Source organism: Sphingobium sp. WR1 (assembly GCF_059693745.1).
On the sequence record NZ_JCATID010000011.1, the window covers coordinates 4,586 to 116,257 of the forward strand.

Consider the following 111,672-nt stretch of genomic DNA (forward strand, 5'->3'; position numbering starts at 1 on the left):
CCACCACCGCCCGCGTCCGTGTCGCGCGGCGGGCGGGATCGACCCGCCCGCCGCGCTGACGAAAGGGGGCTGGGGCGCCCCCTCTCGCCGCTCTCCCCATGAGGGGGCAGGGCCAGGCCCCGCCCCCTCAAACTCCCCCACCCATGAGGAAAGGGGGACGGTTCCCTCCACCCCTTTCCCCAAACCCCTATCCCCCCTCCCTTCGGGAAGGATGGCGCGTTGATCGGCAATCCACCGCGCGGGCGCGGCGGGAAGCTTGGGGCTCCGCCCCCGGCGCCCTTCGGAGCGGCTTCCGCCCAGCTTCCTCCACGCGCGAGCGCGTTCCGTGCAGCCGGTTCCCCGCGAAGCCGCCCGCTCCGGTTGCACCCCCGGTCTCGCCGACGGGCAGGGTTTCAGCGCGGCGCTTCCCGCTGCGCGGAAACCCAAGCCCAAGGAAGGAAAGACCTATGAGCATCCATCACCTTGCCACCCGGTTCGGCCGCAACAGCCATCAGATCGGCGGCTATGAGGCGCTCGACAACGAGGCGCTGTATCGCAACGTCCCGTCCATTTTCGCCCGCGAGGCGCACGACAGCCGTTCCGAGCGCTATGTCTATGTCCCCACCATCGACATCGTGGAGGGGCTGCGCCGGGAAGGATGGTTCCCGTTCTTCGCGGTGCAGTCCGTCCCCCGCGACGGCAGCCGCCACGGCCACGCCAAGCACATGCTGCGCCTGCGCCGGGATGACGGTATCGGCAAGCCGGAGGCCGCCGAGGTCATCATCGTCAACAGCCATGACGGGACCAGCGCCTATCAGATGTTCGCCGGGATGCTGCGTTTCGTCTGCACCAACAGCATGATTGCGGGCGAGCGGTTCGAGGAGGTCCGCGTGCCGCACAAGGGCAATATCCAGCATGACATCATCGAGGGCGTTTACACCGTGGCCGAGGACTTCCCCCGGCTGATCGACGCCAGCGAGACGATGAAGGAGGTTCGGCTTTCCGAGGATGAGCAGCGGTTGCTAGGCGAGGTCAGCCTTGTCGCCCGCTACGGCGACGACGAAAGCCCGCTCACCCCCGAGCAGATCATCGAGCCGCGCCGCTACGAGGATCGGGGCGATAGCCTGTGGACCACGTTCAACGTGATACAGGAGAACGTCATTCGGGGCGGATTGCATGGCCGCAAGCACAACGCCGAGGGCCGTATCCGCCGCAGCCGTTCGCGTCCGATCAACGGCATCGACCAGAACGTGACGCTCAATCGCGCGCTCTGGACGCTGGCCGAAGGGATGCAGCGCCTCAAGACGGGTTGAACCCCATTGCCGCAGGGCCGGACCGTCCGGCCCTTCGGTTTCCCTTCCCATCGCTCGTATGACGCCGCCGATCCGTCCCCCCGGATCGGCGGCGGCCGCGCGTCCCGATGGTCCGCGCGGCCGCAGGGCGGGCTCGCCGGGCATTCGCCCGGCTCGCCGTTAGCCTATTCCCATTCTCGCAAGACGACTATAATAGTCGTTTTCGTAGCGAATGACCCGAAGGTTGTGGAGGTGATCTTGCATGATCACTTCCCGCCAGGTGCGGGCCGCTCGCGCACTTCTCGGCTGGACACAGGAGATGCTTGCCGACGAAGCCCTTATTGCTCTGACCGCGCTCAAGCGGCTGGAATCGGAGAGTTATAAGGCCGTGAACGACAATACTCGGCATCAGGTGATGAAGGCGCTTGAGGGAGCAGGGATCGTCTTCCTCGATTCGGATCGAGGTCGAGGCGTGCTGCTCGTGACCAATTCAAGTCCCGAACAGCGCAAGTAACCAGCGGCGGCGTGCGGCCGACTGTCCGCGCGTCGTCAGACGGCCATAGCAAAGACGGTGCGATTACTTCGCTCCATTATGGTGTATATTCGGTGAATCAGCAGGCGCAGGGGGCTATGGCTGAAAGCGGAACGAGGCGATGGCGATAGCCGCTTTCGAGGATCGCGCCCCGGACGCGCCCCATGTCACCGACTATGATGAGCGCCATCATCGGACCTATTGGCGGCTGCTCGACGCGGCCGACGAAAATGCCGATTGGCGCGAAGCCGTCCGCATCATCTTCGGCATCGACCCCGCCGCCGAACCGGAACGCGCCCGCTGCATATATGACTCGCATCTCGCCCGCGCGCGCTGGATGACCGAGACCGGCTATCGGCACTATCTGCGCCCGCCGCCAAACTGAGAGCGGCCCCGGAACACGCGCGGCGGCGCCGATAATCCCTTCAAAACGCTGACTTGAATCCGCTATGCGGCCGCCCTCTCGGCAGGTCTTCTCCGGGGCGGCGGGCTGGCGAACATCTTCCAACGCGCTCCGCAGAGGGCCATGCTTGGGAGGGTTTCGATGCCGCCTGAGAAGGACTGGCGCGCGCCCCCGGACGAGGCCGGGGACGACGCGCTGCAATATTCGGACATCGCCATCGGCTATCTCGGCCGCAACGCTCGTTATCGCGCCGACTACCGCCGCGCGCTCGGCCGCGTGAAGCGCGGCGCGATCTCCGCCGACGAGGCGACCGCCAGCCTCGTGCGGCGCTGGGGCATCAGCTACCACGCCGCGCCTGGCTCGGCGTTCGACCGCAAACTGGCGGTCGCGCGCCCCGACCTCTCGCCGGCCAGCATCGTCCTCGCACCCGCGGTCGTCGGCATCGGCGCCGGTCCCTTCGACATGGAGGCGCTGGGCGATATTCGCGCACGGATCAGGATGGGCGACTTCCTGCATGTCATCCTCGCCGATCCCGATGGCGACGAGCATCTGTGCGTCTGCGGTTCGTGCCAGCGCCCGATGGCCGTGATGCTGCCGATCGAACCCGATCCCCTCGCGCGCCTCGCGTCCGCCGAGCGCCTGTGCCGCCGCCTCAGCGGCATGGCGGCTGGCCCGCCGGCGCTGCGCCCGCCGCCGTTCCGGCGCGAGCATCTCCTGACCCTGCTGCAAGTGCTCGACGGCAACCAGGCGGGCGCGAGCCAGCGCGAGCTTGCCGCCTCGCTGATCCACCCCAAGGTCCGCCGCTACACCAACGCCGAATGGATCGAGAGCAAGGAGCGCAAACGCATCAGGCGTTGGCTCAAGGAAGCCGTCGAGCTGCGCGACGGCGGCTATCTCCGCCTGCTACGCGGCGGCTGACGGGGGACATCGCCGTCCCCCTCGGCGCTGTCCCTTCTCCGCGCCGGGGTCGTTTCGCCACGATCGCCTCCTGTCCGCCGGTCCCCGCTTTCCGGGGCCGGCCATCATCAGGAGGATCATCATGGCCGAGCCTGTCGCCGCCACAACGCCACGCTATCTCAAGACGCCCGACGCGGCGATCCACCTCGGTCTCTCGGCTCGCACGCTGGAAAAGCACCGCTGCTACGGCACCGGCCCGGTGTTCCGCAGGCTCGGCGGCCGGATTGTCTATGCGATCGACGATCTCGACTCCTGGGCGGCGCTCGGCACCCGCCGCTCGACATCCGATCCCGGCACCGGCGTCGTCCATCCCGCCAAGCGCCTGCCCACCGATTGCGTGCGTCGCTGAGCGCCGATGCCCTCTGCACGCTCCCTTTCCGGCCGATCGAGCGCCGAGCGCACGCAGCTTGAGCTGTTCCGCTCGGTCCCCGGCGACCTGGCGGCCCGCGATGCGCAGGACTTGATGGCCTGGCCGTTCTTCTCACTCGCCAAGGCCCGTCGCACCGCGCCCATCGACTTCCGCCTGGGCGCAACATGGATCTCGGTCGAGGCCGTGCCCGAGCATGGCATGGCGACTATTTGGGACGCCGACGTGCTGATCTGGGCGGCGAGCCAGCTCATCGACGCGCGCGATGCCGGACGGCCGACCTCGCGCCTGATGGTGACGACGCCGCACGAGATACTGGCGTTCACGCGGCGGGGCACCGGCAAGGCGAGCTACGAGCGGCTGAAGGCCGCGCTCGACCGCCTGCAATCCACCACCGTCGCCACCTCGATCCGGCAGCAGCACCAGCGCCGCCGCCATCGCTTCTCGTGGATCAACGAATGGCGCGAGCTGGCGGACGGCAACGGCCGTGCGCTCGGCATCGAGCTGATCCTGCCCGATTGGTTTTATGCCGGCGTGCTCGACCGCGCGCTCGTGCTGACTATCGACCGCGCCTATTTCGACCTGACCGGCGGGCTCGAACGCTGGCTCTACCGCATCGTGCGCAAGCATGGCGGACGGCAGAGCGGCGGCTGGAGCTTCGACGTTCCGCACCTCTACCTGAAATCCGGCGTGCTCTCGCCGCTGCGCCGGTTCGCGTTCGAGCTGCGCGCCATCGTCGCGCGCCAACCGCTCCCCGGCTACGTCCTCACGCTCGAACATGCGCTTGGCCGCGACCGGCTGAATTTCGTTCCCGTCCCCGTCGATCCGTTCGACGCCGCCATGCGCCGCGTCGGCCTCAAGCCTGTGGAGAACTGGCCATGAGGTTCGGACTATCGGGAACGGCGCGATTCGGACGATCGGGAACGCCGGGCACGGACTATCGGGAACGCGCGGGCTTCGCAAAGCCGCAGAAATCCTCGCGGAATCGCACCCCTACTAACGGTGCTAATAGAAAAGAATCCTTCGGATTCTTGCTAACGGCGCGCGCGGCTGTGGACAGCGCGGCCTTGCTCGCGGGCTCGGCGCTCGCTCGGCGGCCAGGTCGCCGCCCTCGCACCGCTCCTGTCGCGCGCCCCATCCCCGGAGACCTCCCATGATCGACGACCGGCCTCCCGCCGTGCGCGGCGGCGGCGCGTTCAGCGCGCTGGCCCGCGACGACCTCACCCATGTCGAGCTGACCTGGATCGAGAAGAAGCTCGAGCACTGGATACGCTTCGGCCGGATCGCCCAGGACCGCATCCTGACCCGCCGCACCCGCGTCGTCGGCTTCCGACCGGGCGCCGTCTTCGCGTTCGTGCGCTGGGCGTCGAACGACTTCGGCACGATCGTCTCGCGCATCGACGTGGTGCGCGCGGTCGCGGCGAACGAAGCCTATACGACATTGCCGTTCGTGCGGCCGGGCGGCGACATCCTGCTCAAGATCGAGGGCTGGCCCAAGGTCCAGCAGGTGCTCGCCGCAATCGACGCGGTGGAGGCGGCCGGCGTCGATCCCTGCGACGCGGCGGCCGACCATTGGCGGCACGTCCACAACCGCATCGCCGCCGGCCATCAGCCGCGCCTCTACACGATCGAGCGCCATCACGCCTGGCTCAAGCGCTGGGAGATCGAGGGATGACGCGCCGCCGCTACGTCATGGCGACGGCCATCGCCGCATCCACCTTCGCCGCGGCCTTCGTCGCCATCGCCGTCGCCGATCCGCTCCCGCGCGTCATCTGGAACGCCAGCGCCAGCGCACCCATCGGCCTCTACCGCATCCATCCCGAGAGCGATCCGCCCACCGGCGCGCTGGTCGCCATCGCGCCGCCGGAACAGCTTTCCCGCTGGCTTTCGGCGCGCGGCTATCTGCCCGAGGGCGTGCCGCTCCTGAAGCATGTCGCGGCGAGGGCCGGACAGCGCGTGTGCCGTGTCGGCGCCGTGGTGAGCGTCGATGCCCAGCGCGTCGCCATCGCCCGCGCGCGTGATGGCCGGGGCCGTCCGCTGCCGGTCTGGCAGGGGTGCCGCACGCTGCGATCGGGTGAGCTGCTGCTGCTCAATCCCGCCCATCCCGACAGTCTGGACGGCCGCTATTTCGGCCCGCTGCCGGCCTCGTCCGTCATCGGACGCGCGACGCCGCTCTATCTGCGCGCGCCGTCCCCAACGCCTTCCACCCCCGAAGCCAAGGAGATCGGCCATGCAAACGAATATCTTTGAACCCATCAGCGACGGCTTTGCCGGGCGCGTCCGGCTGTTCGGCATCAACGAAGCGATCGTGCTTGTCGCGCTCGATCCGAGCGACGCCGAAAACGCGCCCGACTACCGCGTCCACCTCGACGACGAGGACGGCCCCGAGGTCGGCGGCGCGTGGAAGCGGGTCGGCGAACGCGCCGGCAACTACATCGCGCTGGAGATCGACAGCCCGCTTTTCAGCTCGCCGTTCCGGCCGGTGCTGTTCCGCGCCGATGACGACGGGCGGACCTTCAGGCTGTCGTGGAAACGCCCCCGGCCCCGCGACGATCGGAGCTGATCGGTGCCTTCCCCGATCATCCCTCTGTTCGCGGAAAGACCGTCTCATCCCTCCGTCCCGCTCGGTCGCAGGCCGGCCGGCGCGCGCAGCGAAGGTCAAGGGCGGCCCCCGGCCGGCGCATCGCGCGCACCCTTTACCGGAGCGAGCACGCTGGCAGGCTGGCGGCGGAGCGGGGGTGGACCGGCCGCCATGCTCGCGGTCCTGCTGCTGCTCGCACCGGGCGCTGCGCCCGTCGCCGCGCTGGCGCAGGACGCGGCGGCCGAGGGCTCGGCCGCGCGCCATCCCTATGCCGTTCACGTCGCGGACGCGGCCCGGCGCTTCGGCGTCCCCGAGCGCTGGATATGGGCCGTCATGCGTGTCGAGAGCAACGGCGATGCTCGCGCGGTCTCGACGGCCGGAGCGATGGGCCTGATGCAGATCATGCCCGGCACCTGGGCGGGCCTGCGCGCACGCCATCGCCTCGGTTCCGACCCGTTCGACGTGCGCGACAACATCATGGCGGGCGCGGCCTATCTGCGGGCGATGCACGACCGCTACGGCAACGCGACGGCGATGCTGGCGGCCTACAATGCGGGGCCGGGCCGCTACGACGAATATTTGTCGCGCGGCCGTCCGCTGCCCGCAGAGACACGCGCCTATCTCGCAAAGCTGGCGTCGATCACAGGCGGTTCGGACGACACTCGGCTTGCCGCCGCACCGCCGTCCGATCCCTTCGCCTGGCGTCGCGCCGCGCTGTTCGCGGTGCGGCCGGGCGCGGTGTCGCCTGCGCCGCAATCGGCCGATCGCTCGGCATCCGAAGTGCAGCCGGAACGACCGGCCGACGACCGCGCCGAGCTTGTCTTGGCCGACGCGCCGCCGACCTCGAACGGCCTGTTCGTCCGTCTTTCCGGGCGGCCTCCGCCGTGAGCGGCTCCCGCGCTCTCTGGCGGGTTTCGGCGCAGGCTTTCGCAGCGCCGGAAGGGAGCAGGGCTGTCTTTCTGAAGGGGGAAGGCCGAGGGCAAGATAAAAGGCGGCGAGGTGCGAAGCCCTCTTGCCCCGGTTGTAGCCTTGATTTTCAAGGCTTTGGGACATCGCTGCGCGATGTGCGCGAAAATCGCGCGATGTGCGGCAAGCGCACAGATTCAGCGAAACGCCGGGTTTGGCGCACCTCGCACGGCTTTGTGCCGTGATCCGCGACGACGATTTTCGTGTCCGGCCTGGCCGCATCCGTTCGCGTGGCAGCCTACGGGCACGGCCGATCATCGCCCAGGCGCTCGCCGCCGCACAGCGCGCAGGCGGTCATATCTCGCGGCAGGGCAGGATCGTTGCGCCGGGCCGCTCAACCTTCGGGCGCGGCCGCGTGGCGAGCGTGCGCGCGACCCACCGGCTCGGCCACCGATCGCGCCAGGTGGTCATCAAGGCGCGTGTCGTTCGGCACTTCGGCCGTGCGTCGCTTGCCGCCCATCTCAAATATCTGCAACGCGATGGCGTCACCCGCGATGGCGAGCGGGGCGTGCTGTTCGGGGCCGAAGCGGACGGCCTCGACCGCAACGAGTTTGCGGCGCGGTGCGAAGACGACCGGCATCATTTTCGTTTCATCGTGTCGCCCGAGGACGCGGACCAGATGCGCGACCTCAAGAGCTTCACCCGCGACTTGATGACACAGATGGAAAAGGACTTGGGCACCCGGCTCGCCTGGCGGGCCGTCGAGCACTGGAACACCGACAATCCCCACATCCACATCATCGTGCGCGGTGTTGCCGACGACGGGCGGGATCTGGTCATTTCCCGCGACTATATCCGCGAGGGGATGCGGGCGACGGCGCGGGAGATCGTCACCCGCGAGCTGGGGCCGCGCACCGACCTTGAGATTCGGCGATCGCTGGAACGGCAGGTCGAGGCCGAACGCTGGACCGAGATCGACCGCGACTTGTCACGCACCATGCAGCACAACGGGTTCATCGACATGGCACCGGAGCCAGGCGTGCAGCCGGACGGCGACCATGTGTTGAGAATGGGGCGGCTGCGCAAGCTGGAGCATCTTGGTCTCGCCAACGAGATCGCGCCCGCTCAGTGGACGATCGCCGGGAACGCACAGGCCGCATTGCGCGAGATGGCCGAGCGCGACGACATCATCAAACGGATGCACAAGGCGATGACCGGCCGTGGCATCGACCGTGGTTTCGCGAGCTATGTGCTCGACGCCGATCCCACTCAACCCGTCATCGGCAGGTTGGTCGATCGCGGCCTGCATGACGAATTGAGCGGCAGCGCCTATGCGATCGTGGACGGCATCGACGGCCGCATCCATCACATCCGTTTCTCCGACATCGAGGCGACCGGCGATTGCAAGCCCGGCGCGATTGTCGAACTGCGCCATTTCGAGGATCGCAAGGGCCGGCAGCGGGTGGCGCTTGCCGTGCGTTCGGACATGGATTTGTCCGCGCAGGTCCACGCGCCCGGCGCCACCTGGCTCGATCGCCGCAATCTGTCGAGCGATGGCCGCGACCTGGGCGGTGGCTTCGGGTCCGAGGTGCGCGCCGCGATGGAGGCCCGCGCCGAACACCTTGCCGACGAAGGGCTGGCGCGGAGGCAAGGCCAGCGGATCATATTCGCGCGCAATCTACTCGATACGCTCAAGCGCCGGGAACTGGACGCCGCCGCCAAGGAATTGTCGGTCGAGATCGGTCTGCCGCATACGCCGTCCAAGGCCGGCGAGTATGTCGCGGGCACGGTGCGCCAGCGCATCACACTCGCCTCGGGCCGCTTCGCCATGATCGACGATGGCCTTGGTTTCCAGCTTGTGCCCTGGTCTCCGTCGCTCGACCGTCAGATGGGCAAGCACATTTCGGGCGTCATGCGAAGCAACGGCGGGGTCGATTGGTCGTTCGGGCGAGGCCGGGGGCTGGGATTGTAGCGTGCTGATAACCGGACGCACCGCAATCACTCAGCCGTCAGGATAGCTTTGATTTGATCGATGCCTTCCTGATACCAAAACCATTGCCCTCCGAGCTGTATGGCCAGACCTTTACCTGGGGCTTTTAGGTCATTCGCTTTCCATGCTCGCGTGAATGTATGCGAGGTGACATTGGGAACCCCCTCATCAGTGAGCATTTGGATCGCTTCAGTCATCCGAAATTTGGGCCGCTCGACCTGTTTGATAGCGACTTCGACATTAGAGCCGACAGGACTGTAAGAAACAGCTTGGTCTGCTTTTTTCGAATTATTGGTAACTTTTGGAACGACATACACTCGAAAGGCATAGTCTGGATCGTTGTAATCTGCGGATGACATCGGATTTTCGAGAAGCGCATTTACAGCGGCAACCGATTTCGCGACAACACCACTGCCCTTGATCATGTTGGGCGCACTGAGAGTTAGAGCTTGTAGCTGAATAGTGAATGAAAGATCGTGCGAAAAGTCAAACTTATTTCCGAACTTATCTTTTGCGAATCTCAAAAAATTAAGAGCATTAGCTTGAAGCTTTGATTGAACATCTGCGTTTATATCTTCATATGTTCTATGCTCAACTTCATTCCGAATGGCTATGATATACCTGAGATTATTCTTTTCTCCATTCGTTAATGACGATTGTGGTTGGTTTATACAGTATCCTAACTCCCAAAATTTGGGCTTCCCGTCTATCATAACCTCAGTGCCATCAGCATTGCGATATATGGGCACAATCGACTGTTGAACGAAATGAGCGTGCAGCAGGTATGTCCAAGCAATCACAGATAGGACGATAAATGTCTCAGATCGGGTGACGATCATGTTATTGTTATATATAAGTATGGCTGTTTTCATTATTTCGACCGCTTTGTGGACTTGCGCCGAAATCGGGTCCATGTCGCAAAATCCAAGCCGATCAGCTAGCGAAGCTATCTTCGAATAATGATATAGAAGGCCCTCAATGTCTTCAGCAGAAGCTGCAGGAATTGCAGCGTAGCGAGGCTTATCACCTCGCCTTATTGCACCAACTTCGCGATGGTTAAAGTTGCGATCGAGGTAGCTAAAGACTGAGAGAATCTGCTGGTCATTATAACCTTTATGAGCAGCTAGCCCCTTTATCAAACTGATCTCTTTATCTGACAGAACAAGCCTAGCCATCGTCCCCCCGCCGTGGTTTTATGCCCCCGCATCACGCCGACATTCACTTCATCCGTCCGCTCCCTAGCATAGAATTGACTATATAGAGTCATGATCTCTCTGTATCGACGTGGCTGGCGACGCGGCCGCCATAGCTCATCCAAACGGACCGATTGAAGCGACGCCAACCTAGGTTTTCAGGGCCGAGCCTCTTGATTGGAGCCAGCGCAAATACGCTATTCCCTGTTTTTCTGCGCTAGACTTTCCTCAATAATAACAGTGACTTGATTTTCCGTCCGGCACGTATCGACTTCGACGCCATGTCGGCAACCAAAATCCTCTGGGGTCAGGTCTTCGCGGTCTTCCTGATCGTGCTCGCAGCCATATGGGCGGCGACACAATGGACCGCCGCGGCGCTCGCCCACCAGCCTCAGCTTGGCCGACCTTGGTTCATGCTGGGGGATTGGCCGATCTATCCGCCGCCGGCCTTCTTCTGGTGGTGGTTCAGCTACGACGCCTATGCGCCTGAGATATTCCAGACCGGCGCGTTCATCGCCGTGTCGGGCGGGTTCGCCGCCATCATCGTCGCCATCGCCATGTCGGTATGGCGCGCGCGTGAACTGACGAATGCCGAGACCTATGGCTCGGCGCGCTGGTCGGAACGCGGGGAAGTGCGCTCCGCCGGTCTGCTCGGCGACAATGGCGTGGTGCTCGGGCGGCTCGGCCGCGACTATCTGCGCCACGACGGGCCTGAGCATGTGCTGTGTTTCGCGCCCACACGGAGCGGCAAGGGTGTGGGTCTTGTGGTGCCGACGCTCCTGACCTGGCCCGGCTCCGCCATCGTGCATGACATCAAGGGTGAGAACTGGCAGCTCACCGCCGGTTTTCGTGCCCGGCACGCGCGGGTGTTGCTGTTCGATCCGACCAACGGCGCCTCGGCCGCCTACAATCCCCTTCTCGAAATCCGCAAGGGCGCCTGGGAGGTGCGCGACGTGCAGAACGTCGCGGACGTGCTGGTGGACCCGGAAGGCAGTCTCGAAAAGCGCAACCATTGGGAAAAGACATCCCATGCACTGCTGGTCGGCGCGATCCTCCATGTGCTCTATGCCGAGGCCGACAAGACGCTTGCGGGCGTCGCCGCCTTCCTGTCCGATCCGCGCCGCCCGATCGAAAGCACGTTATGGGCGATGATGACCACGCGGCATTTGGGCGAGGCCGGGGTCCATCCCGTTGTCGCCAGCGCCGCGCGCGAGTTGTTGAACAAGTCGGCGAACGAGCGATCGGGCGTGCTTTCCACCGCCATGTCGTTCCTGGGCCTGTATCGCGATCCCGTCGTCGCGCAGGTTACGCGCACTTGCGAATGGCGCATCAAGGATCTGGTCGAGGGCGACGAGCCGGTAACGCTCTATCTGGTCGTTCCCCCCAGCGACATCTCCCGCACCAAGCCGCTCATTCGGCTGATCCTCAACCAGATCGGGCGTCGGCTGACCGAGGACTTGAATGCCCGGCAAGCGCGTCACCGCCTGCTGTTGATGCTCGACGAATTTCCCGCGCTCGGGAGACTGGATTTCTTCGAGTCCGCGCTGGCGTTCATGGCGGGCTACGGCATCCAGAGCTTCCTCATCGCCCAGAGCCTCAATCAGATTGAAAAGGCTTACGGGCCGAACAACGCGATCCTCGACAATTGCCATGTGCGCGTGGCGTTCGCGACCAATGACGAACGCACCGCCAAGCGCATATCGGACGCGCTCGGCACGGCGACCGAGATGCGGGCGATGAAGAATTATGCCGGACACAGATTGTCCCCCTGGCTCGGCCATTTGATGGTGTCCCGACAGGAAACGGCCCGCCAGCTTCTTACCCCCGGCGAGATCATGCAGCTTCCGCCTGACGACGAAATTGTCATGGTCGCGGGAATCCCGCCGATCCGCGCGAAGAAGGTTCGCTACTACAAGGATCGCCGGTTCACGGAGCGCGTGATGCCGCCGCCGGACATGAATGTCGGCGGCGGCCCGCCGCGCCCGGACGACTGGAGCGGCCTGTCTCCGATCGAAGCCCCGCCCATGCCCGAACCTATCGGGCAGGACGCCCCGAAAAAGCCGAAGAAGAAAAAGGCCCGCAAGAAAACCGAGACGGATGACGACGCCGCGAATGCGGACCTGCGCCGCGATCCGCAGTTGGAGCGCCATATCGACATCGCGCCGCCGCCCATGCCGGCGCCGACCAATGAGTTCGAGCTGGACGAACCGGAACAGGATACCGACGCGGCGAGGCAAGCAGCGACGCGCCGCCAGATGCAGCGTATCGCACGGCAGGCGTCGCTCGATCCAGATGACGGCATCGAGCTATGACCACCAAAAGCCGTCTGTCAGTCTATCTCGATCACGACATCATGCAGGCGCTTGCCGCCTATGCCGATCGGCGCGGGCAATCCCGTTCGCTCATCGCCGAGGCCGCCATCGCATCCTTCCTGTCCCCGGACGCCGACGAGCAACGCGAGGCGGCTATCGCCAAGCGGCTTGACCGACTCGACCGGCGCACGACGCGGCTGGAACGCGATGTCGGAATCGGTGTCGAGATGATCGCGCTGTTCGTTCGCTTCTGGCTGTCGAACACCCCGCCACCGCCCGAAGCGGAACGGGCGGCGATGCGTCGCCAGGGCGGGGATCGCTACGATGCTTTCATGGATGCGCTTGGCCGCCGACTCGCGAAGGGTCCGAAGGTTGGCCAGGAGATCAATGAGGATTTTCCTGCTCAGGACGATTGAGCGCCTACGCTGCTGCTTGTCTTTCTTCGCTAGCCTGCGACGCCCCGATTTCCTTGTTGAATCGCGGCCTTTCCTGTCTCTTTTGATGTGCCCCTGACGCCGGGCAGCGGTTCGCCCGGCCCAATGCAGGGGCCTTTTCGTGACCGTTCACCCCATCCGTTCCGAGGCAAAAACACGCGGCGCGCGAATGCTGCGCACGGCGTTGGGGCCATCGATCGCGGCCTGGCTCGACGATGCCGCCGTGATCGAGGTGATGCTGAACCCGGATGGCCGGTTGTGGGTCGATCGGCTCGGCGAAGGGGTTTCCGACACCGGCATGACGCTGACCGCCGCGGACGGCGAACGCATCGTTCGCCTGGTCGCGCATCATGTCGGGGTCGAGGTCCACGCCCGGTCCCCGCGCGTCTCGGCCGAACTGCCCGAAGGCGGCGAGCGGTTCGAGGGGTTGCTGCCCCCGATCGTCGCGGCCCCGGCTTTCGCCATCCGCAAGCCCGCCGTCGCGGTGTTCACACTGGACGATTATGTCCGCGCCGGGATTATGGCGGCGCGCGAGGCCGAGGCGCTGCGCGAAGGTGTCGCATCCCGCGCCAATATCCTCGTGGCGGGCGGCACCGGCAGCGGGAAGACCACGCTGGTCAATGCGCTGCTGGCCGAGGTGGCGAAGACCGCCGACCGCATCGTCCTGATCGAGGACACGCGCGAGCTGCAATGCGCCGCGCCCAACCTTGTCGCCATGCGGACCAAGGATGGCGTCGTCTCGCTATCCGATCTTGTCCGTTCCTCGCTGCGCCTGCGCCCCGATCGCATTCCCATCGGTGAGGTGCGCGGGGCCGAGGCGCTGGATCTCCTCAAAGCCTGGGGGACGGGACACCCCGGCGGCATCGGCACGATCCACGCCGGAACCGCCCTCGGGGCGCTGCGCCGCATGGAGCAGCTTATTCAGCAGGCCGTCGTCACGGTCCCGCGCGCGCTGCTGGCCGAGACCATCGACCTGATCGCCGTGCTGGTCCGCGACGGACACGGCCGGCGCCTCGCCGAACTGGCCCGCGTCGAAGGGCTCGACGCCGCGACCGGCGACTACCGCCTCAGTCCCTTCACCCCCCAATCTGGAGACGCATCATGATCCATGCCGTTCGGCATGGCGCACGCCGCGCCATGCTCGCCGCCACCGCCAGCGTCATTGCCCTGACTTTCGCCGTTCCCGCCCATGCGGGCGGATCGTCGATGCCGTGGGAAGCACCGCTCCAGTCGATCCTCGAAAGCATCGAGGGGCCGGTCGCCAAGATCATCGCGGTGATCATCATCATCGTCACCGGCCTCACCCTGGCGTTCGGCGACACCAGCGGCGGCTTCCGGCGCCTCATTCAAATCGTCTTCGGGCTCAGCATCGCGTTTGCGGCCAGCTCCTTCTTTTTGAGCTTTTTTTCATTCGGCGGCGGGGCGCTGGTCTGATGGAAGCCGGCGAACCCATCCCCGGCTATTTCGCACCGGTCCACCGGGCACTGACCGAGCAGATATTGCTCGGCGGCGCCCCGCGCTCGCTCGCTATCGTCAATGGCACCCTGGCCGGCGCGATCGGGCTGGGGCTGCGGCTCTGGATCGCCGGGCTGGTTCTCTGGGCCATTGGCCATGCGCTGTCCGTCTGGGCCGCGCGCCGCGATCCGCAATTCGTGGATGTGGCGCGTCGGCATCTGCGTTATCCGGCGTGGATGCGGCCATGATGAGCCTGCGCGAATACAGGAACCGCGCCGCCCATCTGGCCGACTTCCTCCCTTGGGCCGCACTGGTCGGCGAAGGCGTCGTGCTCAACAAGGACGGCAGCTTTCAGAGGACGGCGCGCTTTCGCGGCCCCGATCTCGACAGCGCCACGCCCGCCGAACTGGTCGCCACCACGGCGCGGCTGAATAACGCGCTCCGCCGCCTGGGTTCCGGCTGGGCGATCTTCGTGGAGGCGCGGCGCGCGCCCGCGCTCGACTACCCGGAATCGGAGTTTCCCGATCCGGTCTCGGCGCTGGTCGATATGGAGCGGCGGGAACAGTTTCGCGAGGAAGGCGCCCATTTCGAGAGTGCCTATTATCTGACGCTGCTGTGGATGCCGCCGGCCGAGGACGCCGCCCGCGCCGAAACCTGGCTGTATGAGGGCCGTTCCGGCGCGGGCGTCGATCCGTGGGAATTGCTCAGAGGCTTTTGCGATCGCAGCGACCGTCTGCTCAATCTGGTCGATGGCTTCGTGCCCGAGGTCCGCTGGCTCGATGACGGCGAGACGCTGACCTACCTTCACTCGACAATCTCGACCCGGCGCCAGCGCGTGCGCGTGCCGGAAACCCCGATGCACCTCGACGCGCTGCTCGCCGACGAGCCGCTGACCGGCGGGCTCGAACCGAAGCTGGGCGAGCATCATCTGCGCACGCTCTCCATTGTCGGATTCCCGAGCGTCACCTTTCCCGGCCTGCTCGACGAGTTGAACCGGCTCGCCTTCTCCTATCGCTGGTCAACCCGCGCGATCATGCTGGACAAGACCGACGCGACGAAGCTGCTCACCAGGATCAGACGGCAATGGTTCGCCAAGCGCAAGTCGGTCGCCGCCATCTTGAAGGAGGTGATGACCAACGAGGCGTCCACGCTGCTCGACAGCGACGCCTCGAACAAGGCCGCCGATGCCGACACCGCCTTGCAGGAGCTGGGCGCCGACTATGCCGGCATGGCCTATGTGACGGCGACGGTGACCGTGTGGGATCGCGATCCGGCTATTGCTACCGAGAAGCTGCGGCTGGCCGAGAAGATCATCCAGGGCCGCGACTTCACCGTCATCCCCGAAGGCATGAACGCCATTGAAGCGTGGCTCGGCTCAATCCCCGGCCACACTTACGCCAATGTCCGGCAACCGCCGATCTCCACCCTCAATCTCGCCCACCTGATCCCCCTGTCAGCGGTATGGGCGGGGCCGGAACGGGACGAGCATTTCGACGCTCCCCCCTTGCTCTACGGCAAGACGGAAGGCTCGACCCCGTTCCGGTTTTCCCTCCATGTCGGCGATGTCGGTCACACGCTGATCGTCGGGCCGACCGGCTCGGGCAAGTCCGTGCTGCTCGCGCTCATGGCGATGCAGTTCCGCCGCTACGAGAACGGCCAGGTCTTCGCATTCGACTTCGGCGGCAGCATTCGCGCCGCCGCGCTCGGCATGAGCGGCGACTGGCAGGATCTCGGCGGCGGTCTATCCGATGACAATGACGGCGGGGTGCAGTTGCAGCCGCTCGCCCATGTCGACGATCCGGCCGAACGGGCTTGGGCGGCCGAATGGCTGGCCGCGATTTTCGCGTCCGAAGGCGTCGCGGTCGATCCCCAGGCCAAGGAGCATATCTGGTCCGCGCTGGGCTCGCTCGCGTCCGCCCCCCAATCCGAACGCACACTGACCGGGCTCGCGGTCCTCCTGCAATCGCAGACGCTCAAGCAGGCGCTGGCGCCCTATTGCATCGGCGGGCCGTGGGGCCGGCTGCTCGATGCCGAGTCCGAACGGCTGGGCGAGGCATCGGTTCAGGCATTCGAGACCGAGGGGCTGGTCGGCGCGGGAGCGGCGGCCGCCGTGCTCTCCTACCTGTTCCACCGGATCGAGGGGCGGCTGGACGGCTCGCCGACGCTCATCATCATCGACGAGGGCTGGCTGGTGCTCGACAGCCCGGCCTTCGCCGCCCAGCTTCGCGAGTGGCTGAAGACGCTCAGGAAGAAGAACGCTTCCGTTATTTTCGCCACGCAGAGCCTTGCCGACATCGAAACCTCGGCCATCGCGCCCGCCATCATCGAATCCTGCCCGACGCGCATCTTCCTGCCCAACGAGCGCGCCGCCGAACCGCAGATCGCGGCCATTTACGAGCGGTTCGGGCTCAACGCGCGGCAGATCGAAATCCTCAGCCGGGCGACGCCGAAGCGGGATTACTACTGTCAATCGCGGCGGGGGAACCGCCTGTTCGAGCTGGGGCTGGGCGAGGTCGCCCTGGCGTTCGCCGCCGCCTCGGCGAAGACCGATCAACTCGCCATCGCCGAGATCATCGAAACCCACGGCGCGGACGCCTTTGCCGCCGAATGGCTGCGGCATCGCGGCTGCGCCTGGGCCGCCGAGCTGCTGCCGGAATCGGCATCCGACCGCCAGCCCGAACTTCCCTTCACATCGAACATGGAGATCGACCTATGAACCTGCCACCCATCCGCCGCGCCCTTATGGCCAGCGTCATCGCCGCAACGGCCATCACCCCGATCGTCGCGCCAGCGCCCGCTTATGCGCAATTCGGCGGGATCGTCTATGATCCCACCAATTATGCGCAGAACGTGCTGACCGCCGCCCGGTCTCTGCAACAGATCAACAACCAGATTCAGCAAATCCAGCAGCAGGCGACGAGCCTTATCAACGAGGCGCGCAATCTTGCCAGCCTGCCGCTTTCGACGGTTCACACCCTCCAGCAGCAGATTCAGCAGACGCAGCAATTGCTCGGGCAGGCGCAGCGCATCGCCTATGATGTGCAGGACATCCAGCAGGCGTTCGACGGTCGCTATAAGGGTGCGGCGCTGACCGGCGATCATGCCCAAATGGTCGCCAACGCCAATGCGCGCTGGGAAGATAGCGTCGGCGCGTTTCAGGACGCCTTGCAGGTGCAAGCCGGCGTCGTCGGCAATATCGACGGCGCGCGCACGACCATGAACAGCCTGGTCACGGCCAGCCAGTCGGCGACGGGCGCGCTACAAGCGGCACAGGCCGGCAATCAGCTTCTCGCCCTGCAATCGCAGCAACTCGCTGACCTGACCGCCGCGGTCGCCGCGCAGGGACGGGCACAGTCGCTCCAAGCCACTCGCCAGGCCGCTGAGGAAGCCGAAGGCCGCGAGCGGTTCCGCCGCTTCATGGGCAACTGATCGCTCATGTCGCGGACGGGCAAGATCGCAGGAATAGCCGCTCTTGCAGGCATGATGCTGACCGTCGGCATCGTCAGCCTGCGAGAGCAGCCGGCCCCGCCGCGCGAGATCATCCCGATCGCTGGCGGTGAGGAAGACGAGCATCTGGCAAGCGAACTGAAGCGCTGCGCAACCCTCACCATGCCCGACAGCGGTTGCGAAGCGGCATGGGCGGCAAACCGCCGTCGCTTCTTCGGTCAAGACGAAGAAAAGGAAACGACGCCATGAACGATACCGGCGTCATCGACACCTTCTTCAACGTCTTCCAGAGCTACATCGACAGCGGGTTCGGGCTCCTGGGCGGCGAGGTCGCGTTCCTTTCGACCACCCTCATTGCCATCGACGTGACGCTCGCGGGCCTGTTCTGGGCATGGGGTGCCGATGAAGATGTGCTTCAGCGCCTCATCAAGAAGACGCTCTACATCGGCACCTTCGCCTTCATCATCGGCAATTTCTCGCTTCTTGCCACCATCGTTTTCGAGAGCTTCGCCGGTCTGGGCCTCCAGGCAAGCGGTAGCACGCTGACGATCGAACAATTCATGAAGCCCAGCGCGATCGCGTCCACCGGGCTCCAGGCCGCAAAGCCGCTTATGGATGCCGCAGGCCAATTCTCCAGCCTCTGGGCCTTCTTCGCCAACGCCGCGCTGATCTTCGTGCTGCTCCTCGCGTGGTTTATCGTCGTGCTCGCTTTCCTCCTTATCGCCGGGCAAGTCTTCGTCACGTTGCTGGAGTTCAAGTTGGTGACGCTGGCCGGGTTCGTCCTGCTGCCTTTCGCCTTCTTCAACAAGACTGCCTTCATGGCCGAGAAGGTCTTGGGCTATGTCGTTTCAAGCGGCATCAAAGTGCTGACCTTGGCCGTCATTACCGGCATCGGCACCACATTATTCAGCCAATTCACCAATGCCGGCCTTGGCAGCGAGCCGACCATCGAACAGGTCATGGCCATCGTGCTGGCCTCTATCTCGTTCCTCGGCCTGTCGCTCTTTGGCCCCAGCATCGCCAATGGCATCGTCTCAGGCGGCCCCCAGCTTGGCATGGGCGCGGCCGCCGGAACCGTGCTGGCCGCAGGCGGTGCGTTGATCGGTGGCGCGGCGGCCGCCAAGCTCGGTTTGGGCGCGGCCGGCGCAGCGATGGGCACAGCCGGACGGGCCACGGCCGCGACCGCGCAGGCCGGCGCTCGGGCGGGCGGCGCAGCGATGGGCGCCTACAGCGTCGGCTCTTTCGGCAAGACGGGTGGCAGTGCGGTTGCGGGCGGGCTTTCGACGGCCGGACGGATGGCCGCGAGCGGCGCGGCCAATGCGGCCCTGTCGCCGCTGCGCAAGATGGCCGGAAAGGCCAGCGCATCCATGAAAGACAATTTCCGCACCGGCGCCCGCGCCGGTCTCGGCGCCGCTCCGCAGGCAAGCAGCGCAGCACCGGCTGGAGCCGCGTCCGCCCCAGCGTCCGCTCCCCCGGCATGGGCGGCGAGGATGAGGCAGCGTCAGGCCGTGAGCCACGGCGCCACCGTCCTCGCCCACACCATGAAGACTGGCGATAGCCAGGGCGGCGGAAGCGGTCCCGACATCAAGGAAAAGGACTGAATCCATGTTCCGACGACCCTCCATTCGTTACAGCCAGATGCCCGAACCCGTCACGCCCTATCAGCGCGCGGCCCAGGCATGGGACGACCGCATCGGCTCTGCGCGCGTGCAGGCGCGTTCCTGGCGAATGGCCTTCTTCGGCGCGCTGGCGCTCTCGGGCGGGCTTGCTGTCGGCCTGGTCTGGCAGTCGACACGCGGCCATATCGTGCCGTGGGTGGTTGAGGTCGATCGGCTCGGCGAAGCGCAGGCGGTCGCCCCGGCCGAGGCAGGCTACCGGCCGACCGATCCGCAGATTGCATTCCACCTTGCTCGCTTCATCGAGCAGGTCCGAAGCATTCCCGCCGATCCCGTCATCATCCGCCAGAACTGGCTTCGCGCCTACGACTTCACGACCGACAAGGGCGCGCTGGCGCTTAACGACTATGCGCGCGCCAACGACCCGTTCGCCAATGTCGGTCGGGTGCAAGTGGCGGTGGACGTGTCGAGTGTCATCCGCGCTTCACCTGACTCCTTCCGCGTGGCCTGGACCGAGCGGCGCTATCAGGACGGGCAACTGACAGCCACCGAACGCTGGTCCGCCATCCTCACGATCGTCGTGCAGCCGCCGCGCACCCCCGACGCACTGCGCAAGAACCCGCTGGGCGTCTTCGTCAACGCCCTCAACTGGTCAAAGGAGCTGTCACAATGACGCCTTTCCGTCGCTCCGCTTCGGCGGTCCTGCTTGTCTCCGCAACCGCGCTCGCCGGATGCGCCACCACATCGGCAAAGCCGCCCGCTATCACCTATGACGATCCGCCCGCCGGGATCGCCGCGACACCCGCCCCCGAACCGCCGCGCGCCGTCGAGGTGGTGACGATTCCCGAACCGCTGCCGCTTCCCGGCCAATTGAAGCCGGTCGGGGGTAGCGCTTCACCGCCAGAGCCCGCCGATCCGCGCCGCCGTGTAGGCGCCGCCAATGCCGCCGCCCGTGTCCAGCCGACGCGCGACGGCTATGTGAACGCCATCCAGCAATATCCGTGGACCGAAGGCGCGCTTTATCAGGTCTATACAGCGCCGGGCCAGGTGACGGACATCGCGCTACAGGAAGGCGAGCAGCTTGTGGGCGCGGGTCCGGTCGCGGCCGGCGATACGGTCAGGTGGATCATCGGCGATACGGTGAGCGGCGCCGGCCCCGCGGCGCGCGTGCATATCCTCGTGAAGCCGACGCGGCCCGACATCGCCACCAACCTTGTCATCAACACCGACCGGCGCACCTATCATCTGGAATTGCGCGCGACGCCCTCGACCTACATGGCGTCGGTATCGTGGACCTACCCGCATGATGCCCTGATAGCCTTGCAGGGACGCAACGCCGCCGCCGCGAACGCCGCGCCGGTCGCTGCCGGTCTCGACCTCTCCGCGCTCAACTTCCGTTATCGGGTCGAGGGCGACCGCACGCCCTGGCGTCCGGCCCGCGCGTTCGACGATGGCAGGCAGGTCTTCATCGAGTTTCCTCACCAGATCTCGCAGGGCGAGATGCCGCCCCTGTTCGTGACGGGAGCGGCGGGCGATGCCGAGCTGGTCAACTACAGGGTGCAGGGCCGCTATATGGTGGTGGACCGTCTGTTTGCCGCCGCCGAACTGCGTCTGGGAGACCGCCGCGAGCAGCGCGTGCGGATCGTGCGCGATGATGGGCGGGAGCGCCGGCCGTGACCGATCCTGTCGATACACCCGCAACCGAACCCGCAGCACCGCAGCGTGCGCGATCCGATCCGGGCGCCTTTCAGCTTCGGGGCGATCCCCCCCGCGTCATGCGTCTCTCGCGCAAAACACTGGCTGCTCTCGGCATCGTCGCCGGGCTCGGCATTGGCGGTTCGCTCATCTATGCGTTGAAGCCGCCCGGCGAGAAGCAGGATAGGGAGCTTTACAGCACTGAGAGCCGCGCCACCGCCGATACCATCACATCGGGACCGAGCGACTATAGCCAGGCGCCGCGCCTTGGTCCGCCGCTTCCGGGCGACCTCGGCGGCCCGATCGTCTCGGCGCAGCAACGCGGCGAGGATGTGCCGGTGCCGCCGATCGGCGCGCAGCCGGACCCGCGCGCACAGGCCGAGGAAGCCGCCCGGCAGCGTGCGCAGCAGGAACGCGAGTCCGCGCGCATGAGCGGCGTGTTCCTCGGGGGAGGCGGCGGGAGGCCGGCGCCTATGCCTTCGCTTCCCGCGCTGCCGGGCATCGCCGCGGCCGATGCCGCTGCGCCGCAACCGGACCAGGCTCCGCAGAGCGATCAGGCCGCCAAGCGCGCCTTCATGGAGCAGGGCGCGAGCCTGCGCACGGTGAGCGCCGAGCGGCTTATCGCGCCGGCATCCCCCAATATCGTGCAGGCCGGCAGCATCATCCCGGCCGCGCTCATTACCGGCATCCGCTCTGACCTTCCCGGCCAGATCACCGCCCAGGTGACGGCCAATGTCTATGACAGCCCCACCGGGCGAATCCTGCTCATCCCGCAGGGCGCGCGGCTGATCGGCGAATATGACAGCGAAATCGCCGCAGGCCAGAATCGCGTGCTGCTCGCATGGGATCGGCTGATATTGCCGGACGGCCGCTCGATCGTCCTTGAGCGCCAGCCCGGCACTGATCCGGCCGGATTTGCGGGACTGCAAGACGGCGTGAACCAGCATTGGGGCAATCTGCTGCGCGCCGCCGCCATTTCGACCTTGCTTGGCGTCGGGGCCGAGCTGGGCGCGGACAGCGAGGACGATCTTACCCGCGCGTTGCGGCGAGGCTCGCAGGACACCATCAACCAGACCGGCCAGCAGATCGTCCGACGACAATTGAACGTCCAGCCGACGATCACCATCCGGCCGGGCCATCCGCTGCGGGTAGTGATTACGCGCGACCTTGTATTGGAACCGATCGGAGGTAGGCGATGACGAAATTGAAGCTGGGACCACTGGCCGACGATCGCCCCGTCAAGCTGTCCGTAGAGCTGTCCGCGCCCGTCCATCGCGACTTGCAAGCCTATGCCGCGGCGCTTGCGGCCGAAACCGGAGGAGCGCCAGTCCCGCCCGAAAAGCTGATCGCGCCGATGCTTGCCCGGTTTATGGAAACCGACCGGGCCTTTCGCCGGCATCGTGCGCAAGGGAATTGAGCGTTTCAGTTCCCCATGAAGCGGCGGAACCGATCCTTGCCCTCCGCTTCGATCACGGCCTGTTCGGCATTGGCGCATTCATCCCCGCGCACCGAGCCTTCCGCGCATTGCGCCCTGACCTGTCGCGCTTCATCGAGATGCGCCGCGAAATACTGTATGCCGCGCGGATCGGCCGGGGCGGCGATAGCTGGCGGTGGGCTCGCGACCACGACGGCTTGCTCGGCGGGCGCAACGATCGGGCGCACGACAAAGCCCGTCCCGAACCCGACGACCAGCGCGACCAGCACGATGATGATTGTCCTGCCTTGCATCATGACGGCTCCTTTCCCGGTTGTGGCGATGATAACGGCGGCCTCGAAATAGCTGGCTGAGAATAGCGGATCGCCACGAAATCCAGAAATCGGCGCAGGACCGGATTTTCATTATCCTCGCGCCAATAGCCCGAGAAGCCGATGCGGGCATGGCCGTTGGTTTCGTGGACTTCGCGGAAAATGACTCCCTCGACTTGAATGCCGAGCGCGGATTCAGCGACGATGGAAATATGGTTGCCAAGGGCGATGACGCTCAACACTGTGTCGCGTCTGACATCCTCGACGTCGATCTCCGGCATGTAACCGGGCGTCCCGAGCTTACCCAGGAGCATGTTGCGCGTCTCGAGGCCGGGATCTCGCTCGGTCAGCAGGAACCGCTCCCCGGTCAGATCGGGCCAGTAAATGCGTTCGCGGGTTGCGAGCGGGTGGCTTTCGGGCATCGCGACCAGAATGCGCTCGCTCCAGAAGGGCCGGGTTACAAGCCCTGGATATTGGGTTTCGCCAATCATGATCGCGATGTCGAGCAGCCCGCTTTCCAGTCCGGCGAGCAGCACATTGCGGTTACGCTCGAAGCCCCGCAATTTCACGTCGGGAAACCGCTCTCCAAACTCGCTCAGGGTTGCCCGCAAATTGCCGGCCGAGAATGAGGTATAAAAGCCGAAGGCCAGCCTGCCGGCTCCCCCTTCGCGGCTCGTGCGGACCCAATCGTTCAGCTCCTCCCAATCGGTCACGATCCGCTGGGCTGTCCGCAGATAGGTCTCTCCGTCGCGGGTAAGCGTCGCGCCGCGCGTCTTGCGGTCGAACAGCGTCATGCCCAGCCGTTTCTCGACATTGAGGATATGTCGGCTGAGCGTCGCTTGCTTGATGTTGAGATTGCGCGCTGCCCGGCTGAAGCTGCCAGCCTCGGCCGCCGCGATCAGATAGCGGAGTTGGCGCAGTTCAATCACAACGCAAATCGGAGCGTGCCATCTGACCGATCGGGCTGTTCGGAGAAGACAAGCGAATTTGCATGACGGCTGTAGTTCCGCGCGAACCTTAAGCGAAGCTTACTTGCTATCCGGAGCAAGCGCTGATGGTCAGAACTCTCAGCGATACTAACCTAATCGCTTTGCGTTATATGTGCAGGCTCGATACAAATTGTGGCAACAAGACCAGAGGGTTCCGCACAACGGAGGACCAAACGGCCGCCAACCGAGGCGATTGCTGCTTCGACTATCGAAAGCCCAAGCCCGCTGCCCGGAGCATCGGTGCCGTCACCACGCTCGAAACGCCGCCGGAGCCGATCCCTGTCTTTTGGCGCAATGCCGGGGCCAGCATCGGCGACGCGCAACTCCAGTTCACGATCCTTCGCGCATGAAATCCGCACGCTTCCCCCGGATGCGCCATGAAGGATCGCATTCTCAACCAGATTGCCGATAGCGAGCACCAACACTTCCGGCTCGATCGCGACCAGAAGATTGCGGCAAGTCGTCTCGATGTGGAGCGTTACGCCGTTCGTGCGTGCAAGCGGCTCATAGGTTTGGGCAATTTCATCAAGCACGATGCCAAGTTTGGCGCGGGGAGGGGGATCGCTGCGCACGCGCCCTTCCTCCCGCGCGAGGTCGAGAAGTTGGCGGACGAGGCGGCTTGTTCGATCCACCGAAAAGGTGATGCGTTCGAGGGCATGATCGCGCATCGCGCCATCGCTTGCCCGGCGTGCCACTTCGGCCTGGGTTTTGAGGCCCGCGAGCGGGGTCAGAAGTTCATGGGCCGCGTTCGCTACGAAATCCCGTTCCGCGCGGCGAGCGGCATCGAGGCGAGACAAGAGACCATCCATCGCGTTCACGACAGGAGCCAGCTCGTTTGGCGCATTGGTAATTCCGAGAGGGGAAAGCATGTCCGGCGAGCGCACCTCAATTGTCTGTGCCAGCTTGTCCAGCGGACGCAGGCCGCGCGAGATGCTGAGCCAGAAGAGAATGGCGAGGGCGATCAGCCCGACGATCGCAGGCAACAGCAATCCCATAATCATGCTGGAGATCAGCTTGTCGCGAACGATCAGATTGTCGCCGACCATGACGCGGATGCCGCGTTCGGGATCGACATGGGTATAGACACGCCAATGCGCGTCCCCGATCGCGCGTTCGGAAAAGCCGGGCTTACCGCTGGCGAGCGGTGTTTCGGGTGAGCCGCCTGAGTGGCTGAGAAGTTCACCGCGCAGCGACCAGATCTGGCAGGATAGTTGCCGGTCGTAGGGCGTGCGAGGCACGCTCTGAGCTATAGCTGAGGCGGGAACATTGAGCGCCGCGACCATTCGGGCCGCTTCCACCAGACGGCTATCCAGCACCTTTTCCACTTCGGCTCGCGTTGAAAATGATGTCCAAGCGGCCGCGCCGGACCACACGAGCATGGTGACGGCCGCGACCAGCGCGAACAAGCGAATACGCAGCGAGTTCATGGGCGGGCGATCCGATAGCCCTCGCCGCGCACCGTTTCGATCCAGTTACGGCCGAGCTTGGAGCGGAGCTTATGGATATGGACTTCGACCGCGTTGCTCTCGACTTCCTCCTGCCAGCCATAGATGCGATTTTCGAGCTGGGCGCGTGAAAGGATATGGCCCGGATGCGCGACGAGCGCCTGGAGGATTGCATATTCACGGCGGGAGAGAGGAATTTCCTGCCCTTCTAGCCGGACCTGGCGGAGCGCTTCATCGATCGTCAGTGTGCCCAGGACAATCTCGTTATGCGCGCGTCCGTTGGATCGGCGCAGCAGCACACGCAGACGGGCCGACAGCTCCGCAAGATCGAATGGCTTGCCAAGGTAATCATCTGCGCCGCCATCCAGTCCGTCGATGCGATCCGAAACGAGGTTGCGCGCCGTCAGCAGGAGAATTGGCGTCGTGATGCCCTCCGCTCTCCATTCGGCGAGCAGATCCAGCCCCGACCCATCGGGCAGACCGATATCGAGCACGATTGCAACATGATCGCCGCTGGCGATTCCAGCGCGCGCGTCCGCGCAGCTCGCGACGGCATCGACCTCAAATCCATCGAGGCCAAGCCCGGCGACCAGTCCGTCGCGCAGCACATCGTCATCCTCGATCACCAGTATTCGCATCGTTCCTTCCGATCAGGTGGCAAGCTTACCGCACACTTAAGGCGCGCGCTAAGCCTGTCTTAAGTTTGCCATCCAATCAGGGAAGCGATGGACGGCGTAATTCAGCTTGGCCCCTTGATGCTCGCGAGCGATCGGTTGTTCGCGGTCGTAGCGCTGTGGCTGTTTCTCAGCTTCGGCACCTGGATCGGCACGCGCACGAAAAGCCGTGCGGGACGTGCAGCATGGATCGCCGCCATTGTGGGCATCCTAGCTGCACGCCTCGCCTATGTCGTAGAGAATTTTACGGCGTTTGCGGTCGAACCCTGGACGGTCCTTGCATTCTGGCAGGGTGGATTCACTGTCTGGGCGGGCGTTGTCGCCGCGGCCGTCGTGGTCGCCTTGCTGCTTGGACGGCAGCGCGCGACGGGAGGGTTGCTTGCGTCGCTTGCCGCGCTGGGACTGGCGCATATGGGCATGACGCACTGGCTTGCACCGTCCGCCCGTCCGCTGCCTCAAGGCATAGTTCTGGCCCATATGGACGGTCAGCCATTGCCGCTCGACAGTTTGCGGGGGAAGCCGTTCGCGCTCAATCTCTGGGCGACCTGGTGCCCACCCTGTCGCCGCGAAATGCCGATGCTGATCGATGTGGCCAGCGGCTCAAAGGTGCCGATCCTGCTGGTGAACCAGCACGAAGGGCAAGCCGCGATCACCGCCTTTTTGAAACGCGAAAAGCTCGCGGGGTCGTCAATCGCTGTCGATCCCAGCGGTGTATTAGGCGAAGCCGTCGCCGCCCAGGCGTTCCCTACAACCCTTTTTGTCGATGCTGGTGGACAGATCCGCACGATCCATGCCGGTGAAATCTCGCGCGCCGCACTGATGGCCGCAATTCGTGATCTTGAAAGGAATCCGAGATGAAAAAATTACCGCTCATAGGTGGGATTGCCGCTATCGCGCTTGTCGCCGGCGTCGCTGCCGTGAGGGCGGGCGATGATGGCGCTCACGCGCAGTCGACAACGGGCACAGCGAATACGCAGACATCGGCCGAAGGGGAGCGTATCCGGCATGAGATCCAAAACGATCCGGTCGCGCCGACTGTCGCTCCGCAAGGTTACGACGTGACGATCGTGTTCTTCACGGATTACCAGTGTCCCTATTGCCGGAAAGTGCATCCCGTCCTTGAACAGTTGCTCAGCGAGGACAACAAGGTGAAGCTGGTCTATCGGGATTGGCCGATTTTCGGCGCGCCTTCTGTGGAAGCGGCGCGCGCGGCGATTGCCTCCAAATATCAAGGTAAGCATGCAGCGTTCAACGATGCTCTCATGCGCTCGCAGGGGAGACTCAGTTCGGAGTCCATCCGTGCGGCCGCCAATCAAGCCGGGGTCGATTGGGCCAGATTGCAGACGGATTTGGCTGAGCACCGCTCCGAGATCGATCAGACATTAGGCCGTTCGAGCAATTACGCGGCCATGATGGGCCTGTCTGGAACACCGGCCATGCTTGTCGGGAACTATCTTATTCCCGGCGCGGTCGACCTGCCCGCCATGCGCGAGGCGGTCGCAATGGCGCGTTCCCAAGGCCAGCAGCCGCAAGCGCAATAAGGGTTGAGGTGAAATCCCTGCAAGCCGCGTCCCAAACCGTCAAGGGAGGGCGGCTTGCAAGGGTGTGTCAGTCCCGCCACCGATCGCCCGCACCAGCGCAATCGCGGCCCTGCGCTGATCGACCGAGACCCTGATGTTGTCCTGTTGGGCTGCCAGCGATGCCGTCTGCGCGGTGGTGACTTCGAGATAATCGGCCGCCCCATCGCGATATCTGTCGAGTGCGAGATCTTCGGTCCGCTTTGCAGCGGTGGCCGCCTCCTGCTGCCGGATATTCTGGCGATAGAGAGCATCGATCCGCGCCAGGGCATCCTCCGTCTCTTGAAAGGCTCCGAGCACGGTGCCCCGGTAGTTGGCCGCCAGTTCCTCATATTGGGCTTTGCTGAGCGCCAAGCGGGCCTTGCGCCTTCCGCCGTCAAACAAGTTCAGCACCGCGCTTAGTGGTCCCAACCCCCAAAAGCTGGTCGGCGCACTGATAATCGGTGCGCCGGTCGCCTGATAGCCGCCGGTCAAGCCCAACGTGATATCCGGAAAGAAGGCGGCTCTTGCTACACCGATCCGGGCATTGGCGGCGGCAAGACGGCGCTGGGCCGCTGCGATATCGGGACGCCGCTGAAGCAGCTCGGCAGGTAATCCGCTGGGAAACGCCGGAAGGGCCGAAAGACGCTCTTGTGGCGGCACAGAGAATGTCGAGGGCATTTCGCCGATCAGGACGGCAAGTTGGTGTTCGACTTGCGCATGGTCGGCCTTGAGCGCTTCAGCGCGGGCGGCCACGCTGGAAAGCTGCGTCTGTGAGCGGCTGACATCGACGCCAGAGGCGATGCCACCATCATGGCGCGTAACGATGAGCTGGTGCGCGCGCTCATAGGCCGATACGGTCTGATCGAGCAGTTGCTGTTCCGCCTCGATACCGCGCAGCCGGATATAGAGATCCGCGACCATGGCCTGAAGGCTGAGGCGGGCCGAGCGCAGATTGGCAGCTTCGGCTTCCGCATCCTCTTGCGCCGCACGCACGGAATTGCGGACGCGGCCCCAGAGGTCGAGTTCGTAGGATAGGGAACCGCCTACGATAAACTGATTGGCCGTCACAGGATTGCCGGGGCCTATGGGGCGTCCCGCCGACAATCTCTCGCGCGAAGCCGAGCCCTGTGCGTTAAGGGTTGGATATTGCTGTCCTCCCGCCTCGCGCGCGTTGGCCAATGCCTGATCGTAGCGGGCAAGCGCGGCCGCAAGGGTAGGCGTCGTTGTATCCACCTTTACCATCAGCCCGTCGAGAACGGGATCGCCAAAAGCGTGCCACCAATCGCCGCGATCGAGTGCATCGGCAGGCGTCGCGGTCGTCCAGTCTGCGCCGTGATGGAATGACGCCGGGACCGCCATCTTCGGGAGTTCAGGGGGATCGACCGTCGCGCATCCAGCAAGGATGAAGGCGAGAGGGCTGAGGGCAAGGAAAGCCGGGAAACTAGCTTGTCGCATTGTTGGCCTTCGGCGTGTTTGCGCGGACCACGCGAACCTGTTCGCCTTGAACGAGGGAATCGGGCGGCGTCAGGACGATCCGGTCGCCTGCGGAAACGCCGGACAGGATTTCGATCGTCTTGCCCTGGTCCCTGCCAACTTGAACCGTGCGCAAGGAAACCCGGCCCCTGCCGTCGACAACAGCAACCCGCGCGCCATCCGATCCGAGGATCAATGTGCTGGCCGGAAGCTCGAAGGCCCCGGCAGCGCCCGATACGGGTATCCGGACATCGGCATAGGTGCCAGGGCGCAGGCGCCGAGCGCGATTGTCCACGAGAAATTCGACAAGCATCGTGCCCGAGCGCGGTTCAACGGCGTCAGCCATGCGAACCAGTGTCGCTTCGAATTGCTCGCCCGGCTGTCCCGGCAGCGAGAATTGCGCGCGGAGACCTTCGGAAAGACCATACATGGCCGTCTGCGGAACGCGAACATAGAGCCGCAAGCGACTGACATCGGCAATCGTGAACAGCGGTTCGCTCGCCGCGCTTCCGGCATTTACCAGCGCGCCGAGCTGCGCTGACCGATTTGTCACCACGCCGTCGAAGGGCGCCTTGAGCTGCGTGAACCCGCGCATGGCGCTCAGGCGGCCGACATTGGCCTGTGCAGCCCGCGCGCGCGCGTCAATCGAGGCAAATTGTCCGCGCTTTTCGTCGCGTTCCTGCCGCGACACCGCATCCTTCGCCAAAAGGCCCTCCCAGCGATCAGCGCTGATCCGGGCCAGATCGCGATCGGCCGCGGCGGTCTGGTAATCGGCCTGCGCCTGGGCAAGCTGCTGGTCGAGTTCGGGGGCTTCGAGGATAGCGAGCGTCTGACCGGCGCGCACCCTGTCGCCGATATCGGCACGCCAGGCCCTGACATAGCCGCTGACCCGCGCATTGATTTCGGCGCGGTTCCAGGCTTCGAGCGAGCCGGGCAGCACGATTTGCCCGGCCTGGGCAGGTTGAGGCTGCACAATGCTCACATTGGTCATGGCATTTTCTGCCGCTATGGCCGCCTGATCGTGTTCGGCGGCGCTGCGCGCCATCAGGCCGCCGCCGACGAGGGCGAGGACAAGGAAGGCACCAGCACCAGCATAATACCAGCGCCGCTTTCCGGAAGGTTGGTCAGACATGCTTGAGTTCCAGTTCCCGTGCAGGTGAGGCGGGCGCACCCTTGCGGTGCGCGAAGCTGAAGAGGGCGGGCACGAACACAAGAGTCGCGACCGTTGCGAAGATGAGGCCGCCGATGACGGCCCGGCCAAGCGGCGCATTCTGTTCCGCACCTTCGCCGATTCCGATCGCCATCGGCGCCATGCCGATGATGATGGCGAGCGCGGTCATGATGACAGGCCGGAAGCGGACGGTCGCGGCATCGAGCGCGGCCTGGATCGCATCGCCCGTTTCGGCGAGGCGTTCCCGCGCGAAGCTGACGACAAGGATGGAGTTGGCTGTTGCGACCCCCATGCACATGATCGCGCCGGTCAAGGCTGGCACGGAGATCGTCGTGCCGGTGAGGAACAGCATCCAGACAATGCCCGCAAAGGCTGCGGGCAGCGCGCCGATGATGACCAGCGGATCGACCCAGCTTTGGAAATTGACGACGATAATGAGATAGATGAGCGCGATCGCACCGATCAGGCCGAATGCGAGGCCCGAGAATGCCTGGTTCATCGTTTGATATTGTCCGGCAACGGTGACGGTAACGCCCTTGGGCTTTTCCTTCTCCAGTCCCGCAATGGCGCGCTGGACATCATTCACCACGGCTCCCAGATCACGCCCCTGTGCAGTCGCGTAGAGATTGACCATTGGCTGGATGTTGGCGCGGCTGACCACGGAATAGGTCGTATCGCGCGAGACCCGTCCCAGACCCCCCAGCGTTTGCGATTCGCCTCCCGTCGCCGATGAGATCGGCAGCGATTCCAGCGAGGCAAGCGTGTCCAGCCGCATTTCAGGAACCTGCGCGACCACCGGATAGGAGACGCCATTCTCCGGGTTCAGCCAGTAAACAGGCGCGGTCTGCTGGGTGCCAGCAAGCGCCGTGGCGACGTTGTTGGTGACGTCGCGCTGGGTGAGACCATATTGGGCAATGCGCGCGCGGTCGACATCGACGTTAATTTGCGGCGCGCGGGACGATTGCTGGATGCGCGCGTCGGCCAGACCGGGGATGGCACGAACGCGTTGCAACAGCTTCTTGGCATAGGCTTCGTTCGCGACGAGGTTGCGACCGCTCACCTGAATATCGATCGGCGCCGGAGAGCCAAAGTTCAGGATCTGGCTGGTGATATCGGCAGGGAGGAACGCGAAATCGATGCCGGGGAAGCTCTTGGGGAGTTCGCGGCGCAAATCCGCGACATAATCCTCTGTCGGTGCGTGGCCCCTCTGAAGCGTAATCATGATGTCGCCCTCATGGGGACCGACCGTGCCGGAGTTATTGTAGATGACATTGAGTGGCGCAGTCGAAAGGCCGATATTGGCCACCATCGATTTGATGTCCTTCGCAGGCACCAGCTCGCGCACCCGCTTTTGAATCTGGGAGAACATCGAGGCGCTATCTTCGAGCCGTGTGCCCACCGGCGCGCGAACATGCAGGGTGATTTGCCCGGCATCGACGCTGGGGAAGAAGTCGCGGCCGAGTGTCGGGATCAAAAGAAGCGAGGCGACCATCGCCGCCAGAAAGGCGGGCATGAAAATCTTGCGAACGCCAAGAATGCGAGAAAGGAAGCCGCCGAAACGATCCTTCTGCCGGTCGAACCAGGTCGAGAAACGATGCTGGAAACGCACCAGAGGGTTTGGCGATGCCGCGCGCTTCTCCTCATCCCCGTGGTGATGAGGGCGCAGCAGATACATTGCCATCGTCGGGATCAGGGTGCGCGAGAGGATGAAGGAAGCGATCATGGCGAAGATCACGGACAGCGCCATGGGAACGAAGAGATAGCCTGCGACGCCGGGCAGGAAGAACATCGGCACGAAAACGATGCAGATGCAGGTGACGGCGACAAAGGCGGGCGTGACGATCTGGACGGCGCCGTCCATGATCGACTTGAGCACCGGCTTTCCCTTCTCAAGATGCCAGTTGATATTCTCGATCGTGACGGTGGCGTCGTCCACGAGGATGCCGATCGCAAGGGCGAGGCCGCCCAGCGTCATGATGTTGAGGGTCTGTCCGGTCGCGCCGAGTGCGAACAACGCGCCAAGGATCGCCAATGGAATGGTAGTGACGATGATGATCGTCGATCGCCATGAGCCGAGGAACATGAGGATCATCAACGAGGTCAGCACGGCCGCAAGCACGCCTTCATAGGCGACGCCGGACACGGCCGCCTTCACCAGCACGGATTGGTCGCCGATCAGCTCGACTTTCAGACTATCGGGTAAACCTTCCGTGATCGCCGGGAGGCGCTTTCGGATCGTATCGACGATGGTGAGGGTGGAGGCCGCACCGCTCTTGAGCGTAGTCATCAGCGCCGAACGCTGTCCGTCCACTTGCACGATGTTGGTCTGGGGCGGAGCACCATCACGCACCTGGGCAATGTCGCGCATGAAGATGGTCGCGCCGTCGACGACCTTGATCGGCAGGTTGTTGAGCTGTTCGACCGATCCCGGCGCGTTGTTGAGGCGAACATTATATTGCAGTCCGCCGATCTTGGCGAAACCCGCGGGCGTGATCTGGGTCTGTGCGGCAATCGCGGCAGCGACGTCGCCGGCGGACAACCCTTTGGAGCGCAATGCTTCGGGATTGACGTCGATCTGGATCTGCCGCTGTTTGCCGCCGAAGGGGAAAGGCATGGCAACACCCGGCACGGTCACGAGTTGCGGGCGGATCTGGTTGGCGCCGAGATCATAAAGCTGCTGCTCGCTCAGTCCCTCACCCGCAAGCGCAACCTGCACGATGGGAACGGTCGAAGCGTCATAGTTGACGATCACCGGAGGCGTCGTGCCTGGCGGCAACTGGCGGAGCATCGTTTGGGAGATCGACGTGACCTGTGCCGTGGCGGTGCGGATATCGGCGCCGGGCTGGAAATAGACGCGCACGACCGCGATGCCGTTGAGCGATTGGCTCTCGATCCGGTCGATGTCGTTGACCGTGGTGGTCAGCACGCGCTCGAAGGGATTGACGATGCGCCCGGCCATGTCCTCGGGCGACAGGCCGTTATAGGTCCAGGCGGCAGCGATGACCGGGACGCCGATGCGCGGGAAGATATCGACGGGCATCCGCAGCACGGAGAGCAGGCCGAGGCCGAAGATCAGGATGGCCATGACGATGAAAGTCAGCGGCCGCGTCAATGCGACCCGCACCAGTGCGATCATCGGCCGGTGCTCCCCAAGGGGCTGTAAGTGCAAAGCATTGATAATTCCTCCCGAACTTCGGGGGGAAAACAATTCCTAGCTTAAGGCTGTCTTATCGGGGGCAGGATTTTCCACGGAAGCGAAAAGTCCACGGGGAATGCGGGCGCTTAAGTGCCTTCCTTGGCACGGTTAAGGCGGGCAAAGCCGCGCGAAAGATCAGCAATCAGATCATCCGGCTTTTCCAGCCCGATATGCAGGCGAACAAGCTGACCTGGCTCTTCCCATGTGGTGGCCGAGCGTAAAGAGCGCGGGTCGATGGTCATAACCAGGCTCTCGAAGCCTCCCCAGCTATAGCCGATGCGAAACAGATCGAGGCCATCTATCATCGCCGCGACGGCTTCGGGGGGAGCCGCGCGGGTGACGAACGACAGCAACCCGGTTGCGCCTCTGAAATCGCGGCTCCAGAGATCGTGACCCGGATGAGAGGGAAGTGCAGGATAAAGGACGCGGGCGACGTCCGGTTGCGTTTCGAGCCAGCGCGCCACGGCAAGGGCATTGTCCTGATGGCGTGCAAGCCGGACATCGAGCGTGCGCAAGCCCCGCAGCGCAAGTGCAACGTCATCTGGCCCTACGAACTGACCAAGCTGAAAATGCATGTCGCGCACCTTGTCCCAGGCGCGTTGACCGCAGGCTATTGTGCCGAGCATCGCATCGGAATGACCGACGATATATTTTGTAGCGGCCATGATCGAGATATCGACGCCGAGCGCGAGGGGTTTCAGAAACAGCGGGGTTGCCCAGCTATTGTCCATGAGAACGAGCGCATTCCGGGCATGAGCGGCGGCGGCGATCGCCGGAATATCCTGAATCTCGAACGTGTGCGATCCGGGCGATTCGGTGAACACCGCCTTCGTATGGGGCTTGATGAGATCGGCAATGCCCTCTCCGACGAGAGGATCGTAATAGGTCGTCTCGATACCCATGCGCCGTCCCGCTGTATCGCAGAAATGACGCACTGGCCCATAGACGCTATCCGGCACCAGCAGATGGTCGCCTGAGCCGCAAACCGCGAGTATGGCGGTAGTGCAGGCGGCAAGTCCCGAAGGGCACAAAACCGTGCCTTCGGCGCTTTCCAGTGTGTTGAGCGCTTCGCACAGCGCGTCGGACGTGGGATTGCCCCAACGGCCATAGCGATAGCGTTGCGTGCCTTGCGCCATCGCATCGACGCTGGGAAAGGCGACTGTCGAACCGCGATAGACTGCCGGATTGACGAAGCCATGATGCGCTTCAGGATCGATTCCGGCATGGGCGAGCAACGTGGTGTCGCTGATTACTTTGTGCATGAGGATTGTTCCGTCCTGCGCGCTTCTTGTGGAATTGTGCGTTCGATCCGTTTCAACGGTCGGCCAGTGTCTTGCGAAGCGCTGCCAGCACCTGTTCGAAGCCTCTGGCACCGCCGAGCAAGCGTTCGACCATCAACGCTCCGCTCAGGCTGGACAGGATCAGCCGGGCGGTTTCGGCCACGTCGAGCCGTTCGCTGATTTCCCCGCTTCCCCGCCCTTCGGTCACTATCCGTTCCAGCCAGTCCAGATGATCGCGGAAGAATAACGTCACAGCGTCGGCCAGCTTCGGTGATATGCCGTCCCGTTCCGCTGCCAGCGCTGCGCACAGACAGCCGGTGCCCTCGTTGACGCTGGCGAGATAGAGGCGGCCGTAGGCCACGATCCGATCGACCGCATGGGAATGGGCTTTCTCGATCTCCGGAAAGGCCAGATCATAGCGTTCGCGGTAACGGCCCAGGGCGGTTTCAACGAGCGTTTCCTTGGTCGGAAAGTGATGATGGATGCTCGCCTTGGTGATGCCTACTGCTTGCGACAGGTCCGCATAGCTGAACCCGGCATAGCCGCGAGTGCGGATCAGCCGTTCAGCCTCTTCGAGCAAAGTGGATCGCGTGTCGGTCATCATCCCGTCATGTCGTCATTGGTTGTTTGTCGAACCTATAGGTCCAAACGGGAAGCTCCATAAGCCTCCCGTTCGATGTCGCAGGCCCGCGATCAGCAACCCTTGCCGTCGATACCGCACATCTGGCCCGATGGTTCGGGCATCGATGCGTAGCGGCGCAGCGCTTCGTCCAGATTGGTCTTGGTATCCTCGAAGGGCATGAAACCGCGTGCGAGCAGCGCCAGCTTTCCGTTGTCGAGGCGCATCAGCAAGGCGGGGAAGCCCTGGATGCCCATCTCCTGCACCATGCGCCGTTCGTCCATGACGCCAAGCGCGATATCCGGGCTGTCCATCAACTGACGGAACGCCGCGAAATCGATCCCGAAATGCGCCGCCATCGGCTCATAGGTCTGGATATCCTGAAGATCCTTGTTGTCGGCATAATAGGTCCGCTGGATCTCCGAGGCGATCGCCACGCCATCCGACACGCCGAGCCGCTGAAAAGCGATCATCGCGCGGGCAGGCATGGTCGAATTGAGGACATGCTTCGAGGTCTGGAGATGGCGAATCTCATTCAGATAGTCCGCGCCAAACTCCTGGCCGGAGAGCTGGGTGACGCGCTCATGCATCCCCATGGGATCGGGAAACCGGCCGAACATTGCGGGAAGGGGCGTGTCTGTGGGGATCATGCCCCCGTTGATGACCTGGATATCCAACCGATCCGCATAATCCGCCGCGATCTTGCCGATCACACCGCTGAAACCGTAGCACCAGATGCAATAGGGGTCGGTGATATAAAGAAACTGCGCTTTCATGATGTTCCTTCCCAAAATCAGGCGTCAACCCACACCGAGCGCATGGTGAGCTTGGGATTGAGGCGGATGGCGTTCGCGACATTCCAGCGATTGGGCGAGGTTTTCACCACAGCGTCGTGAATCTGCTGGAACTGTTCCGGCGTGAAATCGCCGTCCATGATGATTTCATAGTCGATGGAATCGTAGCCCGGCTTCACCGCATCATCGAGGCCGAGAAAGCCGCGCAGGTCGAGCGCGCCCGAAGCGCGGATGGTCAACGACTTGAGAGTGACGCCCATCGTCGCCGCCGTCGCCACGATCCCCACGGTCATGCAGGCGTTCATGGCCGCGAGCAGAAGTTCTTGCGGATTGGGAGCGGTGTTTTCGCCAAGCAGCTCCACCGGCTCATCAGCGGCGATCTGAAATTCGCGGGCGATCTGCGTTCCGGACAATTCATATCCGGCAACCTTAGTGACGGATTTGGTGCCGCCCTGCCATTCGGTCGCCACGTCGAATTTGACAGCGCCCACAGCGGTGTCGGCTTTCACCTGTTCCGCAAAGCCCGCAAGAGCGGTGGTGTTGATGCCATTGAGTACCGAATCAGTCATACATGCCTCCTTGATTGCTAACCATCCAACTAGTAGATTGGTCGATAGGTGGCAAGAGGCGGTGACGTAGATGAGAGCCAAGGAAGGGTTTATGGGCAGGACGCAGGGCGCGGCATGACAAAGCGGGACGTTGCACACATGCCAAGGGTTTTGCTGACCGATCATCCATGGGAAGATCTGTCAATCGAGCAAGGCATACTGCGCGCGGCAGGCGCGCAGCTTGTGGTCGGACCAATCGAAGCACCATCCGGGCAAAGGGTGGAAGAGATGGTGCGTGAGGTGCGCCCTCAAGCCATTCTGACCTGCTGGGCGCCTGTATCGGCGGCGGCAATTGCAAACGCTCCCGATTTACGGATCGTGGCGCGGCTTGGCGTTGGCCTCGACAATATCGATGTAAAGGCGGCGATGTCACGGGGGGCTTTCATCACGAACGTGCCGGACTATTGCACGCAGGATGTCGCAGACCATGCTGTGGCGTTGATCCTGTCCTGGCTCCGGGGAATCGTGCAGTTCGACCGGGCGGCCAAGCAAGGATTGTGGCAACCTGAAAGCGCCCGCTTCGACCGGCTTGCTGACCTCACGATCGGCATCGTGGGCTATGGCCGGATCGGCCAGGCCGCCGCGCAGCGCCTTGGCGGCTTTGGCTGCCGTGTTCTGGCCCACTCCCGATCATTGCGCTCCGGGGATGAAACCGTCGAACCTGTCGATCTTCCTACGCTCTGCACTCAGGCCGATGTGATCCTGCTGATGGTGCCGCTGACCAGCGATACCCGACATATGATCGACGACGCTTTCATCGCGGCATGCCGTCGGCGGCCGCTGATCGTCAACGTCTCGCGCGGCCCTCTTGTTGACAATGCTGCGTTGTTACGTGGCCTCGAAAACGGCGCGATCCGGGGTGCGGCGCTGGATGTGATAGAGGGAGAGCCGATTCCCCCACGTGAAATCATGGTTCACCCGGCAACGGTGATTACACCTCACATTGCATTCGTCTCAGATGCCGCGCTTACCGAGTTGCGGACCCGCGCCTGTGAACAGGTCGTGGCGGCGCTTGGCGGCCTGGAACCCCCAAATGCGGTTTGTCTATGAGGCGCAATGCGCAAGGTTCAAGACGCTGAGGCGGGCACGATCCAAATGGCTCCGAGATCAGGCGCGCCCACGGCCTTTCTTTAAGTGACGGTCGGATATTATCGCGACACCAGACTTGTCGTTACTTCTGATCCTCGCACCAGCGTAAGATCCACGGGGCAGCGATCCGCGATCGATACAAGTTTGGCGCGCTGCTCATCATCGAGCGGGCCTTCGAGCGTTATGACGCGCTCAAACAGGTCGGCCGGAGTTTCGCCCGGTCGCTTGAGATGCTTCACCGTCGTGCCCGCTCGTTCGAGCGGAAAACCCTTTCGCCCGGCATACATGCGAATAGTCATTACTGTGCATGCCGCCAGCCCGGCAGCTACCAGTTCGTAGGGCGAAAGGCCGCTACCAAGGCCGCCGACCGACACCGGCTCATCTGCCAGAAAGTGGTGTTCTCCGCTCCGTATAGTTAGCTGAAACGCGCCTTTGCCAGTTTCGAGAGCCATGACGCCTTCACCATGAGAGACATCTTCAATATCCTCTTCAATGGGTGGCAGGTAACGGGATGCCCATGCCGCGATAACGGTTGCAACATAATCGGCATCTGCATGGCGGGTGAGAAGATGATCGGCGTCATCGAGCGAGATGAAGCTTTTGGGATGCCAGGCAGCTTGGAAGATGCTGGATGCGTTGCCGATGCCTACGATCTTATCGCCGGGCGCGTGCAGGATAAGTATCGGGCGGCGCAGCTCGCGCACCTTGGTAAGCAGATCCTGTGCACGTACATCATCGATGAAACTGCGATGAATCACATAAGGTCTGCCAGCCAGTTCGGTTTGCGCCGTACCTTTCTCTTCGGCCCTCGCCAGCGAGTCGGGATCAAAATGGCGCAGCACATCGCCGACGTTCGCAGGCGCCCCGATGGTCGCAACCGCCTTGACCGTATCGACGTCAGAAGCAGCCGCCAGGATCGCCGCGCCGCCGAGGCTATGACCGATCAAAAGCGATGGCGGCATGCCAGCTTCGGCCATGGCACGAGCGGAGGCTACCAGATCATCAACGTCGCTTGCAAAAGTGCCTTCTCTATCGCCGCCCAGACCGGCGAAATCAAACCGCAACACGCCGATCCCCGAGCGCGCCAGCGCACGCGAGACACGGACAGCTGCGATGCTGTCTTTCCCGCATGTGAAACAGTGCGCGAAAATGGCCCAGCCTCTGGGTGTCGCCTGAGGTTGCTCAAGACGGCCCACCACGCGCTTGCCCGAGGCGCTGTCAAAATCGAAGGTCTGTTGAACCATAGGTCACTTTCTCAGGATGTATTGCCGGAAGAAGCGGCTTGCTGGATGAGAAGATCACTTGTCAGGATTTGGGGCAATTCCCGCGTCTCGCCCGACGGGGTGACGAAGAGATAATAGGGGATCGAATTGCGGCCGCGCGAAGCAAGGAACCGCGTGATCGCGGGATCGCCGCTCGTCCAGTCGCCTACGAGCGTGACAACGCCGCCCTTGTCGAACGCCGCGCGCGTATCGGGGCGATCAATGGCGACACGCTTGTTGACCTGGCAGACGAGGCACCAGTCCGCGGTCATGTCGACAAACACCGGCTGTCCGGCCGCCTGTAGCTCCGCGAGCCGCGTTTCGCTGAATGGCTCCGTCTTGCCGGTGCTGGCGATCGGCGTTGCCTCGACGGGACGCGGCAGATCGATCGCAATCGCTAACAGCAGCGCCGCCATGATGGGCAGAGCCGCCGCGCCTGCCCTGGTTCCCCGACTTTGACGGTGCCCGATCCACCAGAGGCCGAGCGCGCCGAGTGCGGCGATGAGCAAGCCGAGAGCCAGCCCGTCGACGCCGCTTTGCCGTCCGAGCACCCATGCCAGACCGATCGCGGTCAACAGCATCGGGATCGCCAGCAGGCGCCGGAAAGTTTCCATCCACGCCCCCGGCTTGGGCAGGAGCCGTTGCAACGCTGGCACGAAGGCAAGCAACAGGAAGGGCAGGGCCATGCCGATGCCCAGCCCGGCAAAGACCGCAAGGGCGGCGGGCGTCGGCAAGACAAGGGCGGCGCCGAGCGCGACACCCATGAAGGGGCCGCTGCACGGCGTCGCGACGAGCGCGGCGAGAGCGCCGGTGCCGAACGCCCCTGACCATCCCGGTTTACCCATGACGCGATTTGCCACCGAAATGCCCGTCATTTCGAACAGCCCGGCCAGATTGAGCGCGATCATCAGCGAAAGCAGCATCAGCAGGAGAATGATGTGCGGATTCTGGAGTTGGAAGGACCAGCCAATGTCGTGGCCCAGGGCACGCGCGCCCACCAGTATCGCACCGAGCAACAGGCTGGTGACGACGCTGCCCGCAAAATAGGCGACGCCTTCGAGCCTCGCCGTGCGCCGATCGACACCGGCCCGCGCCAGACTTAGCGCTTTCAGCGACAGGATCGGAAAGACGCAGGGCATAAGATTGAGCAACAGACCGCCGAGCAGTGCGCCCATGAGCGCGATTTTCAGTGCGGGTGCATCCCCCGTCGAAGGCGCGGTGGACTCCGGTGCGCTGCCGATCGTCTCGCGGCCAGTCGCCGGATCGGGAACACCGGAAACCATCGCTTCTTCTGCGGTTGCGGTTTCAGAAGCGGGCGCGACCGCCTTGTCGGGCTTCAAACCTGCGAGCATGAAGCTTTGCCGCCCATCCGATATTACGCCGGTGAAGTTCGGGGAGGGGGCCGAGCCGGGCGCGGCGACCTCAATCCGGATTGTTCCGTCCGCTTCACGGGTCACATGCTGTTTCGCGCTGGCCTCGAACCAGCCATCTTCCACCGGAAAGAGATAGGTCCGGGCAACATTCAGGCTCCGTGCGCCGGACACGACGAACGCCCAACGCCCGTCGGCGGCTTCCAGACGCCCTTGCGCCCGCCCGGATGATGGTAAGGCAGCTTCGGCCGCCGAGAATAGCGACTGGCGGCTCCGGTCGACGGCGCCATCGCCAGCGCTGAGGGCGAGCTGAAGCGTGGTTCGTTCCGGCACGCAAAGGCTGTCGGAGCAGGCCAGCCATGTCAGATCGACCTTGACGGGAAGGGCGGTTCCCGACGCGACGGAGCGGTCGACTGCGAGATCCGCGAGTAGGGTGAACGCACCTTCATAGACGTAGCTGGCGAGGCCGCCTAGTTCGAGCAGTGTAGGTGTGGGCTGTTCGAGCGCCCCAGCACGAACGCCGTTGGGCAGATGCCATTCGGCTTCGACCGGAACGCCGCTGTCCCCCGGATTGATCCAATAGCCATGCCAGCCCGATTCCGGCGTCATGCGGATCGCGATGCGGGTGGTTGCGCCGGGACGGGGGGTGTCGCTTTTGGCGACGATCGATGCCTGGATATGCTGCTGCGTCTGCGCCAGCGCCGCCGTGGCCGCCAAAGCCAGCCAGAGGATCAAGACTGTGCCCAGCACACGGCGTAGAGCAGTTGCAGGAACAACCGGGAGTGCCATGGCGGCAGATGAAAGTCGAAGAGTCCGCATCATCGCGTGGCTGTCGCCCGCCAAGCTTAAGACTGCCTTAGCCGATGGTAGATCCTCGCCCCGGCTCGTATTCAGCCTGGCAGGCTCTTATCCGGGGATGACCGCCCAGCCTTTCAATTGCAGGTTGGCAAGCGTGACCATGGCGGCGAGGTCGATCGTTACGTCCTTCGCGACGGTATCGCGCTCAATATGCTGGTTCGCGAGCGCATAGCTGCACACATGAATAGCGACGCCAGCGCGTTGCAGTTCCTCAATCAGCCGCGTGTTCGGGTTGGCACGATGAAACCGCGCCTGATATCCGGCATCGTTCAGGATCGCCGGGGTCGCAGGGCCGTGAATGACGACCACGATGTCGCCCGGAGCGGGACGGATACCCGATGCGCCGAGCAGGTTCACGAAGCGCGCCACCCGATCGAGCGCCGGATTGATCTGTGCATCGTCGGTTCCCGTGCGCGTGACTTCAAAGGCGACGTGGTAACGAAGCGACGGGTCCGGCAGACTGGCAACGTCGTGCGCTGGCATAATCGCGCCATAGCCGGGGATGACAGGGTGGCTTGCATCCTGTGCCATCGCGCTACCGGGGACTGCCAGCGCGACCGCCAGCCCCAATCCGGCTCGTTTCCATGGAAATGCCCGTGCGCGGGCCGTGCTCGACTGCATATATGTCTCCTCTCGTAATCTTTGGAATGACAGGTGCCTCTCTCGGTGTCGCCGTCATGATATGACCAGACGAATGCCATAGGCGACGACGCCGAGCGCCGCCACGCTCATTACCCAGATCGCGGCGAACCACGCGAGGCGTTTCCAGAGAGGGCCGGACGCGGCCAAGTCAATGATATCCCGCTTCATCGACCTTCCCCCGGAATACCCAATAGGCCCAGATGGTGTATCCGAGGATCACCGGCACCAGCAGGCCCGCCCCGATCAGCATGAATATCTGGCTGCGTTCGGGCGCGGCGGCTTCCCAAATGGAGACGCGGCCCGGAATGACATCCGGCCAGATCGAAATGGCCAGTCCGACCATCGACAGCCCGAACAGGAGCAGGATCAGGCAGAAGGGCATCCAGTCCCGCCCCCTTTTCTGCCCAATATTGTCGATCGCACGCCACGCCAGAAAGCCGACGATCGCCACCAGCAGCGGCATCTGCGCGCTCGCCAGCACGCCCGGCCATTGGAACCAGCGCTGATAATATTGCGCTTCGAGAAACGGCGTCAATGCGCTGACGAGGCCAATGGCGATCAGCAGGGCTGGCAGGAGCAAGCGCGCCATTCGGCGGGCCTGTGCCTGAAGCGCACCTTCGGCCTTCCAGATCAGCCAGCCCGCGCCGAGCAGGGCATAGCCGATAAGCAGGCTGAGGCCGGTCAGCAGCGAGAAAGGCGTCAACCATTCCCACCAGCCACCGGCATATGCGCGTCCCTCAACCGTGATGCCTTGGAGCAGCGCCCCAAGCGTGATCCCCTGCGCCAGCGTGGCAACGATCGAGCCGCCGCAAAAGGCGAAATCCCAGAAACGGCGATGGCCGGGATCGCGCCAGCGAAACTCGAATGCTACACCGCGAAAGACCAGGCCGAGCAGCATCGCGATCAGCGGCGCGTAGAGCGCGGGCAGCACGATCGCATAGGCCAACGGGAAAGCGGCCATCAGACCGCCGCCTCCGAGCACCAGCCATGTTTCATTGCCGTCCCACACCGGCGCGATGCTGTTCATCGCCATGTCGCGATCGCGGCCGACCGGGAAGCGAGGGAACAGGATGCCGATACCGAGATCGAAGCCGTCCATCACGACATAGGCGGCCACGGCGAACGCGATGATCCCGGCCCAAACGATGGTAAGGTCGATCATGGCTGGCCTCCCTCGATCGCGGGGGCAGGCGTGATCCCGGCGGTCCGCACCGGGCCGTGCGTTGGAACGGCCTCTTCATGCGGTTCGGGAGGCTTGCCCATCAATTTGAGAATATAGAGCGTGCCCGTTCCGAACACCGCGAAATAGACGACGATGAACGCTAGGAGCGACGCGGCGACAGCGGGTGCATCGAGCGGCGATGCCGACTGGACCGTCCGGAGCTGGCCATAGATCGTCCAGGGCTGGCGACCCACTTCCGTTGTCACCCACCCGGCGATGACGGCGATAAAACCCGAAGGCCCCATCACGATCGCGGCCCGATGCAGCCAGGACCAATCATAGAGCTTGCGGCGCGCGCGGGCGACCAGACTCCACAGGCCCAGACCCAGCATGGCGAAGCCGAGGCCGACCATGATGCGGAAGGCCCAGAACACGGTGCCAACGGGCGGATGCTGATCTTCTGCTATGGTATCCAGCCCCGCCAATGGCGCGTCCGGATCATGCTTGAGGATCAGCGAAGATGCCTTCGGAATCTCGACGGCATAATCGACCCGCCTTTCAGCGCTGTTGGGAATCCCGAACAGGATCAGCGGCGCGCCATCGGGATGGCTTTGATAGTGACCCTCCATCGCCATGACCTTGGCGGGTTGATGTTCGAGCGTGTTGAGGCCGTGCATGTCGCCTGCGAAAATCTGCACCGGCGCGACCAGCGCCGCCATCCACATCGCCATGGAGAACATCTTGCGCGCGCCGGGATTGGCCCGATCGCGCAGCAGATGCCAGGCACCGACCGCGCCGACCACGAAGGCCGTGGTCAGATAGGCCGCGATGACGGTGTGGACGAGACGATAGGGGAAGCTGGGGGTGAAGATGATCGCCGCCCAGCTTGGTCCCGGCAGGAATTGGCCGTTCGCGCCTATCTCATATCCGGTAGGCGTCTGCATCCAGCTATTGACCGACAAGATCCAGAAGGCGGAAATGAAGGTGCCCAGCGCCACCATGCAGGTCGCGGCGAAGTGGAGCCGTGGCCCCACCTTGTTGATCCCGAACAGCATGACGCCGAGGAAGCCCGCTTCGAGGAAGAAGGCGGTCAGCACTTCATAGGCCATCAGCGGCCCGATGACTGGACCGGCCTTGTCAGAGAAAACCGACCAGTTGGTGCCGAACTGGTAGGACATGACGATGCCGGAAACGACGCCCATGGCGAATGCGATTGCGAAGATCTTCAGCCAATAGCGGTAGAGGTTGGCATAGACGCCCTTGCCGGTCTTGAGCCACAGGGCTTCGAGCACCATGAGGAAGCTCGCCAGCCCGATCGAGAAGGCCGGGAAGATGAAATGGAAGCTCACCGTGAAAGCGAATTGCGCGCGGGCGAGGAATAGCGCGTCGAACGATTCGAACATTTCTATGTCCTTTCGGTGCCCGCTCTAGGAGAGGCGAACGGCTTTGATAGTGGACATACTGCCTCACGCCCCCATGAAGGCCCCGGCGCTGCGCCAGAGCATGTAGGCAGCAACAGCGAAGATCAGCATCGCGAAAACCAGCGTCAGCCGTCCGGTTTCCGCACCGAGACGCCGTGCGAGCCGCGTGCCTGCCAGACTGCCAACTGCGCCGCCGATGATGAACAGAATCGCCAGCGGCCAGTCGATAAGCCCGGAAAAGGCATAATTGGCAGCGGTGGTCAGGCCGAAGGCGGTCACGGCGACCAGCGACGTGCCGACCGCAAGCAGGATCGGCATACCCGTAGAGGCGACGAGGCCCGGCACGATCAGGAAACCGCCGCCTATGCCGAAGAAGCCGGAGAACAGACCGGAGCCAAGGCCATAACCGAGCACCTTGGGCGCCTTTTCCCGGTTGCACTCCGCGCCGGGATTGCCGGGATTGCCGCGCCCCTTGAGCATCAACGCCCCGACCAGCAGCATGACCAACGCGAACAGGAACAGCAGCCGGTCGCCGTCGACCATCTTGCCGAGGGTCGAGCCACCCAGCGCTCCGACGATACCCGCTGCCGCGAACATGCCGCCACAGCGCCATTTGACATTATGCGCGTGGGCATGATTTGCGAGGCCCGTTGCGGCATTGGCCGCGACCGCGAGCGCGCTGGTGCCGATCGCGACATGGGCGCTGGGCACGCCGACCAGATAGACCATCAACGGAACAGCGAGGATCGACCCGCCGCCTCCTACCAGTCCCAGACTGAATCCGACCAGCGCCCCGGAGGCGATGCCGAGCAGATATTGGAGCGGTTCGAGCGTCACCGGACCTGTCCGATCGGGCGAGGATCGGCCAGCCATTCGCGGCCTTTAAGCATCCCGTGCCAGTAGATCGGCGGCAGCATCCGGTCCTTGAGGAACCAGGCGAGCCGCGACGGCCGACGGCCATCGATCAGCCATGTCGGGAAGCTGGGCAGCAGCTTGCCCCCATAACCGAACTCCGCCAGCACGATCCGCCCGCGCTCGACGGTGAGCGGGCAGGAGCCATAGCCGTCATAGCCTGCCTGCGGCTGTTTGCCGTCCAAGGCGGCAAGGACGTTCACGGCGACCACCGGCGCCTGCTTGCGTGCGGCCGCGGCTGTCTTGGCATTGGTGGTGGCCACGACATCCCCCAGCGCGAACAGGTTGGGCCATGTCGGATGACGCAAGGTGGCGGGATCGGCCGCAACGAACCCGCTTTCATCGGCAAGCGGACTGGACCGGATGAAGTCCGGGGCGACCTGCGGCGGGACGACGTGCAGCATGTCGAAGGGGCGTTCGACAACCGTTTTATTGCCATCGCTGCCTTGCTCGAAACGGGCGACCCGCGCGGCACCATCGACCCCGACCAGTTTCGAGCCGGGCTGGAAGTCGATACCGTAACGCTCGATATAGGTCATCAGCGCGGGCACATAATCGGCCACCCCGAACAGGGCCGGACCGGCGCTGTGGAACTCGACATCGATCTCTTCGAGCAGGCCGCGCTTCTCCCATTCGTGGCAGGAGAGATACATGGCCTTCTGCGGCGCCCCCGCGCATTTGATCGGCATGGGCGGCTGCGTGAACAGCGCGCGGCCCTGCGCCGCGCTGCGCACCAGCTCGTGCGTGTAGGGCGCGAGATCGTAGCGATAGTTGGACGTGACGCCGTTCCGGCCGAGGGTTTCGGAGAGGCCGGGAATGGCGTCCCAATCGAGTTTAAGGCCCGGCGCTACGACCAGCGCGCGGTAGGCGACCATCGTTCCGTCGTCGAGCGCCACGCTGCTGCTGTCCGGGTGGAAGGCGCTCACCGCCTGCCTGATCCAGTGCGCCTTGCGGGGCATGACCTCCGCCATGGTCCGGCGCGTGGTCTGTGGATCGAACACGCCTGCGCCCACCAGCGTCCATCCCGGCTGATAATAATGCACGTCGGACGGCTCGATGATCGCGATCGAAAGATCACCCCGGCGCTTGAGCAGGCTGGCGGCGCAAGCGATGCCCGCGCTCCCGCCGCCGACGATCACCACGTCATAGGTCGCCGCGCCATTGTCGTTCAGCGCCACGGCCGCGTTGTGCAATGCCGTCGAGCGAGCGCCCGATCGGCAGAAGGCCAGAACGGGCTTGGGGAGACGGTCGAGCGCGGCCCGCATCGCCTGGGCATCGGCAGCGGCGATGTCGGGACTGGCGACAGGGACATGCAGGAAGGCCAAGCCTTGCTCCAGCGCCGCATGTCCGAGGGCGGCGGCGTCCGGTTGTCCCGGCTCCTCGCCATCCGGGCGATTGCAAAGCACCGAGCGGAACCCGGCCGCTGCTATCGCGGGCATGTCCTCCGGTCTGACTTGCGGCGATACCGAGAAATCGGGGGCGATGGGGGTGATCGTTTCCATAAGGATTCCTCCGCTTGTGTCAGCGCTGCGCGGCCCAAAGACGATGAAGCAGCATTCCGGCGAGCATCGCAGCCAGGAAGGGCAGAACCGCGAGGGGGGCGAGCGCGAGGTTGGCGATCGCCGGGCCGGGGCAAAGGCCCGCAATTCCCCACCCGATGCCGAACAGCAGCGCACCGACAGCCAAGGGCGCGTCGATGCGCCGCGTCGAAGGCAGGGCAAAATTGTCGCCAGAGACAGCATGGAGCAAGCGGGACTGCACCCGCCAAGCAATCGCCATCGGCAGCAAAGCCCCAGCCATCACGAACGCCAGCGTCGCATCCCACGTCCCGAACAGATCGAGGAAGCCGCGCACTCGTGCGGGATCGACCATTCCCGACAAGGCGAGGCCCGCGCCGAAGATCGTTCCGGCCAACAGGGCTATGAAAGCGCGCATGTCACACCCACCCGAAAGCGCGCATCACTGCCACGGTGGCGAAACCGGCCGCCATGAACAGGCCGGTCGCGATCATGGAGCGCGGCGACAGCCGTGACAGGCCACAGACGCCATGCCCGCTGGTGCAGCCGCTACCGAGCCGCGTGCCGAACCCGACGAGCAATCCTCCGACGATGAGGACCGCGAGCGAAGATGGAAAGGTGACGGCAATCGGCCGTGCCATCGCGACCAAGGCCGCCCCGACCGGCAGGCCGATGATGAAGGCCAGTGCGACGGCCCGCGAATCCGAGCCGGTGATGCCGGTCGCTTGCGCCGCGAGGCCGCTGACGCCAGCAATCCGGCCGATGCCCAGCAGCATTACGACCCCGGCGATTCCGATCAGCAGCCCGCCGAGGAAGCCCATGCCCGGCGCCGCATTAGCGAACAGCGCGCTCATAGGGCGTCGAGCGGGATCTTGAGATAGCGCGTCCCGTTATCCTCCGGCTCCGGCATATGGCCGCCGCGCATGTTCACCTGAATCGACGGGAGGATCAGCTTGGGCATGTCGAGTGTCGCATCGCGCGCTTCCCGCATCGCCACGAAGCTATCTTCGTCGACGCCATCATGGACGTGCACGTTTCCGGTGCGTTCCTCCGCCACAGTAGTTTCCCAGCGATAGTCGTCACGGCCCGGCGCCTTGTAGTCGTGGCACAGGAACAGACGGGTTTCGGCGGGAAGAGTCAGGAGGCGGCGGATCGAGCGATAGAGCGTTCGCGCGTCACCACCGGGAAAATCAGCTCGCGCCGTGCCATAGTCCGGCATGAACAGCGTGTCGCCGATGAAGGCCGCATCCCCGATCACATAGGCGAGATCGGCAGGTGTATGGCCCGGCACATGCAGCACGGTGGCGCTGAGGTTGCCGATCGAGAACTGGTCCCCGTCCTCGAACAGATGATCGAACTGCGACCCGTCGCGCGCGAACGCGGTCCCTTCGTTGAACAGCTTCCCGAAGGTCGCTTGCACGGTCAGGATTGCCTTGCCGATGGCAAGTTTCCCGCCCAGCTCCTCTTGCAGATAAGGGGCGGCCGACAAATGATCGGCGTGGGCGTGCGTTTCCAGCAGCCATTCCACCTTCAAATCTTGTTCGCGCACATAGGCGATGATCGCATCCGCCGATGCGAAGGCGGTGCGGCCAGCAGCGGCATCATAATCCAGCACGCTATCGATGATCGCCGCGTGCCGGGTTTCGGGATCGTGAACGACATAGCTGGCGGTGTTGGTGGCTTCATCAAAGAAGGCCCGGATTTGCGGGACGCCCTTGCGGGCTTCGCCGATTTGCTGGGCCGCGCGTCTGATCGCTTCGTCCATGGCTCGTTCCTTGGATTTCATAATTACAGAACTATGTATGTATGTAAGCACATTGCGTCAAGGCGCATGAGATGCCAAGGACGAAAGCATGACGACGACGCCGAACGAACCTCTTCCCTCCCTGCGGCTTGGCGATTCTGCGCCCGATTTCGAGGCGCGGACCACCAAGGGGCCGCTGCGCCTGTCCTCGCTGCGCGGGAAATGGGTCGTGTTCTTTTCCCATCCGGCCGATTTCACGCCGGTCTGCACCACCGAGTTTGTCGGCCTCGCCAAAGCGCAGGATCGTTTTGAGGAAATGGGCGGCGTGCTGCTTGGCCTGTCCGTGGACAGTCTTTATGCCCATCTGGCCTGGCTCAAGGCGATCCGCGATCTTTTCGAGGTCGAAATCCGATTCCCGGTGATCGAAGATCCGTCGATGGCAATCGGCCGCGCTTATGGGATGATCGGGCAGGCTGCGCAGGACAGCTCCGGTGTCCGGGCGACCTATTTCATAGATCCCGATGGCGTGATCCGCGCGATCACCCATTATCCGATGAATGTCGGGCGTTCGGTCGATGAAATGCTGCGGATGCTCGCCGCGCTCCAGGCCGCGCAAGCAGGAGATCGGCTCGCGCCCGAAGGGTGGCGCGCCGGTGAGCCGCTGTTGCTTCCACCGTCGGAAGAAGCCGACGGGGCCGATTGGTTCTGCCGGAGCGCCAAGTGACCGCTCTCCATGCCGCGCGCGAGCTGGCGGACGCCGCTGCGGAAAAGCTGAAGGCTTACGCACAACCCCAGCGTCTTATGATCCTCTCGCTCCTGCTGGATCGCGGCGAGCAGTCCGTTTCGGCGATCGATGAAGCCACCGGCATCGGTCAGCCTGCCCTTAGCCAACAGCTTGCCGAACTGCGCCGATCGGGCCTTGTGAGCACGCGCAAGCACGCGAGGCAGGTCTATTACAGCCTTGCCGACAGCGGGACGGAGCTTTGCGTGCGCGGGATCGAGGCCGTATTCGGCGCGGGCGATCTATCTGATTTGCCGGGCCGCCTGGGCAATGATGAGCGATCCGATCTTGTGCCCGGCGTGGCCCATTTCGCGCGCGTTGTCAGCCGATAAGGCCCTTTGTCGTCTTAAGGCTGGCATAAGATCATAGTGCGAGATCGGCTCTACGGACGATTGATCGAGGCAGGGCCGAAGCGGCTATACGGACAGTGGAACGTGCTAACCCTTTGACCCGGCGCCAGCTCCTCCAGCTTTCAGGCGTCGTCACGATCGGCTTCGGGGCGAGTTTCATCCTCAGAAAGACGGCGCCTCTTGGCCGCGACGTGTCGGGCAGCGACGTCGCGCAATCGGTCCTCCGCGAGCAAGGTGCGCCGCGTGAGGGGCCATCCAATGCGGACGTCACCGTTGCGGTCTTTACCGACTATCAATGCCCGGCGTGCCGGATGGCCGAACCTCAATTGCGGATGGCGTTCGAAGAAGATCGGAACGTAGCCGTCATCTATAAGGACTGGCCGATCTTCGGGCCGATGTCGCAGCGCGCGGCACGGGTTGCGCTCGCTGCTGATCGGCAATCGATTTATCCGCAGGTTCATCACGCCTTGATGAGCGAACGCCGGGTGCTGGAGTCGGCCGTCCTGCGCGAAGTGATCGAGCGCGCGGGTGGCCGATGGGATCGGATCGAACAGGATTTGAAGGATCATGCTCGCGAGATCGATGCGATGATGGCACAAACCGCGAGGGAGGCATTTGCGCTTGGAGTTGCGGGCACGCCTGCATTCCTGATCGGCCCATCGCTGATTGAGGGGGCGCTGGACCGACAGGAATTTCTTCGTGCGTTTCGCGCGGCACGAAAGTCCGCCTGATACTCTCTTCGCCGATAACCGCTATGTCCGATAAACTCGATTCTCGGACATATGACGTTGGTCGCCAGATCAAATAGTCCGCTCGGCCGTCATGCAGCAAGCTGCATCGCTTCTAGCTTAGCGGCTCCTTCCGCAAGCAACCGCTCGATCTCATCGGAGGTTCGCTGCACCGCGAGCTTCAACGCTTCGTCAATGTGGATATAGTCTTGGGTGACGTTCTGCGAGGCATGGCCGAGCATGGCCCGGATAGTCAGTTCCGAAAAGCCGAGTTCACCCGCCACGCTTCCGAACGTATGGCGCAGCGTGTGTGGCGTGATGCCCTCAATCCCCGCCAGCTTGGCGATACGCTGGAGGCAAGCGCTGACGGCGGTGAACGGTCCCCTTCCGACTTCCGAGGGGAAGACATGCGGATTGCCCACGATACCGAGCTGGCTTTCGATGACTTCGATCGCAGCTTGTCCGATTGCGCGAATCTGTGCGCCGCCTTTGGTATCGGGAAACGCCACGTAGCCGCCCTCACCATTAACCCAGGCCCGGTGCATAGCCTGCGCTTCTTCCCGGCGGTATCCTGTAAGCATGAGCGTCCGAAGTACACCAAGCGCGACAGGGTTCTCCCCATTGCGCTCCGCATAGGCCATCGCCTTGCCCATCATCACGATCTCGGCAAAGCTCAGGCGCCGCGTCTTCTTCCTCCCAGCCAGCTTCTTCGCGCCCTCGGTCGGGTGGGTGTCGAGCAATCCCTTATGCTTGGCATGACCGATAATGGCCTGGAGCGTTCCCAAAGAACCCGATGCGGCAGCAGGACCACCCTTGGCCCTGCCGCCCCGACCACTACCGCGCGGCTTCGCGGTCTTGCCCTCTTTCACATCGGTCTGCATCTGCTCGATGTCGGCGGGTTTCAGATGCCGCACGATCCGCTTGCCGAGCAGCGGCTTGATGTGCGTCTTTATCCGGCTTTCGTCCTTATCGAGCGACGATGCCTTGATGGGCAGGTTCTTGCGCCCGAGAATGCGCCCAGCGCGCGCCTCGACAAGATACCAGTCGCACATCTCCTCGACCGTCATCCCCTTGCGCGCCTGCTGAACCTCCTCGGCGGGATCTTCGCCTTTGATGACGGCAGCGAGTTTGAGCTTGGCTTCGTCGCGGGCCTGTTCGACCGTCAGAATCCCATAGCGCGCGATATTCATGCGGCGCTTGATCCCCTCGGCATTTCGATACTGCACGATGAAGGTCTTGAGGCCCGAGGGCAGCACGCGCACACCGAAGCCCTTCACCTCGGTATCCCAAAGGACTTCTTGCTTCTCTGCGGGCGGGACGAGCGCATCCACGGCGCGCTTGGTCAGTTTGCAGGTTGGCATTGTGCATCTCCACTTGGAGACAAAACTTGACAGAAACAGCTTTGTCTCCAAAATGTCTCTATAAGGCGTCCAATTACGCCCAGCCACAGAATACGATATGCGGGTTTAAGTATCAAGAAATAATAGATAAATCGTAGTATGGCGTTGCCTTGGCAAGTATAGAAAAGCCCAGCGCTTAAGTTGCCAAGGTTGGGGTCGAGGGTTCGAATCCCTTCGCCCGCTCCAGTTTTCCAGAAATCAGCGGAAATCCAACAAAAACCGTCAGGCTCACGGTGATGGCCAGGCGCTGCTTTCACAAGCGTCTGCAATATGGACCCTAAGCCGAGACTGCCGATGGCAGTCTTCCGGCGGTCATGAGAATTTTCCGTTTCAGCAGTTCCTCCAGCCAGTCGGCGAACACGGCAAGACGCCGCGAGAGATGTTGGCGGTGAGGATAGAGCAACGTCATTGCCAGAGATTCCGCGCGATGCTCCGGCATGACTTCGACAAGTTCGCCGGCGGCGATGTGCGCCTTCACGTCATAAGCCGGAATCTGGATCAGTCCCAGCCCGGCGAGGCAGCAGGCGATACAGGCCTCCGCGCTGTTGACGATCACGCTGCCGTTCATCGCGCGCGTCCTCACCGCATCGCCCTCCATCCATTCCCATTCCTCTATCCGTCCCGTCGAAGGAGAGGCATAGCGGACGGCCCGATGGGCACCGAGGTCCCGCGGGTCGAGCGGTATGCCATATTCGGCAAGATAAGCGGGACTGGCGACGTTGATCAGCGGCAGATTCCCGATGGGACGGCCGATCAGACCGGAATCGGTAAGCGGTCCGACACGCACCACGCAGTCGACATTCTCCTCGACCAGATTCACGGCCCGGTCGGTCACGCCAAGGCTGACCTCGATGTCGGGATAGAGGCGAAAGAATCCGGGCAGCGCGGGCGCGACAATAAGCCTGCCGATACGGCCCGGGACATCAACGCGGAGCATCCCTCTCGGCCCGGATGTGGCTTCACGGAACAGGCCCTCCACATCTTCGACTTCGGCGATGAGCTGCAGGCAGCGTTCATGAAAGACCAGGCCGTCCTGGGTCGGCGTGACCCGCCGCGTCGTCCGGCTGAGCAGCCGCGCGCCCATCCGGGTTTCCAGATCCTGGATCGCGGCCGACACGGAGGAACGCGGCATCCCCAGCAGGTCGGCCGCTCGCGTGAAACTCGCGCATTCGACGACGCGCGTAAATATCCTGAACAGGTCGATACGGTCCAAGGCTGCACCTGATTGTTCGCTAAATCTGACATATAATGTCAGAGCCGTCGTCTTTATGCCAACAATGGTGCTCGGTATTTCCTGTCATGGAGCTGACTGCCGCTCCGCGAACTACAGGAGGCACACGCATGACGGACCATGATATCAAGGGCAAGACCGTGCTCATCGCCGGAGGCGCAAAGAATCTCGGCGGTTTGATCGCCACCGATCTCGCGCTCCACGGCGCGAAGGCCGTCGCCATTCACTATAACAGCGCGGCAACGGCCGCCGACGCCGAGCAGACGGTCGCCGCGATCCAGGCGGCGGGCGCGCAGCCTCATGCGTTTCAGGCGGACCTGACCACGGCCGGCGCGGTGGAGACGCTGTTCGCCGACGCCAAGGCCGCGATGGGCGGGATCGATATCGCGATCAACACCGTCGGCAAGGTGCTGAAGAAGCCGATGATCGCAATCTCGGAAGATGAATATGACGGCATGACCGCGGTCAATGCGAAGACGGCTTTCTTCTTCCTCAAGGAGGCGGGGCGACAGCTCAATGACAATGGCAAGGTGCTGACGGTGGTCACATCCCTGCTGGGCGCCTTCACACCCTTCTACGCCGCCTATGCCGGGACGAAGGCGCCGGTCGAGCATTTCACGCGCGCCGCTGCCAAGGAATTTGGTGAACGCGGCATCTCGGTGACGGCGATCGGGCCGGGGCCGATGGACACGCCCTTTTTCTATCCCGCCGAAGGCGCCGATGCAGTCGCCTATCACAAGACCGCGGCGGCGTTGTCCAAATTCTCGAAGACCGGTCTTACCGACATCGAGGATATCGTTCCCTATATCCGCTTCATGGTGTCGGACGGCTGGTGGATGACCGGCCAGACCATCCTCGTCAATGGCGGCTACACGACGAAGTAAGCGGGAGGGGCGGGCGAAGCGCATCGCCCGCCCCGTCCTTTCGTGACTGCGGATCAGGCGGGCGTGGCAACCGGCGTCAGGGCGAGCGCCCGCCCCAGCCCATCGGCGGCGGCGACCGCAGCCATATGACCGTCCGGCAGGATCAGCGCCCGCCTGGACGGATGAGGAACTCGATCGATTGCGGAAACTGCTCCGGCGTTTTCGCCGATGATCTCATTTGTTGAGACAGGCCCGGGCCGGTTGGCTTCCCATGACCATTTAGTTCACCCGATCCTGCGCTTCCGTTACCGATGCGCGAATATGGAACAGATTATCGTCGATCTCGTCCATCTGGACCGGACCCAGCATCTTGTACCCGTCCGCCTCGGCCAATCGGGCGAGTCCGCCGACCAGCATCTCTTGCCGCTTTTTCAGAAACTCCTCCCCCGTCGGCGGCGGTATCGTTGCCGTGATCGCGCACCCGCGGGCATCGCAGCCAAAGTCCACATCGGTGAGCAGAGGATAGGCCTGGCGGACATGAGCGACCACCTTGTATGCCGCCGCCGGGGAGATCATCTCGCGCGCCGATATGCTGGAAGGAGACTGTGAGGAAATGCTGGCCATGGCTGGCGGCGGCATGTCCGCGACGGGTGGCGGGCGCACGACCACGACGTCTTGGGTGGCGGTCTTTTCGCCGCTTTCGACGTCCCATGGGAAAAGCGAGAGCGCCATCGCGACCATCGCGACGACAAAAGCCGCGCCGCCCAGCATCGTTATCGGATTCAACGCCTCTCGATCGTCTCGCATATGCGCCTCGATAGGGTAGGTGGGACAGGCAGCCCGCCTGCCGAACGATCGTCCGCCGGGGGCCCCGCGCCATCGGATCGCGACGGCGCGGGGCGGAAGCCGATCAGCAGATGGTCGAACCGGCCGGGCAACCGGGCGAGTTCGAACCCGAATCGACATTGGGGTTGAAACCCGGCGTGATGCTGGTGTTCAGCGCTGCCTGGAGCACACCCGAGAAGCGGGAATCCTTGTTGTCGAAGTTCGCGCCGCTGAAATTATAGTTCGACACGGCGTCGCGCACGCTGACCGACGGATAGCCGTTCCAGCTGATCAGCGGCTGGATCAGCCACTGGCCGGTGCCGTTTTCGGGCGGCTCGTCGCCATTGTCGGTCTTCGAGAAACGCCAGAGATGGGAGAAGCCCCAGGTCTCGTAATGATAGACCATCTTGACGTGCTGGCCGGTCGAATCGCTCTGGAAGCGCAGCTCGCCGCCGCTCGTGGCCCGGGTCTCCCAATCGCCGTGATTGCCGCGCGTGACGCCCACCACGGTGCTGCTGGTGCCCTGGTCGGTCGTCCACACGATGATCGATTCCCAATCATAGGCGTGCGAGAAATCCGACTGCCAGAAATAGCTGTAGACGCGCGCGCAATAGCCGTTGTTGCAGCGAGCACGCACATAGACGTTGCTGGTCGTCCGATAATTGGGGTTGCGGCACGATGCCGGCGGGCGGGTGGCGTAGGTCGATGCACCCGGACTGATGGCGCCGGATGCGTTGACCGCCGGAACGTTGAAACAGACGTCGGTGTCGAAGTCGATTGCCGGCTGGAACCTTTTATCGAGCGCAGTCGCGAGTTCCGGCAGCGGCGCCACCGGGGCCGGCCAGCCCTGTGCGTGGGCCGGATTCGGCTGCAACAGCATGATCGCGCCGAAGGCAGAGATGGAAAGGGTGTAAACGGGGGGTATGTTGAACCTGAACTGATCCTTCATAAGGCCTCCTGTTGTTAGTCGGGCACTCGAATTATTGGATAGCGAGCGCCGGCTATGGGAGCGGTCGAGGTCCGAACGCCTCCCAATTGGAAGACGGCTGACCACGCCGATCTGGACAGAGATTTTTTCGCCACTGCGTGCCGGGTCCGCCGGCGCATCGTTGAAACCGACAACGGGTTCCGATGACGCGCCGGCTGGCATCGCTCCGATCTTGCCTCTCGTGCGGGATCAGAACTCGGCGCTGAAGCCCAGGGTGAAGGTCCGGCCGCTGGTCGTGTACACCTCGGTCCGATAGGCGTCGATGCTGGCGAACTGGCGGATCGGCTCATTCGTCAGGTTGATGCCCTCGGCGATCAGCCGGATGCCCGGCCGGATGTTCACATGCGCCTGGAAGTCGATATTGTTCGTCGCTCGGATGCCACCGCCGGAATTGGCGAGCGCGTTGCCGGGGCCGGTCAGATACTGGCTGCGATAGGCGCTCGACACGCGGGCGCCCCACACCGAATTCTCATAATAGAGCGTCGCGTTGAACGCCCATTTCGAGAGATTGTCGAGTGGCAGCACGCGCCAGGTCGTCACGCCGTTGGTGGTGTAGCGCCGGGCGGCCTTCCCGTCGAACCAGGTGCCGTTGGCGACGATGCCCAGATTTTTGAGCGCGCCCGGCAGAAAGGTGAAGTCGTGCTGGAACGCGACTTCGATCCCCTTGATGTCCGCGCCTGGGCCGTTGATCGGCTGGGTCACGTCATAGGGCGTGTTGGCGTCCTGGCCCTGGATCAGCAGCGACAGCGGCAGACCGGTCTCGCCATAGGGGATCTGCTGGACCGACGGGACGATGAAGCTGTCCATATCCTTGTAGAAGAAGCCGACCGAGGCGAAGCCGTGGCGGCTCATATACCATTCCACCGACCCTTCCACCGACGTGGCCTTATAGGGCTTGAGGAACGGGTTGCCGAGGCTGAGCGAGCCGCCGTTCGGGCGCGTGGTGATCGAGCCGGCCGCCGCCAGGTCGCCCAGGGCCGGGCGATTGACGTTGCGGCTGGCGCTGACGCGCACCACCAGGTCCTTCGACAGGTCGAGCGCGATATTGGCGGCGGGCAACCAGCCGTTGCTGTTGGTGCTGACCGAAACCGGCTGGAAGCCTGAACTGGTCGCCAGGTGGCCGGACGAGGTGAGGTCGGTCGAATAATAGCGCAGGCCCGCATTGGCGCGCAGCCGCATACCGCCGACCTGCGTGTCGAGATCGATCTGCGCGAAACCAGCCCAGGTCGCCTCTTCGACGCGATAGTCACTGCCGGCCTGAAGGTTGGCGGCGGTCAGGTCGCGGTTGTCGCCGATCAGTGCGTAAGTGCCATCGACATCACCGACAATATATTGCAGCAGCGTGTCGACCGCGACGGTCTGCTTGAGGTTGTTGGGGATCGTCGTCAGCGTCGGCGTGTTATGAAACACCCTGCTCGTCCACACATATCCGCTGTTGACGAAGCGCTTATAGGCGCCGCCAGCCTTGAACGTCAGCGCTTCGTTCAGTTCATAGGCGGCGTCGAGCTTGCCGTTCGCATAGGTGCTCGTGACTTTATTTTCCTGCACGTCGAGGCGCTGGAGCTGCCAATTGTCCGGATCGGTCAGGTCCTTGCCATAGGTGTTGACCGGAATCGTCGGCCGGGTGTCATAGCTGAAGGCCATGTTCTTGGCCTCCAGGAACACCTTGTCGAACACGGGCTGGGCGAAGTCGGACTGCTCATAACCGCCCAGCGCGCGGATGGTCAGACGATCACTGGGCTTCCATTCGGCGTTCGCCACCGCCTGATAGAAATCGGTGTGGTTCTTGACGATATGGTGCTCGGATCGCTGGTCGATGCCGGTGAAGCTTGCCGCACGCAGCGTGTTGGTGTCGTCGATCACCGCGCTCTGGATGATCTGCGCGCCGCTGATGGACGTGCCCGTCAGCGGATTGGCGCCGGCGCTGGCGAGCGCATAGTCATCGCGATAATCCCAGAGCCGTCCATAGAGTATGTCGACGTCGAGCTTGAATGCGTCGCCCGGATGATATTGCAGCGCGCCGGTGATGCCGAGCCGCTTGCGGTCGGTGTACCAGCTCGAAGGGGACTGGGCGGTGGGCTGCCACACGCCGTTCAGCAGATTGGTGCGGGTGTCGGCATCGATGTTCGGGCCGATGTTCGCCGCGGCATATCTGGTGAGGCCCCAGCCCCAGTTGCGATAGCCATATTCATTGCTGCGGATCTGGCTGTATGCGACCGAGACCAGCGCGCCGAAATCGCCCCAGCGGCCCGAGGCGAGGCCGACCAGGCGTGGCGTGACGCCGCTCGTATTGGTGTTGGTCTGGCCCTTGGCCGAGACCACGAATTTCGACCCCTCATAATCGAACGGCTTGGCGGTGTAGAGCTGCACGGTGCCGGCAATGCCGCCTTCATCCTGCTCGGCGACATAGGATTTCTGCACCGACACGCGGTTGAACAGTTCGGAGGCGAACAGGCTGTAGTCGAACGAGCGCGAACGGCTGACGCCGCCGCGATTGTCCATGCCCGAAGCGGTGTTGCCCAGCACTTCCATGCCGTTGAGCTGGGTGCGGGTGAAATCGGCGCCCAGGCCGCGCAGCGCGATCTGGCGGCCTTCGCCGGTATCGCGCGTGATGGTGATCCCTGCAACGCGCTGCAGCGATTCAGCCAGGTTCAGGTCGGGAAAGGCGGCGATGTCGGTGGCGACAATATTGTCCTCCGCGCCAACCGCGGCCCGCTTGAGTTCCTGGGCCTCGGTGAGGCTCTGGCGGTAGCCGCTGACGATGATCTCGCTCTCCGGCTCCTCCGCCGGCACGGCGGCGGGCGCCGCCTGGGCGACGTCTGTCGCGCGCGGCGCCGCCACGGCGGTCGGACGTGGCGCCGGCGCTCCCGTCGCGGGCTTCAGCACCGCCACGCTGCCGCGCATCGAAGCGATCAGGCCCGTGCCGCGCAGCAATTGATCGAGCGCGGCGCGGGTGGTCAGCGCACCACGGACGCCGCCTGTCCGCCGACCGGATACGGCTGATGGCGCGACCACGACCTGCAGGCCGGTGACGCGCGAGAATTCCGTCAGCGCCGGGCGCAAATCCGATGCAGCGATGTCGAACCGGATTTCGCGATTGGCCGCGACCTCCCCTGACGGCTGCGCATGGGCGATGGCCGGCATTGCCAGCGCGATCGCCAGCGAGAACAACGATACCCCCTTGATATGACTCATGACTTCCTCCGCTCCGACGCAAATGCGCCTCTGACCGGAAGACGAGAGCGTGGCTCCATCAGGACAAAAGAATTTTGTTGCGGTGCAGCGTCAATTCGATGACATTTTTGCGTCGCTCCCGGCATCAGGAACGAGACGGAGCTGATCGCGCTCGCGGGCGACCCGGAAGCCGTAAACCTCCCCCATCGCACCGAGCAGTTCCTCTGCATCGTCGAGCTTGACCCGGCCGGCCAGGGGAAGATGCGCGAGAGCCGATGGCGGCGATGCGATCACCGGGCCGCTGCGCCGGTTGAGCGCCTCGACAAGCTCGCCCAGTTCCATGCCGTCGGTGTCGACCCAGGCCTGGCGCCAATCCTGCTGCGCCGTATCGAAGCGCGTCGGCGTCATCGCGGCGCCGCCGGTGAAGCTCGACCGCCAGCCGGCCGGCACCACGACCCCGGCCTTGCCGCTGCCGGCGCCGCCGAACTGCACCTTGCCGCGATAGACGGCCAACTTCACGGCCCGCTGACTGAGATCGATCGAGAAGGCCGTGCCGAGCACGCGCGTGCTCGACCCGGCGGCGCGCACGACGAACGGGCGGGCCGCTTCATGCACGATGTCGAAATAGGCCTCGCCGCGCCGCAACTCGACCATGCGGGCCGCGCCGTCCATGGTGACGTCAAGGCTGGTTGCGCCATCAAGCTCGACCCTGGACCCGTCGGCGAGCTGCACGCTGCGCTGTTCGCCGCGCGTGGTTTCAATGTGCTGCACGACGGGCGCGGCGGGCAGGAACGCCCCGCTCTGCCAGGCGCCGACTCCCACCATGGCCACCAGCGCCACCGCCAGCCCCCCACCGATCGCGCGGCGGCGGCCCTGGCGCATCGCGCGCACCTCTTCGTCGGAGAGGCGGCGCACCGCCGCGACTTCGGAAAGCGCCTCGGTCAGCGCCGGATCGTCGAGCATCGCCTGAATGTCGGCGGCCGCCGCCGGAGGACGCTCGGCGAGCACCGCCTCGTCCTCGCGCATCGCCCAATGCGCGGCCTTGCGGAGTATGCCGTGGCGGCTCATGCGTCACCTCCTATACCGAGACCGCGCCGTTCGAGCGCGTAGCGCAGGTCCGCAAGCGCGCGCGTGCAATGCTTGTCGATTGCGGCCTGGGTCATGCCGAGATCGGCGGCGACCACCGCACCGGGCACCCCGTCGAGCCGGCGCCGGAGGAATATCTCGCGGCGCAGCGGCGGCATGACGTTGAGCGCGCGCACCAGTACCTCGACACGCTGGCGATAGTCCAGCACCTCGTCGACCCGCGGCAGCGGACAGATGATGTCCTCGGCCAGTTCGGCGGCGGGCGGCTGGGCACGCAGGCGACGGAAATGATCATGCACCAGATTGCGCGCGACGGCGAAGCAGAAGGCGGCGGTGTCCGCGATGGGACGCTTGCGGCGATAGTCATAGAGCCGGACATAGGTTTCCTGGACGATGTCCTCGCCCGCTATCCCGTCGCGCAACCGGCCGGTGACGAATCGGTGCAGCGCCTGGCGCAGCGCAACCTCCTCGGCCTGCGCTTCGCGGCGGGTCAGGATCGGCGCAATCTGATTCACGCGACGCCAACCATCGCCCGAACGATGCGCGGCGATCGCGATAATATCATCCTGCTCATTGCCCGCTCCCCACGAATCGCTGACGACCCGCCGCTCCCGCTAGGCCGCCTCCGTGAAGCAGACATGACAATCCGAAAATCGATGCCGACGCCGTCGCGGCGCCTTATCCCTCTTTAAACCCGACAGCGAAAGACATGCGCACCGCAAGGCAGACCGGACCGGGACAAACGGGCCGATAGCGCAGTGTTGAAAGACGCCCTAAATCTCATATTCCGGCCGCCATTGCGGGCTGAGATAGGCCGGCGTCCGCTCCTCCAGATCGGGCTGGCGCCGGCGCATCTCGCCATAGAGGCGTTTCACCATGCTACTGCCCGTCCGTTCGAACAATGCCGGAACGATTCCGTGTATCATGCAGGCCAGCCCCGACCGCACCATCAGAAAGCCGAAGCGCATCGCCACGCCCATATGGTGCGGATAGCTCTCATTCACCTCGCGCGGGTGCTTCAGGAAGAGTTGGTCGATCATCGCCGCTCGCTCATCTGTTTGGACGCATCCCTCTTATCGCATCGGGCGACGGAACGGGAGAGGCGCGCTTGACCCAGTCCCAGCCTTGGGGAACATCCTGTCGCATGACCGACGCCATGCCCCTTGGCCATCCCGTCTACCGGGACATGCCGACCACCATCTTCGAGCATATGTCGACGCGTGCGCGGGAAACCGGCGCAATCAACCTGGGACAGGGTTTCCCGGAGGGGGCCGGCCCGCGCGCGGTGCTGCAGGCGGCGGCCGATGCGCTGCTCGACCGCTCCAGCCAATATCCGCCGATGGCGGGCCTTGCCGAACTGCGCGCGGCGGTGGCGGATCATTATGCCCGGCACCAGCGGCTGGACCTGTCGCCACAGGAGGTCATCGTCACCTCCGGCGCGACCGAAGCGATCGCGGCAAGCCTGCTGGCTTTGGTCAGGCCGGGCGACGAAGTGCTGATGCTCGCCCCGCTCTACGACGCCTATCTGCCGCTGGTGGCGCGCGCCGGCGGCGTGGCGAAAGTGGTGAAGCTGGCTCCGCCCGACTGGCGCATCACCCGCGCGGCGCTGGAGGCGGCGATCGGCCCGCGAACCCGCCTCCTGCTGATGAACAATCCGGTGAACCCGACCGGCGTCGTGCTGCGCGACGAGGAACTGGCGCTGCTTGCCGAGCTTTGCGTCGCCCATGACCTGATCGCCATTTGCGACGAGGTCTGGGAGCAGACGGTCTATGACGGCCTGCCCCACCGCCCGCTGATGGCCTTTCCGGGGATGCGCGACCGGACGGTCAAGATCGGGTCGGCGGGCAAGATCTTCTCCGTCACCGGCTGGAAGGTCGGCTGGATGTGCGCGTCCCCGCCGGTCGCCACGCTGCTTGCCCGCGCCCATCAGTTCCTGACCTTCACCACCCCGCCTAACCTGCAATGGGCGGTGGCGGAAGGGCTGGGCTATCCCGACAGCTGGTTTAGCGCGCAGCGCGCCGCCTATCAGGCGTCGCGCGACCGGCTGGCGGAAGGGTTGCGACATGCAGGCTATGTCGTCTGCCCAAGCGGCGCGACCTGGTTCCTCTCGATCGACCTTCCGGCTTCGGGCATCGCGCTGGACGATGTGACCTTCTGCAACCGGATCATCGAGGAGGCCGGGGTGGCGGCGATCCCGATCTCCGCCTTCTACCCGGAGGACCCTGTCACACATCTCGTCCGCCTCTGCTTTTCGAAGACGCACGAGACATTGGATCAGGCGATCGAACGGCTGGGCGCCTTCCGCGCGACGCTGGGCTGACGAACGACCGCCGCGCCAGCACGCAGGCGGCCCTTTTCCAATAGTTAGCTAACTATTGAAATGCGCTGATATCGATTTGATTGTCCAGATCGCTGTCGGACTTGCAGCCCGCCGCCCGAGCCGCTAGGTTCCCGTTTCGTTCCCAGCAAGGACCCATGATGGACAGCCCGGCCGCCCTTCTCCTTCTCGTCGCCCTGCTGGTCGGCCTCGCCGTCGGCTGGCTGCTGCGAACCCGGTCGACCCTGCCGCTCATCGCCGAAAAGGCCGATCTTGCCGCGAAACTCGACATGGCGACCGCCCAGCGCAACGGCGCGATCGCCGAATTGGCGGTGGAAAAGGAACGGGTGGCGCAGGCGGCGAGCCAGATCGCCCGGCTCGAGTCCGCACAAATCGCCGCCGACCAACGGCTGGAGACGGCGCAATCGGCCGCCGTCCAGCGCCTCGAAGCCGTCCAGACCGAACGCGAGGCGGCGCTGCGCGACCTCGCTGCGCTCCAGTCCGACACCCAGGCCCGCACCCAGGCCTTCGAACAGCAGATCGCGGCGCTCAAGGAGGCGAAGGAACAGTTGTCCGCCCAGTTCAGCGAGATTGGCGGCAAGCTGCTCGATCAGGCCCAGACCCAGTTCCTGACCCGCGCCGACCAGCGCTTCGCCCAGGCGAGCGAGAAGAGCGAGGCCCAGCTCAAGACGCTGCTCTCGCCCGTAGAAACCACGCTCAAACGCTATGAGGAAGGCCTGGCCCGCGTCGAGAAGGACCGGGTCGGCAGCTATGCCGAACTGCGCGAGGCGATTGCGATGGTCCATGCCGGACAGGGGCAGGTGCGCGAGGAAACCGCCAAGCTGGTCAACGCGCTGCGCGCCGCGCCCAAGACGCGCGGCCGCTGGGGCGAGCAGCAGTTCAAGAATCTGATCGAGACCGCCGGCCTCTCCCCCTTCGTCGACTTTCAGGAGGAAGTGTCCGTCGCCGTCGAGGACGGCCGCCTGCGTCCCGACTTCATCATCCGCCTGCCCGGCGACCAGCAGCTGGTGGTCGACGTCAAATGCTCGCTGGAAGCCTATCTGAACGCCGTCGATCAGGTCGACGCGGCGATGCGCGAACGCTATCTGGCCGACCATGCCCGCGCCGTGCGCACCCATGCCGACACGCTGGGGCGCAAGGCCTATTGGGAGCAGTTCGCCAAGGCGCCCGATTTCGTGATCATGTATGTCCCCGGCGACAATTTCGTCACCGCCGCACTGGAGGCGGACATGGAATTGTGGGAGCGCGCCGCGCGCAATCGCGTCATCCTCTGCGGCCCGGCGACCTTCCTTCCCCTCGCCCGCACGCTCGCGGGCCACTGGCGCCAGGCCAAAATGCAGGAGCAGGCGCAGCAGGTCGGCCAGCTCGGCAAGGAACTCTATGAGCGCCTGTCGGTCGCGGCGACGCACTTGAAGCGTCTCGGCTCCGGCCTCAACAGCGCCGTCTCCAATTACAACAGCTTCATCGGCAGCTTCGAAAGCCGCGTCCTCTCCACCGGCCGCAAGTTCCGCGACCTCGATATCGAGACCGGCGGCAAGGAGATCGAGGCGATGGAACCGCTCGACCTGCTGGCCCGCGACGCCCAGGCGGATGAAGCCCGAGCCTTGCCGGCTGCAGAGTAAGACGACGGCAGCGAGCGGTCAGGGGCGGACATCCCCTCCCGCATCAATGTCAAAATCAGCGGGAAATATCCGAAATTGGGTGACGCATTTCCCATTTGCGGCCACGCCCGCCTGCTGGCATGGCAGTTCCATGACACGTATCGGCCTGCTCGGCGGCTCCTTCAATCCGGCGCATGGCGGGCACCGCGCCATTTCCCTCTTCGCCAAGGACGCATTGGACCTGGACGAGGTCTGGTGGCTGGTGTCACCCGGCAATCCGCTCAAGCCCGCCAAGGGCATGGCGCCGCTGCCCACGCGCGTCGCCCACGCGCAGAAAATCGCCCGTCGCGCTCCGATCCGCGTCACCGCTATCGAGCAGCAGCTGCGCACCCGCTATACGATCGACACGGTGCGCGCGCTCGTCCGCCGCTATCCGCGACGCCGCTTCATCTGGCTGATGGGCGAAGATAATCTGGCCCAGTTCGGCCAATGGAGGAATTGGCGCGGCATTGCGCGACAGATGCCCATTGCCGTGATCGCCCGTCCCGGCTATGATGATGATGCCCGTGGCTCTGCGGCCATGAGCTGGCTGCGGCGCTTCGTCCGGTCCGCGCGCCAGAGTGCAGACTGGACGAATTGGAGACCACCGGCGCTCGTGCTATTGCGCTTTCGCCCTGATCCAAGATCGGCGACCCTGCTGCGGCAGGCGGACCCCCTCTGGCATCGCGAATATGAAGCAACGTGTGCGCGCGATCCGCTCACGCGCCGGGTGATCGTATGACGCATTTCGAGGAGGACCGCCGGAGGCGGGCATCCGGCTCGGAAATGCGGCCAGCAGAAACAGATTGGAGTATATTTGACTAACCTCGCCCCTGCCAACGATACGGTGCTGAGCGCCGATTCCGTGGCCGCCCTGCACGCCCTTGTCATGCAGTCGCTCGACGACGACCAGGCGCAGGAAACCATCTCCATTCCCCTCGAAGGCAAGAGCAGCATCGCCGATCATATGGTGATCGCAAGCGGCCGTTCGTCGCGCCAGGTCGCGGCGATGGCCCAGCATCTGGCCGAGAAGATCAAGAAGGAAACCGGCCGCTCCGCGCGGGTCGAGGGCCTTCCGGTCGCCGACTGGGTGCTGATCGATGCCGGCGACGTGATCGTCCATCTGTTCAAGCCCGAAGTGCGCAGCTTCTACAATCTGGAACGGATGTGGGGCTTCGTCGACGCGCCGATCGCGGGCAACGCCTGACGCGCCCTTCGACAGGCGCGCGATGAGAGGCTAGGGAGCGGCCATGCTGCTCCACATCATCGCGCGCGGAAAGATCGGGCGTTCGCCCGAAGCGGATCTGGTCGACCGCTATGTCAGGCGGCTGACCATGCCGTACAGGATTACCGAAATGCCTGATCGGGGCGGCAAGCTGCCCCCTGTCGGTCCCGGCACCGTCACGGTCATGCTGGACGAAAAGGGCAGGCAATTATCCTCCATGGACTTTGCTCGCCGGGTCGAAGCCTGGCGCAACGCGGGCACGCGCGAATGCCGCTTCCTGATCGGCGCGGCGGACGGGTTTGACGATGCGGAGCGGGCCAATGCCGACCTGCTGATCGCCTTCGGCGCCATGACCTGGCCGCACATGATGGCCCGCGCGATGCTGGCCGAACAATTGTGGCGGGCCTGTTCGATCCTCGCCAACCATCCCTATCATCGGGAAGGGTGAGGCGCCTTTCCTTTCCCTGCCTCGACATGGGCGACGCTTGTGCCTAGTCAGTGACGTGTCACGGGCGGGGCATCGGGTGAAGCGCAATATCCTCATTGCAGGCGGACTGGCGGGGCTGATGGCCCTTGCCGCGACGCGCCTGCCCGCCGCGGACGGGGACGCGATCATCCTGCCGGGCACCGCCGGCACGACACTGGCGCAGGAGCAGCAGGCGCTCAAAAATGCTCGCCGCCAGTCGGACGAGGCGCGCGACCGTTCCGCCCGGCTGGAGCAGCAGGCGACCGCCGCCCGCGACGAGGCCGAACAGGCGCGCCGCCGCGCCGCCGCCGTCGCCGCGCGCATCCAGCAGGCGGAGGCGGACATTCAGGCGGCGCAGGCCCGCATCGCCATCATCAACCGGATGCAGCGCGCCCAGGCGGCCCGGCTTGCCGCCAGGCAGGAGCCGGTCGTCCGCCTGACCGCCGCGCTCCAGATGATGGCGCGCCGGCCGCTGGCGCTGGCGCTGGTGCAGCCCGGATCGGTCGCCGACGCCGTCCATATGCGTGCGGTGCTGGGGCAGGTGCTGCCCGTGATCCAGCAGCGCACCGCCGGCCTGCGCGCCGAACTGGAGCAGAGCCGCAAACTGCGCGCCACCGCCCAGCAGGCCGCCGACGCCCTCACCCAGGCGCAGGCCGACCGCAGGCGGCAGCAAACTGCACTCGCCGCACTGGAGGCGCAGAAGCGGGTCGCCGCGCGCGACTATCGCGCCAATGCGGGACTGGAGGGCGAGCGCGCGCTTGCGCTGGGCGAGCGGGCGCGCGACATTGTCGACCTGATGGACCGGCTGGAGGAAGCGGGGGATCTCCGCGACCGTCTCGCCACCCTGTCCGGCCCGCTGCCGCGCCCCGCCCGCCCCGACCGGGCCGGCGCCCCCGCGCCGGAACGCGAAGTCTCCGCCGGGGGTCCGCCGCCCTATCGCCTCCCCGTGATCGGCCAGCTCGTCACCGGCATGGGCGAGGTCAATGACAGCGGCGTGCGATCGCGCGGCCTGACGCTGGTGACGCAGCCGGGCGCGCAGGCCATCGCGCCCACTGCCGGCCGCGTCGCCTTCGCCGGTCCCTATCGCGACTATGGCCAGATCCTGATCATCGACCATGGTCAGGGCTGGACGACCCTCATCACCGGTCTGCATCGCGTGACCGCACAGGTGGGCGACAGCGTGCGCCAGGGCGACCCTGTCGGCATCACCGGCGCGGACCGGCCGAACGTTACGGTGGAACTGCGCCGCAACGGCCGCCCGGTCGACATCGTGCCGCTGGTGGGATTGGGCTGAAGAAAGCGCTGTGTTCCGTTCGCTTCGAGCGTGTCGAGAAGCGACCAGCGTGACGCTTGCGTTTCTCGACTTCGCTCGAAACGAACGGGCGTCGGCTTGTGACCGCCCCCATTAACCCGACGCTCATCGCCGCTCAGCGACACTCCATCGAAGCGCGCTTTTGCGTTGCGTCGCGAATCGGCCTATATCGGAGCATTGATGCGGACTCCAAGGACAGCCATGAAATCCACCTTCCTCCAGGGCGCGGTTGCGCTCGGGGCGCTTGCGCTCATTCCTGCCACCACTGCCGCGCTCGCCGATGGGGAGGCATCGAGCTACAAGGCGCTCGATGAATTCATGGACGTGTTCCAGAAGGTCCGCAGCGACTATGTCGAAAAGGTCGACGACGAGAAGCTGATCAAGGGCGCGATCGACGGTATGCTCGCCAGCCTCGACCCGCACAGCAGCTTCCTCGACGCACGCGACTTCCAGAATCTGCGCACCCAGACCGAGGGCAGCTATGGCGGCCTCGGCCTGTCGGTCACGCAGGAGGATGGCGCGGTCAAGGTGATCGCGCCGACGCAGGATACCCCGGCCTGGCGCGCGGGGATCAAGGCGGGCGACTATATCACCCATATCGACGGGCAGCTCATCTATGGCGGCACGCTGGACGAGGCTGTGGACAAGATGCGCGGCGCTCCGGGCACCAGCCTCAAGCTGACCCTGGTCCGCGCCGGCCGCGACAAGCCGATCGAACTGACGCTGACGCGCGAGATCATTCAATTGAAGCCCGTCAAATGGGAAGTGAAGAATAATATCGGCGTCATCAACATCGTCAGCTTCTCGGCCAATACCGGGGCGGACGTGCGGTCGGCGATCCGCAGCATCGACAAGAGCCTGGGCCACAAGCCCACCGGCTATATTCTCGACCTGCGCTCCAACCCCGGCGGACTGCTGGATGAAGCCGTGTCGGTCAGCGACAGCTTCCTGGAGCGCGGCGAGATCGTGTCGCAGCGTGGCCGGGCCAAGGGCGATGTCGAGCGTTATTATGCCAAGCCGGGCGACGATGCGAAGGGTCTGCCGGTGATCGTGCTGGTCGACGCAGGCTCCGCGTCGGCGTCGGAAATCGTCGCGGGCGCGCTTCAGGACCAGCATCGTGCGCTGGTGATGGGCGAGCGCAGCTTCGGCAAGGGCAGCGTCCAGACCATGTTGCCGCTGTCCAACACGACCGCGCTCAAGCTGACCACCGCGCGCTATTATACGCCGTCGGGCCGCAGCGTGCAGGAAGGCGGCATCCAGCCCGACATCCGCGTGCCGCAACTGTCGGACCCCGATTACAAAAACCGGCCCCGGTTCCGCGAAAGCGACCTGCGCCGTCACCTGATCAACGAGATCAAGACCGACGACAAGGCGCTGGAAGAGGATGCGAAGGACGATCCGCGCTTCGCCATGTCGGCCGAGGATCTGAAGAAGAAGGGTGTCGAGGATTTCCAGCTCGACTATGCGCTCAAGACGATTTCGCGCCTGGCCGGCACGCCCGGCGCGACGATCGCCCAGACACAATTGGCGGCGCGCAAGCCGGGGGCGAAATAATCCCCCGTCCGGGCGTTAAGTCCCTGCAAGTTCAGCATGACGAAAGCATGGCGAGGGTTTAAGCGGGCACTATGAACAGCCTGTCCCCGTCCCTCGCCAAGGCCCGCGCCCTTGCGCTGCTGACTCCGATGCTGCTGCTGGGCGGCGCCTATGCCTCGCAATATGTCGGCGGCCTGCATCCCTGCGAAATGTGCTGGTGGCAGCGTTATCCGCATATGGTGGCGATCCCGCTGGCGCTGGTCGCCTATGGCGTGCGGAACCGGGCCTGTGCCAGCGGCCTGTTCGCGGGGCTGGCGGGCCTCGCCATCGGCATCAGCGGCCTTATCGGCCTGTTCCATGCCGGGGTCGAATATGGCTGGTGGGAAGGGCTCACCACCTGCTCCACCTCGCCGGCCGGGGGCAGCGCGACCGATCTGCTCAACCAGATTATGGCCAGCCCCATCACCCGCTGCGACGTCGCGCCATGGAGCCTCTTCGGCATTTCGCTGGCGGGCTATAACGGCCTCTTGTCGGGCGCGGTCGCGCTCGCCATCTTGGCCTTGCTGTTGAAAGCGAGGAAGGCATGAGTGCTCCCAGGGATTTCCCGCGACCGGGCAAAAGGCTGACCGATGCCGGCCGCGCCTCGATGCTGCGCGTCGACCAGGCGGGCGAGTTCGGCGCCACCCGTATCTATGCCGGACAATTGGCGGTCATGGGCGATCGGCATCCCTATGGGCGCCTGATCGCCGGGATGGCGGCGCAGGAGGAGCGGCATCGCGAAGCGTTCGACGCGATGATCGCCCGGCGCGGGGTACGCCCGACCGCGTTGGCGCCGATCTGGAGCGCCGCCGGCTTTGCCCTGGGCGCCGTCACCGCCGCGATCGGACCGAAGGCCGCCATGGCCTGCACCGCCGCGATCGAAACCGAGATCGACAAACATTATGCCGAGCAGCTCGAAGCGCTGGGCGGCGAAGATGCGGAACTCTCCATCGCCATCGCGGATTTTCAGGCGGAGGAGGTGGAGCATCGCGACGCCGCCATCGCCCATGGCGCGGAGCAGGCGCCGGCCTACCCGCTCCTGTCCGGCGCCATCCGCCTGGGCTGCCGCGCCGCCATCGCGCTGTCGAAGCGCATCTGATAAGGACGACAGATGATGAAGACAGTGATGATCGCCACCGCCCTCGCCCTGACGGGCGTCGCCGTCCCCGCGCTGGCCCAGCAGGACAGCGCCCCCACGGCCGCCACCAGCAGCGGCACGGAGAAGGTCAATATCGTCATCGTCTATGGCGACGACAGTTGCCCGCAGAGCCAGGGCGGCGACATCGTCGTCTGCGCGCGCAAGGGCGAGGAGGAACGCTATCGCATTCCCGAACCGCTGCGCGGCGATCCCAACAAGCCGAGCAACCAGGCCTGGGGCGAACGGGTGCGGTCGATGGAATATGTCGGCCGGTCCGGCACCGAAAGCTGCTCGCCATCGGGCGCGGGCGGCGCGACCGGCTGCTTCGCGCAGCTCGCCCGCCTCGCCAAGGCCGAGCGGCAGCAGGCGGACAATGCGAGCTGGAAGGATCTGGTCGCGGCCGAGCGCGCCAAGCGCCTGTCGACCATCGACGCCGACAGCAAGGCGATCGAGGCGCGGGTGAAGGCCGAGGAAGAGGCCGAAGCCAAGGGCCAGCAGCAGCCGGCGCCGCAGGACACCACTTCGCCGCCGCAATGACGGTTGGGATGGCTGCGTGCCGTCCCTATATGCACAACCGGGACTTGAGGGAGGCCCGCGACGTTCACCAGAGGGGAATGAAGGACCCGTTTCTATGCCACGCCATGGCGCAATTCCCCTGCTTGGCCTTTCGCTGATCGCCCTTCTCCCCGTTCCCACGATGGCGCAGCCGGCGCCGCCGCCCGAGCGGACCATCAACCTGCTGGTCTATGGCGACGATCCCTGTCCGCAGGGCAAGGGCGACGAGATCGTCGTGTGCGCCAGACGGCCCGAAGCCGAACGCTATCGCATCCCCAAGAAGCTGCGGGAGAAGCCTGCGCCGTCCGGCGGCCCTGGCTGGGGCAGTCAGGTGGCGACGATGGAGGCGACGCAGCGGCAGAATCTGCCCAATAGCTGCTCGGTCAACGGCGCGGCCGGCTTTACCGGCTGCACCGCCCAGATGCTGTCGCAATGGTTCGCCGAACGGCGGATGCAGCAAAGCACCGGCGAGCCTTAAGCAGAACCCAATGGCAGCCGTTCGTGTCGAGCATAGTCGAGACACCTGTCCGCGACGTTTCTCGACCTTGGCCTGTCCTGAGCGCCTGCCTTGACAGGCAGTCGAAGGGCTCGAAGCGAACGGATGAAGAGATAAATCACGCGACCAAAGTCCGCATCAAGACAGCGGCCGCACCACCTCAAAAACATCCTCGATGCCCGGCTCGGCGGGGGCGACTTCCCGCTCGGCGGCCTGGCGTGCCCACATGGTGGCGTAGAGGCCATCGGCGCGGACCAGGTCGGCATGGCGGCCGCGCTCGACGATGCGGCCCTGATCCAGCACGATGATCTCGTCGGCATCGACCACGGTCGAGAGGCGGTGCGCCACCACCAAAGTGGTGCGCTTGCGGCTGATATCGCGCAGCACGGTCTGGATCTCGGTTTCGGTGCGGCTGTCGAGCGCGCTGGTCGCTTCGTCCAGCACCAGCACCGGCGGGTCTTTCAGCAGCGTGCGGGCGATGGCGACGCGCTGCTTTTCGCCGCCGGAGAGCTTGAGACCCCGTTCGCCGACGCGTGTGTCATAGCCCAGCGGCAGGCCCATGATGAAGTCGTGGATCGACGCCGCCTTCGCCGCCGCCTCTATCTCCGCCTGGGTCGCACCCTCGCGGCCATAGCCGATATTATAGCCGACCGTATCGTTGAACAGGACCATGTCCTGCGGCACGATGCCGATCGCGGCGCGCAGCGACTGCTGGGCGATCCCGGCGATATCCTGCCCGTCGATCGTCACTTTGCCGCCCTGAATATCGTAGAAGCGGAAGAGGATGCGGGCGATGGTGGACTTGCCCGCGCCCGACGGGCCGACGATCGCCAGCGTCCGGCCCGCCGGCACCGCGAAGCTGACACCGTGGAGGATTTCGCGTTCGGGGTCATAGCCGAAGCGGACATGGTCGAAGCGGACCTCGCCGCCCGCCACATGGAGCGCGGGCGCGCCCGGCGCATCGGCGACCTCGGTCCTTGTGTCGATCAGCTGGTACATCGCCTCCATGTCGATCAGCCCCTGGCGAATGGTGCGATAGACCATGCCGAGCAGGTCGAGCGGGCGGAACAGCTGGGAAAGCAGCGTGTTCACCAGCACCACGTCGCCGGTGGTGAACTGGCCGCGGCTCCAGCCCCAGACGGTATAGCCCATGGCCCCGGCCATCATCAGATTGGTGATCAGCGACTGGCCGATATTGAGCCAGGCGAGGCTGTTTTCCGACTTCACCGCCGCCTGGGCGTAGCGGCGCATGGCGCTGCCGTAGCGCTTCGCTTCGCGATCCTCCGCGCCGAAATATTTGACCGTCTCGAAATTCAGCAGGCTGTCGACGGCATGGGCGACCGCGCTGGTGTCCATGTCCACCATGTCGCGGCGCAACTGGTTGCGCCATTCGGTGACGGTGCGGGTGAACCAGATATAGGCGCCGACCATGATCAGCGTCGCAAGGACCAGTCCGGGGCCGAACTTGACGAAGAAAATGGCGCAGACCGCGACCAGTTCGATGATGGTGGGCGCGATGTTGAACAGCAGGAAATAGAGCATCGTGTCGATGCTCTTGGTGCCGCGCTCGACGATCTTGGTGACGGCGCCGGTGCGGCGGTCGAGATGGAAGCGCAGCGACAGGCGATGGAGATGGACGAAGACATCGTCCGACAGGCGACGACCGGCCTCCTGCCCCACGCTTTCGAAGACGGCGTTGCGCAGATTGTCGAACAGCACGCTGCCGAAACGCGCGCCAGCATAGGCGGCGACCAGAGCGATGGCGAGGCCGGCGGCGGGTTCCAGGCCCGGCGCCATGCGGTCGATCGCTGCCTTGTAGGCGAAGGGCATGGCGAGGCTGACCGCCTTGGCCAGCAGCACCAGCGCCATGGCGAGGACGACGCGGCGGCGCAGCGCGGGCGCGTCGGCCGGCCAGAGATAGGGCAGAAAACGCCGCAAGGTGGCCCAGACGGGCGGGATCGGCAAGGAATCGGGCGTGGATGGCGGCATTTGGGCTTATTTAGTGGCAGAGGCGGTCCGATCCAAGGATGCGGCGATCAGCCTTCCACCTCGGGACATTTGCCGGGACGCGCCTCCTCCTTGCCGCCGCTGAACCAGCGCGTCCGGTCGGCGGCGACGCTTTCGTCAAAATAGCAGATTTCCGCCACACCGTTCTTCGGGTCGACCAGAGTCACCCATTGATGCGGGCCGCAATTATGCGCCTCGCAGGCCCAGGAGGCGACCCGGCCGTCCACCATGGCAATGGGCGTGGCGGGCCCCGCATCCTCCAGCACCCATTTGCGCACCGCCTTGTCGGTGACGGCCGTTTCCACCGCCTTTACCACCGCGGGATCGTCATGCCAGCCGAACGCCCCGACCTTGTCGAAGGGGTAATGGCCGACATAACGGGAAAATGCGTCCGGGGCGGGCGCGGACGCCGCCCCGTTGGCCGCATTGGCGGGCACCGCGGCGTCGGTCGTCGCATCGGTCGCGTTCGCCGCCGTCTTGTTCCCGGCTTTCTCCCCGCCGGTGCAAGCGGCCAAAGCGAGCGGCGCGATCAGCATCGATATCATAAGCGGAGATGTCACAAGCGGACGGGAGGCCATGAACGATCCTTTGCGGTTCAGCGAGCGGATATGGTGCGGTTTTCGCGGCGCGGAGGCAAGAGGCGGGGCGGAAAAGCGATGCCCCGAAACGCCGATCGATGCGGCGGGTCGTGCGCTTCCCCCTTTCCCTTTCCGGCGGAGCGGGGCATGGTAGGATCGACGCGACGCAGTGCGGGAGGCAGGACGGGCGCATGTTCGGGACTTTGTGGAATCGGATTTTCGGAACCAGGGCGACCACCACAGAGCCGCAGACCCATATTCCCCCCTATGATCCGATCGCGGCGCTGCGCGATCAGGTGCGGCGCGACGTGTCCGGCGGCTTTTATGACGAGGACGCCATCCTGACCAACGCGCATGAGGTGTTCGAGGAGGAATTGCCGATGCCGGCGCTGCGCCGCGAGGCGTCGGCGGCGTTGCGGGTCGCGCTGGCCGAGCATCGCGCCGCCGAGCAGGGCTGGACCCACGCCACCGATTGCGACCGGCTGGACGCCGCCTTTGCCGCGCTGGAGGCCGAGGGCGTGATCGCACGGCAGAATTTCACCTGTTGCGGCACCTGCGGCGCATCCGAAATCTGGGACGAGGTCGAGGCGGCGCAGAAGGCCGGCGAACCGGCGGATGGCTATGCCTTTTTCCACATGCAGGACACGGAAAGCGCGATCGAGGGCCATGGCCTCTACCTGAATTACGGCGCCTGCGAGGATGGCGAGGCGGCCGCGATCGCGATCGGCCATCGCATCGTCGAGCAACTGGAGGCCCATGGGCTGGCCACCGACTGGGACGGCAGTCTTGGCCAGCGGATCGGCGTGGCGCTGGACTGGAAGAAGCGGCGCAGCGTCGTGGCGCTGGAGGAGTAAGGCGCGGCGTTTCCGGGCGCGATCTGACGGATGGGCGAAGTTCACGCTGTCGTCGGGCTTTTCGGCCCGAAGCGCTCGTGAAGCGCCTGCAAAGCGCCCCCGAAGCGTCTCCGATGCGTCTCCGATGCGTCACCCGGATACCGCACGCCTTCACCGCCCTGTCGCCGTCGGGGCAGCGTGGGCGCCATGATCGAGGGCAAGCGGACGGGTCATCAACTGGCCATGCAGCGCCAGCGCCTCATCCCAGTCGCGGTCGAATTGCGTGCCGGTGAGACGATGGCGCAGGCGATGTGCGCTGGACGGCGACATGCTTACCGCGCGTGCGGCGTGGCGGACGCTGCCGGTCTGAAGCAGCATGGCGAGAAAGCGCGCCTGCAATGCCGGCGTCCAGCGGGCGCGGCGCCTGGGGGTGGGACGAGCGGGCGGATTGGGGGAAGGAGTCTGTTCCATCCAACAGGATAGATCAGAGGCGACGCGAATAGGAAAGGCGTTTCAGCCGGCGAGATGCTGGCGGAACCAGTCGGCGAGGTCGTGTTCCGAGAGCGTGCCGGCGGCGAGTTCCAGAAAGGCGACCACCAGTTCGGCGTCCGTAGCCGTCAAGCCATAGCCGTTGAGCAGCAGGAAGGTTTCGCTGACGACCGCCGCGATCCGCTTGTTACCGTCGATGAAGGGATGATTGCGCGCAAGGCCATAGGCATAGGCGGCCGCAAGCGTCGCAGCATCCGGCTCGCCATAATGGGCGATCTGTTGCGGCCGGGCCATGGCGCTTTCGAACAGGCCGCGATCGCGCAGCGCGTCGCCACCGCCGCCATGTTCGGCCATCTGTTCGGCATGAGCGGCCTCCGCCACGGCGAGCGTGACCCAGACCCAACTTTCCTGCGCCATTATTTGGCGAGTTCGCGCAGCGCCCGCTTGCGCCGCGCCATCACTTCGCGCGCGGCGGCCATCTGGGCATCGAAATCCGGTTCGGCGGCGGACAGCTCAATGCCGCGCGGCGTGAGCACGACCGACAGGCTGTCGCCTGCGACGGCGTGCAGATGCGCCAACAATTCCTTGGGCAGGATCACCCCGGCGCTGTTGCCGATCTTCGTGATTTTGAGGGGCATGTTCATACAGGGGTTATAACATGGCTGGAGCGCGGTATCAAATGCCCCGATCAATCTGGATCGATCTGATGCCCCAGCCTCGCTCGACGCAGCCGCTCCGCCCAATCGGGCCGACATTGACGAACGCGAATACAGTCCGCCTCGCCGACATGCATCGCCTCCATCATCCGCGACAATTCCTCATCGGTTTCCGGCTGACGGGCGACGTAGCAGTGGGAATAACTGCCGTCTGGCAGCCACGCCAACAGATCGGGCGCCACATCCTCCCAGACACCGCAGGAAATGCAGCATCCATCCTCCACGTAAAAGGTGCCCGGCACATTGGCTGGATGTGGTGGCCGGGGCTTGTAAGCCGAGATTATAGAAGACTGTCGGGTGAACCGCCGAAGCCATTCACCCAACCAGACGCGGATCATCACGACAGCATCTCAATCATGCTCCCGATCGCCGGCGCCCATGTATAGTTCGCGGCCGGTTTCATGATAGAGGGCGCTCATCTGCGCCATGCCCTTTTCCGCTTCCTCCTCGGTGGTGGCCGCAATGAAGGCGTCGGCGGGCTGATTCTGCTTCGCCGCGAAGTCCCTGACCTCTTGGGTAATCTTCATCGAGCAGAATTTGGGGCCGCACATGGAGCAGAAATGCGCGCTCTTGGCGCCTTCGGCCGGGAGTGTCTGGTCGTGATATTTTTCCGCCGTGTCGGGATCGAGCGACAGGTTGAACTGGTCGCGCCAGCGAAATTCGAAGCGGGCGCGGCTGAGCGCATCGTCGCGGACCTTGGCGGCGGGATGGCCCTTGGCGAGGTCGGCGGCGTGGGCGGCGAGCTTGTAGGTGACGACGCCGACCTTCACATCGTCGCGGTCTGGCAGGCCCAGATGCTCCTTGGGCGTGACATAGCAGAGCATCGCCGTGCCATACCAGCCGATCATTGCGGCGCCGATGCCGCTGGTGATATGGTCGTAGCCGGGCGCGATGTCGGTGGTGAGCGGCCCAAGCGTGTAGAAGGGCGCTTCGCCGCACGCCTCCAGCTGCTTGTCCATATTCTGCTTGATCTTGTGCATCGGGACATGGCCCGGCCCTTCGATCATTACCTGCACATCCTGTTCCCAGGCGCGCTTGGTGAGTTCGCCCAGCGTATAGAGTTCGGCGAACTGCGCCTCGTCATTGGCGTCCGCGATCGAGCCGGGGCGCAGGCCGTCGCCCAGCGAATAGGCGATGTCATAGGCCTTCATGATCTCGGTGATCTCGTCGAAATGCTCGTAGAGGAAGCTTTCTTTGTGATGGGCGAGGCACCATTTCGCCATGATCGACCCGCCGCGCGAGACGATGCCGGTAACGCGCTTCGCCGTCATCGGGATATAGGGCAGGCGCACACCGGCATGGATGGTGAAATAGTCGACGCCCTGCTCCGCCTGCTCGATCAGCGTGTCGCGGAAAATGTCCCAGTTGAGGTCTTCGGCAATGCCGCCGACCTTCTCCAGCGCCTGATAAATGGGCACGGTGCCGATCGGAACGGGCGAGTTGCGCATGATCCATTCGCGGGTGTCGTGGATGTTGCGGCCGGTCGACAGGTCCATCACCGTGTCCGCGCCCCAGCGGATCGACCAGACCAGCTTGTCGACTTCGCTGGCGACGTCGGAGGCGACGGCGCTGTTGCCGATATTGGCGTTGATCTTCACCAGGAAATTGCGGCCGATCGCCATCGGCTCGCTTTCCGGGTGGTTGATGTTCGACGGAATGATGGCGCGACCGCGCGCCACTTCGTCGCGCACGAATTCGGGGGTCACATAGTCGGGGATGTCCGCGCCCCAGTCATGGCCGTCGCGGATATATTCCTTGAGGCGCGCGCGGCCCAGATTCTCGCGTTCAGCGACATATTCCATCTCCGGCGTGATGATGCCGCGGCGGGCATAGTGCATCTGGGAGACGTTCATGCCCGCCTTGGCACGGAGCGGGCGCTGCACGACATTGGGGAAGGGCTGCACGCGTCCATTTCTGGATTCCGCCACAGTCGAGACTGTGCCGGTGGCCGAACGGCCCGGCCCCTTGAGGCCGTTATCCTCCGGCTTGATCGCACGGGCGTCATATTCTTCGACATCGCCGCGCGCCATGATCCAGTCGCGGCGCAGCGCGGGGAGGCCCGCCATGATGTCGATCCGCGCATCGGGGTCCGTATAGGGGCCGGACGTGTCGTAGACGCGGACCGGCGGCTCGCCGCTGCCGGGTTCCAGGTCGATCTCGCGCATGGCGACCTTCAGGGGGCCGACATGGATTTTGCGGGAGCCGCGGATGGGGCCTGTTGTTACGCGCATTTCGGTGCGAGCGGGAACATCTGCCATGAGGGTACCTTTCAGACGGAAATGGTGGCGCGGCCGGTGAGGCCGGCGAGGAAGAGAAAAATGCCGAGCAGAAGCGCGATGGTCGCCCAGGCGCGGATGAAGCCGGTGGACCAGTGGCCGATGCGGATGAGCGGTCCCGGCACGGCGAGGAGAAGCGCGCCCTCGATCAGGGCGACATAGGAGATGAGGCTGACGATCACGGCCAGCGGATCGGTCCAGCGGCTGTGGATCATGACCAGCGTGACGCCAACAGCGAAGACGGTGAAGCCCAGCGCCACGACCAGGGCGGGCGAGGCGTTGAGGTCGTCCATCACCGCACGCCAGCGGGCGGGATTGGCGAGGCCGCCAATGCCGATGAGGGTCATGTAGAGGCCCATCGCCTCCGCCAGGCGCAGGGTCAGGATCGAAATCGTGTCCATGGCCGTCTCTCCTCCTCTATGGGCGGAAAGCGGGTGCGGACTGCGGTTCAGACAGGCGCTTCCCTCCCTCCGCCGGTGTCAACCGGATCAGGTTCAACGGGTCGCGGCCACCAAGCCGCCTCTCAACCGTCTGCGGACGGTCCCCCGGGGTCAGGCGGACATAGACGATGCGGGGGGAGAGTTAAAGCCCCTTGCGGCCGAAGCTGCCGGGCGGGCGGCGGACCAGGCCGGTGGGGGCGGTGCGGGCCGGAACCGGCGGCGGAACCAATGGCGGGGCCGGTGGCGGCGAGTCGGGGCGGGGCATGTCGGCTTTGGGCCTGGGGACCTCTGGCGCATCGAATTCCAGCAGCATCGCGGGCACCGTACGCTCGCCACGGTCGGCGCGGCTGTCGCCCAGGAAGCAGCGGGTCGACCGGTCGCTGGCATGATCGCCGATCGTGTCGCCATGGATAATGACCGGGCCGTTGATCAGCAGGTAGCGCAGCACGCCGTTCAGCCGCTCCGCGACCTGCTCCAGCGTGCCGGGCGCATTCCACAATTCCACCTCATAGCCGGTGAAGGGCAGCATCCCGCCGGTCGAGATGGAAATGGCGTCGGCTTCGATCGAATGGAAGGCGGCCCAGGTCCAGAGCGTGATCGGCACTTCGTCGCTGCCGAGGATGCCGATCTGCTGGTAGACGCGATCGACCGGCATGACCGTGCCGACCCCGGCGTTGAACAGGCCGACGCAGCCATGGCGCTTGGCGGCGAGGCCGATCAGCAGGGTCGCGACCTTGGCCACCTGACGCACGGCGAGGAAGTCGGCGGCGCGGGTGTCGAGGTCGACGGTGACGCTGTGATGCAGCCGGTGGGTAGCGATCGTGCGCTTGTCCTCCTCGGTCAGGCCATGGCTGCGCGCCTGCGCCTGGGCGAGGAGATAGGCGGGAAGCGGCGCCTGGCCGGTGTCGAAGCGGATCGTCGCGCCGCGCCCGAGCAGCGCGCCATGGCTGATCCCGGTCTGGCCGACCTGCCAGTCGCCCGCCGGATCGATCGCGCGCAGCCCATCGCCCACCTGCCCCCAGTCGAGGATCAAAGGCTCGCGCGCCAGCAGCACCATGGTCGGCAGCCGGTCGGCTTGCGGCAGCTCATGGGCGAAGGCGGGCGGTTTGGTCAGGCCCATGCCGTCGGCGATCTCGCCCATGCCCTTTTCGTGCAGGATGCGGGCCATGGTTTCGTCCATGTCGCCCAGGCGCAGCGCCTGTTCCTGGCTGAGGCCGCTATAGCGCCCCTCCCCGCGCGGCGAGGCCGTCGCGGCGGGCGCGACCGCGCGGCTGCCCGCGAAGGCGCTGGCGGGGCGGCCGAAATGCGCGAGTTTCTCCAGCGATTCGCCCGCCAGCAGCGCCTTGGCGGCGCGCAGCGTCTCCTCGCGCGAGAGCCAGCCGCCGCCGGGCAGCAACTGGCAGAGCGCGGCGTCGTCCGGCACCATCACCACCGAGGCGATGAGCAGCAGGACGCGATGGGCGATCATGTCATTGTCGGTCGTCGGGCGGCGGATTTCCAGATGCCAGCTATACACCGGCGCGTCACCGGCCAGCGGTTCCGGGCGGGCGAACAGCTCGCAGAAAAGGACGGTGGCATCGGTGCGCCCGGCGATCAGTTGATGGTCGCTCCACTGCGCCATGGTCTTGGCCCCGCCATCGTCCGCCTCCCCGATCTGCCATTTGTAGAGCGGCAATTGTGCGTTCAGCACCTGACGCAGCGGCGCGATAGGGAAGGGAACGGGCTGGGTGAAGACGATGATCGCCACGAAACGCGCCTGCCTGGATAGCCGAGGAGGCGCGTAGCGTAGCGGGCTGGTGTTTAAGATCGGGTTATGACCCCGGTCGTCAGCCCGCCATGGCCGGTTCGATCGCCCCCGTCCGCCAGCGCGCCGCCGCCAGCGCGACGCGATGGCCGAGCGAACGGGCGGTGGCGCGGTCGCCGGTCCGCGGTGTCACGTCGGGGGCGTCATTGGCGGCCTGCGCCATCGCGCCGATGAAGCTGCCGAGGCGGTTTTCCGCGTCGGTCGCGGCGGACAGGTCGTCATTATTGCCCGGATTCTGCCCCGTACCGATCCAGAGCATCCCATGCTGGGCGGCGAAGATGGCGAGGCTGGTCAGCGTGTTGAGCTTGTCGCCCGAAGGAGAGCCGGAGACGGTGAAGGCCGCGCCGAGCTTGTCCTTCCATTGCTTGGTGAAATAGACCCGCGCGCTGGCGTCCATGAACGCCTTCATCGGCGCGGAGACGGTGCCCATATAGGTGGGCGAGCCGAAGATGATGGCGTCGGCGTCGGCGATCCGGTCGAAAAATTCGCCGAACTCCGCCTGCCCGCCTTCGATCCGCAGCAGATCGGCGGTCGCGCCCGCGTCGGTGACGCCCTGCGCGACGTCGCGCGCCAGAACATCGGTGTGGCCGAAGCCCGAATGATAGATGATGGCAACCTTGCTCATGGTCGGTCCTTTATTGCTGTCAGAAGGGTGCAGCCGGCTTGCGAAGGACAAGATGAGAGCATAGGTACTGGAAGTGAAGTACGCACCTTGGAGTAACTATCGATGAGCGGGACAGCCAGCGCCCTGCCGGAATGGGCCGCACGGATCGATCCGTGCGAAGCCAATTGCCCGTCGCGCGAGATATTGGACCTGATCGGCGACCGATGGAGCCTGCTGATCCTACTGGTGGTCGGCCGGGGCGTGCGCCGCAACGGGGAGCTGAAACGGCGGATCGGCGGCATCAGCCAGAAGATGCTGACCCAGACGCTGCGCGCGCTGGAGGCGCATGGGCTGGTGGCGCGGCATGATTTCGCGACCGTGCCGCCGCATGTGGAATATGAACTGACGCCGCTGGGCGTGTCGCTGGGCGATGCGCTGGGGCCGCTGTTCCGCTGGATCGAGGATCATCATGGCGCCGTGGTGCAGGCGCGCGGCGATTATGCCGCGCGCCAGGCGGAGGCGGCGTGACTCCAGACGCGCCGCCCGATCCGTCGACCAAAGCCGGGCGCAGGGCGTTGCGGCATGAGATGCGGATGGTGGCGGTGCGGCCGCGGCGCTGGGGATTGTGGCTGCTGACGGCCGGCGCGCTGCTGCTGGTCTCGCCGTCCGCGCTGGGCATCCACAGCCTGTTCGGCTGGTCGCCGGTCTGGCTGGGGCTGATCGCCTGCCTTGCCGCGCTGCCTCTGCTGATCGCGGGCGCAGTGCTGCGGCGGCGCTATCGACGAGGGCTCCTGATGACGGGCCTGAAAACGGGGGGAAGTGAACGAACATGAAGAAAAGGATGATGAGCTTGGTTTCCGCTGCCCTTTTGACCGGCGCCGGTGCGCCGCCCTCCTCCACGGTTTCCGGCCCGGCCGCTCCGGCCGACGATCCGTTCGTCTGGCTGGAGGACTGGACCGGCCCGCGCGCGATGCAGTGGGTGGAGGCGGAGAATGAGGCCACGGTCGCCGCCTTCCAGAACGACCCGCGCTATGCGGGCTATTACAGGGATGCGCTGGCCATCGCGTCGGCCAAGGACCGGATCGCCATGCCGATGATGATCCATGGCCGCATCTATAATTTCTGGCGCGACGCCGACCATCCGCAAGGCGTCTGGCGCTACACGTCGCAAGCCGATTATGCGACCGACGCGCCGCACTGGACGACGGTGCTGGACCTGGATGCGCTGTCGAAGGCGGAAGGCAGGAAATGGGTGTGGAAGGGCGCGACCATCCTCGACCCCGAGGAAAGGCTGGCGCTGATCAACCTGTCCGACGGCGGCGAGGATGCCGTGACGCTGCGCGAATTCGACCTGGAGATGGGGCGGTTCGTGAAGGGCGGGTTCGACATTCCGACCTCCAAGCAGAATGTGGACTGGCTGGACAAGGACACGCTCCTGATCGCGCGCGATTGGGGAGAGGGCACGATGACCAAGTCGGGCTATCCCTTCGTCGTGAAGCGGCTGAAGCGCGACGAGCCGCTGTCGGCGGCGCAGGAGGTCTATCGCGGCGAGGCCAGCGATCAGGTCGGCACCTTTCCGATGATCCTGTCCGACGGGTCGGGCAACCGCGCCGCCTTCCTCTATCGCGGCGTGACCTTCTTCGGCAGCGAGACCTATCTGGTCGAGCCGGGTGGCGTGAAGAAATTGCCGCTGCCCGCCAAGAGCCAGTTGCAGGGCATGGTCGAGGGGCAGGTGCTGATCCAGACCAGCGAGGCCTGGACCAGCGGTGGCGTGACCGTGCCTGCGGGCGCGCTGGCGGCGGTGCCGCTGAAAGCGCTGCAATCGGGCGAAGCGTTGAAACCGCAAATATTGTTCGCGCCCACGGCGCGCCAGTCGATCGACGGCGTGGCGGCGAGCAGGGGGCATGTGATCCTGGCGATCAACGACAATGTGCGCGGCCGGGTACAGGTTCTGACTCCGGGGACAGCGGGATGGACCAGCAAGCCGGTGGCGCTGCCCGACAATGCCACCATCTCCATCGCGAGCGCGACCGACAAGGGCGACAAGGCCTATCTGAGCGTCGCGGGATTCCTGGCGCCGACGACGCTCTGGGCGATGGATGCGGGCGATCCGAAGCCGGTGCAGGTGAAGGCGATGCCCGCGCGCTTCGATGCGGCGGGGCTGGTGGTCGAGCAATATGAGGCGACCTCCAGCGACGGGACGAAAGTCCCCTATTTCATCGTCCATCGCAAGGATTTGAAGAAGGACGGATCGACCCCTACGATCATGACCGCCTATGGCGGCTTCGAGGTGCCGATGACGCCCAGCTATGCCGCGATCACCGGCAAGCTGTGGCTGGAGCGGGGCAACAGCTTCGTACTCGCCAACATCCGCGGCGGCGGCGAGTTCGGCCCGGCCTGGCATGAGGCGGGGCTGAAGACCAAACGCCAGATCATCTATGATGATTTCGCGGCGGTGGCGCGGGATATCTTCGCGCGCAAACTGTCTTCGCCGGCGAAGTTCGGCATCTATGGCGGGTCTAATGGCGGGCTGCTGATGGGGGTCGAGTTCAACCAGCATCCCGACCTGTGGAACGGGGTGGTGATCCAGGTGCCGCTGCTCGACATGATCCGTTACGAGCAGATCGCGGCGGGCGCTTCGTGGGTCGACGAATATGGCAGCGTGTCCGTGCCGGCGGAGAAGGCGTTTCTGGAGAAGATTTCGCCCTATGCGAATATCCGCAAGGGGGTGAAATATCCCACCCCCTATATCTGGACCACGACCAAGGACGATCGCGTCGGGCCACAACATGCCCGCAAGTTCGCGGCGCGGCTGAAGGATTATGGCCTGCCCTATCATTTCTACGAGGACACCGCCGGCGGCCATTCGGGCGACGCGGACATCGAGCAGGGCGCGCGGTTGCAGGCGATGCAGATGGTCTATTTCAGCCAGAGGCTGGAGGGGGAGTGACGCCCCTTCCCCTTCGGCCGCGCCGCCTGCGAGCGGCGCGGTGGTTCGGGAGCCATTGACCGGACTAGCCGGGAATGTCGCCGGGAATGTCGACGGTCACGCGGCGATTGCGCGCCCGTCCCTGCGGGTCGTCGCCGCCGTCCGCCCTGGCGTTCGCAGCGACGGGTTCCGCCTCCCCGCGGCCCTGGACCCCGAAAGCGCGCCCGTCCATGCCGGGCTGGGCGCGAAGCCAGTCGGCGACCGCCTGCGCCCTTTGCGTGGACAAGCGCAGATTATAGGCCTCTTCACCCTTCGAATCGGTATGTCCCGTGACCGTCACCGTGCCGCGAGCGCCCTGCCGCACGAGATCGGCCGTGCGTTGCAGGTTCGCCTGCGCCGCCGCCGTCAGGACCGCCTTGTCGAATGCGAACAGCGTGTCGGCGGCGATCTGGACGCGGGTGCCGAAATCCGTGCGCTCGACCGCGAAATCGCTGACGATGCCGCTGAGCGCGCTGCTATGCCCCGTGAGCCTGCTGGCCGCGCCGGTCTGGCGCGCAACCGGTCGCGCAGGCGCGGGCGCGGGGTCATCCGGCCCGGAGCGATCGGCCCCGGCTGCGGCTTCCCGCGACGCCTGCGGCCCGGATGCGCCGCCATCGCAGGCGGCCGCGAGCATCAGCAGCGCGAATCCCGGCGCGCGCTTCATCGCGCGAGCGGCACCGCGTCGAACGACCCGGCGCCAGGGATGTTGATCGAGACGGTCTTGGCATTGGCGGAGGGAGCGGGAAATTTGAACCAGGCCTGCACATCCTCGTCCCCTGCCTCGATACGGACCTCGTCCGGTTGGCTGCCACCGAGCGGCGCGGCCATCCACTTCCCGCGGTCATCCTTGAGCACGCCGAGCCGCTGCGACGTGGCGTCATCGACCGCGCTGACCTCATCGATCTTGAAATCCGTGCTGTCGTGCCACCGTCTTCCGTTCGAGCGTGTTCCCGGCGCGGCGCGATAGGTCAGGGTGACGCTCAGAACATCGCCCGTGACATTGGCCCGAAGCAGGTCGACATATCGGCCTTCCGGCCCCGGCTGCGTCTGGATGGGCGTTGTCGCCGGCGGAGCGGATGGCGGCGGCGAAGGCGAAGGCGCGGGGGACGGCGCTGCCGCCTGCCGCGCGACGCCCGCCGCCTCATTCGATGCCGCCTGCTCCTTCTCCACGGAGCAGGCGGCCAGGCTGAACGCGCCTGCCGCCGCCATCATCCACCTTGCTTTGCGCATCATCTCTCTCCGCTATTGTCTGGATCTTGGGCGATCCTGTCGCCATCGGCGACTTTCGTCCACCCGGCTCTTTCCCAGCCGGCATGACGCTGCGGCGAATGGAAGTTGCGAGAATCTTCCCTCGCGCGACAGTTTCGCATTGCATTGCAGCAAAGCGTGGCGTTTGATCCATATATGCTCAAGGCCGCGCTCCATCACCTGACGTCCTACCGCTACAGCCGCCCGATCCGGCTTGGTCCACAGGTGATAAGATTACGGCCCGCGCCGCATAGCCGGACCAAAGTGCCCAATTATGCGCTGAAGATCGAACCGTCGGGCCATTTCCTTAACTGGCAGCAGGACCCGCACGGCAACTGGCTGGCGCGGATCGTCTTTCCAGAGCCAGTCGATCATTTCTCGATCGAGGTCGACCTGCTCGCCGATCTCGACATCATCAATCCCTTCGACTTCTTCGTCGAGCCCTATGCGGAGGATTATCCCTTCGCCTATGACGATCAGTTGAAGACCGACCTCGCCGCCTATTTCGACCTGGAGGATCAGGGGCCGTTGTTCGATGCGCTGGTCGCCGAATATGACGGGCATCGGGGGCGCACGGTCGATTTTCTGGTCGAGGTGAACCGGCGGCTGCAACAGCGGGTCGGCTATGTCATCCGCATGGAGACGGGCGTGCAAAGCCCCGAGGAGACGCTGGACATCGGCACGGGGTCGTGTCGCGATTCCGCCTGGCTGCTGGTGCAGTTGCTGCGGCGGCTGGGTTTCGCCGCGCGCTTCGTGTCGGGCTATTCGATCCAACTGGTCGCCGATGTCGAGCCGTTGGAAGGGCCGAAGGGCGTGACGCAGGACGTGGTCGACCTGCACGCCTGGGCGGAGGCCTATGTGCCCGGCGCGGGCTGGGTGGCGCTGGACGCGACCAGCGGCATGTTCGCGGGCGAGGGCCATATCCCGCTTTGCGCCACGCCCCATTATCGTTCCGCCGCGCCGATCAGCGGCATGGCGGAACCCGCTGAGGTGGATTTCCACTTTGCCATGGGCGTGTCGCGCATCGCCGAGGCGGTGCGGATCACCAAGCCCTTCACCGATGCGCGCTGGGACGCGGTGATGGCGCTGGGCGCCAAGGTGGACAGCGATCTGGACAGTCAGGACGTGCGCCTGACCACCGGCGGCGAGCCGACCTTCGTCGCGGAAAATGGCGGCGAGGCGGGCGAGTGGAATGGCGATGCGGTGGGACCGACCAAGGCGGGCTATGCCGACCGGCTGATCCGCAAGCTGCGCGCCGAGTTCGCCCCTGGGGGCCTGCTGCACCATGGCCAGGGCAAATGGTATCCGGGCGAGAGCCTGCCGCGCTGGGCCTATGCGGTGTACTGGCGCAAGGATGGCGTGCCGCTGTGGCGCGACGCGGACCTGATCGCCCATGACGAGGCGCCCGAGGGCGCGCGGGCGGTGACGGCGGCGGACGCGCAGGCCTTTCTGGGCGCGATGGCGGGCGACATGGGCTTTTCCGCCGACCATATCCATGCCGTGTATGAAGACCCGGCGGTGTGGGCGGTGAAAGAAGCGGAACTGCCGGTCAACACGTCGCCGGAAGCGCCCGAGATCAGCGATCCCGAAGCGCGGGCGCGGATGGTGAAGGCGTTCGAGCGTGGCCTCGACCAGCCGGTCGGCTATGTGCTGCCGGTGCAGCGCTGGCAGACGCAGCAAGCGACGCCGCGCTGGCAGAGCGAGATCTGGCAGTTGCGCCGGGGCAAGCTGTTCGCGGTGCCGGGGGATTCGGCGCTGGGCTATCGCCTGCCGCTGGGATCGCTGCCCCATGTACCGGAATCGGCCTATCCCTATATCCATCCGCGCGACACCAGCGAACCGCGCGGGCCGCTGGGCGACTATCGCGCGCAGGTGAGCGAGGCGGCGACGCGCGAGGAGGTGCAGGCCCAGCGCGTCCAGCGCGTCGGCGAGGTGGAGGGCGGCGCGGCGGCGCAGGAGCGGGTCGAGCAGGTGATCATCGAGGGGGCGGTGCGCACCGCCATCACGGTCGAGCCGCATGGCCATTATCTGTCGGTCTTCCTGCCGCCGGTGCAGACGCTGGAAGATTATCTGGAACTGATCGCGCAGGTGGAAAGGGTCGCCGAGGCGACGCGCATTCCGGTGCGGATCGAAGGCTATGCCCCGCCGCCCGACCCGCGTCTGGACGTGCTGAAGGCCACGCCCGACCCCGGCGTGATCGAGGTCAATGTCCAGCCCGCCGCGAGCTGGGACGAGACGGTGCGGATCACTGAGCGCCTCTATGCGCTCGCCCGCGAATGCGACCTGACCGCCGACAAGTTCATGGTCGACGGCCGGTCGGTCGGCACCGGCGGTGGCAATCATATCGTGCTGGGCGGGCCGAGCCTGGAGGATTCGCCCTTCATCCGGCGGCCCGATCTGCTCAAGAGCTTCATCCTCTACTGGCAGCGGCATCCTTCCCTCTCCTATCTCTTCTCCGGCCTCGTCATCGGGCCGACGAGCCAGGCGCCGCGTATCGACGAGGCGCGGCATGACGGGCTATACGAGCTGGAGATCGCGCTGGCGCAGGTGCCCGATCCGATTGCCGAAGGTGTCGACAGATTGCCGCCGCCCTGGCTGGTCGACCGGCTGTTCCGCAATCTGCTGGTCGACGTGACCGGCAATACCCATCGCACCGAAATCTGCATCGACAAGATGTTCTCGCCCGATGGGCCGACCGGGCGGCTGGGCCTGCTGGAGTTTCGCGGGTTCGAGATGCCGCCCGAAGCGCGGATGAGCCTGGCCCAGATATTGCTGATCCGGGCGCTGACCGCGTGGTTCTGGCGCCAGCCGCAGCAGGGCGGGCTGGTGCGATGGGGGACGGCGCTGCACGACCGATTCATGCTGCCTCATTTCGTCTGGGCCGATTTCCTGGAGGTGCTGGGCGACTTGAAAGGAGCGGGCTACACGTTCGATCCGAACTGGTTCGAGGCGCAGCGCCAGTTCCGCTTCCCCGTCCATGGGCAGGTGGATGCGGGCGGCGTGGGGCTGGAACTCACCCATGCGCTGGAGCCGTGGAACGTGCTGGGCGAGACGGGCGCGATCGGCGGCACGGTGCGCTATGTCGACAGTTCGACCGAGCGGTTGCAGGTGCGCGCCACCGGGCTGATCGCGGGGCGGCACATCGTCGCCTGCAACGGGCGGCAGGTGCCGATGACGCCGATCGCCGTGCCGGGCGAGGGCGTGGGCGGCGTGCGCTACAAGGCGTGGGCGCCGGCCAATTGCCTGCATCCCAATCTGCCGGTCAATGCGCCGCTGACCTTCGACGTGCTGGATAGCTGGAGCGGGCGGTCGCTGGGCGGCTGCGTCTATCATGTCGCGCATCCGGGCGGGCGCAGTTACGACACGCTGCCGATCAACGGCTATGAAGCGGAAGCGCGGCGCAAGGCGCGGTTTCAGGATCATGGCCATACGCCCGGCCCGGTCGACATGCCGCCCGCCGAACTGCCCGGCGAGTTTCCGATGACGCTCGATTTGCGGTTCCGGCATCCGGGCGGGTAAGGATGATCCGGTGGATACCGAAACCCGACTAGACTGGGCGGACGCCTATCTGGCCACCGCGCCCAAGGGCGACCTGTTTGCGGGCGCCTCGCCCGAGATGGCGGCGCGCTGGCGGGCGATGCTGGAGCGGCTGTCCTCTCAGGCGAAGGGCGATCCGGCGACCCTGGCCGATCATGTCGGGCGGCAGGCGGCGGATCTGGGCCTGGCCTTCCGCCTGACCGGCGACGAGGAGGAGCGCGCCTGGCCGCTCGGCCCGGTGCCGCTGCTGATCGGGGCCAAGGAATGGAGCCATATCGAAAGCGGCCTGACCCAGCGCGCGCAGCTGCTGGAACGGGTGATCGCCGACATTTATTCCACCCAGTCGCTGGTGCGCGAGGGCAAGCTGCCCGCCAGCATCGTGACCGGCAGCCCCCATTATTGGCGGGTCGTGACCGGCACGCCGCCTCCCCATGGCCATTTCCTGCATTTCTATGCCGCCGATATCGGGCGCGGTCCGGGTGGCGAGTGGCGGGTGCTGGCGGACCGGGTGCGGACGCCGGTGGGCGTCGGCTATGCGCTGGAAAACCGGCTGGCGCTGTCGCGCGCGACCGGCGACCTGCTGGGCGCGATGAATACGCGGCGGCTCGCGCCCTTCTTCGCCGACCTGCGCCGGGGGCTGGCGGCCGATTGCGCCCGGTCGGACCCGCGCATCGGGCTGCTGACGCCGGGCCGCTTCAACCAGAGCTATGCCGAACAGGCGCATCTCGCCCGCTATCTGGGCCTGATGCTGGTCGAGGGCGACGACCTGATCGTGTCGGACGGGCGGCTGTTCGTGCGGACGATTCAGGGACTGAAGCGGGTCGATGGCCTCTGGCGCTGGATGGACAGCCGCTTCCTCGATCCGCTGGCGTTCGACGGCAAGTCGCGGATCGGCGTGCCCGACCTGTATGACGCCTGCGCGCGCGGCGGGCTGATGGTCAGCAACTGGCCGGGCGCGGGGGTGATCGAATCGCGCGCCTTCGCCGCCTTCCTGCCGCAACTGGCCAAGGCGGTGCTGGGGACGGAGCTGATCCTGCCCAATATCGCGACCTGGTGGTGCGGCCAGCCGCGCGAGCGCGCGCATGTCGAGGCGCGGATGGACAATCTCGTCGTCGGGTCCGCCTTCGACCAGGATGTGGCGGGCCTGTCGGACACGCATTTCACGCCCGGCGCATCGCTGGATGCGGCGCAGCGCGCGGCGCTCAAGGCCGCGATCGCGCGGCGGCCGATGGACTATGTGGGGCAGGAGCTGGTGAAATTGTCCACCACCCCGGCGGTGATCGACGGACGGCTCACCCCCCTGCCCTTCACCCTGCGCATCTTCGTCGCGCGCGACGGCGCGGGCCAGTGGCGGGTGATGCCGGGCGCCTTCGCGCGGCTGGCGGGGCATGGCGATATTCGCGCGGCGCTGATGGGCCGGGGCGACATGTCGGCCGACATGTGCGTGATCGACAGCAGGCCGGTGCCGCCCGACAGCCTTTTAGGCGGCGGTGCGCCCGCCATCCGCCGGATCGGCGGGATGCTGCCGGCCAAGGCGGCGGACAATCTCTTCTGGCTGGGCCGCTATATCGAGCGGGCGGAAATGACCCTGCGCCTGATCCGCGCCATTGCCGGCGGATCGATCGAGGCCGACCTTGGCCCCTCGCTCGCCAGCCCGACCATGGCGCGGCTGGTCGGGCAACTTGCCGCCTGGGGCGCGGTGCCCAGTAATGGCGCGGCGGTCGGGCCGCTCTGCGCGACGGCGCTGGGTGACGCGCGCCAGCCGGGCAGCGTGCGCGCGCTGATGGGCGTGGTCGCCAATATCGGCGAGGGGCTGCGCGACCGGCTGGCGAGCGATTTCTGGCGGCTGGTGCGCCTGCCTTTGCCCCCCTTCGACGGAGCGGTGACAGAGACGTTGCTCGACGCCTCTTCGCGGATGATCGAGCGGATTTCGGCGCTGGCGGGGCTGGCGGCGGAAAATATGGGGCGGAGCGACGGCTGGCGCTTCCACGACATGGGACGGCGGATGGAGCGGGCGATCAATGGTTGCCGCCTGATCGGCCTGTTCGGCGGGGATCAGGCGTCGGACGACGATCTGACCGTGCTGCTCGACCTGATGGACAGCCAGATCAGCTATCGCACCCGCTATCTGGCCGGGCCGGCGCTGGCCCCGGTACGCGACCTGCTGGCGCTGGAGCCGATCAACCCGCGCGCCGTCGCCTGGCAGGCGTTGCGCATGGCCGAGCATGTCGCCGCGCTGCCGACCCTGCGCGCCGACGGGATGCCGGAGGAGCCGAGGCGACTGGCCGATGCGCTGGCGGCGCGGCTGGCGCCGCTGACCGGGGATATGCTGACCATGGCGGATATGGCCGATGCCGAAAGCCGGCTGCTCGCCTTGTCCGACGCGATCGGCCAGCGCTACTTCCTTCAGGTCCGCAAGACGCAGGATGCGGATATTCTCGCATGATCTACCATGTCCGGCATCGCACCCTGCTCCATTATGCCGCGCCGGTGCGGCTGGCGCGCTTCAACCTGCGGCTGAAACCCGCGCCATGGCCGGGGCAATGGACGTCCGACTATGTGCTGAAGGTCGATCCCGTACCCACCATCGTCGAATCGCGGCCCGGCGGCTGGCCGGTCCATGTCGCGCGGCTAGTGATCGAAAGCCCGATCCGGCAACTGACGATCGAAAGCCGCTTTCGCATGGGCGTGCAGGGCGGCGTGATCGCGCCGCAAGATGACGATCCGACGATCGAGGCGGTGGCGCAGGCGGCGCTGGTCGACCGGGACATGGGACCGGCCGCGCCCGCCCATTATCTCTACGCCTCGGCGCGCACGCCGATGCTGGCGGCGATCGGGGAGTGGGTCGGCGCGGGGCTGGCCCCCGACCGGCCGATCGTCGCTGCCGCGCTGGCGCTGGCGCTGCGGATACAGGCGGAGTTCGCCTATCAGTCGGGCGTCACCGATGCGGGGACGCCGGTGGCCGACGCCTTCGCCGCGCGGCATGGCGTGTGTCAGGATTTCGCCCATGTGATGGTGGTGGCGTTACGGCTGGCGGGGCTGCCCGCCGCCTATGTCAGCGGCTATCTGCGCACATTGCCGCCGCCGGGGATGCCGCGGCTGGTGGGGGCGGACGCGATGCACGCCTGGGTGATGCTGTGGTGCGGGCCGACGCGGGGATGGATCGGCTTTGACCCCACCAATGGTTGCATCACCGGCGACGGGCATCTGTTCGTGGCGATGGGGCGCGACTATGCCGACGTCGCGCCGATGGACGGGCTGTTCGTCGGCGGCGCGGGCCAGAGCCTGTCGGCGATGGTCGATGTCGCGCCGGAAGAAGAGGAAGAAGTCGCATGATCGCCGCCGTGATTCTGGTCCTGGCGGGCCTTTACTGTTTGGCGCGCGGCGTCATGGACTTGCGGGCGAAGCGCTGGGTCTGGGGCGCGATGGGCATCGCGGCGGGGATCGCGATCATGGCCGCGCCGATCCCGACGCAGGTGCGTGTGGATGTGCCGGCGGGGGCAGTGCGATAAGGGAGTAGCTTATCTTTGATTTATAACTACTTCCGTTCGTTTCGAGCGTAGTCGAGAAACGGATAGAGCAATCCCTGCCTCGTTTCTCGACTTCGCTCGAAACGAACGGTGGTTGGTGTCAATTCACCCGCTTGAACATCAACGGCATACCCGTCCTCGGGCGGATGGTGAGGCGGCTGATAGGTTCGGGCTTGAACCCTGTCGGCACCGTCAGACGATAGCGGCGGACGACCGAGGCGATCACCGTCATCACTTCCTGCTGGGCGAAACCCGCGCCGACGCAGACGCGCGGACCGCGGCCGAAGGGGAACCAGGCCTGTTTCGCCATGTCGGCATTGGCCGGATCGTCAAACCGGTCGGGATCGAAGCTATGCGGGCAGGCCCAATTATCCTTGTTGCGCTGGGTCAGCCAGGGGGCGACGACCAGCATCGCGCCGGCCTCCAGCTGCTTGTCGCGCATCGGCATCGGGCAGGTGACTTCGCGCGGCAGGAAGGAGACGGGCGGATAGAGGCGCAGCGTTTCCTTAAAGATGTTGCGGACCTGCCCCATATCCTTGAGCATTGCGGCGGTCAGCGCGGCGTCGCCCGCCACGTCCGCCACTTCGGCGCGGACCCGGTCCTGAATATGGGCGCATTCGGCGAGCATGTAGAGCGCCCAGGTCATGGTGCTGGCCGATGTCTCATGACCGGCGAGGAAGATGGTCGACACCTGCTCCATCACCTGTTCGCAAGTGAAATGCGTGGCCGTGTCGGGATGCTTCGCCTCGATCAGCGACTGGAGGATGTCGCGCTGCTGCGTCTCGCCACGTGCGTGATAGGCTTCGTAGCGGGCCTCGACGATGGGGCGAAAGACGTCGTGGATGGCGCGGGCGGGTTTGTGCGACCGTTTTTCGAACCAGCCTGCGGGCAGGCCGTAGAGGCGCAGCATGGAGGCGCTGTGGGCGAGCCGCTGAAACTGGCCGAAGGCGGTGTGGATGATGTTGGAGCGCTGCTCGTCCAGCGTCTGGCTGAACAGGGTGCGGAAGATGATGTCGGCCGCGACATGGGTCATCATCGGGTCGATGTCGACGGGCTTGCCGCGGTCCGCCGCGTCGAGCCGGGCGAGCAGGTCATCGGCGGCCGCCACCATCAACGGCATCGACCGGCCGAGCGCAGTATGGGCGAAGGCGGGGTTCACCATGGCGCGCTGGCTTTCCCAGTCCGCGCCATTGGCGGAGAAGACCGAATTGCCGATCAGCGGATCGAGGTTGCGGACCAGTTCGCTATGCTTGGGATAGGCGGTGCCGCCGCGCAATATCTGATCGACCAGCGAGAGTTCGTTGGCGATATACATGGTGCGGCCGGGCAGGCGAATCTCACCCATCTTCATCGTGTAGCTCTTGTCGAAGAGCACATGAATCCAGCTATGCCAGCCGCGCAGGAAGCGCTTGAGGAGGCCGCGCTTCGTCTTGGGCGGCTGCGGATAGGGCGGAGTGAAGCGGTCGGTCACGGGATCGTCCTGAAGGCGGCGACGGCGTCGTCCACGATGCGGCGGCCTGCGGTCAGGCTGATAAAGTCGAGCGGGGAGAGGCGGTCGCCCACGCGCAGATAATCGAAATGCGCCTCATATTTATTCGACCAGCCGCCATGATAATTTTCCGGTGCGTAGAAGAGGTGGAAGCGCGGCGAGAGCATGTCGACGCGGGCGGCATGATGATCCGCGACGAGCCGGAACGGATTGACGTTATAATAGGCCGCGCCGTCGGGTGGGGAGCTGATGTCGACATAGCGGAAGCGCTTGTCGGCGAGCGCGCGCAGATCGTCATGATACCAGGCGGCGTCGCGACGCAGGCCGATGACCGGCACCACCTGCCCCAGGCCCAGCATCACGAAATGATCGGGCAGGCTGCCGCCGCGCAGGACGAGGAGGCGGCGCATCAGGCGCATACCGAGGATCGTGCCCGCGCTGTGGGTGACGAACTGCACCTCGTCCCAGTCGCCGTCCAGTTCCTGCGCGATGCGGGCGGCGAAGCGGTCGAGCCGATCGTCCAGCGCCTCCCCCGGCCCCTCCGCCGCCAGCGCGCCATGATAGGTCATGAAGCGCAGCAGCCAGGGCACGACCAGCTTGGCGAGGAGGCGGCCCGAAAAGAAGGCGCTGACCGCGATGCCGGCGAGCGCTGCGGCCCAGAAGGGCAGCAGCAGCGACAGCAGCAGCGCGGGCGCCAGCGCCAGCAGCAGCGGGATCAGCACCGCCAATATCGGCGGATAGAGGATGGTGATGACCGGCCCCTTGCGCAGACGGCGCATCCGCAGGAAGTCCATGTGCCGGGCATGGCCGGCATAGGCGCGGGCCGCGCGCAGGGCGAGGCTGAGCGGATTGCGAATCCAGACCTTGCCGACCAGATCCTCCCAGCGAAGATATTCATAGGCGGTCGCGACCCCGCCTTCGGGGTTCTCGACCGTCCAGAGCGCGGACACGGCCGCGCCGTCCGGCCCCGCCTGCCGACCGCCCACGGACAGCGGCTCCCCCGTCAACGCGGCATGGCGCGCCGCCTGCTCGCGATAGAGCTGGTGGTAGAAACGAACGCCGCGTGGGTCGAAACCGCCGAGATAAAAGACTTTACGCTTGAACTTTTCCAATAGCATCGCCCTAATCACGCGCATGAGCACGCCCGAACGCGATTACTGCTATTTCATCGACCACCGCAAATACAACCGCAATGTCGGTTGCCGCAAACATGACAATATGTACGGCATCAATGGCGGCGGCAGCGAGCGCGACCGCTGGCGCGCGGACATGATCTTCTACCGCCACATGAAGGCCAATGGCGATCCGATGGCGCTGCCGTCCCTGCTCGCCTGCCTGGCGTTCGGCTGGTTCTGCTGGAACTACCACCCCGGCAAGGGGCTGTGGCGCGGACAATTGTTGCGCCGTTTCGCCAAAGCGCCCAAGTGAGCGGCATGACTGAGTCCAAACATGTAAAGGTCGGTCCGGTGACGATCGGCAACGACCTGCCCTTCGTCCTGATTTCCGGCCCCTGCCAGATCGAAAGCCGCGACCATGCGCTGTTCATGGCCGAGGCGCTGGCCAGGGCGGCGGGCAAAGCGGGTGTGCCCTTCATCTTCAAGAGCAGTTTCGACAAGGCGAACCGGACATCGGTGTCGGGCAAGCGCGGCGTCGGCATCGATGCCGGGCTGGCGATCCTGGCGGAGGTGAAGGCGACGCTGGGCTGCCCGGTGCTGACCGACATCCATGGGCCGGAACAGGTGGAGGCGGCGGCGCAGGCGGTGGACATCCTCCAGATCCCGGCTTTTCTGTGCCGCCAGACCGACCTGCTGCTGGCGGCGGGAAAGACCGGCGCGGTGATCAACGTCAAGAAGGGCCAGTTTCTCGCGCCCTGGGACATGGCGGCAGTGGCGCAGAAGGTCGCCTCCACCGGCAATGAACGCATATTGCTGACCGAGCGCGGGGCGAGCTTCGGCTATAACACGCTGGTCAGCGACATGCGCGCGCTGCCGACCATGGCGCAGACCGGCTATCCAGTGGTGTTCGACGCCACCCATTCGGTGCAGCAGCCCGGCGGGCTGGGGTCCGCTTCGGGCGGGCAGCGCGAATATGCGCCGCTGCTGGCGCGCAGCGCCGTGGCGGCGGGCGTCGCCGCGATCTTCGCCGAGGCGCATGACGATCCCGACAATGCGCCGTCGGACGGGCCGGTGATGCTGCCGCTGGAATGGGTCGGGCCGATGCTGGAAAAGCTGGTGGCGATCGACGGTGTGGTGAAAGGGTAACTGCTTCCGTTCGTTTCGAGCGCAGTCGAGACACGCAGGTATCGCGCTATAGTCGGATGACATTTGTTTGAATCGTCATTGCGAGCGAAGCGAAGCAATCCATGGGAGCGCCAATGGATTGCTTCGCTTCGCTCGCAATGACGGCTGGATCAATGTGAAGTCATCATACTCCAGGGCTTCTCGACTGCGCTCGAAGCGAACGGAGGTTGTAAATCAGGGCCGCGTCTGGCCGGTGCCGCGCACGATCCACTTGTAGGTCGTCAGCCCTTCGAGCGCGACCGGGCCGCGGGCGTGGAGGCGGCCGGTGGAGATGCCGATTTCCGCGCCTAGCCCGAATTCGCCGCCATCGGCGAACTGGGTGGAGGCGTTCCACATCACGATCGCGCTGTCGACGGCATTGAGAAAATGCTCGGCCCTGTCCACGTCCTGGGTGATGATCGCGTCGGTATGATGGCTGGCATGGGCGGCGATATGGGCGATCGCGTCCTCCATGCCGTCGACCAGCCGGATCGACACGATGGCGTCGAGATATTCGGTGTCCCAATCCTCGTCCGATGCGGCAGTCACGCGCGCGTCCATCGCCTGCACCGCCGCGTCGCCGCGCACTTCGCACTGCGCGTCGAGCAGCGCCTGCACCAGCGCGGGCGCGTCGGGAAAAGCGCGGTCGATCAGCACGGTTTCGGTCGCGCCGCAAATGCCGGTCCGGCGCATCTTGGCGTTGACCACCAGCGTCTGCGCCATGGCGGGGTCGGCCGCGCCATCGACATAGCTGTGGTTGATGCCGTCGAGATGGGCGAGCACGGGCACGCGCGCCTCTTCCTGCACGCGCGCAACCAGGCTCTTGCCGCCGCGCGGCACGATCAGGTCGACAAACTCGGCCGCCCTGAGCAGCGCGCCGACCGCCGCGCGATCGGTGGTGGGGACCAGTTGCACCACCTCGGCGGGCAGGCCGGCGGCGACGATCCCCTCGACCATGGCGGCGTGGATGGCGCGGTTGCTTTCCTTCGCCTCGCTGCCGCCGCGCAGGATCACGGCATTGCCCGCGCGCAGGCAGAGGGCGGCGGCGTCGGCCGTCACATTGGGGCGGCTTTCATAGATGATGCCGATCACCCCCAGCGGCACGCGCACGCGCGAGAGTTCCATCCCGTTGGGGCGGACTTGCCGATCGATCACGCTGCCCAGCGGATTGTCGAGGCTGGCGACCTGCTCCGCGCCCGCGGCGGCGGCGGCGATCCGGCCCTCGTCCAGCTTCAGCCGGTCGAGCATGGCGGGCGACAGGCCATTGGCGGCGGCATTGTCCATATCGCGGGCATTGGCGGCGATGATCGCCGGCGCCTGATCCCGCAGCGCCTGCGCGGCGCGGCGCAGGGCGTCGGCCTTCTGCGCGTCGCTCGCCCGCGCGATCAGGGCGGCGGCGCGGCGCGCGCGCGCGCCCAGCGCCGCGATCAGCATTTCGGGGGTCTGGGTCAGGTCGTTCATCAAGGGTCTCGCCATCCAATCGGGCGGCGGCTTAGCATGAAAGCGGGGGAAGCCAAAGGGGTGCGACCGGAAGCGCCCAGCGCCGGTTTGTGCCAGCGGCCGAACCACGGGTCGCATATGATCCGGCCGCCGGCAAGCGGCCGATGCCGCCTCGCTCACCGCTAATCGAACGGCGCGCGGCGCGCATACCCCAATCGAGGTAAGGTGAAAAAAATTCCGGCCGGAAATCCCTGATTCGCGTGGCGTTTTCGCGTCGATGTCGCCCCTGTTCCAAGGGACAGGGTCAATGACTGAGCAGGCCGACCAGCCGGACCAGTTGCGATTCCCGATTGCAGCCGGTTTTTTCATAGACGCTGCGCAGCTGCACCTTGAGCGTTCCGACGGACACGCCGCGCGCCGCCGCGATTTCCGGCCGGGTCTGGCCCATCGCCAGCCGGATGGCGATGTCCGCCTCCGCCGGGGTCAGGCGGAAGCTGCGCATCAGCAGTTGCACATGCCGGTCGGTCGGCGCGCCGACCCGCGCGATGGCGATCGCGCGGGGGGCGAAGGGCAGCGACCAGGGCCGCGCGGGCAAGGGATGGAATTCCAGCATGATGGCGACGCCGCCGCCTTCATCGGCCAGCGCGACAGGATCGGCGGGCTGGCCGGGCCGTTCGATGACGCTGCGCACCGAACGGAGGATGGCGCGGCTTTCGTTCGGCCGGTCGCTGGCCAGCCAGCCATCGACGATGCGGATCCGGCTGGAGGTCAGCAGGGCGTCGGCGCGCGGGGTCATGCCGCCGACCCGACCGGTGGCGTCGAGCAGCCAGCAGGCCCGGTCCATCGCCTCGAAAGTGCCAGCCAGCAGGGCGAAACCCTGTTCCTCGATCGCCTTCTGCAACCGCACCGCCGTGCGGGCATGGCCGGCGATGGCGGCGAAGACGGCGCGCTCCTCTTCGCCGGTCCGGCCATCCTTGCTGTCGCGCAGCAGGGCGAGACCGATCATCGACGCGCGATCGGCCACCAGACGGGTATGGCAGCCGTCGAAAATGTCTAAGTCCGAGCAGAGGTCCAGATAGTCGTCCGCGCGCAGGTTTTTCCGGGCAATGTCATAATGGGCTTCATGGACGATGTCGGGCCTTCCGGGGACAAGGTCGGCGGCGATGCGGAAATTGAGGTCCGGCGTGTGCTGGTCGATGGCCGCCGAGCGCGCGATGACGCTCTCATCTATGTCGCTGATCCAGTTGAACGCGGCCGCGCCCGGCCCGAATCCGATCAACTGGCCGTGACGCGAGCCGGTGGCCCGGGCCATCGCCTGGATCGCATCGCCCCATAGATGCGGTTCCAGCGCAGCGGACAGGAACAGGTCCGCCCATGCGTCATTTTTCATGGCTGATGATGCCATCGCCGATCCCCCCAATCCCCGACCCATGGGTCGCGCAACTGGGGGAAGGAGTCAAATGAAGAGAGGTTTCAGAAGGTTAATTCAACCGAAAGGTTAATCTGAATCAGAAATCAGGCCGCCTGGGCCAGAATTTCCTCCTTCACGGCGCGCACCATGCGGCAGGGCGGGATGTTGCGCCATTCGAGTCGGTCGCTGACATCGCCGAAGACCGGATCGAGCAGACGGCGGACATAGCGCGAATATTGGTAGATCAGAAACTCGCCGCCCGGCCGCAGCGCCGCACGGGTTTCGGCGCAGATCGCGGTTCCCACGCCATCGGGCAGGGTCGAGAAGGGAATGCCCGAAAGGACATAGTCGGCCTGACGATGGCCCGCTTCCCGCACGAAGCGGCGCACGTCCACGGCCGAGCCATGGACCACGCGCAGCCGCGGATCGTCGATCTGCGCTTCCAGCCAGGCGACGAAGTCGAGATTGAGGTCGATCGCGAGCAGCGTGGCGTCGGGACGCAGCCGTTCCAGGATCGGGCGGGTGAAGGTGCCGACGCCCGGCCCATATTCGACGAACAGGCGGGTGCGGTTCCAATCGACCTGTTCCAGCATCGCATCCACCAGCGCCTGCGACGAGGGGATGATCGAGCCGATCATCCCCGGATGCTTCACGAACTGGCGGAAGAACATATTCCACTGGCTGAGGAAGGAAGCGCCCGTGGCGTGCGTCGGAAGTATTTTCTTCTTATTTTTGAATGGAGTAGAGGCCATCAATTTCCGCCTGTGTGACTGTCCGTTTCGGCGTCGCAAAATTGGCGCCTGCTGGCAAGCGGCTTTGCGCGCCATAGGACAGGAACGCGCGGACGGCGGATGGGTTCAATCCGCCGCCCGCGCGTCCCGATCAGTCGCGCTTGCGCAACATGCCGGGCGACACGAAGCCGATCGGATCGACCTGCAACGCACTCTGCTTCAGCGTCGCCTGGATCTGCTCATATTCGCGCTCCATCTCCGGCGTGACGGAGGCGCGGGTTTCCTCCAGCGCCGCGTCGAAATGCGCCATGGTGACGGCCTCGACATTGAGCGACTGGCGCAGCGCGAGCAGACCGGCGCGACGCGACAGGTCCTCCAGATCGGCGCCGGTGAAACGCTCGGTCCGTTCCGCCAGCGCATCCAGGTCGACATCGTCGGCGAGCGGCATCTTCTTCGTATGGATCGCAAGGATGCGCCTGCGTCCGCCCTGGTCGGGAACGGGGACATAGATCAGCTCGTCGAAGCGGCCCGGACGCAGCAGCGCCGGATCGACCAGCGTCGGCCGGTTGGTCGCGCCGATCACGACCACCGATTGCAGTTCCTCCAGCCCGTCCATCTCGGCGAGGATGGTGTTCACCACCCGCTCCGTCACCGCCGGCTCGCCCAGACCCCCGCCGCGCGCGGGAACCAGGCTGTCCAGTTCGTCGATGAAGATGACGGTCGGCGCCACCTGCCGTGCGCGGGCGAAGAGGCGGGCGATCTGCTGCTCGCTCTCGCCATACCATTTGGACAGGAGGTCGCTCGACTTGGTGGCGATGAAATTGGCCTGCGCCTCGCGCGCGACCGCCTTGGCCAGCAAGGTCTTGCCGGTGCCCGGCGGGCCATAGAGCAGAAAGCCCTTGGCCGGGCGGATGCCGATGCGGCGGAAGGCGTCGGGGTCCTTGAGCGGCAGTTCCACCCCTTCCTTGAGACGCATCTGCGCATCGTCCAGGCCGCCGATATCGGACCAGCCGATATTGGGCGCCTGCACCATCACCTCACGCATGGCCGAAGGCTGGACGCGCTTGATCGCGGCCATGAAATCCTCGCGCGTGACGGAGAGTTCCTCCAGCACGTCGGGCGGGATCGTTCCTTCCTCCAGGTTGAGGCGCGGCATGAAGCGGCGGACCGACTCGATCGCCGCCTCACGGGTGAGCGCCGCCAGGTCCGCGCCGACGAAACCATAGGTCATGCGCGCCAGTTCGCTAAGGTCGACCCGGTCGCCCAGCGGCATACCGCGGGTGTGGATGCCCAGTATCTCGCGCCGGCCGCGCTCGTCGGGGACGCCGACGACGATCTCGCGGTCGAAGCGGCCGGGCCGGCGCAGCGCCTCGTCGAGGGCCTCGGGTCGGTTGGTCGCGGCGATGACGACCAGGTTGGTGCGCGGCTCCAGCCCGTCCATCAAGGTCAGCAACTGCGCGACGAGGCGCTTTTCCGTCTCGCCGGTCACATTGCCGCGCTTGGGCGCGATCGAGTCGATCTCGTCGATGAAGAGGATCGACGGCGCGGCCTTGGCGGCTTCCTCGAAAATCTCGCGCAGCTTCTTTTCCGACTCGCCATAGGCCGATCCCATGATTTCGGGGCCGTTGATCAGAAAGAATTCAGCCTCTGATTCATTGGCGACGGCGCGGGCAAGGCGGGTCTTGCCGGTGCCCGGCGGGCCATGGAGCAGCACGCCCTTGGGCGGATCGACGCCCAGCCGCTCGAACAGTTCGGGATAGCGCAGCGGCAGTTCCACCATCTCGCGCAGCTGGTCGATCGTGTCGGCCATGCCGCCGACATCGTCATAGGTGACGTCGGCGCGGCGCGCCTCGCGCGGTTCCTCATATTCGGCGCGCAGCTCCACCTCGGTCTCGGCATCGATATGGACGATGCCCTTGGGCGTGGTCGACACGACGATGAGGCGGATTTCCTGAAGCGCATAGGCGGGCGCGGCGAGCATCTGGCGCAATTGGGGCGGCATGTCGCCGGGCGGCACCTGTTGCTGCCCTGCGGTGGCCACAACATCGCCCGACGTAAGCGGCCGCTGGAAGAAAACGCGCTTCAACGCATCGGGATTGCCCTGAAGCCGCAGGTTGTTTTGTGCAGGTGCGAACACGACGCGCTGGGCCGCGCGTGTCTCTACCCTGGCGATCTGGACGAAATCGCCGGACCCCACGCCGGCATTGGCGCGCTGCAAACCGTCTAGGCGCAGCACATCCAGCCCCTCATCTTCCTTATAGGGGCGCACCACCCGCGCGGGGGTGGGCCGCTTGCCCACAATCTCGACCACATCGCCCTCGCTGAGGTGCAGTTCGGCCATCACCGCCAGCGGTAATCGCGCAAGACCGCGCCCTGCATCCTCGGGCCGCGCGTTGGCGACCTGTATCCTGCGTCCTGTCTTTTCCTGATCGGTCACGAGATGTCCCCGTCTTTATCACTCCGTAACGAGATAGGGAACGCAGCCGCCGACGGAAAGACCCCGCGGCAACGATCGGCCGGGACAAAAAAAGGGCCGGCCCGAAGGCCAGCCCGAAAGTTTTTAGGAGAGGATGCCTGAAAGGCCCCTTCTATGTGCGCTGCGGCGCAATTTTTTGCAAGTGCGAAATGATTCGGCGCGTTGCAAAAATTGCATCTTGCCAATTCCGGCTTTTTCCTGCTCATTACGCTCAGGATGCTTGGAACCGGAACGCACACCGTTCGATAAATAGAATTGACGCGGCGCAGCGGATCGGCTTCGGATTTTTGACATATTATGCGCAGATTGCCGCCCCTAACGGCCCTGGAGGCCTTTGTTCAGGTTGCCCGCCTTGGCTCGGTCAAGGCCGCCGCGGAAGAACTCGCGCTTTCGACTCCGGCGCTCAGCCGCCGCGTTCAGGCGCTGGAACGCTTCATCGGCCGGCCCCTGTTCGACCGCAAGCATCAGGCGTTGGAGATCAACGCCGACGGCCAGCGGCTGCTCGACGACATCGCCCCGGCCCTCGATTCTCTGAGCCAGGCGCTGGAGAATATTCAGAGCGGCGGCAACCAGCTGCGGCTGCGGCTGGCGGTCATGCCGCTGTTCGCAACCCAGCGCCTCTTTCCGCATCTGGGCCAGCTGCGGCAACAGCATCCGCAACTCCATATCGATATCGAAACGACGCCCTATGCGGTGGCGCGCCTGGGCGAAGGGCTGGACGCGGCGATCGTGCTGATGGCCAAGGACATCGATTCGACGCTCTATGCGCATGAGCTGGACCATGAGGAAGTCTATCTGATCGGCCGGCGCCAGTTGCTGGAGGGACCGCACGCGCTCAACGCGCCCGAGGAACTGACACAGCATACCATTCTGCTCCACCGCGACATGGCCCTGTCCTTCGATGCGTGGAAGGAGGCCGCGGGCCTGCCGGACCTCCAGCCGCTCGCCATCGACAATTATGATTCGGGCCAGTTGATGCTGGAGGCGGCGGCGCAGGGGCTGGGCGTGGCGGTGATGCACGCCAGCCATTTCGAACAGGCCAACGACCCGCGTCTGGTGCGGCTGTTCCCGATCCACGTCGACAGCCCCTATCGCTATTTCTTCGTCTGCCGCCCGCGCGCGCTTCAGACGCGGGCGGTGCGCATCTTCCGCGACTGGCTGGTGGCGGCCGACATATGAACGGCGGGGCGCTCGCGATTCTTTACAGGCGCGGCCTTAACCTTGTTTCGCTGCCGTCGTTATAGCGGACATGACCGGGGCAATGTCTTCATCCGCAAGTTCGCAACACGGACTGACCGACCGTCTGGCACGCTGGGCCAGGGGTTTTTCGGGCAAGGGCGACGAGGAAGACGAGCCAGGGACGGAGCAGCGCCCGCGCAGCGGCGGCGCCGCCAATCGCGAGGTCAACCGCCGCCGCCAGCTCTATGCCGATATCGGCGATTTCCTCTTCGCCCATGATCTGGACCTGACGCCGATCAACTTCAGCGTGGCGCTCGACTATCTGACCGGCGCCAATATCGGCGTGGAAAAGGCGATCCGCGCGGTGATGATGGAGCGCGGCACGATCACCAACAGCTGGATCGAATCGATCGCCGCCGAGCAGCGCACCGACGAGATCACGCCTGAATCGCTCTCCTCAATGCTCGACAAGGTCGAGGAAAATCTGGACCAGTTCACCGGCCTGATGCATGAATCGCGCAATTCCGCCAAGGATTATGGCGCCGCGCTGCAAGAGCAGGCGAAGGATCTGGCCGCCGGGGGCGACAGCGAATCCATTTTGTCCCGTCTGGTCGGCCTGACCCGGTCGATGGTGGAAAAGACGCGGCAGGTGGAAAGCCAACTGCGCGAGAATCAGAAGCAGACCCAGGCGCTGAAATCGAGCCTGGAAAGCGCGCGCCGCGCGGCCGAGCACGACCATCTGACAGGCCTGCCCAACCGCCGCGCCTTCGAGGGCGTGCTGCGCGACGAACTGGCGCTGGCGCAGGAACAGCAGGAAGCGCTGTCGGTCGCCTTCTGCGACATCGACCATTTCAAGCGCATCAATGACACCCACGGCCATGATACCGGCGACCGGGTGCTGAAGTTCGTCGCCGGGCTGCTGGCCAAGATATCGGACGACCATTGCCATGTCGCCCGCCATGGCGGCGAGGAGTTCGTGATGCTGTTCCGCGGCAAGACGGCGGCCGAGACATGCGAAGCGGTGGACGGCGTGCGCGAGGACCTAGCCAACCGGACCCTGGTCAACCGCACCAATGGCGAACGGATGGAGCGGGTGAGCTTTTCCGCCGGCGTCGCCAATGTGCTGGCCTATGACGATCCGCGCGCCGCGCTCAAAGCCGCCGACCGCGCGCTCTATCTGGCCAAGGAGCATGGCCGCAACCGGGTCTATCTGGCGGCGGAGACGGATTGAAGGGCGGCATAGAACCCCTCCTGCAAGCGAGACGGGTTCGCCTTAGAAATCGGGCTTTTCATAATGAGGCGGAGGCGTGATGACCTCCATCCGTTCCGACAGCAGGGGCCGGAAGGACGGGCGCGACTTGAAGCCGGCATACCAGCGCCGCACCGGCTCATGCCCGGCCCAGTCGATGCCGCCCAGATAGTCCGCCACCGACAGATGCGCCGCCGCCGCGATATCGGCCAGGCTGAGCGTCGCGCCCGCCATCCAGCTGCGATGGTCAAGCAGATAATCCATATAGTCCATATGGACGTTGGCGCGCTTCATCGCCTCACGCAGGACGCGCGCGTCGGGCGAGGCACGCTCGACCAGCCGCTTCTTCATCCGCTCGTGCAGCAGGGGGCCGACGACATCGCCGTAGAAATTCTGGTCGAAGAAGGCGGTCAGGCGCCGCACCTCCGCCCGGCCCGCCGCCGTGCCGGAGATGAGCGGGAATTTCTCCACCGTCTCCTCGAAATATTCGCACATCGCCTGGCTGTCGATCAGGGTGATGCCGCGTTCCTGATCGACCATCACCGGCGTCGTGCCGGCCGGATTGAGGTCGAGAAACTCGTCGCGCATCGTCCAGGGGGATTCGCGCACCAGATCATAGCCGATCCCCTTTTCGCCCAGGAGAAGCCGGACCTTGCGGGAAAAGGGACAAAGCGGGAATTGATAAAGAAGCCACATAGAGGATTCCTGTTAGGCGCGACCAGGCAAAGGGGAAAGCGGCAAATTGCGGAAATGAGACACACCGGCTTCGGCGATATTCTTCAAAAGAAGGACGTCAAACGGCATGGACCTCGCGCCCGATCGCGCTAAGTTGAAAGGGAAGAGGCTGCACCAACAGTTTCGCTACGGAAAGGATGCCTGATGTCTGACGATTTCTTCCCGGTGCCGGACGGCTGGGCCAATGGCTCGCTGATGGACCGTGCCGGCCGGGAAGCTGATTATGCCCGCTCGATCGAGGATTCCCATGCCTATTGGCTGGAGCGGGCGCAGCGGCTGGACTGGGTGAATTTTCCCACGAAGACCAATGAAAGCAGCTTCGCCGAAGCCGATTTCGGGGTGAAATGGTTCAGCGACGGGGTGCTGAACGTCAGCGCCAACTGCATCGACCGGCACCTGGCCGAAAGGGCCGACCAGACCGCGATCATCTGGGAACCCGATTCGCCGGATGCGCAGCCGCGCCGCTACACCTATGCCCAGGTGCATGAAGAGGTGTGCCGCCTCGCCAATGTACTGAAGGCGGCGGGCGCGAAGAAGGGCGACCGCATCACCATCTACCTGCCGATGATCCCGCAAGCGGCCTTCGCCCTGCTCGCCTGCGCGCGGATCGGGGCGATCCACAGCGTCGTGTTCGGCGGCTTTTCGCCCGACGCGCTGGCCGGGCGCATCCAGGATTGCGATTCGACCCTGGTCATCACCGCCGACGAAGGCCGCCGGGCGGGCAAGAGCGTCCCGCTCAAGGCCAATGTCGACGCCGCGCTCCAGCAGTGCACGAGCGTGAAGCAGGTGATCGTGGTCAAGGCCACCGGCGGCGCGGTGACGATGAAGGACGGCCGCGACCACTGGCTGCATGAGGAAGCGGCGAAGGTATCCGCCGACTGCGCGCCCGAGCCGATGAACGCCGAAGACCCACTGTTCATCCTCTACACCTCCGGCTCCACCGGCAAGCCCAAGGGCGTGCTGCATACGACCGGCGGCTATCTGCTCTGGGCCAGCCTGACGCATGAACTCTGCTTCGACTATCGGCCGGGCGACATCTACTGGTGCGCGGCCGACATCGGCTGGGTCACGGGGCACAGCTATATCGTCTATGGCCCGCTGGCCAATGGCGCGACGACGCTGATGTATGAAGGCGTCCCCAACTATCCGACGCCGAGCCGCATCTGGGAAGTGGTCGACCGGCATCAGGTGCAGACCATCTTCACCGCCCCCACGGCGCTGCGTGCGCTGATGAAGGAGGGCGACGATTTCGTGCGCTCCACCAGCCGCAAGTCGCTGCGCCTGCTGGGCACGGTGGGCGAACCGATCAATCCCGAGGCGTGGCGCTGGTATCATCATGTCGTGGGCGAGGACCGCTGCCCCATCATCGACACCTGGTGGCAGACCGAGACGGGCGCGGCGATGATCGCGCCGACACCGGGCGCCACCGACCTGAAGCCGGGTTCCGCCACCTTCCCCATGCCCGGCGTCGTGCCACAGATCGTCGATGGCGAGGGCCATGTTCTGGAGGGCGCGACCGAGGGCAATCTGGTCATCGCGCAGAGCTGGCCGGGGCAGATGCGGACCGTCTGGGGCGACCATGAGCGTTTCTTCCAGACCTATTTCACCACCTTCCCCGGCAAATATACGACCGGCGACGGGGCGCGGCGCGACGCGGACGGCTATTACTGGATCACCGGCCGGGTCGACGACGTCATCAACGTGTCGGGCCACCGCATGGGCACGGCCGAGGTCGAAAGCGCGCTGGTGCTGCATGAAAGCGTGGCCGAGGCGGCGGTGGTCGGCTTCCCCCACGACATCAAGGGCCAGGGCATCTACGCCTATGTGACGCTGAACAGCGGCGAGGAGGCGAACGACGCGCTGCGCAAGACGCTGGTGCAATGGGTGCGGACCGAGATCGGCCCGATCGCCACGCCCGACGTCATCCAGTTCGCGCCGGGCCTGCCCAAGACCCGGTCGGGCAAGATCATGCGCCGCATCCTGCGCAAGATCGCCGAGGGCGAGGTGTCGGCCCAGGCGCTGGGCGACACCAGCACGCTGGCCGATCCGTCGGTGGTGGATAATCTGGTCGCCAATCGTCAGGGTTGATGGATCGCAGGCGCTGGCGATCCGTTGATGGGCAAGCCGCGGCCGTCGGGCAGGATGGTCGTGGCCTTGCGAAAGACATCCGAAAAGGAGAGCCCATGGCCCGTTACACCCGTGTCGCCCGCGCCCTGCACTGGGCGATCGCCGTCCTGATCCTGACGAATTTGTGCATCGGTTTCACCCATGATGCGCTGCCCAGGGACTGGGCGGTCATACCGGTGCACAAGTCGATCGGCCTGACCGTGCTGGCGCTGACGCTGGTGCGGATTATCTGGCGGTTGACCCATCGCGCGCCGCCCCTGCCCGCCGCCATGCCGGCCTGGGAAAAGGGCGCGGCGCATCTGACGCACTTCGCCTTCTATGCGCTGATGCTGATCCTGCCGCTGTCGGGATGGATCATGTCTTCGGCGGTCCCGCGTCCGCTGAACTGGTTCTTCCTGTTCGACGTGCCGAAATTCGCCGTGGCCAAGGGCGATGCGATCGTCGGCCTGTCGCGCGGGGCGCATGAGCTGCTGCCCTGGCTCTGGGCGGCGCTGATCCTGTTGCATGTCGGCGCGGCGCTGCGCCATCATTTCGTGCTGAAGGACGATATATTGCGGCGGATGCTGGGATAGCTTGGGGCTTTCGCAGCGCGCATATCCGCCTATATGAGCGGCATGACCGACATGCCGCTACTCGCTGACCTACAGGAAGAATATGAATTTCTGGACGCGGACGACCGCTATCGCCTGCTGATCGACCTGGGTCGCAAGCTGGACGCGATGCCCGATGCGCTCAAGACCGACGCGACCCTGGTGCGCGGCTGTTCGGCGGCGGTGTGGGTCTATCCCACCATGCTGGAGGATGGGCGGCTGCATTTCCTGGCGGACAGCAATGCCGCCATCACCAAGGGGATCATCGCGCTGGTGCTGCTGACGGTGCAGGACCGCGCGCCGGCCGATATCGGCGCAACCGATATCGAGGGCGCGCTGGCGCCCTTCGACCTGAAAAACCAGCTCAGCTCCAACCGGACCCAGGGCATTCCCAACATGATCGCCCTGATCCGCGAGACGGCCGGCCGCTACCGCGGCTGACGCTGCAACCTGGATCAAGGCCGGCGCGTTGTTTCCCTTCAAGGAGACAAGATATGCGTCACATCATCGCCCCGGCCTCGATCGCTTTAGCCGCGACAGGCCTGTTGGCCGCCTGCTCCTCCGGCGATAAGACCCAAGGACCGACCCAACGCGAGGAGATCGGCCAGGTCTGGAAATATGAGGGCGGGCAAGGCGCCAGGGCCAAGCTCGCCTATATCGGCAGCGCCAACGCCGTGCAGACCATGACGGCGTCCGACACCTTCTCCGTCCTGCTGGTCCAGCCGATGAGCAATGGCGAGAAAATCGTCACCGTGAAGCTGGTCGGCGCGCCCTTCCGCTGCGATATGTCCGACTGCGCGGTCAGCGCGACCGGCGACGACGGCAAGACGCACCGCTGGAAAGGACGGCTGACGACGACCGACGACGGGATCGAGATCGCGCCGTCGCAAAAAGCCTATGAGGTGATCGCGGCGTCCAAGGCGGTGAAGGTCGATCTGGCGACCGGACCGAAGGACGAAACCACGGCCTTCCAGTTCAATGTCGCGGGGCTGGATCTGCCGAAATAGCGGGCGCGCGCACCCCGGTACGGTTGCGGCGCGCCAGCGCGCGCTTGAGCGCGGCCGGATGCGGCGCGACCAGAAAGCCGAAGCTGACCGTGCCCTCCTTCGTCTCCACCGCATGATGGAGGCGATGGGCCTGGACGATGCGCTTCATGTAGCGCGAGCGCGCGACATAGCGGTGCCTGACCCGCTGGTGGACGATGACGTCGTGGAAGCCCAGATAGATGGCGCCATAGGCGGCGATCCCGGCGCCACAGGCGGTCGCCCAGCAGCCCCAGCCCCATTGCACACCGCCCAGCAGCAGCAGGATGGAGGGCATGGCGAAGATCACGAAATAGAGATCGTTCGCCTCGAACCAGCCAGTCCGTGGCCGGTGATGGCTGGCGTGCAGAAACCAGCCGGGGCCGTGCATCACCCAGCGGTGCATGACATAGGCGAACCCCTCCATCGCGGCAACGGTGACGGCGAAGACCAGCAGCAGGGCAATGGGCGACATGGGACCATTATAGGGGGGCGCGGGCGGCGGTGCGACCCGTAATAGCCCCCGGAACGCGAAAAGGCCGCGATCCCCTTGCGGACATCGCGGCCCCGCTCACCCCCGAAAGCAATGCAGGTCAGAAGGAGGCGGTGATCGATCCGACGACGCCCGCCTTGCTGATATTGTGGCCGGCCGGCGAATAAAGCGACTTGTCGGTGTCGACATAGGAGACGCCGAAGGTCAGGTGGCTCCAGGTGTAGGTCGCGCCGATATTCCAGTCGGTATATTCGTCGCCGATCGTCAGATAGCTGGGGCCGAAGCTGTGGCCCAGATGCGCCGACACGCCCAGCGGCGTGTTGGGGATGGAAGCCGACAGGTCGCCCGCGACGTAGAGATTATCCTCTTTGCCGTTGCCGACGGTCAGCGCCTTCGCCTTGGGCGCGTAATTGACGGTCAGCTTGGCGGTGGCCGGGCCGAACGTGCCCTTGATCGAGGCATAGGGCTCGACGAAATCGGTATTCGCCTCCGCATTGCCCGGATAATAATAATAAAGGACGCCGACATCGATCGTCGCCGCGCCGATCGTGGTCGAATAGCCGCCGATCAGGTCGAGTTCCTGGTCCGAACCGTTGGCGACATAATCGTCGATCGAACTGCCCCAGACCGAGGCGTAGAAGCCCGACGCATGGGAGACGGTGAGGCCGCCCTGCAACGCGAACTTCTTGTTGGTCTGCGAAATGCCGCGGAAGCGATAGTCGGTGACGACCGCCGCATTGCCGGTGACGGTGATTGCGGGGGTCGGCTCGTCCTGCGCCATGGCCGGCGCCGACAGCGCCATGAGAGCGCCAAGGACAATGGGAGCGGCCGAGAGGCCGATGATGGACTTACGCATGGGATTCCCCTTGATGGTGGTCTGCGATCGTCCCGCCTGCGTCCAGGCGCCTGCCTCTATCTTCCCCCTCGGGACGGGTCGGCTGCCTCAACGAGAATGGAAATGCCTGCCTGCGCTGCGGCGCACAAGAATTTATTGCTAAATGGTGTCTTTTACTGCCTGAATGTTGCTAGACTGCAACAAAATCGGGCAACAAAGAGGCGGCCGCGCTGGCTCAAAGCCAGGCAGATGGCGAATTTCCTTACGGAAAGCCGTTATTGCTGTTCTGTATCCGGGACGTGGTGAATGACGCGCTGCGGATAGGGGATGGCGATGCCATGATCGCGGAACAACTGCCAGACGCGGAACAGCACGTCCGATTTCACATTGCCAACGCCGCCTTCGGGATCGCTGATCCAGACGAGAATGTCATGTTCCACCCGGCTTTCCCCGAAGCCGGTGAGCCAGACATTGGGCTTGGGGTTGCGGAGCACGCGCGGGCTTTCCTGCGCGGCCTGGAGCATCAGTTGCTGGGCAAGTTTCAGGTCGGAGTCGAAGGCGATGCCGATCGGAATGCGGACGCGGACGTTGCGATCGGAATAGGACCAGTTCTCCACTTCCTGCGTCATCAGATTCTCGTTGGGAATCAGATGTTCCTTGCCGTCGCGGGTGATGACGCTGACGGCGCGCACGCCGATCTTGTTCACCCAGCCGAAGCTGTCGCCCACGACGATCACGTCGCCCGGCTTGATCGATCGGTCCATCAGCAGGATGATGCCCGCGATCAGGTTGCCGAAGGTCTTCTGCAAACCGAAACCGATGGCGAGACCGAGCGCGCCGGAGAAGACGGCGAAGGCGGTGAGGTCGATCGACAGCAGGTCGACGCCGATGAAGAAGGCGGCGACCACCACGATGATGGCAGCGAGCTTCTGCGCGAGCAGCTTCTGCGTCGGGTCGAAGCCGGCGGCCTTCTGGATCGAGCGGCCGATCACCCGGTTGGCGAGGCGGACGGCGGCGAAGAGGGCGACGCAGGTCGCGGCGATCGAAAGCAGGCCGAGCAGGGTGATGCGCCGCTTGCCGAGGTTGACGCCGACCCGGTCGAGCATCTCGCCCACCGGCGCGATACCCCCGCCGCTGCCCGACACGATCAGGATGAAGAGGATGAGCGCCAGCGGCACCACCGCCCAGCGCGGTATGGCGAGGCCGCGCAGCACATGGGTGGCGAGCAGCGCGACCGCGCCGCCCAGCGCGATGCCCATGACCAGATGACCGAGCGATCCGGTGGGAAAGAAGGCAAGGCCCAGCGTCAGCAGGCAGGCGGCCAGCCCATGGCGGGTGATGGCGCGGACATGGCCCGCCAGCGCATCGCCGAGCGGCGGCAGGCTGCGGCGCAGGCGCGGCGCGATCAGCCGGGCGAGGCCCCAGGCGGCGGCGTAGAGCAGGATCGCCAGCGCCAGCGCGGCGGCGGGCTGGACCAGATCCGGGTCGCCGGGCAGGCGGCCGATCAGGTCGGTCAGGCCCGGCGTCATCCGTTCAGGCTCCGTCGCGGATCGCGCGGAAGCGGGCGAGGCCGGCGTCGAGGTCCGCGATCAGGTCGACCGGGTCTTCGAGGCCGATATGGAGGCGGACGACGGGGCCTTCGGCTTCCCAGATGGTAGCGCTGCGATAGCGGGCCGGGTCGACCGGGAGCGCGAGGCTTTCGAACCCGCCCCAGCTATAGCCGATGCC

The 111,672-nt window shown here is 65.2% G+C and carries 112 protein-coding genes and 1 riboswitch (1 of these 113 running past the window's edge); of the genes, 58 read left to right on the plus strand and 54 right to left on the minus strand.

Annotated features, from left to right (window positions below; genetic code table 11):
• Positions 1-446: 446 nt before the first annotated feature.
• The 11 genes from AC58EF_RS13920 (at position 447) to AC58EF_RS13970 (ending at position 8,989) form a co-directional block, all read left to right on the plus strand.
• Positions 447-1,292 carry a DUF932 domain-containing protein gene (locus AC58EF_RS13920; protein ID WP_066767989.1) on the plus strand — a complete coding sequence of 282 codons (846 nt, stop codon included), beginning with the start codon at positions 447-449 and terminating at the stop codon, positions 1,290-1,292.
• Positions 1,293-1,533: 241 nt separating this feature from the next.
• Positions 1,534-1,785, plus strand: coding sequence for a helix-turn-helix domain-containing protein (locus tag AC58EF_RS13925; protein WP_066767991.1), 252 nt, complete (start codon positions 1,534-1,536; stop codon positions 1,783-1,785).
• Positions 1,786-1,924: 139 nt separating this feature from the next.
• The gene (locus AC58EF_RS13930; RefSeq protein WP_066767994.1) at positions 1,925-2,188 is read left to right on the plus strand and encodes a DNA -binding domain-containing protein; all 264 of its coding nucleotides are present in this window, start codon (positions 1,925-1,927) and stop codon (positions 2,186-2,188) included.
• 159 nt (positions 2,189-2,347) lie between these two features.
• Positions 2,348-3,124 carry a DUF2285 domain-containing protein gene (locus AC58EF_RS13935; protein WP_066767996.1) on the plus strand — a complete coding sequence of 259 codons (777 nt, stop codon included), beginning with the start codon at positions 2,348-2,350 and terminating at the stop codon, positions 3,122-3,124.
• A 121-nt stretch (positions 3,125-3,245) separates the two neighbouring features.
• Positions 3,246-3,512, plus strand: a complete 267-nt coding sequence (locus AC58EF_RS13940; RefSeq protein WP_066767999.1) for a helix-turn-helix transcriptional regulator — start codon at positions 3,246-3,248, stop codon at positions 3,510-3,512.
• A gap of 6 nt (positions 3,513-3,518) precedes the next feature.
• On the plus strand, positions 3,519-4,412 hold the full coding sequence (locus AC58EF_RS13945; RefSeq protein ID WP_066768000.1) for a replication initiator protein A: 894 nt from the start codon (positions 3,519-3,521) through the stop codon (positions 4,410-4,412).
• 271 nt (positions 4,413-4,683) lie between these two features.
• On the plus strand, positions 4,684-5,205 hold the full coding sequence (locus tag AC58EF_RS13950; protein ID WP_497276966.1) for a DUF2840 domain-containing protein: 522 nt from the start codon (positions 4,684-4,686) through the stop codon (positions 5,203-5,205).
• A complete protein-coding gene (locus tag AC58EF_RS13955; RefSeq protein ID WP_066765831.1) occupies positions 5,202-5,780 on the plus strand; it encodes a S26 family signal peptidase in 579 nt (192 codons plus the stop codon). The genes AC58EF_RS13950 and AC58EF_RS13955 overlap by 4 nt, the downstream gene beginning before the upstream one ends.
• Complete coding sequence (locus tag AC58EF_RS13960; RefSeq protein WP_066765833.1) at positions 5,761-6,093, plus strand: DUF736 domain-containing protein; 333 nt, start codon at positions 5,761-5,763, stop codon at positions 6,091-6,093. The genes AC58EF_RS13955 and AC58EF_RS13960 overlap by 20 nt, the downstream gene beginning before the upstream one ends.
• Positions 6,094-6,282: 189 nt before the next feature.
• Positions 6,283-6,999 (plus strand): lytic transglycosylase domain-containing protein, encoded by a 717-nt coding sequence (locus AC58EF_RS13965; RefSeq protein WP_231736619.1) that lies wholly within the window; start codon positions 6,283-6,285, stop codon positions 6,997-6,999.
• Between the two features lie 259 nt (positions 7,000-7,258).
• Complete coding sequence (locus AC58EF_RS13970; RefSeq protein ID WP_156448044.1) at positions 7,259-8,989, plus strand: relaxase/mobilization nuclease domain-containing protein; 1,731 nt, start codon at positions 7,259-7,261, stop codon at positions 8,987-8,989.
• 26 nt (positions 8,990-9,015) lie between these two features.
• On the opposite strand, the gene AC58EF_RS13975 is transcribed toward AC58EF_RS13970, so the two are convergent.
• Positions 9,016-10,182: a DUF3644 domain-containing protein gene (locus AC58EF_RS13975; RefSeq protein WP_082733478.1), complete on the minus strand. Its 1,167-nt coding sequence runs from the start codon at positions 10,180-10,182 to the stop codon at positions 9,016-9,018.
• Positions 10,183-10,481: 299 nt separating this feature from the next.
• On the opposite strand from AC58EF_RS13975, the gene AC58EF_RS13980 reads away from it, so the two are divergent.
• From AC58EF_RS13980 to AC58EF_RS14040, 13 genes are all read left to right on the plus strand, one after another.
• Complete coding sequence (locus AC58EF_RS13980) at positions 10,482-12,512, plus strand: conjugal transfer protein TraG (RefSeq protein WP_066765841.1); 2,031 nt, start codon at positions 10,482-10,484, stop codon at positions 12,510-12,512.
• Positions 12,509-12,928 (plus strand): ribbon-helix-helix protein, CopG family, encoded by a 420-nt coding sequence (locus AC58EF_RS13985; RefSeq protein WP_066765839.1) that lies wholly within the window; start codon positions 12,509-12,511, stop codon positions 12,926-12,928. The genes AC58EF_RS13980 and AC58EF_RS13985 overlap by 4 nt, the downstream gene beginning before the upstream one ends.
• Before the next feature lie 139 nt (positions 12,929-13,067).
• The gene (gene trbB, locus AC58EF_RS13990; protein ID WP_497276968.1) at positions 13,068-14,051 is read left to right on the plus strand and encodes a P-type conjugative transfer ATPase TrbB; all 984 of its coding nucleotides are present in this window, start codon (positions 13,068-13,070) and stop codon (positions 14,049-14,051) included.
• A complete protein-coding gene (locus tag AC58EF_RS13995; protein ID WP_066769907.1) occupies positions 14,048-14,380 on the plus strand; it encodes a TrbC/VirB2 family type IV secretion system protein in 333 nt (110 codons plus the stop codon). Before trbB ends, AC58EF_RS13995 begins: the two co-directional genes overlap by 4 nt.
• Positions 14,380-14,649 carry a VirB3 family type IV secretion system protein gene (locus tag AC58EF_RS14000; protein WP_066769901.1) on the plus strand — a complete coding sequence of 90 codons (270 nt, stop codon included), beginning with the start codon at positions 14,380-14,382 and terminating at the stop codon, positions 14,647-14,649. Before AC58EF_RS13995 ends, AC58EF_RS14000 begins: the two co-directional genes overlap by 1 nt.
• Complete coding sequence (gene trbE / locus AC58EF_RS14005) at positions 14,646-17,117, plus strand: conjugal transfer protein TrbE (RefSeq protein WP_066769899.1); 2,472 nt, start codon at positions 14,646-14,648, stop codon at positions 17,115-17,117. The genes AC58EF_RS14000 and trbE overlap by 4 nt, the downstream gene beginning before the upstream one ends.
• Entirely contained in the window at positions 17,114-17,830 is a 717-nt protein-coding gene (gene trbJ, locus AC58EF_RS14010; RefSeq protein WP_066769897.1) for a P-type conjugative transfer protein TrbJ, read from the plus strand. Before trbE ends, trbJ begins: the two co-directional genes overlap by 4 nt.
• Positions 17,831-17,881: 51 nt before the next feature.
• On the plus strand, positions 17,882-18,097 hold the full coding sequence (gene trbK-alt, locus AC58EF_RS14015) for a putative entry exclusion protein TrbK-alt (protein WP_231736765.1): 216 nt from the start codon (positions 17,882-17,884) through the stop codon (positions 18,095-18,097).
• The gene (trbL, locus tag AC58EF_RS14020) at positions 18,094-19,449 is read left to right on the plus strand and encodes a P-type conjugative transfer protein TrbL (protein ID WP_066769892.1); all 1,356 of its coding nucleotides are present in this window, start codon (positions 18,094-18,096) and stop codon (positions 19,447-19,449) included. Before trbK-alt ends, trbL begins: the two co-directional genes overlap by 4 nt.
• A 4-nt stretch (positions 19,450-19,453) precedes the next feature.
• Complete coding sequence (gene trbF / locus AC58EF_RS14025) at positions 19,454-20,137, plus strand: conjugal transfer protein TrbF (RefSeq protein ID WP_497276970.1); 684 nt, start codon at positions 19,454-19,456, stop codon at positions 20,135-20,137.
• The gene (gene trbG, locus AC58EF_RS14030) at positions 20,134-21,141 is read left to right on the plus strand and encodes a P-type conjugative transfer protein TrbG (RefSeq protein WP_066767320.1); all 1,008 of its coding nucleotides are present in this window, start codon (positions 20,134-20,136) and stop codon (positions 21,139-21,141) included. Before trbF ends, trbG begins: the two co-directional genes overlap by 4 nt.
• Positions 21,138-22,358, plus strand: coding sequence for a TraB/TrbI/VirB10 family type IV secretion system protein (locus AC58EF_RS14035; protein ID WP_066767323.1), 1,221 nt, complete (start codon positions 21,138-21,140; stop codon positions 22,356-22,358). Before trbG ends, AC58EF_RS14035 begins: the two co-directional genes overlap by 4 nt.
• Positions 22,355-22,576, plus strand: a complete 222-nt coding sequence (locus tag AC58EF_RS14040) for a DUF2274 domain-containing protein (protein WP_066767326.1) — start codon at positions 22,355-22,357, stop codon at positions 22,574-22,576. The genes AC58EF_RS14035 and AC58EF_RS14040 overlap by 4 nt, the downstream gene beginning before the upstream one ends.
• A 5-nt stretch (positions 22,577-22,581) precedes the next feature.
• Here AC58EF_RS14040 and AC58EF_RS14045 read toward each other — a convergent pair whose 3' ends face one another.
• The 4 genes from AC58EF_RS14045 to AC58EF_RS14060 form a co-directional block, all read right to left on the minus strand.
• Positions 22,582-22,887 carry a hypothetical protein gene (locus tag AC58EF_RS14045; protein WP_497276972.1) on the minus strand — a complete coding sequence of 102 codons (306 nt, stop codon included), beginning with the start codon at positions 22,885-22,887 and terminating at the stop codon, positions 22,582-22,584.
• The gene (locus tag AC58EF_RS14050; RefSeq protein ID WP_066767330.1) at positions 22,887-23,834 is read right to left on the minus strand and encodes a LysR family transcriptional regulator; all 948 of its coding nucleotides are present in this window, start codon (positions 23,832-23,834) and stop codon (positions 22,887-22,889) included. The genes AC58EF_RS14045 and AC58EF_RS14050 overlap by 1 nt, the downstream gene beginning before the upstream one ends.
• 152 nt (positions 23,835-23,986) lie before the next feature.
• Positions 23,987-25,300: an ATP-binding protein gene (locus AC58EF_RS14055; RefSeq protein ID WP_497276974.1), complete on the minus strand. Its 1,314-nt coding sequence runs from the start codon at positions 25,298-25,300 to the stop codon at positions 23,987-23,989.
• A gap of 17 nt (positions 25,301-25,317) precedes the next feature.
• Positions 25,318-25,977: a winged helix-turn-helix domain-containing protein gene (locus tag AC58EF_RS14060; RefSeq protein ID WP_066767335.1), complete on the minus strand. Its 660-nt coding sequence runs from the start codon at positions 25,975-25,977 to the stop codon at positions 25,318-25,320.
• Between the two features lie 87 nt (positions 25,978-26,064).
• Between AC58EF_RS14060 and AC58EF_RS14065 the strand changes: the two genes are divergently transcribed.
• Both AC58EF_RS14065 and AC58EF_RS14070 read left to right on the plus strand, forming a co-directional pair.
• Complete coding sequence (locus AC58EF_RS14065; RefSeq protein ID WP_066767337.1) at positions 26,065-26,871, plus strand: TlpA disulfide reductase family protein; 807 nt, start codon at positions 26,065-26,067, stop codon at positions 26,869-26,871.
• Positions 26,868-27,554, plus strand: coding sequence for a DsbA family protein (locus AC58EF_RS14070; RefSeq protein WP_066767338.1), 687 nt, complete (start codon positions 26,868-26,870; stop codon positions 27,552-27,554). Before AC58EF_RS14065 ends, AC58EF_RS14070 begins: the two co-directional genes overlap by 4 nt.
• A gap of 39 nt (positions 27,555-27,593) precedes the next feature.
• Here the strand turns inward: AC58EF_RS14070 and AC58EF_RS14075 are convergent, their stop codons facing one another.
• The 7 genes from AC58EF_RS14075 to AC58EF_RS14105 all read right to left on the minus strand — a co-directional run bounded on the left by AC58EF_RS14075 (position 27,594) and on the right by AC58EF_RS14105 (position 36,674).
• Positions 27,594-29,027, minus strand: a complete 1,434-nt coding sequence (locus tag AC58EF_RS14075) for an efflux transporter outer membrane subunit (RefSeq protein ID WP_066767340.1) — start codon at positions 29,025-29,027, stop codon at positions 27,594-27,596.
• Positions 29,014-30,177, minus strand: coding sequence for an efflux RND transporter periplasmic adaptor subunit (locus tag AC58EF_RS14080; RefSeq protein WP_066767342.1), 1,164 nt, complete (start codon positions 30,175-30,177; stop codon positions 29,014-29,016). The genes AC58EF_RS14075 and AC58EF_RS14080 overlap by 14 nt, the downstream gene beginning before the upstream one ends.
• On the minus strand, positions 30,170-33,352 hold the full coding sequence (locus tag AC58EF_RS14085) for an efflux RND transporter permease subunit (RefSeq protein ID WP_066767345.1): 3,183 nt from the start codon (positions 33,350-33,352) through the stop codon (positions 30,170-30,172). Before AC58EF_RS14085 ends, AC58EF_RS14080 begins: the two co-directional genes overlap by 8 nt.
• Before the next feature lie 146 nt (positions 33,353-33,498).
• Positions 33,499-34,674 carry a cystathionine beta-lyase gene (gene metC / locus AC58EF_RS14090; protein WP_066767349.1) on the minus strand — a complete coding sequence of 392 codons (1,176 nt, stop codon included), beginning with the start codon at positions 34,672-34,674 and terminating at the stop codon, positions 33,499-33,501.
• A 52-nt stretch (positions 34,675-34,726) separates the two neighbouring features.
• The gene (locus tag AC58EF_RS14095) at positions 34,727-35,293 is read right to left on the minus strand and encodes a TetR/AcrR family transcriptional regulator (protein WP_197421581.1); all 567 of its coding nucleotides are present in this window, start codon (positions 35,291-35,293) and stop codon (positions 34,727-34,729) included.
• Between the two features lie 92 nt (positions 35,294-35,385).
• Positions 35,386-36,087 (minus strand): DsbA family protein, encoded by a 702-nt coding sequence (locus AC58EF_RS14100; RefSeq protein ID WP_066767354.1) that lies wholly within the window; start codon positions 36,085-36,087, stop codon positions 35,386-35,388.
• Between the two features lie 17 nt (positions 36,088-36,104).
• Positions 36,105-36,674, minus strand: a complete 570-nt coding sequence (locus tag AC58EF_RS14105; RefSeq protein WP_066767355.1) for an OsmC family protein — start codon at positions 36,672-36,674, stop codon at positions 36,105-36,107.
• Between the two features lie 114 nt (positions 36,675-36,788).
• Between AC58EF_RS14105 and AC58EF_RS14110 the strand changes: the two genes are divergently transcribed.
• On the plus strand, positions 36,789-37,763 hold the full coding sequence (locus tag AC58EF_RS14110) for a C-terminal binding protein (protein ID WP_497276975.1): 975 nt from the start codon (positions 36,789-36,791) through the stop codon (positions 37,761-37,763).
• A 98-nt stretch (positions 37,764-37,861) separates the two neighbouring features.
• Here the strand turns inward: AC58EF_RS14110 and AC58EF_RS14115 are convergent, their stop codons facing one another.
• The 11 genes from AC58EF_RS14115 to AC58EF_RS14165 form a co-directional block, all read right to left on the minus strand.
• Complete coding sequence (locus AC58EF_RS14115) at positions 37,862-39,046, minus strand: bifunctional alpha/beta hydrolase/OsmC family protein (RefSeq protein WP_066767357.1); 1,185 nt, start codon at positions 39,044-39,046, stop codon at positions 37,862-37,864.
• A gap of 11 nt (positions 39,047-39,057) precedes the next feature.
• Positions 39,058-41,184 carry a protein-disulfide reductase DsbD family protein gene (locus AC58EF_RS14120; RefSeq protein ID WP_066767358.1) on the minus strand — a complete coding sequence of 709 codons (2,127 nt, stop codon included), beginning with the start codon at positions 41,182-41,184 and terminating at the stop codon, positions 39,058-39,060.
• 156 nt (positions 41,185-41,340) lie between these two features.
• Entirely contained in the window at positions 41,341-41,913 is a 573-nt protein-coding gene (locus AC58EF_RS14125) for a DsrE family protein (RefSeq protein ID WP_082733532.1), read from the minus strand.
• A gap of 54 nt (positions 41,914-41,967) precedes the next feature.
• Positions 41,968-42,102, minus strand: coding sequence for a DUF2474 domain-containing protein (locus AC58EF_RS14130; RefSeq protein ID WP_082733533.1), 135 nt, complete (start codon positions 42,100-42,102; stop codon positions 41,968-41,970).
• Positions 42,083-43,096, minus strand: a complete 1,014-nt coding sequence (gene cydB / locus AC58EF_RS14135; RefSeq protein WP_066767362.1) for a cytochrome d ubiquinol oxidase subunit II — start codon at positions 43,094-43,096, stop codon at positions 42,083-42,085. Before cydB ends, AC58EF_RS14130 begins: the two co-directional genes overlap by 20 nt.
• Positions 43,093-44,499 carry a cytochrome ubiquinol oxidase subunit I gene (locus AC58EF_RS14140; RefSeq protein ID WP_066767364.1) on the minus strand — a complete coding sequence of 469 codons (1,407 nt, stop codon included), beginning with the start codon at positions 44,497-44,499 and terminating at the stop codon, positions 43,093-43,095. Before AC58EF_RS14140 ends, cydB begins: the two co-directional genes overlap by 4 nt.
• Before the next feature lie 63 nt (positions 44,500-44,562).
• The gene (locus AC58EF_RS14145) at positions 44,563-45,390 is read right to left on the minus strand and encodes a sulfite exporter TauE/SafE family protein (RefSeq protein WP_066767366.1); all 828 of its coding nucleotides are present in this window, start codon (positions 45,388-45,390) and stop codon (positions 44,563-44,565) included.
• Complete coding sequence (locus AC58EF_RS14150; RefSeq protein WP_497276977.1) at positions 45,351-46,931, minus strand: bifunctional protein tyrosine phosphatase family protein/NAD(P)/FAD-dependent oxidoreductase; 1,581 nt, start codon at positions 46,929-46,931, stop codon at positions 45,351-45,353. The genes AC58EF_RS14145 and AC58EF_RS14150 overlap by 40 nt, the downstream gene beginning before the upstream one ends.
• 19 nt (positions 46,932-46,950) lie before the next feature.
• On the minus strand, positions 46,951-47,364 hold the full coding sequence (locus tag AC58EF_RS14155) for a DUF6691 family protein (protein ID WP_066767370.1): 414 nt from the start codon (positions 47,362-47,364) through the stop codon (positions 46,951-46,953).
• Between the two features lies 1 nt (position 47,365).
• The gene (locus tag AC58EF_RS14160) at positions 47,366-47,800 is read right to left on the minus strand and encodes a YeeE/YedE family protein (protein WP_066767374.1); all 435 of its coding nucleotides are present in this window, start codon (positions 47,798-47,800) and stop codon (positions 47,366-47,368) included.
• The gene (locus AC58EF_RS14165; protein WP_066767378.1) at positions 47,797-48,711 is read right to left on the minus strand and encodes an MBL fold metallo-hydrolase; all 915 of its coding nucleotides are present in this window, start codon (positions 48,709-48,711) and stop codon (positions 47,797-47,799) included. The genes AC58EF_RS14160 and AC58EF_RS14165 overlap by 4 nt, the downstream gene beginning before the upstream one ends.
• Before the next feature lie 88 nt (positions 48,712-48,799).
• Here AC58EF_RS14165 and AC58EF_RS14170 point away from each other — a divergent pair, with 88 nt between their 5' ends.
• The 3 genes from AC58EF_RS14170 (at position 48,800) to AC58EF_RS14180 (ending at position 50,552) form a co-directional block, all read left to right on the plus strand.
• A complete protein-coding gene (locus AC58EF_RS14170; protein ID WP_066767379.1) occupies positions 48,800-49,414 on the plus strand; it encodes a peroxiredoxin in 615 nt (204 codons plus the stop codon).
• Positions 49,411-49,803: an ArsR/SmtB family transcription factor gene (locus tag AC58EF_RS14175; RefSeq protein WP_066767388.1), complete on the plus strand. Its 393-nt coding sequence runs from the start codon at positions 49,411-49,413 to the stop codon at positions 49,801-49,803. The genes AC58EF_RS14170 and AC58EF_RS14175 overlap by 4 nt, the downstream gene beginning before the upstream one ends.
• A gap of 209 nt (positions 49,804-50,012) precedes the next feature.
• Positions 50,013-50,552 (plus strand): DsbA family protein, encoded by a 540-nt coding sequence (locus tag AC58EF_RS14180; protein WP_497276979.1) that lies wholly within the window; start codon positions 50,013-50,015, stop codon positions 50,550-50,552.
• Between the two features lie 89 nt (positions 50,553-50,641).
• Here the strand turns inward: AC58EF_RS14180 and AC58EF_RS14185 are convergent, their stop codons facing one another.
• Both AC58EF_RS14185 and AC58EF_RS14190 read right to left on the minus strand, forming a co-directional pair.
• Entirely contained in the window at positions 50,642-51,910 is a 1,269-nt protein-coding gene (locus AC58EF_RS14185) for a tyrosine-type recombinase/integrase (protein ID WP_066767382.1), read from the minus strand.
• Between the two features lie 316 nt (positions 51,911-52,226).
• Positions 52,227-53,162, minus strand: coding sequence for a LysR family transcriptional regulator (locus AC58EF_RS14190; RefSeq protein WP_497276980.1), 936 nt, complete (start codon positions 53,160-53,162; stop codon positions 52,227-52,229).
• 128 nt (positions 53,163-53,290) lie between these two features.
• On the opposite strand from AC58EF_RS14190, the gene AC58EF_RS14195 reads away from it, so the two are divergent.
• Positions 53,291-54,064: an SDR family oxidoreductase gene (locus AC58EF_RS14195; RefSeq protein WP_497276981.1), complete on the plus strand. Its 774-nt coding sequence runs from the start codon at positions 53,291-53,293 to the stop codon at positions 54,062-54,064.
• A 258-nt stretch (positions 54,065-54,322) separates the two neighbouring features.
• On the opposite strand, the gene AC58EF_RS14200 is transcribed toward AC58EF_RS14195, so the two are convergent.
• From AC58EF_RS14200 to AC58EF_RS14225, 6 genes are all read right to left on the minus strand, one after another.
• Entirely contained in the window at positions 54,323-54,850 is a 528-nt protein-coding gene (locus AC58EF_RS14200) for a hypothetical protein (RefSeq protein WP_497276982.1), read from the minus strand.
• A gap of 103 nt (positions 54,851-54,953) precedes the next feature.
• Entirely contained in the window at positions 54,954-55,817 is an 864-nt protein-coding gene (locus tag AC58EF_RS14205) for an NPP1 family protein (protein ID WP_497276984.1), read from the minus strand.
• A 228-nt stretch (positions 55,818-56,045) separates the two neighbouring features.
• Positions 56,046-59,051 carry a TonB-dependent receptor gene (locus tag AC58EF_RS14210; protein WP_497276985.1) on the minus strand — a complete coding sequence of 1,002 codons (3,006 nt, stop codon included), beginning with the start codon at positions 59,049-59,051 and terminating at the stop codon, positions 56,046-56,048.
• A gap of 90 nt (positions 59,052-59,141) precedes the next feature.
• The gene (locus AC58EF_RS14215; protein WP_497276986.1) at positions 59,142-60,098 is read right to left on the minus strand and encodes a FecR family protein; all 957 of its coding nucleotides are present in this window, start codon (positions 60,096-60,098) and stop codon (positions 59,142-59,144) included.
• Positions 60,095-60,631, minus strand: a complete 537-nt coding sequence (locus AC58EF_RS14220; RefSeq protein WP_497276987.1) for an RNA polymerase sigma factor — start codon at positions 60,629-60,631, stop codon at positions 60,095-60,097. Before AC58EF_RS14220 ends, AC58EF_RS14215 begins: the two co-directional genes overlap by 4 nt.
• A 258-nt stretch (positions 60,632-60,889) precedes the next feature.
• The gene (locus AC58EF_RS14225; protein WP_497276989.1) at positions 60,890-61,156 is read right to left on the minus strand and encodes a DUF6356 family protein; all 267 of its coding nucleotides are present in this window, start codon (positions 61,154-61,156) and stop codon (positions 60,890-60,892) included.
• 104 nt (positions 61,157-61,260) lie between these two features.
• On the opposite strand from AC58EF_RS14225, the gene AC58EF_RS14230 reads away from it, so the two are divergent.
• The 11 genes from AC58EF_RS14230 (at position 61,261) to AC58EF_RS14280 (ending at position 70,840) form a co-directional block, all read left to right on the plus strand.
• Positions 61,261-62,436: an aminotransferase gene (locus AC58EF_RS14230; protein WP_497276990.1), complete on the plus strand. Its 1,176-nt coding sequence runs from the start codon at positions 61,261-61,263 to the stop codon at positions 62,434-62,436.
• Between the two features lie 158 nt (positions 62,437-62,594).
• Entirely contained in the window at positions 62,595-64,076 is a 1,482-nt protein-coding gene (locus AC58EF_RS14235) for a DNA recombination protein RmuC (protein ID WP_497276991.1), read from the plus strand.
• 130 nt (positions 64,077-64,206) lie between these two features.
• Entirely contained in the window at positions 64,207-64,836 is a 630-nt protein-coding gene (locus tag AC58EF_RS14240; protein ID WP_497276992.1) for a nicotinate-nucleotide adenylyltransferase, read from the plus strand.
• A gap of 75 nt (positions 64,837-64,911) precedes the next feature.
• Positions 64,912-65,301, plus strand: a complete 390-nt coding sequence (rsfS, locus tag AC58EF_RS14245; protein ID WP_497276993.1) for a ribosome silencing factor — start codon at positions 64,912-64,914, stop codon at positions 65,299-65,301.
• A 43-nt stretch (positions 65,302-65,344) separates the two neighbouring features.
• A complete protein-coding gene (locus AC58EF_RS14250; RefSeq protein ID WP_497276994.1) occupies positions 65,345-65,767 on the plus strand; it encodes a 23S rRNA (pseudouridine(1915)-N(3))-methyltransferase RlmH in 423 nt (140 codons plus the stop codon).
• A 118-nt stretch (positions 65,768-65,885) separates the two neighbouring features.
• Positions 65,886-67,079 (plus strand): murein hydrolase activator EnvC family protein, encoded by a 1,194-nt coding sequence (locus tag AC58EF_RS14255; protein WP_497277102.1) that lies wholly within the window; start codon positions 65,886-65,888, stop codon positions 67,077-67,079.
• A gap of 219 nt (positions 67,080-67,298) precedes the next feature.
• Positions 67,299-68,651, plus strand: coding sequence for a S41 family peptidase (locus AC58EF_RS14260; RefSeq protein ID WP_497276995.1), 1,353 nt, complete (start codon positions 67,299-67,301; stop codon positions 68,649-68,651).
• Positions 68,652-68,722: 71 nt separating this feature from the next.
• Positions 68,723-69,217 (plus strand): disulfide bond formation protein B, encoded by a 495-nt coding sequence (locus tag AC58EF_RS14265; RefSeq protein WP_497276996.1) that lies wholly within the window; start codon positions 68,723-68,725, stop codon positions 69,215-69,217.
• Entirely contained in the window at positions 69,214-69,768 is a 555-nt protein-coding gene (locus AC58EF_RS14270; RefSeq protein WP_497276997.1) for a demethoxyubiquinone hydroxylase family protein, read from the plus strand. Before AC58EF_RS14265 ends, AC58EF_RS14270 begins: the two co-directional genes overlap by 4 nt.
• Positions 69,769-69,780: 12 nt before the next feature.
• Complete coding sequence (locus tag AC58EF_RS14275) at positions 69,781-70,344, plus strand: hypothetical protein (RefSeq protein WP_497276998.1); 564 nt, start codon at positions 69,781-69,783, stop codon at positions 70,342-70,344.
• 160 nt (positions 70,345-70,504) lie between these two features.
• Positions 70,505-70,840, plus strand: coding sequence for a hypothetical protein (locus tag AC58EF_RS14280; protein WP_497277103.1), 336 nt, complete (start codon positions 70,505-70,507; stop codon positions 70,838-70,840).
• 156 nt (positions 70,841-70,996) lie between these two features.
• On the opposite strand, the gene AC58EF_RS14285 is transcribed toward AC58EF_RS14280, so the two are convergent.
• Together AC58EF_RS14285 and AC58EF_RS14290 are read right to left on the minus strand one after the other, a co-directional pair.
• Positions 70,997-72,847 (minus strand): ABCB family ABC transporter ATP-binding protein/permease, encoded by a 1,851-nt coding sequence (locus AC58EF_RS14285; RefSeq protein ID WP_497276999.1) that lies wholly within the window; start codon positions 72,845-72,847, stop codon positions 70,997-70,999.
• Between the two features lie 47 nt (positions 72,848-72,894).
• The gene (locus tag AC58EF_RS14290) at positions 72,895-73,410 is read right to left on the minus strand and encodes a hypothetical protein (RefSeq protein WP_497277000.1); all 516 of its coding nucleotides are present in this window, start codon (positions 73,408-73,410) and stop codon (positions 72,895-72,897) included.
• A gap of 224 nt (positions 73,411-73,634) precedes the next feature.
• Between AC58EF_RS14290 and AC58EF_RS14295 the strand changes: the two genes are divergently transcribed.
• Positions 73,635-74,297, plus strand: a complete 663-nt coding sequence (locus AC58EF_RS14295) for a DUF6891 domain-containing protein (protein ID WP_497277001.1) — start codon at positions 73,635-73,637, stop codon at positions 74,295-74,297.
• A 150-nt stretch (positions 74,298-74,447) separates the two neighbouring features.
• On the opposite strand, the gene AC58EF_RS14300 is transcribed toward AC58EF_RS14295, so the two are convergent.
• The 8 genes from AC58EF_RS14300 to AC58EF_RS14335 form a co-directional block, all read right to left on the minus strand.
• On the minus strand, positions 74,448-74,747 hold the full coding sequence (locus AC58EF_RS14300; protein ID WP_497277002.1) for a LysR family transcriptional regulator: 300 nt from the start codon (positions 74,745-74,747) through the stop codon (positions 74,448-74,450).
• Positions 74,748-74,789: 42 nt separating this feature from the next.
• The gene (locus AC58EF_RS14305; RefSeq protein ID WP_497277003.1) at positions 74,790-75,182 is read right to left on the minus strand and encodes a type II toxin-antitoxin system death-on-curing family toxin; all 393 of its coding nucleotides are present in this window, start codon (positions 75,180-75,182) and stop codon (positions 74,790-74,792) included.
• A complete protein-coding gene (locus tag AC58EF_RS14310; RefSeq protein ID WP_497277004.1) occupies positions 75,182-75,409 on the minus strand; it encodes an AbrB/MazE/SpoVT family DNA-binding domain-containing protein in 228 nt (75 codons plus the stop codon). Before AC58EF_RS14310 ends, AC58EF_RS14305 begins: the two co-directional genes overlap by 1 nt.
• Positions 75,410-75,453: 44 nt before the next feature.
• Positions 75,454-75,819: a ferredoxin gene (locus AC58EF_RS14315; RefSeq protein ID WP_497277104.1), complete on the minus strand. Its 366-nt coding sequence runs from the start codon at positions 75,817-75,819 to the stop codon at positions 75,454-75,456.
• Positions 75,820-75,831: 12 nt separating this feature from the next.
• Positions 75,832-77,739 carry a phosphomethylpyrimidine synthase ThiC gene (gene thiC, locus AC58EF_RS14320; RefSeq protein WP_497277005.1) on the minus strand — a complete coding sequence of 636 codons (1,908 nt, stop codon included), beginning with the start codon at positions 77,737-77,739 and terminating at the stop codon, positions 75,832-75,834.
• An 11-nt stretch (positions 77,740-77,750) separates the two neighbouring features.
• Positions 77,751-78,158, minus strand: a complete 408-nt coding sequence (locus AC58EF_RS14325; protein WP_497277006.1) for a DUF2065 domain-containing protein — start codon at positions 78,156-78,158, stop codon at positions 77,751-77,753.
• Between the two features lie 47 nt (positions 78,159-78,205).
• Positions 78,206-78,315: riboswitch (TPP riboswitch) on the minus strand.
• Positions 78,316-78,339: 24 nt separating this feature from the next.
• Positions 78,340-79,944, minus strand: a complete 1,605-nt coding sequence (locus tag AC58EF_RS14330; RefSeq protein WP_497277007.1) for a DUF4261 domain-containing protein — start codon at positions 79,942-79,944, stop codon at positions 78,340-78,342.
• 79 nt (positions 79,945-80,023) lie between these two features.
• Positions 80,024-80,626, minus strand: coding sequence for a flavodoxin family protein (locus AC58EF_RS14335; protein WP_497277008.1), 603 nt, complete (start codon positions 80,624-80,626; stop codon positions 80,024-80,026).
• Between the two features lie 102 nt (positions 80,627-80,728).
• Here AC58EF_RS14335 and AC58EF_RS14340 point away from each other — a divergent pair, with 102 nt between their 5' ends.
• The 3 genes from AC58EF_RS14340 to AC58EF_RS14350 are packed head-to-tail and all read left to right on the plus strand — an operon-like array spanning position 80,729 to position 83,555.
• Complete coding sequence (locus AC58EF_RS14340; RefSeq protein WP_497277009.1) at positions 80,729-81,133, plus strand: winged helix-turn-helix transcriptional regulator; 405 nt, start codon at positions 80,729-80,731, stop codon at positions 81,131-81,133.
• A gap of 59 nt (positions 81,134-81,192) precedes the next feature.
• On the plus strand, positions 81,193-81,438 hold the full coding sequence (locus tag AC58EF_RS14345) for a hypothetical protein (RefSeq protein WP_497277105.1): 246 nt from the start codon (positions 81,193-81,195) through the stop codon (positions 81,436-81,438).
• Between the two features lie 8 nt (positions 81,439-81,446).
• The gene (locus AC58EF_RS14350) at positions 81,447-83,555 is read left to right on the plus strand and encodes a prolyl oligopeptidase family serine peptidase (protein ID WP_497277010.1); all 2,109 of its coding nucleotides are present in this window, start codon (positions 81,447-81,449) and stop codon (positions 83,553-83,555) included.
• A gap of 64 nt (positions 83,556-83,619) precedes the next feature.
• On the opposite strand, the gene AC58EF_RS14355 is transcribed toward AC58EF_RS14350, so the two are convergent.
• Positions 83,620-84,237: an OmpA family protein gene (locus tag AC58EF_RS14355; RefSeq protein WP_497277011.1), complete on the minus strand. Its 618-nt coding sequence runs from the start codon at positions 84,235-84,237 to the stop codon at positions 83,620-83,622.
• Positions 84,234-84,803: a hypothetical protein gene (locus AC58EF_RS14360; protein WP_497277012.1), complete on the minus strand. Its 570-nt coding sequence runs from the start codon at positions 84,801-84,803 to the stop codon at positions 84,234-84,236. Before AC58EF_RS14360 ends, AC58EF_RS14355 begins: the two co-directional genes overlap by 4 nt.
• A gap of 174 nt (positions 84,804-84,977) precedes the next feature.
• Here AC58EF_RS14360 and AC58EF_RS14365 point away from each other — a divergent pair, with 174 nt between their 5' ends.
• From AC58EF_RS14365 to AC58EF_RS14380, 4 genes are all read left to right on the plus strand, one after another.
• Positions 84,978-88,340, plus strand: coding sequence for a transglutaminase family protein (locus AC58EF_RS14365; protein ID WP_497277106.1), 3,363 nt, complete (start codon positions 84,978-84,980; stop codon positions 88,338-88,340).
• Between the two features lie 97 nt (positions 88,341-88,437).
• The gene (locus tag AC58EF_RS14370) at positions 88,438-90,804 is read left to right on the plus strand and encodes a circularly permuted type 2 ATP-grasp protein (RefSeq protein WP_497277107.1); all 2,367 of its coding nucleotides are present in this window, start codon (positions 88,438-88,440) and stop codon (positions 90,802-90,804) included.
• Positions 90,801-91,694: a transglutaminase family protein gene (locus AC58EF_RS14375; protein ID WP_497277013.1), complete on the plus strand. Its 894-nt coding sequence runs from the start codon at positions 90,801-90,803 to the stop codon at positions 91,692-91,694. Before AC58EF_RS14370 ends, AC58EF_RS14375 begins: the two co-directional genes overlap by 4 nt.
• Complete coding sequence (locus tag AC58EF_RS14380) at positions 91,691-91,870, plus strand: hypothetical protein (RefSeq protein WP_497277014.1); 180 nt, start codon at positions 91,691-91,693, stop codon at positions 91,868-91,870. Before AC58EF_RS14375 ends, AC58EF_RS14380 begins: the two co-directional genes overlap by 4 nt.
• A 118-nt stretch (positions 91,871-91,988) precedes the next feature.
• On the opposite strand, the gene AC58EF_RS14385 is transcribed toward AC58EF_RS14380, so the two are convergent.
• On the minus strand, positions 91,989-93,359 hold the full coding sequence (locus AC58EF_RS14385; RefSeq protein WP_497277015.1) for a cytochrome P450: 1,371 nt from the start codon (positions 93,357-93,359) through the stop codon (positions 91,989-91,991).
• Complete coding sequence (locus tag AC58EF_RS14390; protein ID WP_497277108.1) at positions 93,356-94,489, minus strand: hypothetical protein; 1,134 nt, start codon at positions 94,487-94,489, stop codon at positions 93,356-93,358. Before AC58EF_RS14390 ends, AC58EF_RS14385 begins: the two co-directional genes overlap by 4 nt.
• A 22-nt stretch (positions 94,490-94,511) precedes the next feature.
• Here AC58EF_RS14390 and AC58EF_RS14395 point away from each other — a divergent pair, with 22 nt between their 5' ends.
• Both AC58EF_RS14395 and kdsA read left to right on the plus strand, forming a co-directional pair.
• Positions 94,512-94,805, plus strand: a complete 294-nt coding sequence (locus AC58EF_RS14395) for a hypothetical protein (RefSeq protein WP_497277016.1) — start codon at positions 94,512-94,514, stop codon at positions 94,803-94,805.
• Positions 94,806-94,810: 5 nt separating this feature from the next.
• Positions 94,811-95,638, plus strand: coding sequence for a 3-deoxy-8-phosphooctulonate synthase (gene kdsA / locus AC58EF_RS14400; protein ID WP_497277017.1), 828 nt, complete (start codon positions 94,811-94,813; stop codon positions 95,636-95,638).
• Between the two features lie 213 nt (positions 95,639-95,851).
• On the opposite strand, the gene AC58EF_RS14405 is transcribed toward kdsA, so the two are convergent.
• The 4 genes from AC58EF_RS14405 to AC58EF_RS14420 form a co-directional block, all read right to left on the minus strand.
• Entirely contained in the window at positions 95,852-97,117 is a 1,266-nt protein-coding gene (locus tag AC58EF_RS14405) for a glutamate-5-semialdehyde dehydrogenase (protein WP_497277018.1), read from the minus strand.
• A 283-nt stretch (positions 97,118-97,400) separates the two neighbouring features.
• Positions 97,401-98,501, minus strand: a complete 1,101-nt coding sequence (locus tag AC58EF_RS14410) for a helix-turn-helix transcriptional regulator (RefSeq protein ID WP_497277019.1) — start codon at positions 98,499-98,501, stop codon at positions 97,401-97,403.
• A 110-nt stretch (positions 98,502-98,611) separates the two neighbouring features.
• A complete protein-coding gene (locus AC58EF_RS14415; protein ID WP_497277020.1) occupies positions 98,612-99,259 on the minus strand; it encodes a class I SAM-dependent methyltransferase in 648 nt (215 codons plus the stop codon).
• 130 nt (positions 99,260-99,389) lie between these two features.
• Positions 99,390-101,675, minus strand: a complete 2,286-nt coding sequence (locus tag AC58EF_RS14420) for a CDC48 family AAA ATPase (protein WP_497277021.1) — start codon at positions 101,673-101,675, stop codon at positions 99,390-99,392.
• A gap of 336 nt (positions 101,676-102,011) precedes the next feature.
• On the opposite strand from AC58EF_RS14420, the gene AC58EF_RS14425 reads away from it, so the two are divergent.
• Together AC58EF_RS14425 and AC58EF_RS14430 are read left to right on the plus strand one after the other, a co-directional pair.
• On the plus strand, positions 102,012-102,893 hold the full coding sequence (locus tag AC58EF_RS14425) for a LysR substrate-binding domain-containing protein (protein WP_497277022.1): 882 nt from the start codon (positions 102,012-102,014) through the stop codon (positions 102,891-102,893).
• A gap of 70 nt (positions 102,894-102,963) precedes the next feature.
• Positions 102,964-104,124, plus strand: coding sequence for a GGDEF domain-containing protein (locus tag AC58EF_RS14430; protein ID WP_497277023.1), 1,161 nt, complete (start codon positions 102,964-102,966; stop codon positions 104,122-104,124).
• A 42-nt stretch (positions 104,125-104,166) separates the two neighbouring features.
• Here AC58EF_RS14430 and AC58EF_RS14435 read toward each other — a convergent pair whose 3' ends face one another.
• Complete coding sequence (locus AC58EF_RS14435; protein ID WP_497277024.1) at positions 104,167-104,838, minus strand: glutathione S-transferase family protein; 672 nt, start codon at positions 104,836-104,838, stop codon at positions 104,167-104,169.
• Positions 104,839-105,021: 183 nt separating this feature from the next.
• Between AC58EF_RS14435 and acs the strand changes: the two genes are divergently transcribed.
• The 4 genes from acs (at position 105,022) to AC58EF_RS14455 (ending at position 108,601) form a co-directional block, all read left to right on the plus strand.
• Complete coding sequence (gene acs, locus AC58EF_RS14440) at positions 105,022-106,965, plus strand: acetate--CoA ligase (RefSeq protein WP_497277025.1); 1,944 nt, start codon at positions 105,022-105,024, stop codon at positions 106,963-106,965.
• Positions 106,966-107,060: 95 nt separating this feature from the next.
• On the plus strand, positions 107,061-107,576 hold the full coding sequence (locus AC58EF_RS14445) for a cytochrome b (RefSeq protein ID WP_497277026.1): 516 nt from the start codon (positions 107,061-107,063) through the stop codon (positions 107,574-107,576).
• Between the two features lie 33 nt (positions 107,577-107,609).
• Positions 107,610-108,035 carry a SufE family protein gene (locus AC58EF_RS14450; protein WP_497277028.1) on the plus strand — a complete coding sequence of 142 codons (426 nt, stop codon included), beginning with the start codon at positions 107,610-107,612 and terminating at the stop codon, positions 108,033-108,035.
• Positions 108,036-108,088: 53 nt separating this feature from the next.
• Positions 108,089-108,601 (plus strand): hypothetical protein, encoded by a 513-nt coding sequence (locus AC58EF_RS14455; RefSeq protein ID WP_497277029.1) that lies wholly within the window; start codon positions 108,089-108,091, stop codon positions 108,599-108,601.
• Here the strand turns inward: AC58EF_RS14455 and AC58EF_RS14460 are convergent.
• The 4 genes from AC58EF_RS14460 to metC (AC58EF_RS14475) all read right to left on the minus strand — a co-directional run.
• A complete protein-coding gene (locus AC58EF_RS14460; protein ID WP_497277031.1) occupies positions 108,570-109,091 on the minus strand; it encodes a sterol desaturase family protein in 522 nt (173 codons plus the stop codon). The genes AC58EF_RS14455 and AC58EF_RS14460 overlap by 32 nt on opposite strands.
• A gap of 118 nt (positions 109,092-109,209) precedes the next feature.
• Complete coding sequence (locus tag AC58EF_RS14465) at positions 109,210-109,965, minus strand: TorF family putative porin (RefSeq protein ID WP_497277033.1); 756 nt, start codon at positions 109,963-109,965, stop codon at positions 109,210-109,212.
• A gap of 254 nt (positions 109,966-110,219) precedes the next feature.
• Positions 110,220-111,473, minus strand: coding sequence for a mechanosensitive ion channel family protein (locus AC58EF_RS14470; protein WP_497277034.1), 1,254 nt, complete (start codon positions 111,471-111,473; stop codon positions 110,220-110,222).
• Positions 111,474-111,477: 4 nt separating this feature from the next.
• Positions 111,478-111,672 carry the end of a cystathionine beta-lyase gene (gene metC, locus AC58EF_RS14475; protein WP_497277035.1) on the minus strand. It continues 1,023 nt past the right edge of the window, so only the last 195 of its 1,218 coding nucleotides appear in the window; its start codon lies off the right edge, out of view; the stop codon is at positions 111,478-111,480.

Bases quoted from the DNA above. Each gene is read 5' to 3' on its own strand.
- AC58EF_RS13920 (WP_066767989.1), top strand. From the start codon at position 447: ATGAGCATCCATCACCTTGCCACCCGGTTCGGCCGCAACAGCCATCAG.
- AC58EF_RS13925 (WP_066767991.1), top strand. From the start codon at position 1,534: ATGATCACTTCCCGCCAGGTGCGGGCCGCTCGCGCACTTCTCGGCTGG.
- AC58EF_RS13930 (WP_066767994.1), top strand. From the start codon at position 1,925: ATGGCGATAGCCGCTTTCGAGGATCGCGCCCCGGACGCGCCCCATGTC.
- AC58EF_RS13935 (WP_066767996.1), top strand. From the start codon at position 2,348: ATGCCGCCTGAGAAGGACTGGCGCGCGCCCCCGGACGAGGCCGGGGAC.
- AC58EF_RS13940 (WP_066767999.1), top strand. From the start codon at position 3,246: ATGGCCGAGCCTGTCGCCGCCACAACGCCACGCTATCTCAAGACGCCC.
- AC58EF_RS13945 (WP_066768000.1), top strand. From the start codon at position 3,519: ATGCCCTCTGCACGCTCCCTTTCCGGCCGATCGAGCGCCGAGCGCACG.
- AC58EF_RS13950 (WP_497276966.1), top strand. From the start codon at position 4,684: ATGATCGACGACCGGCCTCCCGCCGTGCGCGGCGGCGGCGCGTTCAGC.
- AC58EF_RS13955 (WP_066765831.1), top strand. From the start codon at position 5,202: ATGACGCGCCGCCGCTACGTCATGGCGACGGCCATCGCCGCATCCACC.
- AC58EF_RS13960 (WP_066765833.1), top strand. From the start codon at position 5,761: ATGCAAACGAATATCTTTGAACCCATCAGCGACGGCTTTGCCGGGCGC.
- AC58EF_RS13965 (WP_231736619.1), top strand. From the start codon at position 6,283: ATGCTCGCGGTCCTGCTGCTGCTCGCACCGGGCGCTGCGCCCGTCGCC.
- AC58EF_RS13975 (WP_082733478.1), bottom strand. From the start codon at position 10,182: ATGGCTAGGCTTGTTCTGTCAGATAAAGAGATCAGTTTGATAAAGGGG.
- AC58EF_RS13980 (WP_066765841.1), top strand. From the start codon at position 10,482: ATGTCGGCAACCAAAATCCTCTGGGGTCAGGTCTTCGCGGTCTTCCTG.
- AC58EF_RS13985 (WP_066765839.1), top strand. From the start codon at position 12,509: ATGACCACCAAAAGCCGTCTGTCAGTCTATCTCGATCACGACATCATG.
- AC58EF_RS13995 (WP_066769907.1), top strand. From the start codon at position 14,048: ATGATCCATGCCGTTCGGCATGGCGCACGCCGCGCCATGCTCGCCGCC.
- AC58EF_RS14000 (WP_066769901.1), top strand. From the start codon at position 14,380: ATGGAAGCCGGCGAACCCATCCCCGGCTATTTCGCACCGGTCCACCGG.
- trbE (WP_066769899.1), top strand. From the start codon at position 14,646: ATGATGAGCCTGCGCGAATACAGGAACCGCGCCGCCCATCTGGCCGAC.
- trbJ (WP_066769897.1), top strand. From the start codon at position 17,114: ATGAACCTGCCACCCATCCGCCGCGCCCTTATGGCCAGCGTCATCGCC.
- trbK-alt (WP_231736765.1), top strand. From the start codon at position 17,882: ATGATGCTGACCGTCGGCATCGTCAGCCTGCGAGAGCAGCCGGCCCCG.
- trbL (WP_066769892.1), top strand. From the start codon at position 18,094: ATGAACGATACCGGCGTCATCGACACCTTCTTCAACGTCTTCCAGAGC.
- trbF (WP_497276970.1), top strand. From the start codon at position 19,454: ATGTTCCGACGACCCTCCATTCGTTACAGCCAGATGCCCGAACCCGTC.
- trbG (WP_066767320.1), top strand. From the start codon at position 20,134: ATGACGCCTTTCCGTCGCTCCGCTTCGGCGGTCCTGCTTGTCTCCGCA.
- AC58EF_RS14040 (WP_066767326.1), top strand. From the start codon at position 22,355: ATGACGAAATTGAAGCTGGGACCACTGGCCGACGATCGCCCCGTCAAG.
- AC58EF_RS14045 (WP_497276972.1), bottom strand. From the start codon at position 22,887: ATGCAAGGCAGGACAATCATCATCGTGCTGGTCGCGCTGGTCGTCGGG.
- AC58EF_RS14060 (WP_066767335.1), bottom strand. From the start codon at position 25,977: ATGCGAATACTGGTGATCGAGGATGACGATGTGCTGCGCGACGGACTG.
- AC58EF_RS14065 (WP_066767337.1), top strand. From the start codon at position 26,065: ATGGACGGCGTAATTCAGCTTGGCCCCTTGATGCTCGCGAGCGATCGG.
- AC58EF_RS14070 (WP_066767338.1), top strand. From the start codon at position 26,868: ATGAAAAAATTACCGCTCATAGGTGGGATTGCCGCTATCGCGCTTGTC.
- AC58EF_RS14075 (WP_066767340.1), bottom strand. From the start codon at position 29,027: ATGCGACAAGCTAGTTTCCCGGCTTTCCTTGCCCTCAGCCCTCTCGCC.
- AC58EF_RS14080 (WP_066767342.1), bottom strand. From the start codon at position 30,177: ATGTCTGACCAACCTTCCGGAAAGCGGCGCTGGTATTATGCTGGTGCT.
- AC58EF_RS14085 (WP_066767345.1), bottom strand. From the start codon at position 33,352: ATGATCGCACTGGTGCGGGTCGCATTGACGCGGCCGCTGACTTTCATC.
- metC (WP_066767349.1), bottom strand. From the start codon at position 34,674: ATGCACAAAGTAATCAGCGACACCACGTTGCTCGCCCATGCCGGAATC.
- AC58EF_RS14095 (WP_197421581.1), bottom strand. From the start codon at position 35,293: ATGACCGACACGCGATCCACTTTGCTCGAAGAGGCTGAACGGCTGATC.
- AC58EF_RS14100 (WP_066767354.1), bottom strand. From the start codon at position 36,087: ATGAAAGCGCAGTTTCTTTATATCACCGACCCCTATTGCATCTGGTGC.
- AC58EF_RS14105 (WP_066767355.1), bottom strand. From the start codon at position 36,674: ATGACTGATTCGGTACTCAATGGCATCAACACCACCGCTCTTGCGGGC.
- AC58EF_RS14110 (WP_497276975.1), top strand. From the start codon at position 36,789: ATGACAAAGCGGGACGTTGCACACATGCCAAGGGTTTTGCTGACCGAT.
- AC58EF_RS14115 (WP_066767357.1), bottom strand. From the start codon at position 39,046: ATGGTTCAACAGACCTTCGATTTTGACAGCGCCTCGGGCAAGCGCGTG.
- AC58EF_RS14125 (WP_082733532.1), bottom strand. From the start codon at position 41,913: ATGCAGTCGAGCACGGCCCGCGCACGGGCATTTCCATGGAAACGAGCC.
- AC58EF_RS14130 (WP_082733533.1), bottom strand. From the start codon at position 42,102: ATGAAGCGGGATATCATTGACTTGGCCGCGTCCGGCCCTCTCTGGAAA.
- cydB (WP_066767362.1), bottom strand. From the start codon at position 43,096: ATGATCGACCTTACCATCGTTTGGGCCGGGATCATCGCGTTCGCCGTG.
- AC58EF_RS14140 (WP_066767364.1), bottom strand. From the start codon at position 44,499: ATGTTCGAATCGTTCGACGCGCTATTCCTCGCCCGCGCGCAATTCGCT.
- AC58EF_RS14145 (WP_066767366.1), bottom strand. From the start codon at position 45,390: ATGGCTGGCCGATCCTCGCCCGATCGGACAGGTCCGGTGACGCTCGAA.
- AC58EF_RS14150 (WP_497276977.1), bottom strand. From the start codon at position 46,931: ATGGAAACGATCACCCCCATCGCCCCCGATTTCTCGGTATCGCCGCAA.
- AC58EF_RS14155 (WP_066767370.1), bottom strand. From the start codon at position 47,364: ATGCGCGCTTTCATAGCCCTGTTGGCCGGAACGATCTTCGGCGCGGGC.
- AC58EF_RS14160 (WP_066767374.1), bottom strand. From the start codon at position 47,800: ATGAGCGCGCTGTTCGCTAATGCGGCGCCGGGCATGGGCTTCCTCGGC.
- AC58EF_RS14165 (WP_066767378.1), bottom strand. From the start codon at position 48,711: ATGGACGAAGCGATCAGACGCGCGGCCCAGCAAATCGGCGAAGCCCGC.
- AC58EF_RS14170 (WP_066767379.1), top strand. From the start codon at position 48,800: ATGACGACGACGCCGAACGAACCTCTTCCCTCCCTGCGGCTTGGCGAT.
- AC58EF_RS14185 (WP_066767382.1), bottom strand. From the start codon at position 51,910: ATGCCAACCTGCAAACTGACCAAGCGCGCCGTGGATGCGCTCGTCCCG.
- AC58EF_RS14195 (WP_497276981.1), top strand. From the start codon at position 53,291: ATGACGGACCATGATATCAAGGGCAAGACCGTGCTCATCGCCGGAGGC.
- AC58EF_RS14200 (WP_497276982.1), bottom strand. From the start codon at position 54,850: ATGCGAGACGATCGAGAGGCGTTGAATCCGATAACGATGCTGGGCGGC.
- AC58EF_RS14205 (WP_497276984.1), bottom strand. From the start codon at position 55,817: ATGAAGGATCAGTTCAGGTTCAACATACCCCCCGTTTACACCCTTTCC.
- AC58EF_RS14210 (WP_497276985.1), bottom strand. From the start codon at position 59,051: ATGAGTCATATCAAGGGGGTATCGTTGTTCTCGCTGGCGATCGCGCTG.
- AC58EF_RS14215 (WP_497276986.1), bottom strand. From the start codon at position 60,098: ATGAGCCGCCACGGCATACTCCGCAAGGCCGCGCATTGGGCGATGCGC.
- AC58EF_RS14225 (WP_497276989.1), bottom strand. From the start codon at position 61,156: ATGATCGACCAACTCTTCCTGAAGCACCCGCGCGAGGTGAATGAGAGC.
- AC58EF_RS14230 (WP_497276990.1), top strand. From the start codon at position 61,261: ATGACCGACGCCATGCCCCTTGGCCATCCCGTCTACCGGGACATGCCG.
- AC58EF_RS14235 (WP_497276991.1), top strand. From the start codon at position 62,595: ATGGACAGCCCGGCCGCCCTTCTCCTTCTCGTCGCCCTGCTGGTCGGC.
- AC58EF_RS14240 (WP_497276992.1), top strand. From the start codon at position 64,207: ATGACACGTATCGGCCTGCTCGGCGGCTCCTTCAATCCGGCGCATGGC.
- AC58EF_RS14250 (WP_497276994.1), top strand. From the start codon at position 65,345: ATGCTGCTCCACATCATCGCGCGCGGAAAGATCGGGCGTTCGCCCGAA.
- AC58EF_RS14255 (WP_497277102.1), top strand. From the start codon at position 65,886: ATGGCCCTTGCCGCGACGCGCCTGCCCGCCGCGGACGGGGACGCGATC.
- AC58EF_RS14260 (WP_497276995.1), top strand. From the start codon at position 67,299: ATGAAATCCACCTTCCTCCAGGGCGCGGTTGCGCTCGGGGCGCTTGCG.
- AC58EF_RS14265 (WP_497276996.1), top strand. From the start codon at position 68,723: ATGAACAGCCTGTCCCCGTCCCTCGCCAAGGCCCGCGCCCTTGCGCTG.
- AC58EF_RS14270 (WP_497276997.1), top strand. From the start codon at position 69,214: ATGAGTGCTCCCAGGGATTTCCCGCGACCGGGCAAAAGGCTGACCGAT.
- AC58EF_RS14275 (WP_497276998.1), top strand. From the start codon at position 69,781: ATGATGAAGACAGTGATGATCGCCACCGCCCTCGCCCTGACGGGCGTC.
- AC58EF_RS14280 (WP_497277103.1), top strand. From the start codon at position 70,505: ATGGCGCAGCCGGCGCCGCCGCCCGAGCGGACCATCAACCTGCTGGTC.
- AC58EF_RS14285 (WP_497276999.1), bottom strand. From the start codon at position 72,847: ATGCCGCCATCCACGCCCGATTCCTTGCCGATCCCGCCCGTCTGGGCC.
- AC58EF_RS14290 (WP_497277000.1), bottom strand. From the start codon at position 73,410: ATGATATCGATGCTGATCGCGCCGCTCGCTTTGGCCGCTTGCACCGGC.
- AC58EF_RS14295 (WP_497277001.1), top strand. From the start codon at position 73,635: ATGTTCGGGACTTTGTGGAATCGGATTTTCGGAACCAGGGCGACCACC.
- AC58EF_RS14300 (WP_497277002.1), bottom strand. From the start codon at position 74,747: ATGGAACAGACTCCTTCCCCCAATCCGCCCGCTCGTCCCACCCCCAGG.
- AC58EF_RS14305 (WP_497277003.1), bottom strand. From the start codon at position 75,182: ATGGCGCAGGAAAGTTGGGTCTGGGTCACGCTCGCCGTGGCGGAGGCC.
- AC58EF_RS14310 (WP_497277004.1), bottom strand. From the start codon at position 75,409: ATGAACATGCCCCTCAAAATCACGAAGATCGGCAACAGCGCCGGGGTG.
- AC58EF_RS14315 (WP_497277104.1), bottom strand. From the start codon at position 75,819: ATGATCCGCGTCTGGTTGGGTGAATGGCTTCGGCGGTTCACCCGACAG.
- thiC (WP_497277005.1), bottom strand. From the start codon at position 77,739: ATGGCAGATGTTCCCGCTCGCACCGAAATGCGCGTAACAACAGGCCCC.
- AC58EF_RS14325 (WP_497277006.1), bottom strand. From the start codon at position 78,158: ATGGACACGATTTCGATCCTGACCCTGCGCCTGGCGGAGGCGATGGGC.
- AC58EF_RS14335 (WP_497277008.1), bottom strand. From the start codon at position 80,626: ATGAGCAAGGTTGCCATCATCTATCATTCGGGCTTCGGCCACACCGAT.
- AC58EF_RS14340 (WP_497277009.1), top strand. From the start codon at position 80,729: ATGAGCGGGACAGCCAGCGCCCTGCCGGAATGGGCCGCACGGATCGAT.
- AC58EF_RS14345 (WP_497277105.1), top strand. From the start codon at position 81,193: ATGCGGATGGTGGCGGTGCGGCCGCGGCGCTGGGGATTGTGGCTGCTG.
- AC58EF_RS14350 (WP_497277010.1), top strand. From the start codon at position 81,447: ATGATGAGCTTGGTTTCCGCTGCCCTTTTGACCGGCGCCGGTGCGCCG.
- AC58EF_RS14355 (WP_497277011.1), bottom strand. From the start codon at position 84,237: ATGAAGCGCGCGCCGGGATTCGCGCTGCTGATGCTCGCGGCCGCCTGC.
- AC58EF_RS14360 (WP_497277012.1), bottom strand. From the start codon at position 84,803: ATGCGCAAAGCAAGGTGGATGATGGCGGCGGCAGGCGCGTTCAGCCTG.
- AC58EF_RS14365 (WP_497277106.1), top strand. From the start codon at position 84,978: ATGCTCAAGGCCGCGCTCCATCACCTGACGTCCTACCGCTACAGCCGC.
- AC58EF_RS14370 (WP_497277107.1), top strand. From the start codon at position 88,438: ATGGCGGCGCGCTGGCGGGCGATGCTGGAGCGGCTGTCCTCTCAGGCG.
- AC58EF_RS14375 (WP_497277013.1), top strand. From the start codon at position 90,801: ATGATCTACCATGTCCGGCATCGCACCCTGCTCCATTATGCCGCGCCG.
- AC58EF_RS14380 (WP_497277014.1), top strand. From the start codon at position 91,691: ATGATCGCCGCCGTGATTCTGGTCCTGGCGGGCCTTTACTGTTTGGCG.
- AC58EF_RS14395 (WP_497277016.1), top strand. From the start codon at position 94,512: ATGAGCACGCCCGAACGCGATTACTGCTATTTCATCGACCACCGCAAA.
- kdsA (WP_497277017.1), top strand. From the start codon at position 94,811: ATGACTGAGTCCAAACATGTAAAGGTCGGTCCGGTGACGATCGGCAAC.
- AC58EF_RS14405 (WP_497277018.1), bottom strand. From the start codon at position 97,117: ATGAACGACCTGACCCAGACCCCCGAAATGCTGATCGCGGCGCTGGGC.
- AC58EF_RS14410 (WP_497277019.1), bottom strand. From the start codon at position 98,501: ATGGCATCATCAGCCATGAAAAATGACGCATGGGCGGACCTGTTCCTG.
- AC58EF_RS14415 (WP_497277020.1), bottom strand. From the start codon at position 99,259: ATGGCCTCTACTCCATTCAAAAATAAGAAGAAAATACTTCCGACGCAC.
- AC58EF_RS14425 (WP_497277022.1), top strand. From the start codon at position 102,012: ATGCGCAGATTGCCGCCCCTAACGGCCCTGGAGGCCTTTGTTCAGGTT.
- AC58EF_RS14430 (WP_497277023.1), top strand. From the start codon at position 102,964: ATGACCGGGGCAATGTCTTCATCCGCAAGTTCGCAACACGGACTGACC.
- AC58EF_RS14435 (WP_497277024.1), bottom strand. From the start codon at position 104,838: ATGTGGCTTCTTTATCAATTCCCGCTTTGTCCCTTTTCCCGCAAGGTC.
- acs (WP_497277025.1), top strand. From the start codon at position 105,022: ATGTCTGACGATTTCTTCCCGGTGCCGGACGGCTGGGCCAATGGCTCG.
- AC58EF_RS14445 (WP_497277026.1), top strand. From the start codon at position 107,061: ATGGCCCGTTACACCCGTGTCGCCCGCGCCCTGCACTGGGCGATCGCC.
- AC58EF_RS14450 (WP_497277028.1), top strand. From the start codon at position 107,610: ATGAGCGGCATGACCGACATGCCGCTACTCGCTGACCTACAGGAAGAA.
- AC58EF_RS14455 (WP_497277029.1), top strand. From the start codon at position 108,089: ATGCGTCACATCATCGCCCCGGCCTCGATCGCTTTAGCCGCGACAGGC.
- AC58EF_RS14460 (WP_497277031.1), bottom strand. From the start codon at position 109,091: ATGTCGCCCATTGCCCTGCTGCTGGTCTTCGCCGTCACCGTTGCCGCG.
- AC58EF_RS14465 (WP_497277033.1), bottom strand. From the start codon at position 109,965: ATGCGTAAGTCCATCATCGGCCTCTCGGCCGCTCCCATTGTCCTTGGC.
- AC58EF_RS14470 (WP_497277034.1), bottom strand. From the start codon at position 111,473: ATGACGCCGGGCCTGACCGACCTGATCGGCCGCCTGCCCGGCGACCCG.